We start from the raw sequence: 112,625 nt of genomic DNA on the forward strand, positions 1-112,625 counted from the left end.
GTGGGTCGACCCCGAGCAGCGGCCCCGCCGCCACGAACGCCACCTCGCCCAGCGCCTCACCCGGCGCCGGTGACGCGCTCCCGGGACGCTCCGTGGCCAGGACGGGGACGGGACGAGCACGAAGGACGAGCGCGGCACCACGACCGCGCCGAGTCCGACGCAGCGCTGCGCGAGGAGGAGGGGAGGACCCGGGTCACGCCCGGCGGTCGAGCACCCGGGTGACGAAGGCGTCGAGCCGCGCGCCGTGCGCGCCGTGCCAGTAGACCCGGCCGCAGGAGGCGCAGCGGGCGAAGGTCTCGTACGTCCGCCGCGTCCCCTCGGGGAGCTCCGCCGCCACCTCCTCCTTCGCCACGGGGGCGAGGGGCCCGCCGCAGGCGGTGCACCGCGTCCACGGCCGAGGGACCAGCCCGAACCGGTCCACGACGTCGAGCACCTGCTCCTCGGGGTCCTGGCCGCGCACGTACGCGCCGTGCGGCAGGGCGCGGCGCCGCAGCAGGCCGCGGTCCCGGGTCAGCAGCACACGGTCCTGCGCGGCCGCCCGCTCGACGAGGCCGGGGTCGTCGAGGGTGCGGTCCCAGGCCGCGTCGACCCCGAGCACCCGCAGCCGCCGGGCCAGCGTCCCCAGGTGCACGTCGAGCAGGAAGCGCGGTGGGTCCGTCGGCGCCGGCTGGGGGCGCGCGACGGGGAGCACGCGCACCAGCGCCCCGGCCCTGGGCCGGTCGCCCGGCGCCGCGGGCGCGCCGTCGACGAGGAGGGCGCCCACCTCCGTACGCGGCACGCCCACCGACTCCACCACGTGCACCAGCGCCGACCCGTCGGCGACGACGTGGACCCGCCGGCCCCGCCGGCGTGGCGGCAGGAGCGGGTCGAGGCTCGGGTCGACCTCGACGGCGAGGGTGCCGGTCACGGCGCGCAGGATGCCCGGTGCGCACCTAGGCTCACGCGGGTGGCGGCGCTGCAGGCGGTGGTCTTCGACCTCGACGGGACCCTCTTCGACCACCCGGCCGCCGCCCTCGCGGGCCTGCGGGAGTGGGTCGCCGGCCGCGGCGGCACCGTGGGCCCCGAGGTGGAGCGCGCCTGGTTCGCCGCCGAGGAACGGCACTTCGCCGCGTGGCGGGAGGGCCGCTGCGGGTTCCAGGAGCAGCGGCGGCGCCGCCTGCGCGACGTGCTGCCCCTGCTCGGGCTGCCCGTCGGCGACGACGCCGCGCTCGACGCGGACTACGAGGGCTTCCTGCGGGCGTACGAGCGGGAGTGGCACGCGTACGACGACGTCGAGGCCTGCCTCGCCGTGCTCGCCGAGCGCGGCCTGCGCCTCGCCGTGCTCACCAACGGCATGCCGGAGCAGCAGAACGCCAAGATCGCCGCCGTCGGCCTCGCGGGCCGGCTCGGCCCCGTCGTCACCGCCGGCGAGCTCGGCGTCGCCAAGCCCGACCCGCGCGCCTTCGCCGCCACCTGCGAGCGGCTCGGGGTCGCCCCGGGGCGGGCGCTGTACGTCGGCGACGACCACGCCGTCGACGTCCTCGGCGCCCGCGCCGCCGGCATGCGCGCCGTGCACCTCGACCGGCGCGGCCTCGGCCCCGCCGACGAGGCCGACCGCATCGAGGGCCTCGCCCGGCTCGTCGACCACCTCGCCGACGCCGCGGCCTGACGGGGTGCACCGCCGGTCCGGCGGCGCACCGACCCGGCGGCAGGGGGGCCGAGGTGACGTCGAAGCGGGCTCGACCGCGCCCGCCCTGCCGCTCCGGCAGGTGCACGACGACCGACGCCGCGGCCTCCCCGCCGATCTCCCGCCGCACCGTGGCGCCCCCGTCGGCGGGTGCACGCGCGCGGCGCGGACCGAGCGCTCACGGGCGCAGCGGCTCCAGCGACAGCCCCTTGGCCCGCACCGCGTCGATGATCCCCTGCAGCCCGTCCGCGGTGTGCCGGCCCGTGCCGTGCATGAGCACGACGCCCCCGCGTTGCACGGGCGGGGTCCGCGCGTCGCCGTACCGCACGCGCTCGGCGAGCACCCGGCCGCTCGCCCCCTCCCAGTCGTAGGTGTCGCTCGTCCAGCGGCACACCGCGTAGCCCTGCTCGGCCGCGATGCGCACGACCCGTGCGCTGAGGGCACCGGCGCCGTACGGCGGGCGGAGCAGCTTCGGCCGCGTGGTCGCGGCGACGCCGCGCCGCAGCTGCGCCGCGACGGCCGCGTCGCCGAGGGCGCTCAGGGCGGGGTGGTCGTCCGTGTGGTTGGCGAGCAGGTGCCCGCCCGCCCGGACCTCCCGCATCAGCCCCGGGTTGGCCCGGGCCCAGGTGCCCGTCGGGAAGAAGCGCCCGCGCACCCCGTTGCGGCGCAGGGTGCCGAGGATGGAGCGGATGGAGGAGGCCGAGCCGCCGTCGTCGAAGGTCAGCTGCACGTGCTGGGTCGCGTTGCCGCACCCCTCCACCGCCTGGGCGGCGGCCAGCGTGAGGCCGTCGGTGACCACCCCCTCCGCCCGCAGCGCCCGCGGCCCCCGGCCGGTCACCGTGACGGTCGGGGACCCGGACCGCGTGAGCACCGCCCGACCGGCGAGCACGTGCGAGCCCCGCGTCCGCGGCAGCGTCACGTAGCACCGGCGGGACACCGTGCCCCGCACCGGGTTCGCCCACGTCGCGCCGGTGCACACCGTCCGCGCCCCCCGGTCCGCGGACGCGGTCAGCGCGACCGCGTAGCCGGACGGCGGGTCCGTCACGGTGACGACCACGGGCACGGTCGCGCCCGGGCTGTCGTACTGCGGCCCCTGGACCGTCACCGTGGGCGCCGCCGCGGCGGCCGGCATCGCGGGGGCGCTGGTCAGCAGCGCCGCCACGGCGGCGACGGCGGTCGGCAGGACGGCGCTGCGCAGCAGCCGGTACGGGGCCATGCCCTGCCTGTCGGCAGCGCGGGGGCCCGGTCAGCAGCGCGCGGCCCGCGGACCACCCGCCCGGCGCAACCTGCGGCGGGCCGGCTCAGCCCTCCCGGTGCGCGCGGTCCACCCGGTGCACCCGGTGCTGCGCGGCCTGCGCTCGCGGGCGCACCACGAGCAGGTCGACGTTGACGTGCGGCGGGCGCGTCACCGCCCACGCCACGCAGTCGGCCACGTCCTCGGCCACCAGCGGCTCGGCCACGCCCGCGTAGACCTGGGCGGCGGCGTCCGCGTCGCCGCGGTAGCGGTTCACCGCGAACTCGTCGGTGCGCACCATGCCGGGGGCGACCTCGAGGACCCGTACGGGCTGCCCGAGCAGCTCGAGGCGCAGCGTGGCGGCCAGCGCGTGCTCGCCGTGCTTCGCCGCGACGTAGCCGCCGCCGCCCTCGTACGCGACGAAGCCCGCGGTCGAGGTCAGGAAGACGACGGTGCCCTCGCCCGAGGCGACCAGCGCGGGCAGCAGCGCCCGGGTGACCTGCAGCGCGCCGAGCACGTTGACCTCGTACATCGCGCGCCAGTCGTCGGGGTCGGCGTCGGCGACCGGCTCGGTGCCGAACGCGCCGCCCGCGTTGTTGACGAGCACCGCGCAGTCCCCGACCTCGGCGGCGAAGCGCTCGACGGCCGCGCGGTCGGTGACGTCGAGCGGCAGCGCCCGGCCGCCGACCTCCTGCGCGAGCGCGGCGAGCCGCTCGGCCCGCCGCGCGGCGAGCACGACGTCGTACCCCTCGGCCGCGAGGCGCCGCGCCGTCGCCGCCCCGATCCCGCTGCTCGCCCCGGTCACCACCGCAGTCCTCGCCACGGCGGCCAGGCTAGGGGCGCACCGCCCGTGCCCCGGCGCCGGGCGCCGGGCGGCGCACGGCTCCACTACGGTGACCGCCATGCCGACGACGGAGCCGGTCTCCCGCATCCGCGTCGTGGTCGCCAAGCCCGGCCTGGACGGGCACGACCGCGGCGCCAAGGTCGTCGCGCGCGCGCTGCGCGACGCCGGCGTGGAGGTCGTCTACACCGGGCTGCACCAGACCCCCGAGCAGATCGTCGAGACCGCCCTGCAGGAGGACGCCGACGCGATCGGGCTGTCCGTGCTGTCCGGGGCGCACATGACGCTGTTCCCGCGCGTGGTCGAGCTGCTCGCCCAGCGCGACGCCGCCGACATCGTCGTCTTCGGCGGCGGCATCATCCCCGAGGGCGACGTGCCCGAGCTGCGCGCCCGCGGGGTCGCGCAGGTCTTCGGGCCCGGCACGCCGACCCGCGCGATCGTCGACTGGGTGCGCACCCACGTCGGCGAGGGGGCGGCTGGCGGGGGCTGAGGGCGGCGGGTCTACCCTCGCGCGACGGGGACGGTCCCGGCAGCGGGCGTCCCGGTAGCAGCCGACGACGCGAGGGACTGACGCACGTGGACCTGTTCGAGTACCAGGCGAGGGACCTCTTCGCCGCGCACGGCGTGCCGGTGCTGGACGGCGCCGTCGCCGAGACGCCGGAGGAGGCGCGCGCCGCCGCCGAGCGCATGGGCGGGCGCGTCGTGGTCAAGGCGCAGGTCAAGACCGGCGGGCGCGGCAAGGCCGGCGGCGTGAAGCTCGCCGACGGCCCCGACGACGCCGCCGCCAAGGCCGAGCAGATCCTCGGCATGGACATCAAGGGCCACACGGTCCACCGGGTGATGATCGCCCCCGCGGCGGCCATCGAGGAGGAGTACTACTTCTCCGTCCTGCTCGACCGGGCCAACCGCACGTACCTCGCCATGGCCTCCCGCGAGGGCGGCGTGGAGATCGAGCAGCTCGCCGTCGAGCGCCCCGAGGCCCTCGCCCGGGTGCCCGTCGACGCGCTCAAGGGCATCGACGAGGCCAAGGCCCGCGAGATCGTGGAGAAGGGCGCCTTCCCCGCGGAGGTCGCCGACCAGGTCGTCGCGGCGGTGCAGAAGCTCTGGGGCGCCTTCGTCGCCGAGGACGCGACGCTCGTCGAGGTCAACCCGCTCGTCAAGACCGGCGACGGTCGCGTGGTCGCCCTCGACGGCAAGGTGACGCTCGACGAGAACGCCGACTTCCGCCAGCCGTCGCACGCCGACCTCGCGGACCGCGCCGCCGCCGACCCGCTCGAGGCGAAGGCGAAGGAGAAGGGCCTCAACTACGTCAAGCTCGACGGCGAGGTCGGCATCATCGGCAACGGCGCGGGCCTGGTCATGAGCACGCTCGACGTCGTGGCGTACGCCGGGCAGGACCTCGGCGGCGACAGCGGGCCGAAGCCGGCGAACTTCCTCGACATCGGCGGCGGCGCCTCCGCGCAGGTCATGGCCGACGGGCTCGAGATCATCCTGGGCGACCCGAGCGTGCGCAGCGTCTTCGTCAACGTCTTCGGCGGCATCACCGCCTGCGACGAGGTCGCCAACGGCATCGTCCAGGCCCTGGCGCTCCTCGAGGACCGCGGCGAGGAGGTCACCAAGCCGCTCGTGGTGCGCCTCGACGGCAACAACGCCGAGGAGGGCCGGCGCATCCTCGACGAGGCCGCGCACCGGCTCGTCGAGCGGGTGGACACGATGGACGGTGCCGCGAAGCGCGCGGCCGAGCTGGCGACGACGGGGGCCTGAGCACCATGGCGATCTTCCTCACCGAGACCTCCAAGGTCCTCGTCCAGGGCATGACCGGCTCCGAGGGCCAGAAGCACACCCGGCGCATGCTCGCCTCCGGCACCCAGGTCGTCGGCGGCGTGAACCCGCGCAAGGCCGGCCAGAGCGTGGACTTCGACGGCACGTCGCTGCCGGTGTTCGGCTCGGTCGCCGAGGGCGTCAAGGAGACCGGGGCCGACGTGTCCGTCGTCTTCGTCCCGCCGGCCGGCACCAAGGCCGCGGTGTACGAGGCCGTCGACGCGGGCGTCCCGCTCGTCGTCGTCATCACCGAGGGCGTCCCGGTGCACGACACCGCGGACTTCTACCAGTACGCCGTCGACTCCGGCACCACCCGCATCGTCGGGCCGAACTGCCCCGGGCTCATCAGCCCCGGCAGGTCCAACGCCGGCATCATCCCCGCCGACATCACCGGCGCCGGGCGCATCGGCCTGGTGTCCAAGTCGGGCACGCTGACCTACCAGATGATGTACGAGCTGCGGGACATCGGCTTCTCGTCCTGCGTCGGCATCGGCGGCGACCCGGTCATCGGCACCACGCACATCGACTGCCTCCAGGCGTTCCAGGACGACCCGGAGACCGACGCCATCGTCATGATCGGCGAGATCGGCGGCGACGCGGAGGAGCGCGCGGCGGCGTACATCGCCGAGCACGTCACCAAGCCGGTCGTCGGCTACGTCGCGGGGTTCACCGCCCCCGAGGGCAAGACCATGGGCCACGCCGGCGCCATCGTCTCCGGCTCCTCCGGCACCGCGGCCGCGAAGCAGGAGGCCCTCGAGGCCGTCGGCGTCAAGGTCGGCAAGACGCCGTCGGAGACCGCCCGCCTCATGCGCGAGGTCATGCAGGGGCTGCAGGGCCGCTGACGCCGTCCCGCCGCCGCAGCACGCACGCCGCAGGCCCCCGTCCCGCCCGGGACGGGGGCCTGCGGCGCACCGGGGACCGGTCGCGCCCCTCCAGCGCCCCCCTTGCCACGGTCCGTACCGCAGTGCGAGGGTGCAGCGACGGTGGGTCACCGACCCGCAGGACCGCACCCCCCCAGGAGCGACGATGCTCGTGACCCTCGCCCGCCGCGCCGCGCTCGGCGCCCTCGCCGCCGCGCTCGCGGTCGCCGTGCTCCCCGCGGCCGGCGCCGGCCCCGCCCGCGCCGACGTCCCCGACGTGCCGGACCTGCGCGACGTCCCCGCCGCCGAGCGGCTCGTCCCCGCGCCGTCGTCGCTGCGCGACCTGCCGGGCGGGCCCTTCCGGCTCGACCACGCGACGCAGGTCGTCGTGCCCGGCCGCCCGGAGACGCTGCGCGTCGCCCAGCAGCTCGCGCAGCAGCTGCGCCGCTCCACCGGCCTGCCGCTGCCGGTGCTGCGGACGAGCCGGGTCCCCGAGGGCGCGCTCGTCCTGCGGCTGCGCGGCGCGAAGGGCCTGCCCGGCGTCGAGGGGCCCGAGGGGTACCGGCTCGACGTGCGCTCCTCGCGGGTGCTGCTCGAGGCGACGACCCCGGCCGGCCTCTCCCGCGGCGTGCAGACCCTGCGCCAGCTCCTGCCGCCCCAGGTCGAGGCGCAGGAGCGGGTCGGCGCGGGCGTGGACTGGGCGGTGGACGCGGTGCGCGTCGTCGACTCGCCGCGCTTCATGTACCGCGGGGCGATGCTCGACGTGGCCCGGCACTTCCTCACCGTCGAGGAGGTCAAGCGCTACGTCGACGAGATCGCGCTCTACAAGATGAACGTCCTGCACCTGCACCTCAGCGACGACCAGGGCTGGCGCATCGAGATCGAGGGCTGGCCGCGCCTGACCCGCTCCGGCGGCACCACCGAGGTCGGCGGCACGCCCGGCGGCTGGTACTCCCAGGAGGACTACCGGGAGATCGTCCGGTACGCCGCCGAGCGCTTCGTCACGGTCGTCCCCGAGATCGACACCCCCGGGCACACCAACGCGGCCCTCGCCTCGTACGCCCGGCTGAACTGCGACGGCGTCGCGCCGCCGGTCTACACCGGCATCGAGGTCGGCTTCAGCTCGCTGTGCATCCGCAAGGAGCTGACGTACCGCTTCCTCGACGACGTCGTCGGCCAGCTCGCGGAGCTGACCCCCGGGCCGTGGATCCACGTCGGCGGCGACGAGGCGCTGAGCACGAGCGACGAGGACTACCGCTACTTCGTCGAGCGGGTCGACCGCATCGTGCGCAGCCACGGCAAGCGCACCATGGGCTGGGCGGAGATCAGCGCGGCCGACGTGGCGCGCGGCGGCGTCGCGCAGTACTGGAACCCGGCCTCGGGCGGCGCCGAGGGCACCCGCACCGCCACCGACGCCGTCGCGCAGGGCCTCGACCTCGTCATGTCCCCGGCGAGCCGGGCGTACGTCGACCAGAAGTACGACCCCTCGACGCCGCTCGGCCTCGCCTGGGCCGGGCCGACGTCGGTGGAGCAGAGCTACGACTGGGACCCGGTGACCTTCGTCGACGGGGTGCGCGAGCGCGACGTGCTGGGCGTCGAGGCGCCGATGTGGACCGAGACGCTCCAGGACCTCGACCAGGTCGAGTTCATGGCGTTCCCCCGCCTGCCCGGCATCGCGGAGAAGGGCTGGTCCGCGCCGGGCGGCACGTGGGAGGAGTACCGGGTGCGCCTGGCCGCGCAGTCCCCGCGCTGGGAGGTGCTGGGGATCGACGCCTACTGCTCGCCCGAGGTCGACTGGCCGGCCTGCGAGGGCGGCGTGCCCGGCGTGCCGGCGACGACCCCCTGAGGCGGGCGCTCAGCCGCCCCCGAAGCGCTCCACGCGGATCGCGTCGGCGGGCACGCCGAGCCCGAGCAGCAGCTCCTCGGCGTGCCCGGCGAACGGGGTCGAGCCGCAGACGTAGTGCGTCGCCCCGGGCAGCAGCAGCGGCTCGAGGTCGGCGGCGGTGAGCCGCCCCCGCGGCCGGGGCGAGCCCTCGGGCACGGCGCGGCTGAAGGCGAGGAGGGTCTCGTCGCCGTACTCGGAGCGGTAGAGCAGCTCCTCGGGGGAGCGGGCCGCCACGGCCATGCGCAGCGGCGCGCGGCGCCCGGTCGCCCGCCAGTGCCGGTGCATGGCCATGAGCGGCACGACGCCGGACCCGCCGCCGACGAGCACCGCCGGGGTGTCGCCGCGCCACACGAACCAGCCGCCGAACGGCCCCCGCACCGTGAGCTCGTCGCCCGGCGCGATGCCGTCGTGCAGGTAGGCCGACACCTCGCCGTCGGCGAGGCGCTCGACGGTGAGCTCGATGACGCCCTCGTCGGACGGCGGGCTCGCCACGCTGTACGAGCGCTCGGCGCGGTAGCCGTCCGGCGCGACGAGGCGCACGACGTAGTGCTGGCCCGGGACGTGCGGCTCCCAGCGCGGCAGGCCCAGCCGGTACGTCGAGGCGCGCGCGGTCTCGCGCCGCACCTCGAGCACCCGGGCGTCCTGCCACTCCCGGCGCGCGCCGGAGCGCGGGGGGCGCCGGGCCGGCGCGTCGATGCCGGGCAGCGGCGGCAGGCCGCCCGGGCCCTGCCCGCCCGGCTCCTCCAGGGGTGCCGCCACGCTCAGTCGCCGTCGTAGCGCTGCTCGCGCCACGGGTCGCCGAGCTCGTGGTAGCCGCGGGTCTCCCAGAACCCCGGCTCGTCGTGGTCGAGCAGGCGCAGCCCGCTCACCCACTTCGTGCTCTTCCAGAAGTAGAGGTGCGGCACGAGCATGCGCACCGGACCGCCGTGCTCGCGGGGCAGCGGCTGCCCCTCGTGCTCCCAGACGAGGAACGCCTTGCCGCCGCGCACCTCGGCCAGGGGGAGGTTCGTCGTGTAGCCCGTGCTGGACCAGGCCACGACGTGCGTCGCGGACGGGGACACCCCGACCTCGTCGAGCAGGACGTCGAGGTCGACCCCCGTGAACGCCGTGTCGAGCTTGGACCAGGTCGTCACGCAGTGGATGTCGCCGCGCCAGGTCGTCGCCGCCAGCCGCTGCACGTCGGCCCACGACCAGGTGCGCGCCGCGTCGACGAGCCCGTCGACGCGGAACGTCCACGCGTCGCGCTCCACCCGCGGGGTGGGCTCGGCGGTGAGGACCGGCCAGCCGCCGCCGACGTCGTACTGGCCCGGGGGGAGCCGGGGGTCGCGCCCGGCGCGGGACCGGCCCTCGAAGAGCTTCGCCATGCGCCCAGCCTGCCACCTGCCGCGCCGGCGCACCTCCGCCACCCGGCGCCGCCTCCCGCGCGGTCGCCCGGCGCGGCGCCGCCGTGACGGGGCGCGACCGGGCGACGATGGTGCGCGATGGCCACGCTGCTGCGCCCCGCGCCCGACGCCGGCCCGCCGGACGACCCCGGCGCGGCCCGGCGGTTGACCGCCGCGCTGCGCGGCGCCCTGCCGGTCGGCGTGGCCGGCGCCGGGGCCGCGCTGCGCGCCGCGGCGCTCGGCCTGCTCCCCCTGACCCTCCTCGTCGTGCTGGCCTGGGCCACCGCGCCGCGCTCCGGCGCGGACTCGGCCTCGGCGCTGCGCGCGGCGGGCGACCTCTGGCTCGTGGCCCACCACGCCCCGCTGTCGGTCCGGGCGGCGTCCGGCGGCGGCACCGTCGGGCTCGCCCCCCTGGGGCTCGTCGCGCTGCCCCTGCTGCTCGTGCGCTCCGCCGCCGGAGCGGCCGCCCGCCGGGCGGCGCCCGGCGGCTGGCGCGAGGGGGCGGCGCTCGCCGTGGTCCTCGCGCTCGCGTACGCCGGCGTCGCCGCCCTCGTCGCGCTGGCCGCGGCGGCCCCCGAGGTCCGGGTCGCGCCGGGGGCCGCGGCGCTCGGCGCGGGCGGGCTCGCCCTCGTCGCCGCGCTCTGGGGGGCGTGGGGGGCGGGGCAGGGCCCGCCGCTGCGGCCCGGCGCGCGCGCGCTGCTCGCGGGCGCGTCGACCGGGGCGGCCGCGCTGCTCGCCGCGGGCGGCCTGCTCGCCACCCTCGCGCTCGCCCTCGGGGCGGGCCGGGTCGCCGACGCGTCCGCCGGGCTCGACCCGGGCCCCGTCGGGCAGGGCCTGCTGGTGCTGCTCACCGCCCTGCTCGCGCCGAACGCCGCGGTGTGGGGCGCCGCCGTCGCCGCCGGCCCCGGCTTCGCGGTGGGGGAGGGGACGTCCGTCTCGGCGTTCCTCACCGACCTCGGGGCGCTGCCCGCCCTGCCGGGGCTGCCCCTGCTCGGCGCCGTGCCGCCGCAGGGCGCCGCGCACCCCGCCCTCGCCGCCGCCCTCGCCGCGCCGCTCGTCGCCGGCGTGCTCACGGGCCTCGTCGTGCTCCGCCGCCGCGCGGCCCTCGGCGCCCGCCCGACCGCCCCCCTGGCCGCCGCGGGGCACGCCGCCCTCGCCGGGCTCGGCGGCGGGGCGCTGCTCGCCGCCCTGGCGGCCCTCTCCGGCGGGCCGCTGCTCGGCGGGCGGCTCTCCGCCGTCGGGCCCTCGCCGTGGCAGGTGGGCCTGCTCGGCGGCCTCGAGCTCGCGCTCGCCGCCGGCGCGACGGCGTACGCCGCCCGCCGCCGGCTCCCGCAGGAGCCGGCCGCAGGCGGGACCGGCGGTGGTCCGGCCGCCGGCTGAGGACCGCTAGGGTCGACGCCCGTGCGCGTCGTCGTCCTCGTCTCCGGCTCGGGGACCCTGCTGCAGGCGCTGCTCGACGCCGCGGCGACGGACCCCGCGGCGCCGTACGAGGTCGTGGCGGTCGGCGCGGACCGCGCCGGCACCGGCGGGGTCGACCGGGCGCGGGCCGCGGGCGTGCCGACCTTCGTGGTGCCGCTCGCGGCCTACGACGAGCGGGCCGACTGGGACGCGGCGCTCGCCGCGGCCGTCGCCGAGCACGCGCCCGACCTCGTCGTCTCGGCCGGGTTCATGAAGGTGCTGGGCCCGGCGGCGCTCGCCGGCCCGCCCGTGCTCAACGCCCACCCCGCGCTGCTGCCGTCGTTCCCCGGCGCGCACGCGGTGCGCGACGCGCTCGCGCACGGGGTCAAGGTCAGCGGCTGCACCATCCACCTCGTCGACGCGGGCGTGGACACCGGGCCGGTCGTGGCCCAGCGGGCCGTGGAGGTCCTCGACGACGACGACGAGGCGACGCTGCACGAGCGCATCAAGGTGGCCGAGCGGGCCCTGCTGGTCGAGGTCCTCGACCGGCTCGCCCGCGGCGGCATGGTCGTCGAGGGCAGGAAGGTGAGGCTGGGATGACCGGTCAGGGGGTCCGCCCCGTGCGGCGGGCGCTGGTGAGCGCGTACGACAAGACGGGGCTCGAGGAGCTCGCCCGGGGCCTGCACGAGGCCGGCGTGGCGGTCGTCTCCACGGGCTCGACGGCGGCGCGCATCGCGGCCGCGGGCGTGCCGGTCACCCCGGTCGAGGAGCTCACCGGGTTCCCGGAGTGCCTCGACGGGCGGGTCAAGACGCTGCACCCGCGGGTGCACGCGGGCCTGCTCGCCGACCTGCGCCGCCCCGAGCACGCCGCGCAGCTCGAGGAGCTCGGCGTCGAGCCGTTCGACCTCGTCGTGGTCAACCTCTACCCCTTCGCCGAGACGGTCGCCTCCGGCGCCACCCCCGACGAGTGCGTCGAGCAGATCGACATCGGCGGGCCGTCGATGGTCCGGGCGGCCGCCAAGAACCACCCCTCGGTCGCGGTCGTCACCGACCCCGCGCGGTACGGCGAGGTGCTCGAGGCCGTCCGCGCCGGCGGGTTCACCCTCGCCCAGCGGCAGCGGCTCGCCGCCGAGGCCTTCGCCCACACGGCCTCGTACGACGTCGCGGTCGCCTCGTGGATGGGCAGCGTGCTCTCGCCCACCGACGACGGCAGCGGCTTCCCGGCCTGGGTCGGCGCGACGTGGGAGCGGCGGGCGGTCCTGCGCTACGGCGAGAACCCGCACCAGGGGGCCGCGCTCTACGCCGCGCCGCGGGGCGGCGGGCTCGCCGGCGCCGAGCAGCTGCACGGCAAGGAGATGTCGTACAACAACTACGTCGACGCCGACGCGGCGCGGCGGGCGGCGTACGACCACGAGCGACCCTGCGTGGCGATCGTCAAGCACACGAACCCCTGCGGCATCGCGGTCGCCGACGACGTCGCCGCGGCGCACGCCGCCGCGCACGCCTGCGACCCCGTGTCGGCCTTCGGCGGCGTCATCGCCGTCAACCGCCCCGTGACGGCCGCGATGGCCGCGCAGGTCGCCGAGGTGTTCACCGAGGTCGTCGTGGCGCCCGCCTTCGAGGACGGCGCGCTCGAGGTGCTCACCCGCAAGAAGAACGTGCGGCTGCTCGTCGTGCCCGAGGGGCACCCCGGTGCCCGCGCCGAGCTGCGCCCGGTGTCCGGCGGGCTGCTCCTGCAGCGGGCCGACGACGTCGACGCCCCCGGCGACGACCCGGCCGGCTGGACCCTCGCGGCCGGGGAGCCGGTCGACGCGGCGACCCTCGCCGACCTGGCCTTCGCCTGGCGGGCGTGCCGGGCGGTGAAGTCGAACGCGATCCTGCTCGCCGCCGGCGGCGCGACCGTGGGCGTCGGCATGGGCCAGGTGAACCGCGTCGACTCCGCCCGCCTCGCGGTCTCGCGGGCCGGTGAGCGGGCGTCCGGCAGCGTCGCGGCCTCGGACGCGTTCTTCCCGTTCGCCGACGGCCTGCAGGTGCTCCTCGACGCCGGGGTCCGCGCGGTCGTGCAGCCCGGCGGGTCGGTCCGCGACGAGGAGGTCGTGGCGGCGGCCGCCGCCGCCGGCGTGCCGCTCTACCTCACCGGCACGCGGCACTTCGCGCACTGAGGGGGCGCAGGGGGTCAAGCCGGGCGCAGGGGCCGCCGACGCACACCCCGTGGACCCCTCGACGAGCGCGCCCCCGCTCCTGCTGCGCCCCGCCCTCGCGCTGACGGCCCGCCTGCGCACCAGCGCGCGCCTCGCCGTGCTCGTCGCGGTCCTCCTCGTGCCGACGGCGGTGGCGGGCACGACCTCGGCGCACCTGCTCGGGGGCCAGGTGGCCTTCGCCGCGTCGGAGCGGGACGGCGTGGCCGTGCTGCGCCCCGCCCTCGCCTCCCTCGCCGCGGCCGCTGCCGGGCAGGAGGTGCCGGTCGGGCCGCTCGCCGCGGCGGTCGAGGGGCACCCCGAGCTGGGTGCGGGGGACGCCCTGGACGCCGTGCGCGCCGCCGTCGCGGCACCGGGCAGCACCGCGCCCGCCGGGCGCCTCGCGGTCGTCGAGGCCCTCACCCGCCTCGTCGCGCAGGTGGGCGACGCGTCGCGCCTGGTCCTCGACCCCGACCTGGACTCCTTCTACGCCATGGACGCGCAGGTGGTGCAGCTGCCGCGCGCCCTGGCCGCGGCCGCGCGCGCGGCCGCGCCGGACCCCACCCTGGCCCCCGACCGCGCGGTCGCGGCGCGCGCGGTCGAGGCGGGCGCGCTCGCCGGCGCCGCGGCCGCCCTGCGCTCGGACGTCGCGGCGTCCGTACGGGCCTCGGCCGCCCCCGGCCTCGCCGACGGCCTCGACGGGCTGCTCGCCGCGGCCGCCGCGGCCGAGGCGCTCTCCGGGGACCTCACCGCCGACCTCGACGGGCCGGCGGGCGACCCCGCCGTGCTCGCGGGTGCCGCGGCCGCCGCGGCCCCGGCGCTGGACGCCCTCGACGGGCTGCTCGCCACCCGGGCGGACGGGCTCCTCGCGCGCGGCGCGCTCACGCTCGGCGCGACCGGCGCGGGGCTGCTGGTGGCGGTGTGGCTCGCCGCCGCCGTCTGGTGGCGCACCCGCCGCGACGTGGCCCTCGCCGTCGGCGCGGTGACGGCGATCGCCGGGCACGACCTGGCGCCGCGCCCCCTGCCCGCCGGGGGCGACGAGCTCGCGGCCATCGGCGCCGCGGTCGAGCGGGCCCGGGTCGAGCTGGAGCGCCAGGACGCCGCGCTCGGGGCGGCGGAGGCCGCGCGCGCGGAGCAGCAGCTCGCCCACTACCGCGAGCAGCGGGCCGCCGTGCGCCAGGCCCGCGAGCGGGCGCAGTCCGTGCTCGACGCCACGGCCGAGGCCGTGCTCGGCGAGCTGCGCTCGGTCGTCGGGCACGTGGACGGGGTCGACGGCTCCGCGCGCAGCATCGACCGCAGCGTCCGCGACGTCGACGAGGTGGCGCGCGGGGTCGTGGCCCGCGCCGAGGAGGCCGACCGGATCGTCGCCGCCCTGGGCGGCAGCCTGCGCAACGTCGCCGCCGTCGCCGAGCTCGTCGCGGGCGTCGCCGGCCAGACGCGCCTGCTGGCGCTCAACGCCACCATCGAGGCCGTGCGGGCGGGCGCCGCCGGGCAGGGCTTCAGCGTCGTCGCCAGCGAGGTCAAGCAGCTCGCGACGACCACGGCCCGCTCGACCGAGGAGATCACGACGACGATCGCCGCGCTCGAGCGCGACGCGGCCGCGGTGTCGGAGGCGATCACGGCCATGGCCGAGGGCATCGGCGCCGTCGACCGGGTCAGCTCCGCGCTCACCGGGGTGTCGCAGGACCAGGGGCGGCTGGTGGACGTGCTGACCGCGCGGCTGACCGAGGCCATGGACCGGATCGGGACGCTCGCCGTGGCGGGCGAGGAGCTCGAGCGCCGCGGCGACGAGCGCGTCCCGGCGAACGAGCCCGCGGTGCTGGCGGCGGCCGGGGCGCGGCACGAGGTGCGCCTGCTCGACGTCAGCGCCTCGGGCGCGCGCTGCACCACCGGGGGCGCCCGGCTGCGGCCCGGCGACCGGGTGGAGCTGCGCGCCCGCCTGGGCGGGCACGAGCTCGAGGTGCGGGCGCGGGTCGCCCGCCTCGTCGACGACGGCTCGGTCGGCCTCGCGCTGCTCGACCCGTCCCCGGCCGCGCTGCGGGCCGTCGGGGCGCACGTGGGCGCGCTGCTCGCCGCCTGACGACGCGCGCCCGGTCACGGGTCCGGCGGGACCCGCCGGGATGGGAGGGCGCGCAGCGGGAAGGGTCGCGGCAGCGGCGCGCGGCGCGCCGCGCTCAGGAGCCCGACGCGGGAGGAGCAGCGCATGACGACGGACGCGCAGGGGAGCGGTCCCTGGCCGCTCGACCTCGAGGGCCGGGAGGTCCGCGACGCCACGGGCGCGCGCCTGGGCACCGTCAGCACCGTGTGGTCGCCGGAGGCGGGCGGCGACCCGGACTGGCTCACCGTACGGCTCGTCGCGGGGTCCGCCGCCGCCGGCGACGACGGGCCCGCCGCGACCGAGGCGGGCACCGAGGAGCGGATGGTCCCCCTGGCGGGGGCGTCGCTCGAGGACGGGGCCGTCGTCCTGCCGCACGACGCGGCGACGGTGCGCGCCGCCCCGGGCGTGGGGGGCGCGGGGCACCTCGCCGCCTCCGACGAGGCGCAGCTCGCCGCGCACTACGACCTGGGCTACCGCACCGCCGAGTCCGAGACCGGGCTGCCGACGGTCGGCCTGCCGCCCGCCGCCCCGGGCTGAGCCACGGGCCGGGCCCCCGACCGGGCTGCCGGCCGCTCCCGCGGCCGGGCGCGGGGGAGCAGCAGCCAGTGGCCGCCGGCGCAGAGCACCGAGGCGAGCCCGGCGGGGCCGGGCCCGGTCCAGGGCGTGCGCTCGGCCGGCGCGCCGCAGGCCGGGCAGCCGACGAGGTCCACGGGTCCACCTCCGCTCCTGCGGGGCCGGGCGCCCCGCCGGCAGGGGGAGCGGCGGGCGCCTCCCGCTGATACGCGCCACGCGCCGGGGCCCCGCCCGGGCGTGGGAGGATCCACCCCCGTGAGCGCCCAGACCCTCGACGGCAAGGCCACCGCGGCCGCGATCCGCGCCGAGCTGCGCCCGCGGGTGGAGGCCCTGCGCGCCCGCGGCGTCGTGCCCGGCCTCGGCACGGTCCTCGTGGGGGACGACCCCGGCAGCCGCTCCTACGTGCGCGGCAAGCACCGGGACTGCGCGGAGGTGGGGATCGCGAGCATCGCGCGCGAGCTGCCGGCGGACGCGTCGCAGGCGCAGGTCGAGGACGTCGTCGACGACCTCAACGCCGACCCGGCCTGCACCGGCTTCATCGTCCAGCTGCCGCTGCCGCGCGGGCTCGACGAGCTCGCGGTGCTGGAGCGGGTGGACCCCGACAAGGACGCCGACGGGCTGCACCCGCGCAACCTCGGCCGGCTCGTGCTGGGGCAGGAGGCGCCGCTGCCGTGCACCCCGCGCGGCATCGTCGAGCTGCTGCGCCGCCACGGGGTGGCGCTCGCCGGGCAGGAGGTCGTCGTCGTCGGCCGCGGGGTCACCGTCGGCCGGCCGCTGGGCCTGCTGCTCACCCGGCGCACCGAGAACGCGACGGTGACGCTCTGCCACACCGGCACCCGGGACCTGCGCGCGCACCTGCGCCGCGCGGACGTCGTCGTCGCGGCCGCTGGCGTGCCGCACCTCGTCGGCCCCGACGACGTGCGCCCCGGTGCCGTCGTGCTCGACGTGGGCGTCTCGCGGACGGGGGCGGGCCTGACCGGCGACGTCGACCCGGCGGTGCGCGAGGTGGCCGCGTGGGTGGCGCCCAACCCCGGCGGGGTGGGCCCCATGACCCGCGCGCTGCTGCTCACGAACGTCGTCGAGGCCGCCGAGCGCGCGGCCGGGGCGGCGTGAGCGCCACGGCCCGCGCGTGAGCGGCGCGCGCCTGCGCGAGTGGCCCGCCGCCCTCGTGCTCGGCAGCGTCCTCGCCGGCCTCGTCGTGGTCGCCGCCGACCGCTTCCGCCCCGGCAGCGCCCTGCTCGCCGCCTCGCTGCTGCTCGCCGCCGTGCTGCGCGCGGTGCTGCCCGAGCGGCGGGCCGGCCTGCTGGCCGTGCGCGGGCGCGTCGTCGACGTCGCGGTGCTGGCGGCCATCGGCGCGGGGCTCGTGGTGCTCACCGTCGTCGTGCCCCCGCCCGCGTGAGGCCCCCCGCGCTGCACTAGGGTCGCTCGGCGCAGACCGCAGCGACGAGACACCGGCGGCGCGGGCGCCGCCCAGGGAGGACGACGATGGCGCGCAACGGCAAGGTCACGGTCGTCGGGGCCGGCTTCTACGGCTCGACCACGGCCCTGCGCCTGGCGGAGTACGACATCCTCGACACGGTCGTCCTCACGGACATCGTCGAGGGCAAGCCCGAGGGCCTCGCCCTCGACATGAACCAGTCCCGGCCGGTCGAGGGCTTCGAGACCCGCGTCGTGGGCCAGACGACCACGCCGGACGGGCAGGGCTACGAGGCCGTCGCGGGCTCGGACGTCGTCGTCATCACCGCTGGGCTGCCCCGCAAGCCCGGCATGAGCCGGATGGACCTCATCGAGACCAACGCCAAGATCGTGCGCGGCGTGGCCGAGAACGTCGCCCGGCACGCTCCCGAGGCCGTGGTCATCGTCGTCTCGAACCCCCTCGACGAGATGACCGCCCTCGCCCAGCTCGCGACCGGCTTCCCCAAGGAGCGGGTGCTCGGGCAGGCGGGCATGCTCGACACGGCGCGCTTCACCAACTTCGTGGCCGAGAAGCTGCAGGTCCCGGTGGGCAGCGTGCGCACGCTGACCCTGGGCTCGCACGGCGACACGATGGTCCCGGTCCCGAGCCGCTGCACGGTCGACGGCAAGCCGCTGCGCGACCTGCTCTCGCCCGAGGAGGTCGACGAGCTCGTCGTGCGCACCCGCAACGGCGGCGCCGAGGTCGTGGCGCTGCTCAAGACCGGCTCGGCGTACTACGCGCCGTCGGCGGCGGCGGCCCGCATGGCCCGCGCCGTCATCGAGGACAGCGGCGCGGTCATGCCGGTCTGCGCCTGGGTCGACGGCGAGTACGGCATCGAGGGCGTCTACCTCGGCGTCGAGGCCGAGCTCGGCCGCCAGGGCGTGCGCCGGGTCGTCGAGACCGACCTCACGGCCGACGAGCGCGCCGCGCTCGGCGAGGCCGCCGAGGCCGTGCGCGCGAAGCAGGCCGACGTCCGCGACCTCTGAGGCGGACCCCCGCGGGGAGGGGCCCCTGCAGCACGGCACCACCCCGCCGCACCACCCGCACCACCCCGACGAGCCCGTCAGCGCCGCGCGCCGACGGGCTCGTCGCGCTCCTCCGCGACGAGCGAGCGCGCCGAGCGGTCGACCTCGCGCAGCACCCGGTCGAGGTCGACGAGCAGGGCGGCCTCGGCGAGCACGGCCGACCCCGCCTCGTGCCGGTCGCGCACCGCGTCCTCGGCGATGCGCCGCAGGGCGACGCGGGCGGCGGCGACGTCGGCGAGGTCCTGCGCCGAGGCGTCGGGCACCGCGTAGCGGTCCACGACGTCCGCCGTGCCGCGCAGCACCTCGACGAGCCGCGGGCGCGACGCCGGCTCCAGGGCCAGCGGGGCCGCCTCGCCCTGCGCGGCCTCGTGCACCGTCGTCGCGACGCCGCGCACCTCGACGGCCATGCGCTCGAGGCCCTCGAGGGCGATGGCGTCGCGCCGGGGCTCGCGCCGCCACCGCGGCGCCCGCGGGTTCCAGCGCAGGCTCTCCCCGGCGCGCTCGACCGCCTGGCGCGCCCGCAGCACGAGCTGCTCGAGCCCCTCCCCGCGCTCCTCGACGGGCTGCTCCGGCGGCCACGGGCCGTCCAGGTCGTCCGCGACCCCGCGCAGCAGGTCGGCGACCTCCCGGCGCAGCTGCGCCAGCACGTCGGTCGCGGGCCGCAGCAGCACGGGGGGCACCACGAGGACGTTGACGGCGACGCCGACCGCGACCCCCAGGGCGCCGTGGCCGAGGCGGGGGAGGGTGTACCCGACGGGGTCGTCGCCGCCGAGGAGCAGCACGAAGAGCGCCATGAACGGCACCTGGAACCCGTTCGGGCCCAGCCGGTGCCACCCCGAGAGGAGGCTGGCGACGAGGATCGCCAGCCCCAGCCCCACCGCAGAGTGCCCCACGAGGGCCCACGTGCCCAGGGCCACCCCGATGCCCGCGGCGATCCCGGCCATCCAGGTGGCGCCCTGGCGCAGCGAGGTGGCGACGGTCGGGTTGACCGCCAGCAGCGCGCCCAGCGGGGCGAAGTAGGGCTGCGGCTCGGGGAAGACGCGCACGGCGACCAGCCACGCGACGACCGCGGCGAGGGCGCCCTTGGCGGCCACGAGCAGCGCGGTGAGCACGGCGTCGCGCGCGCCGGGGGAGCGCAGTCGCGGCGCGGGGCGCGCGGCGCGCCGCTCGAGGCGCCGGCGGGCGGTGGCCAGGGCGGCGGCCGCGTCGCGCCGCCGGTGCGGGGGCGGGGGCGTACGGGCGGGCATCGCCCCTGGGGCTTCCCGCCCGGCGCGCCGCCCATGCCGCCGGCCGCGGGGCGGTGCCGGGCGGCGGCGCCCCCGCGGCTAGGCTCCCTGCGACCGCAGAGCGGCTGAGGCACGAAGGAGCGCACGGAGCATGGCGAAGATCAAGGTCCAGGGCCCCGTGGTGGAGCTCGACGGCGACGAGATGACCCGCATCATCTGGGCCTTCATCAAGGACCGGCTGATCCACCCCTACCTCGACGTCGACCTGCGCTACTACGACCTGTCGATCCAGAACCGCGACGCCACGGACGACCAGGTGACGGTCGACTCCGCCAACGCCATCAAGGAGCACGGCGTCGGCGTGAAGTGCGCGACCATCACCCCGGACGAGGCGCGGGTCGAGGAGTTCGGCCTCAAGAAGATGTGGCGCTCGCCCAACGGGACGATCCGCAACATCCTCGGCGGCGTCGTCTTCCGCGAGCCGATCATCATGAGCAACATCCCGCGGCTCGTCCCCGGGTGGACCAAGCCCATCGTCATCGGCCGCCACGCGCACGGCGACCAGTACAAGGCGACGGACTTCGTGGTCCCCGGCCCCGGCACCGTCACGCTCACCTACACCCCGGACGACGGCTCCGCCCCGGTCGAGATGCAGGTCTCGAAGTTCCCGGGCGGCGGCGTGACGATGGGGATGTACAACTACGACGACTCGATCCGCGACTTCGCGCGCGCGTCGCTGCGCTACGGCCTCGACCGCGGCTACCCGGTCTACCTGTCGACGAAGAACACGATCCTCAAGGCGTACGACGGGCGCTTCAAGGACATCTTCGCCGAGGTCTTCGAGAGCGAGTTCAAGGCCGAGTTCGAGGCGGCCGGGATCACGTACGAGCACCGCCTCATCGACGACATGGTCGCCGCGGCCCTGAAGTGGGAGGGCGGCTACGTCTGGGCGTGCAAGAACTACGACGGCGACGTGCAGTCGGACACCGTGGCCCAGGGCTTCGGCTCGCTGGGCCTCATGACCTCGGTGCTCATGACGCCGGACGGGCGCACCGTCGAGGCCGAGGCGGCGCACGGCACCGTGACGCGCCACTTCCGCCAGCACCAGCAGGGCAAGCCGACGTCGACGAACCCGATCGCGTCGATCTTCGCCTGGACCGGCGGGCTCAAGCACCGCGGCAAGCTCGACGGCACGCCCGAGGTGACCGGCTTCGCCGAGACCCTCGAGCGCGTCTGCGTCGAGACCGTCGAGGCCGGCCAGATGACCAAGGACCTCGCGCTGCTCATCGGCAAGGACGCCCCGTGGCTCACCACGGAGCAGTTCCTCGCGGCGCTCGACGACAACCTGCAGGCCGCGGCATCGGCCTGACGACGGCGGCGGCGCGCGGGGCGGCCGGGGCGCGCAGGGCCCTGGCGCGCCCGCCCCGCGCGCCCCGTACGGTGCTCTGACATGGGGTCGGCAGGGGCGCGGGCGGTGCTCGTGGTGCTGGTGCTGCTGGGCGCGGCCGTCGCGGGGCTGGGCACCGGGGCCCTGCTCGCCGGCGGCGACGCGCCGGAGGGGCGCCAGGTCACCGGCGGCACCGCCGCCCCGGTGGCGCCCACCGCCTCGCCGACGCCGTCCGCGCAGGGCTCCCTGTCGCTCGGGACGAGCACGGGCGCGGTCGACGCGGGCGAGCGGCTCACCCTCAGCGGCCAGCTCGTGGGCGGCGAGGAGGGGGCCCGCGTGGTCGTCCAGCGCCGCGAGGAGGGCGGCTGGGCCGACTTCCCGGCGAGCACGACGACGGGCGAGGGCGGGCGCTACGACCTCGAGGTCTCCCTCGGCCGCCCGGGCGAGAACCTCCTGCGCACGAGCGTCCCGGCGATCGGCGCGGTGAGCGAGCCGGTGGCCGTCGAGGTCGGCTGACGGGCCGGGGACGGCGTGGCCCTACGCTGGGCCACCATGGACGGCTGCCCTAGACGGGCGCACCCCACCGGGAGTGCGCCGTGAGCGAGACCCTCTCCAACATCCTCCTCGTCCTCCTCTTCGTCCTCGTCGGCGGCTTCTTCGCCGGGTCCGAGCTGGCCCTGGTGTCGCTGCGCGAGGCGCAGGCGAGGGCGCTGGCCCGGCGGGGCCGGCGCGGCGAGACCGTCGCCCGCCTGCACGCGAACCAGAACGACTTCCTGGCCTCGGTGCAGATCGGCGTCACCCTGGCCGGCTTCCTGTCCTCGGCGTTCGGCGCGGCCACGCTCGCCGACGACCTCGCCCCCGTGCTCGTGGGCTGGGGCGTGCCCGAGGGCGCCTCGACGACCGTCGCCCTCGTCGTGATCACGCTGATGATCTCGTACGTCTCGCTCGTGCTCGGCGAGCTCGTGCCCAAGCGGCTCGCCCTGCAGCGCTCCGAGGGCATCTCGCTGCTCGTCGCGCCGGTGCTCGCGCGGATCGCCACGCTGAGCCGGCCCGTCGTGTGGCTCCTCTCGGTGTCGACGAACGCGGTGGTCCGCCTGCTCGGCGGCGACCCGCAGGCGGCGCGCGAGACGATCACCGAGGAGGAGCTGCGCGACATGGTCGCGGGGCACGAGACCCTCGGCGGCGAGGAGCGCCGGCTCATCGAGGAGGTGTTCGCCGCGGGCGAGCGCCGCCTGCACGAGGTGATGGTGCCGCGCACCGAGGTCGACTTCCTCGACGCCTCGCTGCCGGCGTTCAAGGCCGCCAAGCTCGTCGCGGAGATGCCGCACTCGCGCTACCCGGTGGTGCGCGGCAGCCACGACGACGTGGTGGGCTTCGTCCACGTCCGCGACCTCTTCAACCCCGACGTGGCCGGGCGCAACACCCGCGTGGGCGAGATCGCCCGCGAGGTGGCGCAGCTGCCCGGCACCAAGCAGGTGCTCCCCGCGATGTCCGAGATGCGCCGCGACGGGCACCACCTGGCCATCGTCCTCGACGAGTACGGCGGCACCGACGGCATCGTCACGCTCGAGGACCTCGTCGAGGAGCTCATCGGCGACATCCGCGACGAGTACGACGTCGACGACGAGCAGACCCGCACCCTGCGCGGCGGCTCGGTGGAGGTCGACGGCCTGCTCAACCTCGACGACCTCGCCGCGCGGACCGGCCTGCGGCTGCCCGAGGGGCCGTACGAGACCGTGGCCGGCTTCGTCATGAACGAGCTCGGCCGGGTGCCCGGCCCGGGTGACGTCGTCGAGGCGCTCGGGCACCGCCTCGAGGTGACCGAGCTCGACGGGCGGCGCGTCGACCGCATCCAGATCACGCCCCTGCCCGAGGACGCGGCGGAGGGGGCGCCCGCGCCCGGCGCCGGGGACGCGCCCGGGGACGGGGACGCGTACGGGGACGAGGGGGCGGCGCGCGGCGGGGCCACGGCCCTGCCCCCCGGCGGCGGCGGCGCCTGAGCCTGCGAGGATGACCACCATGCCCGGTACGACCCCCCGCCCCCGCGTGTTCTCCGGCATGCAGCCGACGGCCGACTCGCTGCACCTCGGCAACTACCTCGGGGCGCTGCGGCAGTGGGTGGCGCTGCAGGACGACCACGACGCGTTCTACTGCGTCGTCGACCTGCACGCCATCACCGCGGGCCACGACCCGGACGACCTGCGCCGGCGCACCCGGGCGGTCGCCGCGCAGTACCTCGCCGCCGGCGTCGACCCCGAGCGCTCGACGCTCTTCGTGCAGAGCCACGCCCCGGAGCACGCCCAGCTGGCCTGGGTGCTCGGCTGCATCACCGGCTTCGGCGAGGCGAGCCGCATGACGCAGTTCAAGGACAAGGCGGCCCGCCAGGGCACCGAGGGCGCGACCGTCGGGCTGTTCACCTACCCGGTGCTGCAGGCCGCGGACATCCTGCTCTACCAGGCCGACCTCGTCCCGGTCGGCGAGGACCAGCGCCAGCACATCGAGCTGACGCGCGACCTCGGCGGGCGCTTCAACAGCCGCTTCGGCGAGGTCTTCCGGCTCCCGCAGCCGCACATCGCGAGGGCGACCGCGAAGATCCTCGACCTGCAGGACCCCACGGCGAAGATGAGCAAGAGCATCGGCGGCGCGGGCCTCGTCGAGCTGCTCGACGACCCGAAGCGGATCGAGAAGCGCATCAAGAGCGCCGTCACCGACACCGGCCGCGACGTGCTCTACGACCCCGAGGGCAAGCCGGGCGTCTCCAACCTCATGACGATCCTCGCCGCCTTCACCGGCACGACCGTCGAGCGGGTGCAGGACGACTTCGCCGGCCGCGGCTACGGCGACCTGAAGAAGGCCGTCGCCGAGGCGGTGCTGGCCACGGCGGTGCCGCTGGCCGAGCGCCAGCGCGCCCTGCTCGAGGACCCCGCCGAGCTCGACCGGCTCCTCGCGCGCGGCGCGGAGAAGGCGCGCGCCGTCGCGGCGGGCACCCTGGCCGCGGTGTACGACCGCGTCGGCTTCGTGCCGGCGCGCTGAGGCGCACGCGCGTGCCGACCCGCACCATCGGGGTCGCGATCGCGATCCCCGAGCCGTGGGGCGGCGACCTGCGCCGCCGCCGCGCCGACCTCGGCGACCCCCTGGCCGCGTCGGTGCCCACGCACGTGACGCTGCTGCCGCCGACGCAGGTGGACGAGGCCGCGCTCGACGCGGTGGACGCCCACCTGCGGCGGGTGGCGGCCGGCGCGGCGCCCTTCGACCTGCACCTGCGCGGCGCGGGGACCTTCCGCCCGGTGTCGCCCGTGGTGTTCGTGCAGGTCGCGCGGGGCATCGGCGGCTGCGAGCGGCTCGAGGAGGCGGTGCGCTCGGGCCCGCTCGCGCGCAGCCTGGACTTCCCGTACCACCCGCACGTGACGGTGGCCCACCACCTGCCCGACGACGTGCTCGACCGGGCGTACGACGAGCTGGGCGCCTACGACGCGGCCTTCCGGGTCGAGCGCTTCAGCCTCTACGTCCACGGGGCCGACGAGGTCTGGCGCCCGCACCGCGACTACCCCCTCGGGGCGGTGGGCTGAGGTGCCCGGCGCCCTCGCCCGGGCGAGGGACGCGGCGCTCGCGCGCTGGCACGCGCTGCGGGCGCGCCACGAGGTCGTCGACCACGCGGCCAGGGCGTACGGGCGCGCCGACGAGGTCCTGTGGGCGCGGATGGCCGGCGGCATCACGTACGCCGTCTTCCTGTCGCTGTTCCCGCTGCTGGCGGTGGCGTTCGCGGTGGTCGCGCTCCTCGTCGACACCGTCCCCCGGGTGCGCCAGGACCTGGAGACCGCGATCGAGGAGTGGCTGCCGGGCCTGCTCGGCGACGGGCCCGGCCAGGTGGACCTCGGCGACGTGGCGTCGGCGGGCACCACCGCGGGCGTGGTCGGCCTGCTGACCCTGCTGTGGACCGGCACCGGGGCGGTCGACGCCCTGCGCGACGGGCTGCGCGTCGTCTTCGGCACGACCGAGCAGGGCGCGGCGCTGCCGGTGCGCAAGCTGCGCGACCTGCTCGTCATGGTCGTCGTCGGCGCGGTCGTCCTGCTCTCGGTGAGCCTGTCCTCGGTCGCGACGCAGGTCACGGGGCAGCTGCTCGGGCTCGTCGGGCTCGACGGCTCGCCCGCCGCGACGGTGTCGCTGCGCCTGCTGGCGCTCGGCATCGCGCTCACGCTCGACGTCGTCGTGCTGAGCCTGCTGTTCCGGCTGCTCTCGGCGCGCGACCTGACCTGGCGGCAGGTGCGCGGCGGCGCCGTGCTCGGCGCCGTGCTCCTCGAGGTGCTCAAGCAGCTGGCCGGCGTGCTCCTGGCGAGCGCGTCGAACCCGCTCTACGCGACCTTCGCCGTCGCCGTCGGCCTGCTGCTGTGGATCAACTACTCGGCGCGGGCGCTCATGCTGGCGGCGTCGTGGGTCGCGACCGAGCGCTCCGTGCTCGCCCAGGTCACCCAGGTCGAGGCGGTCACCGCGTCCTCGCTGCCCCTCGTCGTGGTGCCCGACGCCGAGGTGGACGCCGGGGCGGACGCCGGGGCGGACGCCGCCGCCGGCACCGGGACGGGCCCCGGGGACCGCCGGGGGGCGGGGGCTCCCCGGCGCGGGCTGCCCGCACGGCTGCTCGCGGGGCTGCGGGGCCGGCTGCGCCCACGGCTCCCCGGGCGGCGCTGAGCCGCCCGCTCGAGCCGGCGCAGCCGCCGCCGGCGGCGGCGCAGCAGCACCCGGGCGCGCAGCCCCGCGACGACGACGAGCAGGACGGCGAGGACCCGTACGAGCACCCCGGCGGCCCGCTCCAGCAGCGAGGGGCCGTCGGCGGGCACGGCGCTCGTGGAGGCGACCAGCGCCGCCGCGCCCGGCTCCTGCTCCCCGGCGGCACCGTCGAGCGCGGCGCTGCCCGCCCCCTGCGCGCGCGGCTCCGGCAGCTGCGCGACGGGCTCGACCGCGGCGGCGTTCGCGAAGCCCCAGTCCATGAGCTCCGCGGCCTCCCCGGCGGGGTCGCCGGTGCTGCGCAGGAGGGTGACGACGAGCGTCCGCCCGTCCCGCTCCGCGGCGGCGACGAGGGTCCCGCGGCCGAGGGTCGTGTGCCCGTTCTTCAGCCCCAGCGCCCCCTCGTACGAGCGCACGAAGTCCTGCTGGGTGCCGATCTCGTACGTCATCCGGCGCTCGCCGGGCGCCGGCATCGCGCCGGGGAAGTCCGCGCGCAGCGTGGTCGCGTGCTGCACGATGCCGGGCACCCCCAGGGCGGCCCGCCCGATGGCGGCGAGGTCGTACGCCGTGCTGACCTGCCCGTGCTCGTCGAGCCCGGTGGGTCCCGCGACCCGGGTGTCGTCGGCGCCGAGCCGCTCGGCCTCCTCCTGCATGGCGCGCACGGTGCGCTGCTCGCCGCCGTACGCCGCCGCGAGGGCGCTCGCCGCGTCGTTGCCGCTCTGCAGGAACACCGCCTGCCAGAGCTGGTCGACCGTGTACGACGCCCCGGGCACGAGGCCGACCTTGCTCCCGACCGCGCGCGCGTCGGCCTCGGAGGCGACCTGCTCGGCGGTGGGGTCGAGCGAGCCCATGAGCGCCAGGGCGGTGAGCAGCTTGAGGGTGCTCGCGGGCGGCAGCGGCTCGTGCGGGTCCTGCGCGGCCAGGACGTCGCCGGTGCCGGCGTCCGCGACGACCCACGCCGCCGCCGAGACCTCCGGCGGCGCCTCCCCGCCGGTCGGTGCGGGGGAGGCGCCGGTCGTGGTGAGCGCGGCGAGCAGCGCGAGGGCGGCAGCGGCCCGCGCGGCCCGCGCGGCCCGCGGGGCCCGCCGCGGGGCCAGGGGGTGCGGGGCGCGGGCGTGCGGGGCCGGGGGGCGCGGGGTCATCGAGCACCGACCAGGGAGCGTGCCGTCATGGTGCAGGCCACCGTAGGCAGCGCCCCCGCGGCGGGCGCCGCGACGCGCCGGGTGCGACCCTGGGGGCATGCTCCTGTCCCGCCGCTCCGCCTGGGCCCTCGTCCTGGCCGGCGTCTTCCAGTGGCTCGTGTGGCCGGGCTTCCTGCGCAACATCTGGCAGGACGAGCGCTCCTGGGACGCGGGTCCCACGTCGTTCTTCCTCGTCCACCTCGTGCTCACCGCGGCCTCGCTGGGCGTCGGGCTGGTCGTCGGGGCGATCGGGGTGCGGGGGCTGCGCGGGACCCCCGCGCCGGTGCGGCGGGAGCGCGAGCCCGCCCGGTGAGGCGTACGGGTGCCCGGCGCAACGAGCCGGAACAACCCGCCCCGGCCCGGGGTTCGCCCCGGGAGTGAGCACCCCCGCCGCGCCGCCGGCCGCCACCCGCCGCTCGGTCGGCCTGCGCTCCGAGCGCGGGCCGCTGCTGGGGGCGCTGATGCTCTCGACGGCGCTCGTCGCGCTCGACTCGACGATCATCGCGACGGCGGTGCCCTCGATCGTCGAGGACCTCGGGGGCTTCAGCCAGTTCCCGTGGCTCTTCTCGCTCTACCTGCTCGCGCAGGCGGTCTCCACCCCGGTGTACGGGCGCCTCGCCGACGTCGCCGGCCGCAAGCCGGTCATGCTCGCCGGCATCGGGCTCTTCCTGCTGGGCTCGGTGCTCTGCGGCGCCGCCTGGTCGATGCCGGTGCTCATCCTCGCCCGCGCGGTGCAGGGCCTCGGTGCGGGCGCGGTGCTGCCGATGAGCGTCACGATCGTCGGCGACGTCTACAGCCTCGAGGAGCGCGCGAGGGTCCAGGGCTACATCGCGAGCGTCTGGGGGATCTCGGCCGTCGTCGGCCCGACGCTCGGCGGCGCGTTCTCCGAGTACGTCTCCTGGCGCTGGATCTTCTGGGTCAACCTGCCGCTGTGCCTCGTCGCGGGCCTGGTGCTGCACCGGACCTTCCGCGAGCGGCTGCGCGGCGAGCGGGGGAGGGTCGACTACCTCGGGGCCGGGCTGCTGAGCACCGGCTGCGCGCTGCTCATCCTCGGCCTGCTCGAGGGCGGCCAGGCGTGGGCGTGGGCCTCGGTGCCGTCGGTGGCCGTGCTGCTGGGCGGGCTCGTGCTGCTCGCGGCGTTCGTGGCGGTGCAGCGGCGGGTCGCCGCGCCGGTGCTGCCCCTGTGGGTCTTCTCCCGCCGCCTGCTCCTCGCCACGAGCCTGGCCTCCGTCGGCGTCGGCGCGGTCGTCCTCGGGCTGACCTCGTACGTGCCCACCTACGCCCAGGGCGTCCTCGGCGCGGGCCCGGTCACCGCGGGGCTCGCGCTCGCCGCGCTCACCGTCGGCTGGCCGCTCGCGGCGGCGGTGGCCGGGCGGCTCTACCTGCGGTACGGCTTCCGCGCCACCGCCCTGCTCGGCACCGCCCTGGCCGTGGCCGGCTCCGCGCTCGTCGTCGCCGCGGTACGGGCCGGCAGCCTGCTGCTCGTCGCCCTCGCCTGCTTCGTCGTCGGCGCCGGGCTGGGCTTCACCGCCGTGCCGACGCTCGTCGCCGCGCAGTCCAGCGTCGGCTGGGCCGAGCGCGGCGTGGTCACCGGCAGCAACCTCTTCTCGCGCTCCCTGGGCAGCGCCCTCGCCGTCGCCGTGCTCGGCGCCGTGGCCAACGCCTCGCTCGGCGACGCGCCGGCGCGCGGGGCCGCGCTGCGCGACGCCTCGTCCGCCGTGTTCGTCGGCGTGCTCGTCGCGGCCGTGGCGATGGTCGGCGCGGTGCTCGCGATGCCGCGGCGGGTCGCCCCGCCGGCGCCGCGCGAGAGCGCCTGACACCGGGCGCACCGCGGTGCCACCCTGGGCACGTGCCGGTGCGGGCCGAGGTGCGCGAGCGGGTCCGGGCGCTGCTGCCCGGGCAGGAGCCGCGCTACGTGCTGGAGGGCAGCGTCGTCATGGCCGGCGGCGTCCCCGTCGTCGGCACCGCGAGCGTGCTCGTCGTCGTGACCGCGGAGCAGGTGGTGCTGCTGTCCTGCTCGCGCTGGCGGCGCGGCCGGCCCACCGGCGTGCTGCAGCGCCTGCCCCGCGCGACGCGCCTAGGGCCGGTCGAGGTGCAGACCGGCTGCTGGATCCGGGTGGGCGACTGGCAGCTCGAGGTGGACGACCTGGACGTGCCGGTGGTCGCGGCCGCCGACGCCGAGCTCGACGGGCTGCAGCCGGACGACCCGGGGCCGGCGGGCGCATGATCGCGGCCGGGGAGGCGCATGATCACGGCCGGGGAGGTGCGTGGTCGCGGCCTGGAGACGGCGAGGGCCGCCCGCGCGGTGCGCGGGCGGCCCCCGGTCGTACGGGTCGTGCGGGTCGTGCGGGCGGAGCGGGTCGTGCAGGCGGTGCGGGGCGTCAGACCCGGCGGTAGAGCAGGGCCCGGCGCACCTCGGTGATGGCCTTGGTGACCTCGATGCCGCGGGGGCAGGCCTCGGTGCAGTTGAAGGTCGTGCGGCAGCGCCACACGCCCTCCTTCTCGTTGAGGATCTCCAGCCGCTGCTCGCCGCCGGCGTCGCGGCTGTTGAAGATGAAGCGGTGCGCGTTGACGATCGCGGCCGGGCCGAAGTACTGCCCGTCGGTCCAGAACACCGGGCACGAGGTGGTGCACGCTGCGCAGAGGATGCACTTGGTCGTGTCGTCGAAGCGCTCGCGCTGCTCCTGCGACTGCAGGCGCTCGCGCGTCGGCTCCTGCCCCGAGGTGATGAGGAACGGCATCACGTCGCGGTAGGCGTCGAAGAACGGCTCCATGTCGACGATGAGGTCCTTCAGCAGCGGAAGGCCCTTGATCGCCTCGACGAGGATCGGCTTGTCCGGCGAGACGTCCTTGATGAGCGTCTTGCAGGCCAGCCGGTTGCGCCCGTTGATCCGCATCGCGTCGGAGCCGCAGACCCCGTGCGCGCAGGAGCGGCGGAAGTTGAGCGTGCCGTCCTGCTCCCACTTGATGGTGTGCAGGGCGTCGAGCACCCGGTCGGTCGCCTGGACGGTGACCTGGTAGTCCTCCCAGTGCGGCTCGGCGTCGAGCTCCGGGTTGTAGCGACGCACCCGCAGGGTGACGGTGAACTGCCGGGTGTCGGGACCCGTGCCGCTCTCCGGGGCCGCGGGCGTGTCGAGGGTGGTGCTCATCAGTACTTGCGCTCCATCGGCTGGTACCGGGTCGAGATGACGGGCTTGTAGTCCAGGTGGACGCCCGGCGTGCCGTCGGCGTCCACGGAGCGGTACGCCATGGTGTGGCGCATGAAGTTGACGTCGTCGCGGGTCGGGTAGTCCTCGCGGAAGTGCCCGCCGCGGGACTCGTTGCGGGCCTTGGCCGACACCACGAGCACCTCGGCGAGGTCGAGCAGGAAGCCCAGCTCGACGGCCTCGAGGAGGTCGGTGTTGTAGCGCTGGCCCTTGTCCTGCACCGTGACGTTCGCGTAGCGCTGCTTGAGCACGCTGATGTCGTTCTCGGCCTGCTTGAGCGTCGCCTCGGTGCGGTAGACCTGCGCGTTGAGGTCCATCGTGTCCTGCAGCTCCTTGCGGATCGCCGCGGTCCGCTCGCCGCCCTCGCCGCTGCGCAGGCCCTCGAGCAGCTGCACGGTGGCCGCCTCGGGGGCCTCGGGCAGCTCGACCCAGCCCGCCTTCAGCGCGTACTCCGCGGCGGCGATGCCGGCGCGGCGGCCGAAGACGTTGATGTCGAGCAGCGAGTTGGTGCCCAGGCGGTTGGCGCCGTGCACCGACACGCAGGCGACCTCGCCCGCGGCGTAGAGGCCGGGGACGACGTGGATGTCGTCGCGCAGGACCTCGGCCTCGATGTTCGTCGGGATGCCGCCCATCGCGTAGTGCGCGGTCGGGAACACCGGCACCGGCTCGGTGTAGGGCTCGACGCCGAGGTAGGTGCGCGCGAACTCCGTGATGTCCGGCAGCTTGGCGTCGATGACCTCCGGCGGCAGGTGCGTGAGGTCGAGCAGGACGTAGTCCTTGTCGGGGCCGCAGCCGCGGCCCTCGCGCACCTCGGTGGACATCGCCCGGGCGACCATGTCGCGCGGGGCGAGGTCCTTGATCGTCGGGGCGTAGCGCTCCATGAAGCGCTCGCCCTCGGAGTTGCGCAGGATGCCGCCCTCGCCGCGCGCGGCCTCGGACAGCAGGATGCCCAGGCCCGCCAGGCCGGTCGGGTGGAACTGGAAGAACTCCATGTCCTCCAGCGGCAGGCCCTTGCGCCACACGATGCCCATGCCGTCGCCGGTGAGGGTGTGCGCGTTGGACGTGGTCTTGAAGACCTTGCCGAAGCCGCCGGAGGCGAAGACGACGCTCTTGGCCTGGAAGACGTGGATCTCGCCGGTGGCGAGCTCGTACGCGACGACGCCGGCCGTGCGGCCCTCGTTCATGACGAGGTCGAGCACGTAGAACTCGTTGAAGAACTCGACGCCGCGCTTGACGCAGTTCTGGTAGAGCGTCTGCAGGATCATGTGGCCGGTGCGGTCCGCGGCGAAGCAGGAGCGGCGCACGGCGGCCTCGCCGTGGTTGCGCGTGTGCCCGCCGAACCGGCGCTGGTCGATCCGGCCCTCGGGGGTGCGGTTGAACGGCAGCCCCATCTTCTCCAGGTCCAGGACCGCGTCGATGGCCTCCTTGCACATCACCTCGGCCGCGTCCTGGTCGACGAGGTAGTCGCCGCCCTTGACGGTGTCGAAGGTGTGCCACTCCCAGTTGTCCTCCTCGACGTTGGCGAGGGCGGCGCACATGCCGCCCTGGGCCGCGCCGGTGTGGGACCGGGTGGGGTAGAGCTTGGTGAGGACCGCGGTGCGGGTCCGGTCGGCGGACTCGAGCGCCGCGCGCATCCCGGCGCCGCCCGCGCCGACGATGACGACGTCGTACTTGTGGGTCTGCACGCTCGCGCTCCCCTCAGGCGATGTTCGGGTCGAAGGTGAAGATGACGAGCGTGCCGAGGCCGATCGTCAGCAGGGCCGCGCTGTAGAGCAGCATCTTCAGCCAGAAGCGGGTGAGGTCGCGCTCGGCGTAGTCGTTGATGATCGTGCGCAGGCCGTTGGTGCCGTGCAGCGTGGCGAGCCACAGCTGCAGGAGGTCCCAGACCTGCCAGAACGGGCTCGACCAGCGGCCGGCGACGAAGGCGAAGTTGATGCGCTGCACCCCGCCGTCGAGCACGAGCATGATGAACAGGTGCCCGAGCACGAGCACGATGAGCAGCAGCCCGGACAGGCGCATGAACAGCCAGCTGTAGAGCTCGAAGTTCGTGCGGCCCGAGCGCACGCGCTGGCGCGCCCGCGGGCTGCGCGGCGGCTCGACCGGGTTGTGCAGGACCGGCGCCGTCACGACTGGCTCCCGAAGAGGGTCTCGATGCTGTGGATGGTCAGCGGGTAGAGGAAGCCGACCATGAGGACGGCCCAGAGCGTGACGACGCCCCAGAGCATCTGGCGCTGGTAGCGCGCGCCCTTGTCCCAGAAGTCGACCATGATGATCCGCAGGCCGTTGAAGGCGTGGAAGAGGACGGCGCCGACGAGGCCGATCTCCAGCAGGTTGACGACCGGGTTCTTGTACGTGTCGATGATGCGGTCGTACGCGTCCGGGTCGACCCGCACCAGCGCGGTGTCGAGCACGTGGACGAAGAGGAAGAAGAACACCAGGGTCCCGGTGACGCGGTGCGCCACCCACGACCACATGCCCTCTCGGCCGCGGTAGAGAGTTCCTGCCGGCACGGTCACGCCTCCATGGCACTGATCGCGGACGCGGCTGCGCCCTGCGTCGATGCTAACGAGGCGTGAACGGACCGCCCACTCGACGGGCGTGTCTGAGAGGTCACACGGGCGGCCGCGGGGCCCCGGCGTACGCTCCCGCGGGTGGACGACCCCCGCCGCACGGAGTCAGGACTGCCGGTCGAGCCGGTCTACGGCCCCGACGCCCTGGCGGGCTGGGACCCCGCCGAGCGGCTCGGCGCGCCGGGGGCGTACCCCTTCACCCGCGGCGTCTACGCCTCGATGTACACCGGCCGGCCCTGGACGATGCGCCAGTACGCGGGCTTCGGCACGGCGAGGGAGTCGAACGAGCGCTACCACCGGCTCGTCGAGGCCGGCACCGGCGGGCTGAGCGTCGCCTTCGACCTGCCGACGCAGATGGGCTACGACTCCGACGACCCGCTGGCGCACGGCGAGGTCGGCAAGGTCGGGGTGGCCGTCGACTCGCTCGAGGACCTGCGGCTGCTCTTCGACGGCATCCCGCTCGGCGAGGTCTCGACCTCGATGACGATCAACGCCCCGGCCGCCGTGCTCCTGCTGCTCTACCAGCTCGTGGCCGAGGAGCAGGGCGTCCCGGGCGACCGGCTCACCGGCACGGTGCAGAACGACGTGCTCAAGGAGTACGTCGCCCGCGGCACCTACATCTACCCGCCGGCGGCCTCGCTGCGGCTCACCACCGACCTCTTCGCGTACTGCCGCGCGGAGCTGCCGCGGTGGAACACGATCTCGATCTCGGGCTACCACATGGCCGAGGCGGGGGCGACGCCCGCGCAGGAGGTCGCCTTCACGCTCGCCAACGGCGTCGAGTACGTCCGCGCGGCCGTCGCCGCCGGGCTCGCCGTCGACGACTTCGCCCCGCGGCTGGCCTTCTTCTTCGTCGCGCGCACCACCCTGCTCGAGGAGGTGGCCAAGTTCCGCGCCGCGCGGCGCATCTGGGCCCGCGTCATGCGGGAGGAGTTCGGCGCGCGCGACCCCAAGTCGCTCATGCTGCGCTTCCACACCCAGACCGCGGGCGTGCAGCTCACCGCCCAGCAGCCCGAGGTCAACCTCGTGCGGGTCACCGTCCAGGCGCTCGCCGCGGTCCTCGGCGGCACCCAGTCGCTGCACACGAACTCGTACGACGAGGCCATCGCCCTGCCGACGGAGAAGGCGGCGCGCCTGGCGCTGCGCACCCAGCAGGTGCTCGCGCACGAGACCGACGTGACCGCGACCGTCGACCCGTTCGCGGGGTCGTACGCCGTGGAGTCGATGACCGACGACCTCGAGGGGGCCGCGCTCGCGCTCATGGCCCGGGTCGAGGAGCTCGGCGGGGCCGTGCGGGCGATCGAGCAGGGCTACCAGAAGCGCGAGATCGAGCAGGCGGCGTACGCGGTGGCCCAGGGCGTCGACGCGGGGGAGCGGGTCGTGGTCGGCCTCAACCGCTTCCAGGCGGCGAGCGAGGAGCCGTACGAGCCCCTGCGGGTCGACCCGGCGATCGAGCAGGAGCAGGCCGCCCGGCTGGCCGACCTGCGCGCGCGCCGCGACGGCGCCGCCGTCGCCCGGCACCTCGACGCGCTGCGCGCGGCCGCGCGCGGCGACGCGAACGTGCTGCCGCCGATGCGCGAGGCGCTGCGGTCGCTCGCCACGGTGGGGGAGGTGTGCGGCGCCCTGCGCGAGGTCTGGGGCGTGCACCGCCCGTCCGACGCCTTCTGACGACCGCCAGGGAGTGCCCGTGCTGGACCCGGTGAGCCTCGACGCCCTCGTCGCCCCGCGCCTCGAGGGGCTCGTCGCGCTGCGCCGCGACCTCCACGCGCACCCCGAGCTCGGCCGGCGCGAGGTGCGCACGACCCGGGTCGTCGCCGAGCACCTGGCCGCGGCCGGCGTCCCGTCGCGGGTGCTGCGCGGCGGCACCGGCCTCGTCGCGGACGTGGGGCCGCCGGGCGCGCCGGCGCTGGGGCTGCGCGCCGACCTCGACGCGCTGCCGGTGCAGGACCAGAAGACCGCGCCGTACCGGTCGACCGTCGACGGGGTCTGCCACGCCTGCGGCCACGACGTGCACACCGCGGTGCTCGCCGGGGCCGGGACGGTGCTCGCCGGGCTCGCCGCGCAGGGCCGGCTCGCCGCGCCCGTGCGCCTGTTCTTCCAGCCCGCCGAGGAGCTCGTGCCGGGCGGTGCGCTCGACCTGCTCGAGGAGGGCGTCGTCGACGACGTGCCCGAGGTGCTCGCCCTGCACTGCGACCCGCGCCTGCCGGCCGGGCAGCTCGGGGTGCGCACCGGGGCGATCACCGGCGCGTCGGACCAGTTCTCGGTGCGCCTCGCCGGGCCCGGCGGGCACACCGCCCGCCCGCACCTCACCGGCGACCTCGTCCACGCCCTCGCCACCGTCGTCACGCAGCTGCCCGCGGTGCTGTCCCGGCGGGTCGACCCGCGCGCCGGGCTGTCCGTCGTCTGGGGGCACGTGGCCGCGGGCGCCGCGCCCAACGCGATCCCCGAGCACGGGCTGGCCCGCGGCACGCTGCGCACGCTCGACGTCGGGGTGTGGGAGGACGCGCCGGAGCTGGTGGCCGAGGTGGTGCACGCGCTCGTGGCGCCGTACGGCGTGCGGGCGGAGGTCGAGCACGTGCGCGGCGTCCCGCCCGTGGTCAACGCGCCGGAGTCGGTGCGCCTGCTCGAGCGGGCGGGGCGCGCCGCGCTCGGGCCCGAGGCGGTCGTCGAGACCGAGCAGAGCCTCGGCGGCGAGGACTTCGCGTGGTTCCTGCGCCGGACCGCCGGCGCGATGGCCCGCCTCGGCGTCGCCCGGCCCGACGCCACGGGCTCGCACGACCTGCACCAGGGCACCTTCGACGTCGACGAGCGGGCGCTCGGGGCGGGCACGCGACTCCTCGTGGCCGCGGCGCTGCTGCGCGCGGGGGCGGGCACCCCGGCGGGCCCCCGCTAGGTCACGAATCCGTTCCAGCCTCGTCGCAGGTGCCCCGTACGGGCGTGGGCGGCGCCCGCGGCTGCCTACCATTCCCCGTCGTCCGTGCTCTCGGCACCCAGGAGAACCCGTGAAGAACACCATCCGGCTCGCCGCGCTCGTCAGCGCCGTGGCCATCGCCGCCGCGGGCTGCGGCGACGCCCCCGAGGAGGAGGGCTCGGGCTCGGGCTCCGGCTCGACCAGCACGAGCACCGGCGCGGCGACCGGCGGCGCGGGCGGCGGCGGTGGCGCCGACTTCACCGGCTGCATGGTGTCCGACTCCGGCGGCATCGACGACCGCTCGTTCAACGCCAGCGCGTGGGCCGGCCTGCAGAAGGCCGAGACCGACCTCGGCATCGCGCCGAAGTTCGTCGAGTCGCGCACCGACGCCGACTACGGCCCCAACATCAACAGCCTCGTCGCCGACGACTGCGGGATCATCGTCACCGTCGGCTTCCTCATGGGCGACGCGACCTCCGAGGCCGCCACGGCCAACCCGGAGGAGCGCTTCGCCATCGTCGACTCCGCGCCGGAGACGCCGATCGAGAACGTCAAGCCGCTGTCGTTCAACACGGCCGAGGCCGCGTTCCTCGGCGGCTACCTCGCCGCGGGCATGAGCGAGTCCGGGACGGTCGCCACCTTCGGCGGCGCGCAGATCCCGCCGGTCACGATCTTCATGGACGGCTTCGTCGACGGCGTCGCGTACTACAACGAGCAGAAGGGGACCGACGTCCAGGTCCTCGGCTGGGACAAGGCCGCCCAGAACGGCTCGTTCACCGGCGACTTCGAGGACCAGAACAAGGGCCGCCAGCTGGCGCAGAACTTCATCAGCCAGGGCGCCGACGTCATCCTGCCGGTCGCCGGCCCGGTCGGCCTCGGCGCCGCCGCGGCCGCGGAGGCCTCGGGCAGCACCCGCCTGGTGTGGGTCGACTCCGACGGCACCGAGACGGCCCCGCAGTACGCCGAGCTGTTCCTCTCCTCGGTCCTCAAGCGGGTCGACAACGCCGTGGAGGCCGCGACGGCCGACGCGCTCGAGGGCGACTTCACCAACGAGGCGTACGTCGGCACGCTGGAGAACGAGGGCGTCGGGCTCGCCCCGCTCGCCGAGGACGTGCCGGAGGAGCTCGCGGCGGAGATCGAGGAGGTCCGCCAGGGCATCATCGACGGCACGATCGCCATCGAGTCGGACTCCTCCCCGGCCTGACGCCGGACCGGCTCCCAGCACGCAGCACCCCGCCGGCCCGGGAGCGGGTAGCGTCCCCGACCGGGACGCGCCCGCCCCGGGCCGTCGCGCGCCCCCGACCGGCGCACCCCCGCCCAGCCCCGCACCACCCCGACCGGAGGAGGCGGCTCGCCCTGAAGCTCGAGCTGCGCGGCATCACCAAGCGCTTCGGCGCGCTGGTGGCCAACGACCACATCGACCTGACCGTCGAGCCCGGTGAGATCCACTGCCTGCTCGGCGAGAACGGCGCCGGCAAGAGCACGCTCATGAACGTCCTCTACGGGCTGCACCAGCCCGACGAGGGCGAGATCGTGCTCGACGGGCAGCCGGTCCGCTTCGCCGGCCCCGGGGACGCCATGGCCGCGGGCATCGGCATGGTGCACCAGCACTTCATGCTCGTGCCCGTCTTCACCGTCGCCGAGAACGTCATGCTCGGCCACGAGCCGACGCGCGGCGCCCTCCTCGACCGGGCGGCCGCGCGCCGGCAGGTCGAGGAGCTCTCCCGCCGGTTCGGCTTCGACGTCGACCCCGACGCGCTCGTGGAGGACCTGCCCGTCGGCGTCCAGCAGCGCGTGGAGATCATCAAGGCGCTCGTGCGCGACGCGCGGGTGCTCATCCTCGACGAGCCGACCGCGGTGCTCACCCCGCAGGAGACCGACGAGCTCATCGCGATCATGCGCCAGCTGCGCGACGCGGGCACGTCCATCGTCTTCATCACCCACAAGCTGCGCGAGGTCCGCGCGGTCGCCGACCGGATCAGCGTCATCCGGCGCGGCGCGGTCGTCGGTACCGCGTCCCCGCGGAGCGACGAGACCGAGCTCGCCTCGCTCATGGTCGGGCGCGAGGTGAGCCTCACCGTCGCCAAGGAGCCCGCGGCCCCGGGCGGGGTCGTGCTCTCCGTGCGCGACCTCACCGTCGTCGACGAGCGCGGGCACACCGCCGTCGACCGGGTCTCCTTCGACGTGCACGGGGGCGAGGTCCTCGCCCTGGCCGGGGTGCAGGGCAACGGGCAGACCGAGCTCACCGAGGCGCTCGTGGGCCTGCAGCCGAAGGTGGCCGGCTCGGTCCGGCTCGACGGCGCGGAGCTCGCGGGGCGCCCGCCGCGCGTGGTGCTCGACGCGGGCGTCGGCTACGTGCCGGAGGACCGCGAGCACGACGGCGTCATCGGCACCTTCAGCGTCGCCGAGAACCTCGTGCTCGACCAGCACGACCGGGAGCCGTACGGCACGCGGCTCGCCCTGCGGCCCGCCGCCGTGCGCCGCGAGGCCCGGCGCCTCGTCGAGGAGTTCGACGTGCGCACCCAGAGCGTGCAGACGCCGGTCGGCACCCTCTCCGGCGGCAACAAGCAGAAGGTGGTGCTGGCGCGCGAGCTGTCGCGCCCGCTGCGGCTGTTCATCGCCGCGCAGCCGACCCGCGGCCTCGACGTCGGCTCCATCGAGTTCGTCCACCGGCGGGTCGTCCACGAGCGCGACGTCGGCACGGCGGTCGTCCTCGTGAGCACCGAGCTCGACGAGGTCCTCGCCCTCGCCGACCGGATCGCGGTCATGTACCGCGGCCGCCTCGTCGGCATCGTCGGCCCCGACACCCCGCGCGACGCCCTCGGGCTCATGATGGCCGGCGTCCCCGAGGACGAGGCCCTGCGCACCGCGGCCCGCACGAGCACGTCCACGACCGGGAGCGGCGCCGGGTCCGGCACCGCGGGAGGAGCGCTGTGAGCACCGGCACGAGCGCGACCGACGAGCGGTCGCCCCAGCAGGCCCCGCCGGGCGAGGGCCCCGCGGGGCTGCGCGGGCTCCGCGACGCGGTGCTGGGCGGGTCGGCCCTGCTCACGCTGCTGGCCGTGGTGCTCGCCCTCGTGGTCGGCGCGGTGCTCATCGTGTTCTCCGACCAGGAGGTCCTCGACACCCTGGGCTACCTCACCGCCCGCCCCTCGGACTTCCTGTCCGCTGCCTGGGACTCGGTGAGCGGGGCGTACTCCGCGCTCTTCCAGGGCGCCGTCGTCGACCTGCAGGCCGACACCACCTCCGCCGCCCTGCGCCCGATCACCGAGACGCTGACCCTGGCCGCGCCGCTCATCGCCGCCGGGCTCGCCGTGGCGCTGGCCTTCCGGGCCGGGCTGTTCAACATCGGCGCCGAGGGCCAGATCGTGCTCGGCGCCGTCTGCGCCGGCTACGTCGGCTTCGCCTGGGACCTGCCGGTGGTCCTGCACCTGGTCGTCGCGCTCGCCGCCGGCCTGCTCGGCGGCGCCGTCTGGGGCGGCATCGTCGGGGTGCTCAAGGCGCGCACCGGCGCGCACGAGGTCATCACCTCGATCATGCTCAACTACGTCGCGCGGTTCCTGCTCGCCTACCTGCTCACGACGGCGGCCTTCCAGCGCCCCGGCCGCAGCGACCCGATCAGCCCGTTCGTCGACGGGGCCGCGCAGCTGCCCCGCTTCCTCGGCGAGGGCTTCCGCCTCAACCTCGGCTTCCCGCTCGCGCTCGCCGCCGCGGCCGGGGTCTGGTGGCTGCTGCACCGCAGCACCGTGGGCTTCCGCTTCCGCGCGGTCGGCGCCAACGCGTCGGCGGCCCGCACCGCCGGCATCTCGGTCGAGCGGTCGTACACCGGGGTCATGCTCGTGGCCGGCGGGCTCGCCGGGCTCGCCGGCACCACGCTGGTGCTCGGCAACGAGCGCTACCTCACCGGCGGCATCTCCGGGGGCATCGGGTTCGACGCCATCACCGTCGCCCTCCTCGGGCGCGGCTCCGCCCTCGGCACCGTCCTCGCCGGCCTGCTCTTCGGCGGCCTGCGCGCGGGCGGCGTCCTCATGCAGGCCCGCACCGGCACGCCCATCGACATCGTCCTCGTCGTCCAGTCGCTCATCGTCCTGTTCATCGCCGCGCCCCCGCTGGTGCGGTCGATCTTCCGGGTGCGCGCGGCCGGGGCGTCGTCCATCGGCCAGGTCTCCAAGGGGTGGTCGTGAGCACCGTCCAGGCACCCGGGGCGCCCGAGGCGCCGCAGCGCCCCGCCGAGCGCGGCGGCGCGGTCGTCGGCCGCTCCCTGCGCGGGCCGGTCACCCTGCTCGTGCTCGGCCTCCTCGCCGTCCTCGCCTTCGGGCTGGGCTCGGACGCCGGCGCGACGAGCCGCTTCGGGCTCTCCGCGCCCGACGACCTCGTCGAGCTGCCCGAGCTCGCCCTGCCGACCCGGGCCACCGCGACGCTGCTCGCGGTGGCCGGCGTCGTGCTCGCCCTCCTGGCGCTGCGCCGGGCGCTCGCCGGCCGGCCCGCGGCGCGCTGGAGCGGCCCGGCGTACGGGCTGGCGCTCGTCCTGTCCTTCCTCGTCTGGGCGGTCGCCGACGAGGCCGTGAGCCTGGTCAACCTGCTCCAGGGCTCGCTGCTGCTCGCCGTCCCGCTCGTCTTCGGCGCGATGGGCGGCGTGCTCTGCGAGCGCGCCGGCGTCGTCAACATCGCCATCGAGGGCCAGCTGCTCGGCGGGGCGTTCCTGTCCGCCGTCGTCGCGACGCTGCTCGGCACCCCGTACGCCGGCCTCGTCGCCGCCCCCGTCGCGGGCCTCGCGGTCGCGGCGCTGCTGGCGCTCTTCGCGATCCGCTACGCCGTCGACCAGGTCATCGTCGGCGTCGTGCTCAACGTGCTCGTCACCGGCGTGACGAGCTTCCTCTACGGCCGGCTGCTCTCGCCCGAGGCCGACACCTGGAACAGCCCCGACACGTTCCAGCGGATCGAGGTGCCGGTGCTCGGGGACATCCCGCTCGTCGGGCCGATCCTCTTCGACCAGTCGATCATCGTCTACCTCATGTACGCCACCGTCGTGGTCATCCACGTGGCGCTGTTCCACTCCCGCTGGGGCCTGCGGGTCCGCGCGGTCGGGGAGCACCCCAAGGCGGCGGACACGGTCGGCATCGACGTCAACCGGACCCGCTGGCGCAACGTGCTGCTCGGCGGGCTCGTGGCGGGGCTCGGCGGCGCGTACTTCACCCTCGGCGCGGTCGGGGCGTTCGGCAAGGAGATGACGGCGGGGCAGGGCTTCATCGCCCTCGCCGCGCTCATCTTCGGCCGGTGGAGCCCGCTCGGCGCGCTGGCCGCGGCGCTGCTCTTCGGCTTCGCGAACCAGCTGCAGAGCGTCCTGGGCATCCTCGGCACGCCGATCCCGAGCGACCTCATGCTCATGGCCCCCTACCTCGCCACGCTCTTCGCGGTCGCCGGCCTCGTCGGGAAGGTCCGCGCGCCGGCGGCCGACGGCGTGCCGTACAAGCCGTGAGCGGGCCGGGCCGCCCCGAGGTGGACTGGGACGCGCTGCGCGCGGCGGCGCGCGAGGTCATGGGGCGGGCGTACGCGCCCTACTCCCGCTTCCCCGTCGGCGCGGCGGCGCTCGTCGACGACGGGCGCGTCGTCGTCGGGTGCAACGTGGAGAACGCGGGCTACGGCGTGACGCTGTGCGCGGAGTGCGGGCTCGTGTCCTCGCTCGTCGCGGGCGGCGGCGGGCGGCTCGTCGCCTTCACCTGCGTCGACGCGCGCGGGGCGACGATCATGCCGTGCGGGCGCTGCCGGCAGCTGCTGTGGGAGCACGGCGGCGCCGGGCTGCTCGTGGAGACCCCCGACGGGGTGCGGCCGATGGCCGAGGTGCTGCCGTGGGCCTTCGGGCCCGAGGACCTGGGGAGGGTGCAGGGATGAGCGAGGCGCACGACGCGGTCGACGTGATCCGGACCAAGCGCGACGGGGGCCGGCTCTCGGCGTCGCAGATCGACTGGGTCGTCGACGCGTACACCCGCGGCGCCGTCGCCGACGAGCAGATGTCGGCGCTCGCCATGGCCGTGCTGCTGCGCGGGATGGACCGCGAGGAGGTCGCGCGCTGGACCGCGGCGATGATCGCGAGCGGGCGGCGCCTCGACTTCTCCGGCCTCGGCCGGCCCACCGCCGACAAGCACTCCACCGGCGGCGTCGGCGACAAGGTGACGCTGCCGCTGGCGCCCCTCGTCGCCGCCTGCGGGGTGGCCGTGCCGCAGCTGTCCGGCCGCGGGCTCGGGCACACCGGCGGCACCCTCGACAAGCTGGAGTCGGTGCCCGGCTGGCGCGCGACGCTCACCCACGAGGAGGTCCTCACCCAGCTGCGCGACGTCGGCGCCGTGGTGTGCGCGGCCAGCGACGACCTCGCGCCCGCGGACCGCAAGCTCTACGCGCTGCGCGACGTCACGGGCACGGTCGAGGCGATCCCGCTCATCGCCAGCTCGATCATGAGCAAGAAGATCGCCGAGGGCACCGGCGCCCTCGTGCTCGACGTCAAGGTCGGCTCGGGCGCGTTCATGAAGTCCGTGGACGACGCGCGCGAGCTGGCCCGGACGATGGTGGCGCTCGGCGAGGACGCCGGCGTGCGCACGGTCGCGCTGCTCACCGCCATGGACCGCCCGCTCGGGCGCACCGCCGGCAACGCGCTCGAGGTGCGCGAGTCCGTCGAGGTGCTCGCCGGCGGCGGCCCCGCCGACGTCGTGGAGCTCACCGTCACCCTCGCCCGGGAGATGCTCGCCGCTGCCGGCGTCGACGGGGTGGACCCCGTCGACCGGCTGCGCGACGGCAGCGCGATGGACGCCTGGCGGCGCATGCTCGCCGCCCAGGGCGGCGACCCCGACGCGCCGCTGCCGACCGCCCGCGAGACGCACCAGGTGCTCGCGCCGGCCGACGGCGTGCTGACGGCCCTCGACGCGTACGCCGTCGGCGTCGCCGCCTGGCGCCTCGGCGCCGGCCGCGCCCGCAAGGAGGACCCGGTGCAGGCCGGCGCGGGCGTCGAGTGGCACGCCGTGCCGGGCGAGGCGGTGCGCGGCGGGCAGCCGCTGCTCACCCTGCACACCGACGAGCCGGCGCGCTTCGACCGGGCGCTCGAGGCGCTGCAGGGGGCGTACCTCGTCGCCCCGGAGGGCGCCCGCCCCGACCTGCTGCCGCTCGTCGTCGAGCGCGTGGCACCCTGAGCGGGTGCCCCAGCCCATCCCCGCGCCGGCGCGGATCCCCGTCCCCGGCGGCAAGGTCATCGACGAGTACGTCGGCCGCGTCGCCACCGGCACCGACGGCGTCTCGGTCGCGCGCATGCAGGCGCCGGCCGGGTGGGACGAGCCCGCGCAGACCCCGCGCTTCGACGAGGTGACCGTGGTGCTGGCCGGCAGCGTCGTCGTGGAGCACGACGGCGGGCGGCTCGAGGTCCCCGCCGGGCAGGCCGTCCTCACCCGGGCGGGCGAGCGGGTGCGCTACTCCGCCGGGCCCGACGGCGCGGACTACGTCGCCGTGTGCCTGCCGGCGTTCGCGCCCGACCTGGCGCAGCGGGAGGACTGAGGCCGCCCACCACGGGCCGGGCGCCTCACGCCACGCCGGCGAGCGTGGCGTCCACGGTGCGCGCGAGGTCGGCCCGGGCGGCCGCGACCGCGGTCGCCGGCCCCACCGGGTCGAGCACCAGCGCCACGTCGACCGCGAGCCACGTCAGCAGGTTGCCGACGAGGCGCCCCCGGGCGCCGGCGAGGGTCTCCTCCAGGCGCGGGGCGCGCCCCGGGGCCATCTCCAGCAGCGCGCGGGCGCCGAGGCCGACGACGAGCAGGTCCGGCTGCAGCCCCTCGACGACCTGCAGCGAGCCCGCGACCGCGTCGGGGCCCGCCCCCCCGCCGAGGTAGCGCACCGGCACGCCGCCGGCGTGCAGCGCGTGCCGCGCCCGCAGCAGGCTCGTCGGGTCGGTCCGCTCCCCGGCGGCCGTCACGAGCCGCTGCAGCTCGTCGCCCTGCTCGTCGCGCCCGCTCACCACCACGTCGAGCTCGGCGCCCGAGCGCGCGGCGACCGCCGCGGCGGCGTACGAGGCCAGCCCCGTCGTCTCCTCCAGGTCGCTGACGAGCACCACGCGCCCGTACGGGCGGACGGCGGCCGCGGGCGCGTCGAGGCTGATGCCCGCGGTGCGCACGACGTGCAGCACGAGGCCGGGGCGCTGCTCGCCGAGCACGCCGACGGCCGCGCGCAGCCCGTCGCGGAGCAGGTCCTCGCTCGGCATCGCCGACGACGGGACGCAGACCCAGGGCGCGTCGTGCTCCACGGCGGTGCGCAGCGCCGCCTCGATGGTGGGCGTGCGCTCCCGGACCCAGCCGTCCACGAGGCCGGCGACGTCGCCGAGGCGGGCCTCCGCGCCCGGCGGTGCGACGACGAGGGTGCGCGCGGCGGTCCCGGCGGCGCGCAGGACGGTGTCGCGGGCGGCCGTCGAGCCGTCGTACAGGGCGACGACCGGGCGGGCGGTGCTGTCGGCGGGACTGACGCCGGCAGGGGTCGAGCTGGGCATCGCGGTCCTCCTCGGTCCGCGGGGCCCCGTCGCCCCGCGGGGAGGGGGACCTACCCCGGCTACGGTGAGCGCATGCCCACCCCGAGCGCCTCCGACGGCACCCCCGCGCCCCCGACGCCGGAGCAGGTGCTGCGCGCGCCCAAGGTCCTGCTGCACGACCACCTCGACGGCGGGCTGCGCCCCGCGACGGTCGTGGAGCTCGCCGACGCCGCCGGCTACGACCGGCTGCCCACGCAGGACCCCGTCGCGCTCGGGCAGTGGTTCGTCGACGCCGCCGACTCCGGCTCCCTCGAGCGCTACCTCGAGACGTTCGCGCACACGGTCGGGGTGATGCAGGGCGCCGACGCGCTCGCCCGGGTCGCGAGCGAGTGCGCGCAGGACCTCGCGGCCGACGGCGTCGTCTACGCCGAGGTGCGCTTCGCCCCCGAGCTGCACGTCGAGGGCGGGCTCGCGCTCGAGGAGGTCGTCGAGGCCGTCGACGCCGGCTTCCGCGAGGGCGAGGCGGCCGCCGCGGCCCGCGGGCGCACCGTCCGCGTCGGCACCCTGCTCACCGCCATGCGCCACGCCGCCCGCTCCCGCGAGATCGCCGAGCTCGCCGTGCGCTACCGCGACCGCGGCGTCGTCGGCTTCGACATCGCCGGGGCCGAGGCCGGCTTCCCGCCCACCCGCCACCTCGACGCCTTCGAGTACCTCCGCCGCGAGAACGCCCACTTCACCATCCACGCCGGCGAGGCGTTCGGCCTGCCCTCGATCTGGGAGGCGCTGCAGTGGTGCGGCGCCGACCGGCTCGGGCACGGCGTGCGCATCATCGACGACATCGCCGTCGACGGCGACGACGTGCGCCTCGGCCGCCTCGCGTCGTACGTCCGCGACAAGCGCATCCCGCTGGAGATGTGCCCGTCGTCCAACGTGCAGACGGGCGCCGCGCCCTCGATCGCCGAGCACCCGATCGGCCTGCTGCGCCGCCTGTCGTTCCGCGTCACCGTCAACACCGACAACCGGCTCATGAGCGGCACCTCGATGTCCCGCGAGATGGGACTGCTCGTCGAGCACTTCGGCTACGGCCTGCGCGACCTGCAGTGGCTCACCATCAACGCCATGAAGTCCGCGTTCCTGCCGTTCGACGAGCGGCTCGCGCTCATCGACGGGGTCATCAAGCCGGGGTACGCGGCGCTGGGCTGAGGCGAGGGCGGGGCGGGGCGGGGGCTGGGCGGGCTGGGTCGGGGCTGGGCGGGCTGAGCCGGGGCTGACCGGGGCTGGGCCGGGGCTGGTGCTGTCCGGGCTGTGAGGTCCGCGCGCCCCGACGCGGCGGGTCACGGCGCGCACGGCCTGTCCGGTTCGCGCAACCGACGGTCGGCGTGTCGGCGCCCTGCGGGCGCGGCACGCCGCTCCGGGGACCTCGTGGTGTGCGCACAGCGGACATCGCGGCTCGGCGCACCCCTCGGCGGTGCGTGCGGACGGTGCGGGGGCCGGCCGGTCCCGCGCGCCCGACGCGGGGGTCACGGCGCGCACGGCCTGTCCGGTTCGCGCAACCGACGGTCGGCGTGTCGGCGCCCTTCGGGCGCGGCACGCCGCTCCGGGGACCTCGTGGTGTGCGCACAGCGGACATCGCGGCTCGGCGCACCCCTCGGCGGTGCGTGCGGACGGTGCGGGGGCCGGCCGGTCCCGCGCGCCCGACGCGGGGGTCACGGCGCGCACGGCCTGTCCGGTTCGCGCAACCGACGGTCGGCGTGTCGGCGCCCTTCGGGCGCGGCACGCCGCTCCGGGGACCTCGTGGTGTGCGCACAGCGGACAACGCTGCCCGGTGCACCCTCGGCGGTGCGTGCGGATGGTGCCGGGGCCGGCCGCCAGCGCGCCCGACGCGGTGGGGCACTGCGCGCACGTCCTGTCCGGTTCGCGCAACCGGTGGTCGGCGTGTCGGCGCGCTGCGGGCGCGGCACGCCGCTCCGGGCCGCCCTTGGTGTGCGCAAAGCGGGCAAGGGGGCGCGGGGCGCGCGGGACCGCCCGGACCGGCCGGCCCTCCGGACCCCCGGCCCGCCGGCCGTCAGGCGTACGAGCGCAGGGTGCGCAGGGTCTCCTCGGCGCTGCAGGCGCGGCAGCCGAGGGCGACCTGGCGGGCGACGACGGCGGGCTCCTCGCGCATGAGGGCGAGGCCGCGGCGCACGAGGACGGCGGGGCCCTTGCGGCGCTCGGCGAGGTCGCGGGCGAGGCGGCGCAGGAAGTTCTTCCACGGGGCGCGGCGGACCACGAGGGCGTCGGCGAGCAGGCCCCGCTCCCGGCACGCGCCGACGACCTCGGCGGCGAAGATGCCCTCGGCGACGAGGGTGCGCGCCCCGCCGAGGGAGAACTCCCGGTGCGAGGTCGCGCGGTCGTGGGCGATGTCGTACACCGGCACCTCGACCGCGCCGTCGCGCAGCAGGGCCTCGAGCGCGGCGACGGCGCGGGCTCCGTCCCAGGAGCGGGGGTCGTCCCAGTCGGCGATGCCGAGGTCCTCGTCGACGGGCAGCGTCGGGTCGTCGCCGTCCTTGTAGAAGTCGTCGAGGTTCAGCACCGGCAGGCCGCTGGCGCGGGCGAGGCGGGACTTGCCGCAGCCGGAGGGGCCGGTGAGCAGCACGACGCGGCGGGGTTCCACGGAGGGCGAGTCTCCCACGCGGCCGCGCGCGGTCGTGGGAGCCTGCCCACCGGACGGTCCAGGACGGGGCCGCCGGGACGGGGGGCGCGCGTGGCGGTCATCGAGGTGGCGGGGGCGCAGAAGGCGTACCGGCGGGGCCGGGGGCCCTCGGAGCGCGCGCTCGACGGGCTGGACCTCCTCGTGGAGGAGGGCGGCGTCCACGGCTTCCTGGGCCCCAACGGGTCCGGCAAGACGACGACGATCCGCTGCCTGCTCGGCCTGGTCCGCGCGGACGCGGGGGAGCTGCGCCTGCTCGGGCGCCCGGTGCCCGAGGAGCTCCCGCAGGTCGTGGGCGGCGTCGGCGCGCTCGTCGAGACGCCGCTGTTCTTCCCGGCGTTCTCCGGGCGGCTCAACCTGCGGGTGCTGGCCGAGACGGCCGGGGTGCCCCGGGCCCGGGTCGAGGAGTGCCTCGAGCTGGTCGGGCTGCGCGACCGCGCGGACGACGCGTTCAAGGGCTACAGCCTCGGCATGAAGCAGCGGCTGGGCATCGCCGCGGCCCTGCTCAAGCGCCCGCGCCTGCTCATCCTCGACGAGCCGAGCAACGGCCTGGACCCGGCGGGCATCCGCGAGGTCCGCGAGCTCGTGCGCCGGCTCGGCGCCGACGGGCACTCGACGGTGTTCCTCTCCAGCCACCTGCTCGCCGAGGTGCAGCAGGTGTGCGACCACGTGAGCATCCTCGCCCGGGGGCGCCTCGTGGCGTCCGGCCCGGTGGGCGAGGTCCTGGCGAGCCGGTCGACGGGGGACGTGCGGCTGCGCGCCCCCGACCCGGTCGCCGCCCGGGCGGTCCTCGAGCGGGCGGGGTACGCCGTCGCGTCGCTCGGTGACGCCTGGCGGGTGTCCGGGGTGCCGGAGCCGTCCGTGCTGACCCGCCTGCTCGCGCAGGAGGGGCAGTACGTCAGCGAGCTGACCCCGATCAGCGCCGACCTGGAGAGCGTCTTCCTGGAGCTGACCGGCACGGGTGCGGAGGGGCAGCGATGAGCACGACGGCCACGGAGACCCGTACGCCTACCGCCACCGGCGGCACCGGGCACCTGCTGCGGGCGGAGGTGCTGCGCTTCCGGTCGCGGCGGTTCGTGCGCCTGCTCCTCGCGCTCGGCCTGCTGGGCCTGGTCGCCGGCACCGTCGTCGCCTGGACGCAGTTCGCGCCCGCGTCGCCGGGGCAGCTCGCCGCCGCGCAGCAGCAGCTGGAGCAGCAGGTGGAGCGGGACCGGGCGTTCTGGGAGGACTGCCTGGCGGACCCCCCGCCGGACCTGCCGGCGGGCGCGGACCCGCAGGAGTACTGCGGCACCGAGCCGACGGTCGAGAACTACAGCCTCGACTGGTTCATCGACAAGGCGCCCTTCCAGGTCGCCGACCAGCTGCCGACCGGCGCCATCGCCGTCGGCGTCGTGACGGCGGCGCTGCTGTTCCTCGTCGGGGCGACGTACGTCGGCGCGGACTGGTCGAGCCGCTCCATGGTCGCCCTGCTCTTCTGGGAGCCGCGGCGCATGCGCGTCGTCGCGGTGAAGGCGCTCGTCGTCGTGCTGGCCGCGGTGCTCGTCGCGGCCGTCGCGCAGGCGCTGTGGGTCGGCGCCGGCTTCCTGCTGGGCGCCGCCCGCGGCACCACGGACGTGCCGCCGGGGTTCTGGGGCGACCTGCTCGGCGACCAGGGCCGCCTGGTCCTGCTCGGGGTGCTCGCCGCGCACATCGGCTTCTCCGCGACCAACCTGTTCCGCGACACGGGGGCGACGCTGGGCGCGGCGTTCCTCTACCTCGTCGTGGTGGAGAACGCCGTGCGGGTGCTGCGCCCGCGCTGGGAGGAGTGGCTGCTCACCAAGAACGTCGAGGCGCTCTCGAGCGACGGCGGGGCGGTGGTCTACCTCTACGACGACACCACGGGCCAGTCCCGGGAGGTCCTCGTGAGCAGCCTGCACGGCGCGCTGGTGCTCGGCGGGGTCTGCGCGGTGCTGCTCGTGCTCAGCACCTGGCTGTTCCAGCGCCGCGACCTGCACTGAGCCCGCAGCACCCGCACCGCCGGCCGCGGCGCGGGTGCTTGACGGATGCGCTCCCGGTGCGGGTGGATCACCCACGGCGACGACGCCCGTACCCGAGGAGAGCCCATGCCCCACCGCCCGCGCACCCTGGCCGCCGCCGCGGCCGCCGTCCTCGCGGCGGGGCTGGCCGTGCCCGCCGCCGCCCCCGCCCTGGCCGCCGGCGGGACCGCCGGGGCGAGCACCGGCGCCGACGGCTGCACCCGCCCGGGCTGGACCGGTGACCGGACCCTGCAGGTCGCGTTCGGCGGGGCGTCGTACCCGGTGCTCGTGCACGTGCCCGCGGGCGCCGACCGCCACGAGCGGCTGCCGGTCGTGCTCGACCTGCACGGCAGCTCGAGCAACGGCCCGACGCAGGCGGACATCTCCGACCTGCGCGACGTCGCCGACGCGCACGGCTTCCTCGCCGTCGCGCCGACCGCCGCGATCCCGCTGGCCCCGGCCGACCCGCCGGACCCCGACGGCGCCTGGGCCTGGAACGTGCCCGGCGTGCCCACCACCGCGGGGCAGTTCCCGCCGCCCGGGGCGCGCGACGACGTCGCGTACCTCGAGCGGGTGCTCGACGTCGTCCAGCGCCGGCTCTGCGGCGACCCCGACCGCTCGTACGCCACGGGCTTCTCCGGCGGCGGGCGGATGGCCTCGGCGCTCGCCTGCCGCATCCCCGACCGCATCGCCGCCGTCGCCCCCGTCGCGGGGCTGCGCGCCGGGCGCCCCGACCCGGACGACGTGAGCGTGCCGGAGGTCGAGGACTGCACCCCCGGCCGCGCCGTCCCGGTCATCACCTTCCACGGCCAGCAGGACCAGGTGAACCCGTACGGCGGCTCGCCGGACCTGCGCTGGGGCTACGCCGTGCCGGTCGCGGTGCAGGCCTGGGCGCGGATCGACGGGTGCCGCCGCGGGCCGGTGGCCACGCAGCTGTCCGAGCACGTCACCCGCTTCGCGTACGACCGCTGCCGCGACGGCGCCCGGGTGGTCCTGCACCGCATCAGCGACGGCGGGCACACCTGGCCCGGCACCGACGCGGCGCTGCCGGGGCTCGGCCTGGTGAGCCAGGAGGTGCACGCGTCGCGCACGATGTGGCGGTTCCTCAGCCGCTTCTCGCTCTGAGGGCGGGAAACCCGCTGACAACGCCGTCACGGGTCCCCTAGCCTGCGCGGCGTCGTGGTCCCGGCGCACCGGACCGGGGCACGCCGTCGCACGGGGGACGAGGAGCATGGGGACGCAGGGGATGGACCGGCGCGGGGCGATGGCCGCCCTCGCGCTGGCGGGGGTCGGGACCGCGGTCGGCGCGCCGGCCGCGGTCGGCGCGGTCGGCGCGGTCGGCGCGGGGCAGGACGAGGACTGGCCGACGACGGCGCAGCAGGCGCTGCGGCGGCTGCTGCGCGGCAACGCGCGCTTCGCCGCGGGCCGGGCGCGGCACCGCGGGCAGGACGTGGACGCGGTCCACGAGACCGCGGGCGGGCAGCACCCGTACGTGATCATGCTGGGCTGCTCGGACTCGCGCGTGCCGCCGGAGATCGTCTTCGACGAGGGCGTGGGCGCGGTCTTCGACCAGCGGGTCGCCGGCGGCATCGTCGGCCCGGCGGTCCTCGGCAGCATCGAGTTCGCGGTCGGGGAGTTCGCCCCGCCGCTGCTCGTCGTGCTCGGGCACGAGCGGTGCGGCGCGGTGGCGGCGACCGCCGAGGTGGTCGAGCACGGCGGGCACGCACCGGAGCACGTCCAGACGATCGTCGACGCGATCCGCCCGGCGGTGCTCGCCGTGCGCGACGAGCCCGGCGACCTCGTCGAGAACGCGGTGCGCGAGAACACCCGGCTGGTCGCCCGCCGGCTCGTGCGGCGCAGCGGGATCATCCGCGAGGCGGTGCAGGGCGGCCGGCTCGAGGTCCTGGCGGCCCGCTACGACCTCGACACGGGGCGCGTGCGCCTGCTGTAGCCGCTCAGCCCGCGACCCGGGCCAGCACCGCCGCCGCGACGGTGCCGGCCCGGGTCTCGGGCAGCCAGTGCCCGGCACCCTCGAGCACCTCGAAGCGGTAGTCGGCGGCGACGTGCTCCCCGGTGCGCTCGGCGGCCGTGCGCCCCAGGGCGGCGTCGCGCGAGCCCCAGAGGTAGGTCGTCGGCACCCGCGCCGGCCCGGCGCCGAGCCCGCCGGCCAGCGGCAGCGCGCGGTACCAGCCGAGCGCCGCGGACAGCGCGCCCGGCTCGCGCATGCGGGCGACGTACTCCCGGGCGTGGCGCTCGGGCAGCCCGCTCGCGCGCAGCAGGCGGTGCAGCGGTGCCCCGCCGCGGGCCAGCAGGAGCGCCTCGGGCAGGGCGGGCAGCTGGAGAAGGCCCATGTACGACGAGCGCAGCGCCTGGTCGCCGACCAGCGCCGCGGTGCGCAGGGCGCCGGGGTGCGGCGTGCTCAGCACGGTCGCGCTGAGCAGCCGGTCCGGGTGCGCCCCGGCGAGCAGCCAGGCGACGGCACCGCCCCAGTCGTGCCCGACCACGTGCGCCCGCTCGACCTCGGCCGCGTCGAGCAGCGCGAGCGCGTCCGCGACGACCTCGCCCAGCCGGTACGCCCGCCGCCCCCGCGGCCGCGCCGTGGCCGCGTAGCCCCGCTGGTCGGGGACGAGGGTGCGCAGCCCGGCCGCGTGCAGCGCCGGGACCACGGCGTCGTACGCCGCCCCGGTCTGCGGCCAGCCGTGCAGCAGCACCACGGCCTCGCCGTCGCGGGGGCCCTCGTCGCGCACGGGCAGGAGCAGGCCGTCACGGGCGTACGTGTGCATGCCCCGCTCCTGCCCCGGCGCGCGGGCGCCAGACCGCCTCGCCACGGACCGCCCGGGCCCGCGACCGCCATCCCCGCACGACCGCGGCGGGGGAGGGGGCGTCCGGGCACGGTCGCGGCGGGGACCACCCCGCGGCGATCGTGCGGCGATGGCGCTCCGGGTCCTCGCGGGGGAGGGTCAGTCCTCGAGGCCGGCGAGGACGGCCTCGGTGCCGGAGAGGCCCAGGCGGGTGGCGCCGGCCTCGACCATGGCCAGGGCGGTCGCGGTGTCGCGGATGCCGCCGGACGCCTTGACGCCGAGGCGGCCGCCGACGGTCGCGGCCATGAGGCGCACCGCCTCGACGGTGGCGCCGCCGGCCGCGGAGAAGCCCGTCGAGGTCTTGACGAAGTCCGCGCCCGCGGCCTCGCTCGCCTCGCACGCCGCGACGACCTGCTCGTCGGTGAGCGCGGCCGACTCGATGATCACCTTGAGCACGACGGGCGCGGGGGCGGCGGCGCGCACCGCCGCGATGTCCGCGCGCACCTGCACCCAGTCCCCGGCGACGGCGGCGCCGAGGTCGATGACCATGTCGACCTCGGTGGCCCCGTCCGCGACGGCCTGCGCCGCCTCGGCGGCCTTGACCGGGCTGCGGTGGGCGCCCGAGGGGAAGCCGACGACCGCGCACAGGCCCAGCCCGTCGGGCAGGGTGCCCGTGGGCAGCGGCAGGCGCGACGGCGAGACGCAGGCGGTGGCGGCGCCGAGCCGGCCCGCGTCGGCGACGGTGCGCTCGACCTGGGCGGGCGTCGCCTCGGGGCGCAGCAGGGTGTGGTCGACGAGGGCGGCCAGCTCGGAGCGCTTCACGGGCGCCGATCCTGCCACGCGCCCGGGCGCCCGCGGCGCGGACCGCCGGGGCCGCGGTGGCATCATCGGCGCGGTGAGCCGCGCCGACGCCGTCCCCGGGGACCTGCTCGACCGTGCCGCGGAGGTGCTCGCCGGCGAGCCCGAGCACGACCGCGAGCTGTTCCTCGCCCGGCTGCGGCGGCACTGGCCGGACCTGCTGTCCGGGCTCGAGGCGGCGTACGGCGACGCGGCCCCGGCCGCCGCCGCCCGCGCGGTCGATGTCGCGGCCCGCCGCGCGGTCGAGCGCCCGGCCGACCTGCGCCTGCTCGACCTGCGCCGCCTCGTCGACCCCGACTGGTTCCAGGCGCCGTCGATGCTCGGCTACGCCTGCTACGCCGACCGCTTCGGGGGCACGCTCGCCGGCGTCGCCGAGCGCGCGGGCTACCTGCGCGAGCTGGGCGTGACGTACCTGCACCTCATGCCGCTGCTCGCGCCGCGCCCGGCGCCGAACGACGGCGGCTACGCCGTGCAGGACTACCGGCGGGTGCGCGAGGACCTCGGCACGATGGACGACCTCGCCGACCTGGCGGCGGTGCTGCGCGCCCAGGGGGTGTCGCTGGTCCTGGACCTCGTGCTCAACCACGTGGCCCGCGAGCACGAGTGGGCGGTGCGGGCGCGGGCGGGCGAGGAGCGGTACCGCGGCTACTTCCACGTGCACCCCGACCGCGCGGTGCCGGACGCGTTCGAGCGGACGCTGCCCGAGGTGTTCCCGGACTTCGCGCCCGGCAGCTTCACGTGGGACGACGACCTCCGCGGCTGGGTGTGGACGACGTTCAACGCCTGGCAGTGGGACCTCGACTGGCACAACCCCGAGGTGTTCCTCGAGCTGGCCGACGTCGTGTGCCACCTGGCGAACCAGGGCGTGGAGGTGCTGCGCCTCGACGCCATCGCCTTCCTGTGGAAGCGGCTCGGCACCGACTGCCAGAACCAGCCGGAGGTGCACGCGCTGACGCAGGCGCTGCGCGCGGTGGCGCGCGTCCAGGCGCCGGCGCTGGCGTTCAAGGCCGAGGCGATCGTCGGCCCCGACGACCTGGCGCACTACCTCGGGGTGGGCCGGCACGCCGGCAAGGTGAGCGACCTGGCGTACCACAACACGCTCATGGTCCAGGTGTGGTCCTCGCTGGCCGCGCGCGACGCCCGGCTGCTCACGACCGCGCTGCGCCGCTTCCCGCCGAAGCCGCCGACGACCGCGTGGGGGACGTACGTGCGCTGCCACGACGACATCGGCTGGGCCGTCTCCGACGAGGACGCCGCGGCGGTCGGCTGGGACGGGGCGGCGCACCGGCGCTTCCTGTCGGACTTCTACTCCGGGGAGTTCCCGGGGTCGTTCGCCCGGGGGCTGGTGTTCCAGCACAACCCCGCCACGGGGGACCGGCGGATCAGCGGCACGGCCGCCTCGCTGGCGGGGCTCGAGCGGGCCCTCGACGAGGACGACCCGCACGCGGCGGAGCTCGCCGTGCGGCGCCTGCTGCTCGCCCACCACGTCGTGCTCGGGCACGGCGGCGTGCCCCTCGTGTGGATGGGCGACGAGCTGGGCCTGCTCAACGACCGCGACTGGGCGCAGGACCCGGCGCACGCCGGCGACAACCGCTGGGTGCACCGACCCCGGATGCCGTGGGACGTCGCCGAGCGGCGCCACCGGGAGGGGACGGTCGAGCACCGCCTCTTCCACGGCCTGCGCGCGGCGGTGCGGGCCCGGGCCGGGCTCCCCGCGATGCACGCGTCGGTCGAGGCCGAGGCGCTGGACCCGCCGCTGCCGGGCGTGCTCATGACGCGCCGGCGCCACCCCGAGCAGACCCTCGTCTGCCTCTACAACCTCACCGAGCACGACCAGTGGGTGCCGCGCGGGCTGGTCCCGCTCGGCGGTGCGCTGCGCGACGAGCTCGCCGGGCAGCCCGCCGGGGAGGCCGACGGGACGCTGCTGCTGACGCCGTACCGCGCCCTGTGGCTGACCGGGGACGCGGGCGGGGAACCGGCGCGCGACCCGGCGGGGACGTGACCCGGGACGCCCCCGGCGCCTAGCCTGCCTGGACGACGCCCCCGGCGAGAGGACAGCACGTGCGGTCGGACCTGTCCGAGAGGTTGCTCTTCCTGCGCTCGTTCGTCGCGCACCCGCGGCGGGTCGGCGCGGTGCTGCCGACGTCGGGGCGGGCGGTCGCCGACATGCTGGCGATGGCCGACGTGCCGGCGGCGCGCCTCGTCGTCGAGCTGGGGGCCGGCACCGGCTCGCACACCGGGCCCCTGCTGCGGCGGATGGCGCCCGACGCGCGCCTCGTCGCCTTCGAGATCGACCCCGCGATGGCCGACGCCCTGCGGGCCAAGCTTCCCGACCCGCGCCTCACGGTCGTCACCGGCTCCGCCGAGGACGTCGCCGAGGTGCTGGGGGACGAGCGGCCCGAGGTCGTCGTCTCGGCGCTGCCGTTCACCTCGCTGCCGCACGGGCTCGGGCGGCGGATCCTCGAGCGCACGGCGCAGGTGCTCGCGCCGGGCGGGGCGCTGCTGGTGCTGCAGTACTCCCCGCTCATCGCCCGCGACCTCGGCCGGCTCTTCGCCTCCGTGCAGCGGCGGGTCAGCCCGCTCAACGTGCCGCCGGCGGTGCTGTACGCGTGCCGGGACCCGCGCCCCGGCGCCCCGGGCGCTCCGCGGTGAGCCGGCGGACCTGGCCGATCGCCCGGCGGTACGCCGTCGCCCCGCTCGCGCTGGGGCTGCCGCTCGCCGTGGCCGGGCGGCGCACCGGGTGGGCGCTGCTCGCTGCCGGCGGCGCCGTCGTCGCCTTCTTCCGCGACCCCGAGCGGCCGCTGCCCAGCGACCCCGCGCTCGTCGTGGCGGCGTCGGACGGGTTCGTCACCGGCGTCGACGAGGACGTCGAGGAGCCGTGGCTGCCCGGCGGCCGCGCGACGCGGGTGACGGTCTTCCTCTCGCTCACCGACGTGCACGTCAACCGCAGCCCCGTGGCGGGCCGGCTCGAGCGCGAGGAGCGGCTCGGCTCCGGGTTCGCGCCGGCCCTCTTCGCGGGCGCGCAGGACAACCGGCGCAACCGGCTGCTGCTCGACGGCCCGGCGGGGCCGGTCGTCGTCGTGCAGGTCGCCGGGGCGCTCGCGCGCACCATCACCAACTGGGTGCGCGTCGGCGACCGGGTCGCCGCGGGAGAGCGGCTCGGCCTCATCCACTTCGGCTCGCGCACCGACGTGCTGCTCCCGCCGGGCGCCGCGGACGTGCTCGTGCGCAAGGGCACCAGGGTCACCGCGGGGGTCACCCCGCTCGCCCGGCTGCGCGGGCGGGGCTGACGTGCGCGAGCACCTGCGGGGCCCGAACCTCGTCACGAGCGCCAACCTGGTCCTCGGCCTCGGCGCCCTGCTGCTCGTGCCGCGCCACCTCGGCGCGGCCCTCGCCCTCGTCGTCCTCGCCGCCGTCCTCGACGTCGTGGACGGCGCGCTGGCCCGGCGGGCCGGTGGCGGTACGGCCTTCGGCGCGCAGCTGGACTCGCTCGCCGACCTCGTCTGCTTCTGCGTCGTGCCCGCGCTGGCGCTGGCGCGCGCGGCGGACGGCGCGGGCGCCGCCACCCAGGTGCCCGCGGTCGCGGTGGCCGGCGCCTTCCTGCTCGGCGGCGCGTGGCGCCTCGCGCGCTTCCCGCTGGTGCAGCAGCAGGGCGCCTTCGTCGGGCTGCCCACGCCGGCGGCCGGGGCGCTGCTGCTCCTGCTGCTCGTCCTCGCGCCGGTGCCCGTCGCCGCGGCGGGCGGGGCGGCGCTCAGCGCCCTCATGGTGAGCACGGTGCGCTTCCCGTCGGTGTTCGCCGCGGCGGCCACGGTGCGGCACCCGGGCCTGCGCGAGCGGCGCCCGTTCCGCCAGGTACGGCGCCTGCGGGTCCCGCGCCCGCACGTGCACCGCCCGCAGCTGCGCCGCCCGCACCTGCCGCGGCCGCACCTGCCCCGGCCCCGGCTGCACCGGCCGCGGCTGCACCGGCCGCGGCTGCACCGGCCGCGGCTTCGCCTGCCGCGCCGGGGCGGCTCGCGCCCCCGCGCAGGCTCCTGAGCCGAGCCCCCGGCGCCGATCGTGCGCGCGGCCGGCGCGGATCATGCGCACGACCGCCCGCGCCCCCTCGCGCGGCCTCAGCCGACGGCGGCGAGGAACCGCAGGACGCGCTCGACGAGCAGCGAGGTGGCCGCGGCGTCGTACCCCGGCAGGCTGCTGTCGAGGAAGAGGTGCTCGTCGCCGGGGTAGAGGAAGAGCTCGGCGCCGGCGCCCGCCGCGAGGGCGCGGGCCGCGTCGAGGTCGCCCTCGTCGGCGAAGAGCGGGTCCGCCTCCTTGCCGTGGACCTGCACCGGCACGCCCGCCGGCCACGGCGCGCCGAGCTCCTCGGGCGGGACGCAGCCGCACAGCAGCAGCGCGCCGCGCGCGCCCGGCCGGGTCTGCGCGAGCGCCTGCGCGGGCAGCACGCCCAGGGAGATCCCCGCGTGCACGAGCCCGTCGGGCAGGCCCTCGGCGGCGGCCCGCCCGCGCTCGACCACGGTCCCGAACCCCACCTCGCGCGCGTGCGCGACGCCCGCGTCCAGGTCGGCGAAGGTGCGCCCGTCGTAGAGGTCGGGGACGTGCACCCGGTGCCCGCCCCCGCGCAGCGCGTCCGCGAGCGCGTGCACCCCGTCGGTCAGCCCCTGCGCGTGGTGGTGCAGCAGCACCTCGGCCATGGCACGCCCCCTCCCGCCGGCGGCACCGGCGCTGCTCGGTCCGGCGCCCAGGGTGCCCCGCCCCGCCGGGACGGGGCCAGGGGTGGCGACGTCCCGACCGGTGGTGCACCACCGGTCGGTACGCTCGCGCCGTGACCACGCTCCAGGACCGCGCCAGGACCCTGCTCGACCTGCACACCGCGGAGGAGGTGCTCGTCCTCGCCAACGTCTGGGACGTCGTCTCGGCCCGGGTCGTCGCGGGCACCGAGGGGGTGCGCGCCCTCGCCACGGCCTCGCACTCGATCGCCGCGACCTTCGGCTACGAGGACGGCGAGAACATCCCCCTCGAGCTGCACCTGGACATGGTCGGGCGCATCGCCCGGGCCGTCGACCTGCCGGTCACCATGGACTTCGAGGCCGGGTACGGCGACCCCGGCGCCACCGCCCGGCGCGCGATCGAGGCCGGCGCGGTCGGCGGCAACCTCGAGGACCGGATGGCGCCGCTCGACGAGGCCGTCGCCGCCGTCGAGGCCGTCGTGGCGGCCGGGCGCGACGCGGGCATCGACTTCGTGCTCAACGCGCGCACCGACGCGTTCCTGCGCGCGCCGCAGGGCGCCGACCGGGGCGGGCTGCTCGCCGAGGCCGTGCGCCGCGGGCGCGCGTTCCTCGAGGCCGGCGCGCCGGTCGTCTTCGTCCCCGGCGTCGTCGCCCGCGACGAGGTCGCCCACCTCGCCGACGCGCTCGGCCCCCGCCGGCTCAGCGTCATCAGCGTCCCGGGCGCCTCGCTGCCGGTGCGCGAGCTGCAGGCGCTGGGCGTCGCCCGCGTCTCCACCGGGCCGTTCGCGCAGCAGGTGGCCCTCACCGCCCTGCAGGACGCCACCCGCGACCTGCTCGCCGGCGGCGCGCTGCCCGGGGGGACGCGCCGGCTGAACTGAGCCGGGCCCCCGCGGCGGCGCGCTCAGAGCCCGAGCGCCTCGCCCAGGTCCCCCTTGACGGCGTCGAGGACCGTACGGGCCCGGGCGCGGGCCGCGTCGAGCTCGCCCGCCGTGGCGGCGGGGGAGACCGGCAGCACGACCTCGAGGTAGCACTTGAGCTTGGGCTCGGTGCCGCTCGGGCGCACGACCACCCACGCGTCGTCCTGCAGGCCGAAGCGCAGGCCGTCCGTCGGGGGCAGCCCGTCCCAGCCCTCGGCGAGGTCGCGCACCTCGTGCACGGCGAGCCCGCCGAGGGTGGAGGGCGGGTCGTCGCGCAGGCGCGCCACGGCCGCGGGGATCAGGGCCAGGTCGCGCACCCGCAGCGAGAGCTGGTCGGTGGCGTGCAGGCCGTGGTCGCGGGCGAGGTCGTCGAGCTCGTCCTCGAGGGTGCGGCCCTGCGCCGCGCACTCCGCGGCCAGCTCCACCGCCAGCAGCGCGGCGCTGACGCCGTCCTTGTCCGCGACCCGCTGCGGGTCGACGCAGTAGCCGAGCGCCTCCTCGTAGCCGTACGCGAGCCCCTCGACCCGCGAGATCCACTTGAAGCCGGTGAGGGTGCGGGCGTACCGCAGGCCGTGCGCGGCGGCCACCTTGCCGAGCAGCGAGGACGACACGATCGAGCAGGCGAAGGCGGAGCCGGGAGCGACGCCGCGGCGCGCGACGTGCCGCCCGAGCAGCGCGCCGAGCTCGTCGCCGCGCAGCACCCGCCAGCCGCCGGCGCGCGCGGGCACCGCCACCGCGCAGCGGTCCGCGTCGGGGTCGTTGGCCACGACCAGGCTGGCGCCCACCCCGGCGCCGAGCGCGAGGGCGAGGTCCATCGCCCCCGGCTCCTCCGGGTTGGGGAAGGCCACGGTCGGGAAGGCGGGGTCGGGCTCGGCCTGCTCCGGCACGACGACGGGGTCGGCGAAGCCGGCGCGGGCGAGCACCGCGAGCAGCACGTCGCGGCCCACGCCGTGCATCGGGGTGTACGCCACCGTCACCGGCAGGGTGCCGTCCGCGGCGAGCGAGGCGACCGCCGCGACGTACGCCTCCACGAGGTCCTCGCCGGCCACCTGCGGCGCGCCGAGCGGCAGGTCGGACACCCGCCCGACGGCGGCGATGCGCGCGGCGATCGCCGCGTCGTCCGGCGGGACGATCTGCCGGCCGTCGCCGAGGTACACCTTGCAGCCGTTGTCCTGCGGCGGGTTGTGCGACGCGGTGACCATGACGCCCGCGGCGGCGCCGAGGTGGCGCACGGCGAAGGCCAGCACGGGCGTCGGCAGCGCGCGCGGCAGGCACACCGCGCGCAGCCCGGCCCCGGCCAGCACCTGCGCGGCGGCCGCGGCGAACTCCGAGGACTTGCGCCGGGCGTCGTACCCGACCACGACGAGGCCCTCGCCGCCGAGGTGCGCCGCCAGGCCGGCGGCGGTGCGCATGACCACCGCGCGGTTCATCCGCCGCGGGCCGGCGCCCATCGCCCCCCGGATGCCCGCGGTGCCGAACTCCAGCGGGCCCGAGAAGCGCTCGGCGAGGTCGGCGGCCGACACCGGGTCGCCCGTCCTCGCGTGGCGCACCAGCGCCTCGAGCTCGGCCCGGGTGTCCGGGTCGGGGTCGTCCGCGAGCCACGCCCGCGCCTCGTCGAGGACGCTCACCGCTGCCTCCCGTCGTAGGGCGCGTCGTAGTGCGCCGTGGTGAACGGACCGCCGACGAGGTCGAGCACGTCGCCGCCGAGCGCGACCTCCTGCGCGTACGCCTCCGCGTCGTCCTCGGGCTCGTACCCGAGCGCGCGCCCCGGCGCCGGGTCCCACCACGAGCGCGTGTTCGCCGAGACGCCCCAGCAGACCGCGTACGAGACCCCGGGCGCCTCGAGCGCGGCCCGCACGAGCCGCACGCCGTCGCCCGGGGACAGCCACGTCGCCAGGTGCCGCTCGCTCGTCGGCCGCTCGAGGAACGAGCCGATGCGCAGCGCGACGACCTCGAGGCCGTAGCGGTCGGCGTAGAGGCTGCCCAGCGCCTCCATGGCGACCTTGCCGACGCCGTAGAACGTGTCGGGACGGGGTCGTACGTCGACGCCCAGCGGGCCCTGGTCGGGGCGCGGGGTGCGGCCCACGGCGTGGTTGCTGCTCGCCAGGACCACCCGGCGCACGCCGGCGGCGCGGGCGGCCTCGAGCACCGCGCCCGTCGAGCGCACGTGCGAGTCGAGGACCGCGTCGAGGGGGGCTTCGTCGGGGAACGACGCGAGGTGGGCCACGGCGTCGACGCCGTCCACCGCCCGCGCGAGCAGCCCCGCGTCGAGGACGTCGCCGACCAGCGCCTCCTCGCCCTCCCCGAGCGGCTCGGGGCGGGCGAGGTCGAGGCCCCGCACCCGCCAGCCGTACCCCGGCAGGCCGCGGCGCAGCTCCGAGCCGATCGACCCCGCGGAGCCGGTGAGCAGGACCGTGCGGGTCACAGCCGCCCCAGCACGTCGGCGAGCAGCTCGCCCATCCGCCCGGCGGCCGCGCGCCCGGCCTCGAGGACCTCCTCGTGGTCCAGCGGCTCGCCGGTGAGCCCGGCCGCCGCGTTGGTGACGAGCGAGATGCCCAGGACCTCCGCGCCGGCCTCGCGGGCGGCGATCGCCTCGAGCGCGGTCGACATGCCGACGAGGTCGGCGCCCAGCGTCGCGAGCATCCGGATCTCCGCCGGCGTCTCGTAGTGCGGCCCGGGCAGCTGCGCGTACACGCCCTCGGCGAGCGTCGGGTCGACCCGGCGGCACAGCTCGCGCAGGCGCGGGGACCACAGGTCGGTGAGGTCGACGAAGCGGGGGCCGACGAGCGGCGACGTCGCCGTGAGGTTGAGGTGGTCGCGGATGAGCACCGGCGTGCCCGGCGCCCACGCGGGGTCCAGCCCGCCGCAGCCGTTGGTCAGCACGACGGTGCGCGCCCCGGCCGCGACCGCGGTGCGCACGCCGTGCACGACGGCGGCGACCCCGTGGCCCTCGTAGAGGTGGGTGCGGCCGAGGAACACCAGCGCGCGCTGGCCGCCGGCGTGCACCGAGCGGACGCTGCCGCCGTGGCCCTCCACGACCGGCGGGGCGAAGCCGGGCAGGCGCTCGAGCGGCACGTCGGCCACCGTGTCGCCGAGCAGCTGCGCGGCCGGCAGCCAGCCCGAGCCCATGACGAGGGCGACGTCGTGCCGGTCGACCCCCGTCGCGTCGCGCAAGGCGTCGGCGGCCTGCTGGGCGAGGGCGTACGGGTCGGGTGCTGGCGTGGGCTCGCTCACCCGCGCGACGCTACCGCCCGCGGGCCTAGCGGCAGGGGCGGGCCCGCAGCTCCGCGACGTAGTCGTCCGGCGCCCCGGCGGCCTCGGCCGCGTCGGCGAGGATCCCCAGCGCCCGCGCCGAGGGCAGCCCGCCCTCGTAGCCGTCCAGGACGTACGCCCAGGCGAGGTGGTCGCCGTCCAGCGCGCGCACCCGCACCCGCACCGTCCGGTAGAGCCCGCTGTCCGCGCCCTCCCAGCCGTCGAGCGCCTTCGCGTCCTGGTCGGTGAGGTCGTAGAGCACGACGAACACCCGCCCCAGCGGGTCCTCGACCAGCGTGGCGAGCGCCCCCTCCCAGCCCTGCTCCTCGCCGCCGAAGGTCAGCCGCCAGCCCTCGATCCAGCCCGAGCCGCGTGCCGGGGAGTGCGGGGCGCGCTCCGCCATCTGGCGCGGGTCCATGTTGCTGCCGTACGCGGCGTAGAGGGCCATGGGGAGCGTCTACGGCACGCGGCCCGCCGCGCGCAAGGCGCCGGGCGCGGGGAGTGACCGGTCCCACGCGCGCTCGGCGTCGGGGGCGGGGGGCCGGACGCCCGCCGAGGGGTCATCATGGACGGGTGGCCAGTGAGGACGTGCAGCGCGTCGTGATCGTCGGCGGCGGCCCGGGCGGGTACGAAGCCGCCCTCGTCGCCGCGCAGCTCGGCGCCGAGGTGACGGTCGTGGACCGCGACGGCGTCGGCGGCTCGACCGTCCTCACCGACTGCGTCCCGAGCAAGACGCTCATCTCGACCGCCGAGGTCGTCACCCTCGCCCGCGAGTCCCGCGACCTCGGGGTGCGCGTGCGCGTCACCGGCGCGGACGGCGAGCAGGTCGCCCTCGCCACCCCCGGCACCGACGGGGTCGAGGGCGCGCGGGTCACCGTCACCGCCGACCTCGCGCGGGTCAACGAGCGCGTCAAGGCGCTCGCCCACGCCCAGTCCGACGACATCGCCGCCCGGCTCGACCGGGAGGGCGTACGGGTGCTGCGCGGCACCGGCCGCCTCGACGGGCCCGAGCGGGTCGTCGCCTCGCTGCTCGACGGCGGCGAGGAGGTCCTGCCGGCCGACGTCGTGCTCGTCGCGACCGGCGCGCACCCGCGCACGCTGCCCGACGCGCAGCCCGACGGCGAGCGCATCCTCACGTGGGAGCAGCTCTACGACATCGACGGCACCCCGGAGCACCTCGTCGTCATCGGCTCCGGCGTGACCGGCGCGGAGTTCGCCTCCGCGTACAACGCGCTCGGCGCCCGCGTCACCCTCGTGTCCAGCCGCGACCGGGTGCTGCCCGGCGAGGACGCCGACGCCGCGCAGGTGCTCGAGGACGTCTTCAAGCGCCGCGGCATGGAGGTCCTGTCCCGCTCGCGGGCCACCTCGGTCAAGCGCGAGGGCGACCGCGTCGTCGTGGGCCTGGAGGACGGGCGCACCGTCGAGGGCTCGCACTGCCTCGTCGCGGTCGGCTCGATCCCCAACACCGCGGGGCTCGGCCTGGAGGAGGCCGGGGTGCGCCTCGGCCCCGGCGGCTTCGTCAAGGTCGACCGGGTCTCGCGGACCTCCGCCCGTGGGGTGTACGCCGCCGGCGACTGCACCGGCGTGCTCATGCTCGCCTCGGTCGCGGCCATGCAGGGGCGCATCGCCATGTGGCACGCGCTCGGCGACGCCGTCGCCCCGCTCGACCTCACCACGGTCAGCTCGAACGTCTTCACCGAGCCCGAGATCGCCACGGTCGGCTGGTCCCAGGCCAAGGTCGACGCCGGCGACGTCGCCGCCCGGGTGGTCAAGCTCCCGCTGTCCACCAACGCGCGCGCGAAGATGCAGGGCATCCAGGACGGCTTCGTCAAGCTCCTGTGCACCCCCGGCGCCGGCCGGGTCATCGGCGGCGTCGTCGTCGCCCCCCGCGCCAGCGAGCTCGTCTTCCCGCTGACCCTCGCCGTCGAGCAGGGGCTCACCGTCGACCAGGTGGCGCAGACGTTCACCGTCTACCCCTCGCTCAGCGGCAGCCTCGCCGAGGCCGCCCGCCAGCTCCACCGCCGCCGCTGACCCCGGGGCGGCCGGGGCGGCCGGGATCATGCGCCCGCCCGGCGGCGATCATGCGCTGGCGCGGCGGCGATCATGCGCCCACCCGGCGGCGATCATGCAGCCTCCCGGCGCTACCGGCTCGCCGTGACCGACGGCGGCTGACGGAACGCACCGGGACTGCATGATCGGCGTCGGGGGACTGCATGATCGGCGCCGGGGGACTGCATGATCGGTGCCGGGGAAGGGCGTGGTCGCGGCCCGGGGGGTGCATGATCGCGCGGGCCCGGTGAGGGGCTAGAAGTCGAAGCCGCCGCCGTCGCCGCCCCAGCCGCCGTCGCCGCCGCCCCAGTCGGCGCCGCCACCGTCGCCACCGCCGTCGTCGCCCCCGCCGTCCTCGAGGCCCTGCTCGTAGCCCTCGGAGTAGCTGCCGTCCCAGCCGCCGGAGAAGGCGCCGGTCATGGCGGCGCCGAGGAGGAAGCCGGGGAGCAGGCCGGAGGCGGCGTACGGGGCGAAGTAGCCCTGGGCGTAGGAGCCGTACTGCGGGCCGGCCTCCCAGTAGGGGCGGCGCCCGCCGGCCGCGACGGGCACCTTGCGCGCGTCGGGCTCGGCGCCGGCGCGCACGCGCTCGGCGTCGGGCAGGCACACCGGGACGGGACGCAGCTGCCCGCCGGGCGGGGCCCACTCGACGTCCTCGACGGAGGGGCCGTGCTGGGGGTTGAAGAAGCACGGCGGGCGCCGCACCGGCAGCGGGCGCCCGTCGACGCGGGCCCGTACGCAGGCCGCGGCGTAGCGGCCGTCCTCGAGCGCCTCGGTGACGGCTTTGACGTCCTCGGGCCGGCGGACCCGGTCGAGGGCCTGCTTGGCGCGGTCGTACTCGTCGAGGGCGCGCTGGTAGTCCTGCCGCCCGCCCTGGTCGAGCTCGCGCCCGGCGGTCGCGAGGTCGAGCTCGGCGACCTCCTCGCCGAGGCGGGTGACGTCCTCCTCGACGGTGCCGCGCACGGCGGCGAGCTCCTCGGCCGCCTGCAGCTCGGCCTTGCGCTTGCTCGACCGGTAGGCCACGACGCCGGCGACCACGATGCCGACGAGCACCAGGAGCAGCACGATCTGGTCCACGGGACTCCTCTCTCCGCCGCTGCAACGACCGGCGCGCCCGGCGAGTGCCCGGCGGGCACCGTCCCGGCGCCCCCCTGCTGCCCGCCCGGCGCGGGCGTCAGTCGGTGATCTCGCAGACCGCCGCGCCGCTGGTGAGCGTGGCGCCGACCTCGGCCTGCAGGCCGGTGACGGTGCCCGCGCGGTGGGCGTTGAGCGGCTGCTCCATCTTCATGGCCTCGAGCACGAGGACGAGCTCGCCGGCCTCGACCCGCTGCCCCTCCTCGACGGCGACCTTGACGACGGTGCCCTGCATCGGCGAGGTGAGCGTGGTGCCGCCGGCGGCCGCGGCGGTGGTCCGCCCGCGCGAGCGCTTCGGCCGGGGACCCGCCGCCGCGGCGGGGGCCGCACCGGCGCCCAGCCCGGCGGGCAGGACCACCTCGAGCCTGCGCCCGCCGACCTCGACGACGACCCGCTCGCGGGGCTGCTCCTCGGGAGCGCCCGGCGCCCCCGGCGCGGGGGCCCACGGCGCGACGCCGCCCGCCCACTCGGTCTCGATCCAGCGGGTGTGCACGGTGAAGGGCTCCGCGGACCCCTCGAGCTCCGGGGCGAAGGCGGGGTCGGCGACGACGGCGCGGTGGAACGGGATGACCGTCGGCAGGCCCTCGACCTCGAACTCGGCGAGGGCGCGCGCGGAGCGCTGCAGGGCCTCGCGGCGGGTGCGGCCGGTGACGACGAGCTTGGCGAGCATCGAGTCGAAGCCGCCGCCGACGACGCTGCCCTGCTCGACGCCGGCGTCGAGGCGCACACCGGGCCCGGACGGCGGGCGCCACGTGGTGACCGGGCCGGGCTGCGGCAGGAAGCCGCGGCCCGCGTCCTCGCCGTTGATGCGGAACTCGATCGAGTGCCCGCGCGCGGGAGGGTCGTCGTAGCCGAGCGGCTCGCCCTCCGCGACGCGGAACTGCTCGCGCACGAGGTCGATGCCGGTGACCTCCTCGGTCACGCAGTGCTCCACCTGCAGGCGCGTGTTGACCTCGAGGAACGAGATCGTCCCGTCCTGGCCGACGAGGAACTCGCAGGTGCCGGCGCCGACGTACCCGGCCTCGGCGAGGATCGCCTTGGACGCGCGGTAGAGCTCGGCGCGCTGCGCGTCGGACAGGAACGGCGCGGGGGCCTCCTCGACGAGCTTCTGGTGCCGACGCTGCAGCGAGCAGTCGCGGGTGGAGACCACGACGACCGCCCCGTGCTGGTCCGCGAGGCACTGGGTCTCCACGTGCCGCGGCCGGTCGAGGTAGCGCTCCACGAAGCACTCGCCGCGGCCGAACGCGGCGACCGCCTCGCGCACCGCGGAGTCGTACAGCTCGGGGACCTCCTCGAGCGTGCGCGCGACCTTGAGCCCGCGCCCGCCGCCGCCGTAGGCCGCCTTGATGGCGACCGGCAGCCCGTGCTCCTCGGCGAACGCGAGGACCTCCTCGGCGCCGGAGACCGGGTCGGGGGTGCCGGCGACGAGCGGGGCGCCCGCGCGCTGGGCGATGTGCCGGGCGCGGACCTTGTCGCCCAGCGCGTCGATCGCGGCCGGGGGCGGGCCGATCCAGGTGAGGCCGGCGTCGAGCACCGCCTGGGCGAACCCGGCGTTCTCGGCGAGGAAGCCGTAGCCGGGGTGCACCGCGTCGGCGCCGCTCTCGCGGGCGACGGCCAGGAGCTTGTCGACGTCGAGGTACGTCTGCGCGGCGGTCTCGCCGCCGAGCGCGAAGGCGTGGTCGGCCACGCGCACGTGCGGGGCGTCGCGGTCGGGGTCGGCGTACACCGCCACGCTCGCGAGCCCCGCGTCCGCGCAGGCCCGCGCGATGCGCACCGCGATCTCGCCGCGGTTGGCGATGAGGACTGTCCGCACTCGTGCCTCCTCAGCAGTCCGGGCGAGCATAGGGCTGGGCCGCCCAGAGGTCCGCCACCCGCACCCCGTGCGCGGCGAGCAGGCGGCGCAGCAGCGGCAGGGACACCCCGACGACCCCGTGCGGGTCGCCGTCGACGCCCTCGACGAACCACCCGCCCAGCCCGTCGAGGGTGAAGGCGCCGGCGACGGCGAGGGGCTCGCCGGTGGCGACGTACGCCTCCACCTCGGCCTCGTCGACGTCGGCGAAGCGCACCGTCGTGGAGGACACCGCGGCGTGCTCGACGCCGTCGCGGAGCAGGCAGTGCCCCGTGCGCAGGACGCCCTCGCGCCCGCGCATCGCCCGCCAGCGGCGGCGGGCCTCCTCGGGCTCGTACGGCTTGCCGAGCGCCGCGCCGTCGAGGTCGAGGACCGAGTCGCAGCCCAGCACCAGGGCGCCGGGGACCCGCTCCGCGACGGCGCGCGCCTTGGCCCGCGCCAGCACGAGCGCGAGCGAGCCCGGGTCGGGCGCGCCCAGCGCGTCCTCGTCGACGCCGCTGACGACGACGTCCGGGTCGACGCCGGCCGCGCGCAGGGACGCCAGGCGCGCCGGGGAGGCGCTGGCCAGGACGAGGCGGGGGACGGGGCGGGGACCGGGCGGTGCGCCGGCGGGCGCGGCGGCGAGGGGGTCGGGCACGCGCGGGAGCCTAGGACGGGCGCGCGCTGCCCACCCAGCCGCCGGGGGCCGCGCGCAGCGGCGCCCGCAGCGCGCGGGCCGGGTCGGACCAGCCGCCGGGGCGCGGGCCGCGGGGGCGCGGGGCCGCGGGGGCGGGCGCGGGGCGCGCGGCGAGGGCGGCGACGAGCGCGGCCACCTCGTCGTCCGACGGCGCCCCGCGGACCACGGTGAGCACGGGCGGGGCGGCGTCGGGCGCGGTCACCCGCCCATCGTCGCCGCTGGTCGCCCGCCCTGTCGAGCCGGCCCTGCGCTACGGTCGCGGGACCCGTACGAGGCCCGGAGGGGACCCATGGCGACCACGGCGACGCCGACGACGCCGACGACGCCGGAGGTGGCGCGCTACTGCGCCTCCTGCGGGCGGGCCGTCGACGCGTTCCTGCCCGGCCCGGGCGGCAAGCGCCCCGACGCGGCGTGCCCGCGCTGCGGCAGCCTCGAGCGGCACCGCTTCCTGTCGGTCCTGCTCGACGGCATGGCGCCGTACCTCGCGACGGCGCGGGTCGTGCTCGACATCGCGCCGAGCAAGCAGACCGTGGCGCACCTGCGCCGGCACGTGCAGGGGCACTACCTGCGCGTCGACTTCGACCCCTCGGCGGACCGGCGCGCCGTCGACGTGCAGGCCAGCGTGACGGACCTGCCGCTGCCGGACCGCTCGGTCGACCTGCTGCTGTGCTTCCACGTGCTGGAGCACGTGCCGGACGACCGGGCGGCGATGCGCGAGCTGAGCCGCGTGCTCGCCGGCGGCGGCGTCGGGTTCGTGCAGGTGCCGTGGCGCCCGCACACGGAGACCGACGAGGACCCGGCGGCGCCGGAGGAGGAGCGGGTGCGCCGCTTCGGGCAGGCCGACCACGTGCGCTACTACGGCCGGGACTTCGAGGACCGCCTGCGCGCCGAGGGGCTCGACCCGGTGCGGCTCACCCCGCGCGCGGTGCTCAGCCCGGACCTCGTGCGGCGCTGGGGGCTCCTGCCCGACGAGGTCGTGTGGCTGGTGCGCCCGGCCGAGGCCGGCGCGCGCGCACCGCTGGGGGACGCGGTGCTGCCCGAGGGGGCGGGCCGCCCGACGGCCCTCGTCGCGCTCGGCGACTACGCCGCCCGGCACCCGGGCCTGCGCTCGGACCTCGACCGCGCCAAGTCGCGCTTCGAGGGCGCCGTCGAGCGCCTGGAGGCGGTGCGCGGCGAGGTCGTCGACCTCACGGCGCGCCTGCGCGAGGCCGAGGCCCGCGCCCGGCGCGCGGAGAAGCGCGCGGGCAAGTGGGAGCGGGCGTACCGCGAGCTCGCCGCGCAGCCGCCGATCCGCCTCGCCCGCGCGCTGCGGCGCCGGGTCGCGCGGGTCGTGAGCCGCTGAGCGGTCCGCAGGGCCCGGCCCGCGCTCAGAGCGGGATGTTGCCGTGCTTCTTCGGCGGCAGCGTCGCGCGCTTGGTCCGCAGCGCCCGCAGCGCCCGCACGACCTGCACCCGCGTCTGCGAGGGGGCGATGACCGCGTCGACGTAGCCGCGCTCGGCGGCGACGTAGGGGTTGGCGAGGGTGTCCTCGTACTCCTGCACGAGCTGCGCGCGGCGGCCCACCGGGTCCTCGGCCTCGGCGAGCTCGCGCCGGTAGAGGATGTTCACCGCGCCCTGGGCGCCCATGACCGCGATCTGCGCGGTCGGCCACGCCAGGTTGATGTCGGCGCCGAGGTGCTTGGAGCCCATGACGTCGTACGCCCCGCCGTACGCCTTGCGGGTGATGACGGTGACGAGCGGGACGGTGGCCTCGGCGTACGCGTAGAGCAGCTTCGCCCCGCGGCGGATGATGCCGCCCCACTCCTGCGACGTCCCGGGCAGGAAGCCCGGCACGTCGACGAAGGTCAGCACGGGGATCCCGAAGGCGTCGCACGTGCGCACGAAGCGCGCGGCCTTCTCCGACGCGTCGATGTCGAGCGTGCCCGCCAGCTGCGAGGGCTGGTTGGCCACGACGCCGACCGCGTGCCCCTCGACCCGCCCGAACCCGCAGAGGATGTTCGGCGCGAAGAGCGCGTGCACCTCGAGGAACTCCCCGCCGTCGAGGACGTGCTCGACGACCGTGTGCATGTCGTACGGCTGGTTGGGCGAGTCCGGCAGCAGGGCGTCGAGCTCGAGGTCCTCCTCGGTGACGTCGAGGTCCACCGGCTCGTCCTCGAGGACCGGCGGCTCCTCGAGGTTGTTCGAGGGCAGGTACGACAGCAGCGCCCGGACGAAGTCGATCGCGTCGGCCTCGTCGGCGGCGAGGTAGTGGCTGTTGCCGCTGCGGCTGCCGTGGGTGCGGGCGCCGCCGAGCTCCTCCATGCTCACGTCCTCGCCGGTGACCGTCTTGATGACGTCGGGCCCGGTGATGAACATGTGCGAGGTCTGGTCGACCATCACCGTGAAGTCGGTGATGGCGGGGGAGTAGACGGCGCCGCCGGCGCACGGGCCCATGATGAGGCTCACCTGCGGGATGACGCCCGAGGCGTGCACGTTGCGCTTGAAGATCTCCGCGTAGAGCCCGAGGGAGACGACGCCCTCCTGGATGCGCGCGCCCCCGGAGTCGTTGAGCCCGACGAGCGGGCAGCCGGTCCTGAGCGCGAGGTCCATGACCTTGACGATCTTCTCGCCGAACACCTCGCCGAGGGAGCCGCCGAAGACGGTGAAGTCCTGCGCGAAGACGCAGACCCGGCGCCCGTCGACCGTGCCGAACCCGGTCACGACGCCGTCGCCGTACGGCCGCGTCCGCTCCAGCCCGAAGGCGCTCGAGCGGTGCCGGGCGAACTCGTCGAGCTCGACGAACGAACCCTCGTCGAGCAGTGCCGCGATGCGCTCGCGCGCGGTGCCCTTGCCCCGCGCGTGCTGCTTCTCCACGGCGCGGGCCGACCCGGCGTGGGTGGCCTCCTCGGCGCGCCGGCGGAAGTCGGCGAGCTTGCCGGCCGTCGTGTGGACGTCGGGCTGCCCGGGCGGGCCGCCCGCGGTGCTGGGGTCGACGGGCTGGGCGCTCACCGGCTGTCCTCCTGCTGCGCGGACCGCTGCCCGGGCCGTGCTGCCCGGGCGGGTCCGTAGCCTAGCCACGTGCCCGAGCCCGACCCGCCCGGAGCGAGGCCGCCCTCCGCGTGGAGCGACCTGGCCCGCCCGCCGCTGCGCGAGCGGGCCCTGGCCCGCGCGCTCGAGGGCGACGAGCCGTGGCGGCGGGTCCGCGTCGTCGCGGCGACCGGCTCGACGAACGCCGACGTCGCCGAGCGGGCGCGCGCCGGCGAGGCCGAGGGCCTCGTCCTCGTCGCCGAGCACCAGACCGCCGGGCGCGGGCGGCTCGACCGCACGTGGACCGCGCCGCCGCGCTCCGGGCTCACGCTCTCGGTGCTGCTGCGCCCGGGGCCGGGGGTCCCGGTGGCCCGGTGGGGCTGGGTGCCGCTGCTCGCCGGCGTGGCCGTCGCGCACGCCGTGACGCGGGCGGCCCGGGTCGACGTGCGCCTGAAGTGGCCCAACGACGTGCAGGTCGGCGGGCGCAAGGTCGCGGGCCTGCTCGCCGAGCGCGCGGGCGACGCGGTCGTGGTCGGCATCGGGCTCAACGTCTCGCTGACCGCGCAGGAGCTGCCGTCCGACGCGGCGACCTCGCTGGCCATGGAGGGGGCGCGCACCCTCGACCGCGACACGCTGCTGCGCGCGCTCCTGCGCGAGCTGGGGCGCACGTACCGGGGGTGGCGGCTCTCCGGCGGGGACCCCGCGGCGGGGCTGCGCGACGCGTACGTCGAGCGCTGCGCGACCGTCGGGCGGCGGGTGCGGGTGCTGCTCCCCGGCGGGGCGGTCCTCGAGGGCGAGGCGGTCGACGTCGACGCGGACGGCCGGCTCGTCGTGGCGCACGGCGGCGGCGACGGCCCCGGCGCGCCGGACGGGCCGGGCCTGCAGGCGGTCGCCGCGGGTGACGTCGTCCACGTGCGGTAGGAGTGTGCGGTGGCGCAGGAGTGGGGCGACGAGGAGGGCTGGGAGCCGGAGGACGTGGCGGCCCGGCTGGAGAAGCGGCTGCTCGGGGGCGAGCGGGTCTACACGCGCGACCGGATCTGCGAGCTCGCGGGCGTCTCGGTGGAGCAGGCGCGCCGCTACTGGCGGGCGATGGGCTTCCCCGACGTCGGGGACGACACGGTCGCCTTCACCGAGGCAGACCTCGAGGCCCTGCGCCGGCTGCTGGCGCTCGAGGGCGAGGGGGTCCTGGACCACGAGTTCGCCCTGAGCATCACCCGCGCCCTGGGGCACACCCAGGCCCGGCTCGTGGAGTGGCAGGTGCAGGCGCTGCTCGAGGACCTCATGGAGCGGCGCTGGCTGCGCCCGCGCGACGCCTCGCTCACCGCGGTCGCGCTCGCGGGCGAGCACCTCGACGACTGGGAGCACCTGCTCGTGTACGCCTGGCGGCGCCAGCTCGCCGCCGTGACCGGGCGCGCGCTGCTGGTCTCGCAGGGGCGTGACGACGCCGCGCAGGAGGGCTGGCGGACGGTCGGGTTCGCCGACCTCGTCTCGTACACCCGGCTGTCGCAGCGGATGGACGAGCGCGCGCTCGGGCGGCTGGTGAGCCGCTTCGAGCGGCTGTCGCACGACACCGTCGCCGGGCGCGGCGGGCGGGTGGTCAAGACCATCGGCGACGAGGTGCTCTTCGTGGCGGACCGGGCCGAGGACGCGGCCGCGATCGCGCTGGACCTCGCCGAGACCATGGCCCGCGACCCGGTGCTGCCCGACGTGCGGGTGGGGCTGGCGACCGGCGGGGTCGTGTCGCGGCTCGGCGACGTCTTCGGGCGCACCGTCAACCTCGCGAGCCGGCTCACCGCGCTCGCCCAGCCGGGCACCGTGCTGTGCGACCGGGCGACCGCCGCGCAGCTCGCGGACGCACCGGGGCTCGAGCTCGACCGCGAGCGGGTGCGGGCCGTGCGCGGGTGGGGCCTCGTCGAGCCGGTGGTGCTGCGCCGCGCGGCGCCCGCGGACGGCGCCCCGGGCTAGGGTGCCGCGGGTGGGTGACCCGGACCACGGCGACGAGCCGCTGCTGCAGCTGCTGCACCACGAGGACGGGCGCGTCGCCGAGGTGGTCCTGGACCGCCCCCGCGCCCTCAACGCCCTCAGCACCCGCATGGTCGACGCGCTCGCCGGCGTGCTCGGCCGGCTCGGCGCCGACCCGGCGGTGCGCGCGGTCGTGCTGTCCTCCTCGTCCGCACGGGCCTTCTGCGTGGGCGCGGACCTCAAGGAGCGCGCCGGGTTCGACGACGCGGCCCTGCTGGCGCAGCGCCCGCGGTTCCGGGCGGCCTTCGCCGCCCTGCTCGCGGTGCCGGTCCCCGTCGTCGCGGCGGTGCGCGGGCACGCCCTCGGCGGCGGGTACGAGCTCGCCCTGTCCTGCGACGTCGTGGTCGCCGAGCCGTCGGCGGTGGTCGGCCTGCCGGAGGTGGGCGTCGGGCTGGTGCCGGGGTGCGGCGGCACGCAGCTGCTGCCGCGCCGGGTCGGTGCCGGGCGGGCGGCCGAGCTGGTGCTCACCGGGCGCACGGTCGGCGGCGAGGAGGCGCTGCGCCTCGGGCTCGTCGACGTGCTCGCCGCCCCGGGCGGCGCGCTCGGGGAGGCCCGGGCCGTCGCGGCCCGCGCCGCCGCCGCCTCGCCGGTCGCCGTGCGGGCGGCCAAGCGCGCCCTGCGCCGGGGGGCGGACGCGGACCTGGCCACCGGCCTCGAGGTCGAGGACGCCGCCTGGCGCACCGCCGCGCTGTCCGCCGACCGGCGCGAGGGCGTCGCCGCGTTCGCCGAGCGCCGCGCCCCCCGCTGGACCGGCGCCTGAGGGTGGGGACCGGGGACGCGGGGGCGGGCACCCGCGACGCACCGCAGCCGTCCACCCGCCGTCCGGATGATCCTGGTCCGTCCGGCGGCGCGCGACGCATCGTGCGCGGCAGGATCTGCCGGGTGGGGGACGAGCGGGCCGGCGCAGCGGGGCTCCCCCCGCGCGCCCTCGCGGGCCTCGTGGCCCTGTCGCAGGCGCTCGCGCAGCAGCTCTCGCCCGACGACCTCCTGCTCGCCTGCGCCCGCGCGGGGCGCGAGGCCCTCGGCGCGGCCACCGTCTCGGTGTCGCGCTGGGACCGCGAGCTCGGGCTCGTGCGCACGCTGGTGAACGACGGCGAGCTCGCCGACGGCGAGGTGCCGCTGCCGCTCGACGAGGCGTACCCGGTGGCGGAGTACCCCGTGCTCACCGGCTTCGCCCAGCACGGGCACGGCTGGACCACCGCGGAGGACGACCCGGCGCTGACCCCCGCGGAGCGCGCCCACCTCGGCGCGCGGGGCCGCCCGTACGTCCTCGGCGCCCCCGTCGTCCTGCAGGGCCACGCGTGGGGCGAGCTCTACGCGTCCCGGCGGCGCGACCAGCCGCGCTGGGGCGAGGACGACGTGAGCCTGGCCGGGCTCGTCGCCGAGCTCGTCGCGACCGGGCTGCTGCGGGCCGGCGAGCTGGAGCGGGTGAGCCGGCTCGCGTACTCCGACCCGCTGACCGGCCTGGCCAACCGCCGCGCCCTCGACGAGGCCGCGGAGGCGGCCGTGGCCCGGCACCGCGGCGCGGGCGTCCCCGTCGGGGTGGTGCTCTGCGACGTCAACAACCTCAAGGTCGTCAACGACCGCGACGGGCACGAGGTGGGCGACGAGCTCATCGTGGCCTTCTCCGAGCAGCTCTCGGCGGCCGCGAGCCGCGTGCCGGGCGCCCTCGCCGCGCGCCTCGGCGGCGACGAGTTCTGCCTGCTCGTGGAGGGTGCCGTCCCCGACGCCGTCGTCGCGCTGGCCGAGGACGTCGCCGCCGCGGCGCGCTCGCTGCCGGGCGGGTACGGCGTCAGCGTCGGCGTGGCCTGCGTCCCCGACGCGGTCGGTCCCGTGGAGAGCGCGCGCCGCCTGCTGCGCCTGGCCGACGCCGCGCAGTACCGGGCCAAGCGCGCGGGCTCGCGCCACGCCGTGGTGGCCGGGCGGCCGCTGCCGCTCGGCACCGCGCCGGCGCTGCCGGCGGTGCCCGAGATCGAGCCCGGCGTCCCCGAGCGCCGCCGCGTCTTCGCCCGCTCGCAGGCCGACGCCGGGGCGGTCCTGGCGGCCGCCACCGGCGCCCTCGACCGGCACCGCGGCGCGGGCGCCCAGGAGCGGCTCGAGGTCGTCGCCGGCACCCTGGCCGGGGCCCTCGACGCCGCCGGCTGGTGCGTCGTGCGGGCGCCCGCCGACGGGCCCCCCGCGCCCGTCGCCCTGTCGCCGGGGAGCGAGCGGCTCGTGCTGCCCCTGACCGCGGACCGGCCCGCGGGCGCCGCCGCGCTGGCCGGCGGCGGGGCCACGGTGCTCACCGGGAGCCCCTCCAACGACCCCGTCCTCGACGCCCGGCTCGTGGCCGCCGGCGCCGCGGCCGTGGTGGTCGCCGGCGGGCCGGAGCGCGGCCGCGACGGGGGGGGCTGGCTGCTCGAGGTCGTCACCGACGAGGTGAGCGCCGGCGTCCAGGGCCTCGCGCCCGCCGTGCGCGCCCTCGTGTCGCTCGCCGTCCACGGCTGAGGCGCGCGCACCCCGCCCGCGGCGGGTGCGGACGGGCCGGGGCCCGCGGGGTGGGCGGGGCTGGCAGGGTGGGGCCGTGGCGCCCCCCTTCGACCTGCCCCTCGACCGGCTGCGCGCCCGGCGCAGCGCCAAGTGGACGACGTACCCGCCGGGGGTCCTGCCGCTGCCGGTGGCGGAGATGGACGTGGACCTCGCGCCACCGGTCGCCGCGGCCCTGCGCGCGGCGGTGGAGCGCTCGGACACCGGCTACGCCGGCGACGTGGCCCCGCTCGTCGCGGCCTTCCGCGGGTTCGCCGCGCGCCGGTGGGAGTGGGAGGTCGGCGCCGGCGACGTGACCACCTGCGCGGACGTCGGGGTCGGCACCACCGAGCTGCTGCGCGCGGCGCTGGCCCCGGGCGACGGGGTGGTGCTCATGCCGCCGCTCTACCCGCCGGTGCGCGGCTGGCTCGCCACCGTGGGCGCGGTCCCCGTCGACGTGCCGCTGCTGGAGGGGCGCATGGACCTCGGGGGCGTGGACCGGGCGCTCGCGGACGGCGCCCGCGCGGTGTTCCTGTGCCACCCGCACAACCCCACGGGTCGGGTGCACGGGACCGACGAGCTGCAGGCGCTCGCCGAGCTCGCGCTGCGCCACGGCGCCCTCGTCGTCGCCGACGAGATCCACGGGCCGCTGGCGCCGCGCTTCACGCCGTACCTCACGGTGTCGGGGACCGCCCGGGCCACGGGCGTCGCGCTCACCAGCGCGTCCAAGGCGTGGAACCTCGCGGGCCTCAAGTGCGCCCTGCTCGTCGCCCAGGGGGAGGGGCCGCGCGAGCTGGTCGGTCGGCTGCCGCACGAGACGGTGTGGGGCGTCGGGCTCCTCGGCGCCCTGGCCGCGGAAGCCGCTTTCCGCGACGGCGAGCCCTGGCTCGACGGCCTGCTCGCCGGGCTCGCCGCGAACCTCGACCTGCTCGGCCCGCTCCTCGCCGAGCACCTGCCCGAGGTGGGGTACGCCCGCCCCGAGGCCGGCTACCTCGCCTGGCTGGACTGCCGCCGGCTCGGGCTCGGGGACGACCCGGCCGCGGCGTTCCTCGCCGCCGGGGTCGCGCTGGTCCCCGGCCCGGACTTCGGCCCCGGGGGCGCGGGCTTCGCCCGGCTCAACGCCGCCTGCCACCCCGACCTGCTGCGCGAGGCCGTGCGCCGGATGGCCGCCGCCCGGGCCGCCTAGTGCTGCCGCAGGTCGTGGCGCTGCTGCGCTGCCCGGTCTGCGTGGAGGGGCTCGCCGCCGCCGGGCCCTCGCTGCGGTGCCCGCGGGGGCACGCCTTCGACGTGGCGCGCCAGGGCTACGCGAACCTGCTGCCCGGCGGCGCCGCGACCGGCACCGCCGACACCGCGGCGATGGTCGCGGCCCGCGCCGAGCTGCTGGGGGCCGGGCACTACGCCGCCGTCTCCGGCGCCCTCGCCGGTGCCGCGGCGGCCGTCGACGCCCCCGGCGCCGTCGTCGACGTCGGCGCGGGCACCGGGCACCACCTCGCCGCGGTGCTCGACGCCTGCCCCGCCCGCGTGGGCCTCGCGCTCGACCTGTCCAAGCACGCCGCGCGCCGGGCGGCGCGCGCCCACCCGCGCGCCGGCGCCGTGGTCGCCGACGCCTGGGCGCGCCTGCCCGTGCGCGACGGCGCCGCCGCGGTCGTCCTCGACGTCTTCGCCCCGCGCAACGGCGCCGAGGCCGCCCGCGTCCTCGCCCCCGGGGGCGCGCTGCTCGTCGTCACCCCCACGCCGCGGCACCTCGCGGAGGTGCGCGGGGCGCTCGGGATGCTCGAGGTCGGCGGGGCGAAGGAGGAGCGCCTGGGCCGCGCGCTCGCGCCGCACCTGGACGAGGAGGCCTCCCGCGACGTCGAGGCCGACCTGGACCTCGGCCGCGACGACCTCGTCCGCCTCGCCGCGATGGGGCCCAGCGCCTTCCACGCCACCCCCGCCGAGCTCGCCGCCCGCGCCGCGCGCCTGCCCGGGCAGGTGCGCGTCGGGCTGTCCGTACGGCTCTCGGTGTGGCGCCGGCGGTGACCCCCGCTCCGCGGTGACCCCCGGCCGGGACGCCCGGTCGGGCGCACGGGTGCCCCGCACGGCCGACGGCGACGCGGCTGAGTACGCGTACCCGGGTGCCGTGGCGCCGCGGCGCCGACGCTGGGCGGGTGACCGACACCCGGCTGCTCACCGACCCCACCCGCTGCCCCGGCTGCACCGCGCCGCTGGCCGGCGGCGCGCGCTGCCCCGCCTGCGGGCTCGCGCTGGACCACCCGCTGCTCCCGCAGGTCTGGGGCCTGTCCGTGCGCGTGCGGGCGCTGCTCGACGAGCGCGAGGCGCTGCTCGCCCGGGTCAGGGCCGGCGCCCCGGCGTCGTCCCTGCCCGCCGCCCCGCGTCCGCGGCCCGTCGAGGTGCCTGCCGCGCCGGCGCCCGTCCCGCCGCCCCGGCGGGACTGGACGCGGGCGCGCGTGCGCACCGTGCTCCTGGGGCTCGGCGCGGCGCTGCTGGCCCTCGCGGCGGCGGTGTTCCTCGTCGTGTCGTGGGGCGTGCTCGGGGTGAGCGGGCGCTCGGCGGTGATGCTGGGCGCCACCGCCGCGGCCGCGGGCGCCGCCGTCGGCTGCGCGCGCCGCGGCCTCGGCGCCACCGGGGAGGCGCTGGGCGCTCTCGCGCTGGCCCTCGCGCTGCTCGACGTGCTCGCGGCACGGCTCGTCGGGCTCGCCGGGCTCGACCGGCTCGCGGCCGCCCCCGCCTGGGCGCTGGGCACGGCCGTCCTCGCGGGCGCCTGCGCGGGGGGAGCGGCGCTGGAGCCGCTGCGCTCCTGGCGCCTGGGCGCCGCGGCCCTCGCGCAGCTGCCGCTGCCGCTGCTCGCCCTGCACCTGCTCCTCGCGTCGGCGGCGGACGCCGGCGTCGTCCCGGCCGGCGCCCTGCTCGTCGCGCACGCGCTGGCCGGTGCCGCCGCGCTGCGGGTACGGCGCCTGCCCGCCGGCACCCGGCCCGTCCTCGCCGCCGGGGCGGGCGGCGCCTGGCTCGGCGCCGGGGCGCTCCTCGCGTGCGCTCACCTGCTGGACGCCGGCGCCGCCACCGGTACGGGCGCCTCGGCGCTGCTCGTCGTCCTCGCCGGCGCCGCCCTGCTCGCCCCCGCCGGTGGGCCCGGGAGCGCGGGCCCCGCCGGGAGCGCGGGCCCCGCCGGCGGCGCGGGCCGGACCGCCCTGGACGCCGCCGCGGCCGCCGCGGCCCTGGCGGCCGGGCTCCTGCCGGCCGTGCTCGCCGCGCCCGCCCGCGCCGTGCCCGCCACCGCGGGCGCCGTCGCCCTCGCCGGCGCCCTCGCCCTCGTGCTCGCCGCCCGCCGGCTCGGCCCGGGCGCCCCGGCGCTGCGGGCCCGCCTGGGGGTGCCCCTCGTGGTGCCCGGCGCCGTCGGGCTGCTCGCCGTCCTCGCCGTGGCCGAGGAGCTCGCCGCGACCGCCCTCGGCCCGGCGGTGCACGGGCCCGCGCCGTGGACGGCGGCCGGCGCGACCGTCCCCGCGGCGGCGCTGCTGCCGGCGCCCGCGCCGGGCGCGTGGACGGTGGCCGCCCTCGTCACGGGCGCCGCCGCGCTCGCCACCGCCCTGCGCGGCGCCGGGCGGCGCCGCGCCGCGGCCGGGACGGCCGGTGCGGCCGCCCTGCTCTGCGCCGTCCTCGCCGCCCCGGTCGCCGGGCTGCCCTGGGCGCTCGCCGTCGCCCTCGAGGGCCTCGTCGGCGCCGGGCTGCTCGTGGCCGCCCGCTCGCTGCGCGCCCCCCTCGGCGGGCGGCACCTCGCCCTCGCGGGGGCGCTGCTCGCCGGGCGGGCGCTCGCCTGGTCCCTCGCGCACGACCGCACCTCCGTCGTGGCGCTCGCCGCGGCCCTCGCCCTGCTCGTGCTGCTGCGCTCGCGCACCCCGGAGCCGCGCCCGGCGCGGGCGCTGGAGGCCGTTGCCACCGCCGCGGCCCTCGCGCTCGCCGTGGCGGCGGTCGCGCTCGCCGGCGCCGGCCCCCGCGGCGCGGGGGCGGTCCTCGCGCTCGCCGCCGCGCTGGTCGCCGCCGGCTGGCTGGCCCTCGGGGTGCTCGCGGGCACCGCCGCGGCGCCGCGCCGCGGGGCGGTCGACGTGGCGGGCGCCGGCTGGGTGCTCGGGCTGCTCCTCGCCGCCCCCGACGAGGGGGCCGCGCTCGCCGCGGTGGGCGCCGGGCTCGCGGTCCTCGCCGCCGCGTCCGCCGCCGGTCCCGCCCCCTGGCGGGCGTGGGCGGCGACCGGCGCGGTGCCCCTCGCCGTGGCGGCGGCCGCGCTGGCGGCGCTGCTGGCGGAGGCCGGCGTCCCGTCGGCCGCCCTCGCGGGGTCCGCCGTCGCCGCGGCCCTGCTCGCGGCGGGCTCGCTCGGCGGCGCGCACGTCCCCTGGCCCACGGCGCCCGCGGCCACCGCGGCGGCGGCCTGCGCGGCGCTCGCCGCCGCGGCGACCGCCCCCGACGCCGGCGCGCTCTGGCGCGCCCTGCTCGCCGTCGGCACCGGCGCCGCGCTCGCGGCCGCCCGCCCGGCGCCCGGCCTGCCCCGCCGCCCGCTCGCCGTGGCCGCCGCGCTGCTGCTCCTCGCCTCGGGCTGGGTGCGCCTGGCGCTCGCCGACGTGCGGGTCCCCGAGGCGTACGCCCTGCCCGCCGCGGCCGTCCTGCTCGGGGCCGGCCTGCTGCGCCGCCGCGCCGAGCCGTCGACCGGCTCCTGGGCGGCGTACGGCAGCGGGCTCGTCCTGGCCCTCCTGCCGCCGGTCCTGCTGCTCGGCGACCTGCCCGCTGCCCGGCCGCTGCTCCTCGGGGCCGGCGCGCTCGCGGTGCTCCTCGCAGGTGCGCGGGCCCGGCTGCAGGCGCCGGTCGTCCTCGGCGGGGCGGCGCTGGCGGTGGACGCGGCGGTGCAGGCGAGCCCGTACGTCCTCGCCGTCGCGGCCGCCACCCCCCGCTGGGCGCTCATCGCCGCGGCCGGCGCCCTGCTGCTCGCGGTCGGCGCGACGTCCGAGGCGCGGGCCCGGGACGTCCACCGGGTCGCGGCGGCGGTGCAGCGGCTCGGGTGACGGGCGGGCCGACCGGCGGTGCACGGGCGGTCCGACCACCTACCATGCCTGCTCATGACCCGAGTGCTGCTGGCCGAGGACGACCAGGCGATCTCGGAGCCCCTGGCGCGCGCCCTGCGCCGGGAGGGCTACCACGTGGAGGTGCGCGCCGACGGCCCGCACGCCCTCGAGGCGGCCGTGGGCGAGGGCGCCGACCTCGTCGTGCTCGACCTGGGCCTGCCCGGCATGGACGGGCTCGAGGTGTGCCGCCGCCTGCGCGCGGAGGGCCTCGGCGTCCCGGTCCTCATCCTCACCGCGCGCGCCGACGAGGTCGACACGGTCGTCGGGCTCGACGCCGGCGCGGACGACTACGTCACCAAGCCGTTCCGCCTCGCCGAGCTGCTGGCCCGCGTGCGGGCGCTGCTGCGCCGCGGCGCCGTCGAGCACAGCACGGGGGTGCAGGGCGTCCACGTCGACGTCGACAGCCACCGCGCGTGGCTCGACGAGGAGGAGCTGAGCCTCACCGCGAAGGAGTTCGACCTGCTGCGGGTGCTGCTGCGCGAGGCCGGCAAGGTCGTCACCCGCGAGCAGCTCATGCGCGAGGTCTGGGACACCTCCTGGTGGGGGTCGACCAAGACGCTCGACATGCACGTGTCGTGGCTGCGCAAGAAGCTCGGCGACGACGCGACGAACCCCCGGTTCATCACCACGGTGCGCGGCGTGGGCTTCCGCTTCGAGCGGGACTGACGTGCGGCGGCGGGTCGTCCAGTCCACCCTCGCGGTGGTCGTCGTCGCCCTCGCGCTGCTCGGCGTGCCCCTCGCGGTCGCGGGCGTGGTGACGGCCAGCGCGATGGAGCAGCGCGACGTCGACCGCGTCGCGAGCACCGTGGGCGCGGCGGTGGAGCGGCGGCTGGAGAGCGGCGAGCCGGTGACGGTCTCGGTGCTGGACCGGCTGCCGGAGGACGCGTACGCCGTCGTGCGGGTCAACGGCGTCGTCGCGGTGCAGCAGGGCGAGCCGCAGTCCCGGCCGGTGCAGGCGGAGTTCCAGTCGGCGACGACGTCGGTGTACGTCGAGCAGAGCGGCATCGCGCTGCTCGCCACCCAGATCCGCGTGGTGCTGCTCGTCCTCATCGCCTCCGTCGTGGCGGTGGCCGCCGCGGTGGTGCTGGGCGTCTTCCAGGCCCGGCGCTTCGCCGAGCCGCTCGACGACCTGGCGGCGCGCGCCCGCCGGCTCGGCGCGGGCGACACCCGCGGGTCGTTCCCCCGCTACGAGATCGCCGAGGTCGACGAGGTGGCGCGGGCGCTGGACACCAGCGCGGGGCGGGTCGCGTCGATGCTGGCCGCCGAGCGGCAGTTCGCCGCCGACGCCTCGCACCAGCTGCGCACCCCGCTCACCGCCCTGTCGATGCGGCTCGAGGAGATCCTCGCCAGCGACGACCAGCAGGCGGTGCGCGAGGAGGCGGCGATCGCCCTGGGGCAGGTCGAGCGGCTCTCGGGCGTCGTCGACGACCTCCTCGCGGCCAGCCGGGAGTCCCGCAGCGGCAGCGCGGTGCCGGTCGAGGTCGACGAGGTGCTGACCCAGCAGCTCGCCGAGTGGGCGCCCGCGTTCGGCGCCGCCGAGCGCCCGGTGCGCCTGGAGGGCCAGCGCCGGCTGCGGGCCGTCACCAGCCCGGGGGGCCTCGCGCAGGTCGTCGCGACCCTGCTCGAGAACAGCCTCATGCACGGCGCGGGGCGCACGACGGTGAGCACCCGTCTCATGGGCGTCTGGGTGGTCGTCGAGGTGACCGACGAGGGCCCGGGCGTGCCGCCCGAGCTCGGCAGCCGCGTCTTCGAGCGCGCCGTCAGCGGCACGTCGAGCACCGGCCTGGGCCTGGCGCTCGCCCGCGACCTGGCCGAGGCGGACGGCGGGCGCCTGGAGCTCGTGCGCCAGCGCCCCCCGGTGTTCGCGCTGTTCCTCGGCGTCGCCCCCGGGCCCGCCGACGTCGCCGCCGCGGCGCCGGTCGCCGCCGGTGCCGGCGCGTCGCCCGCCAGCCGCCGCGCCCGCCCGGTCGAGGGCGCCCGCCGCAGGCCGCCGCAGCCGGCCGCCGCGCCGCGGGGTCAGGCGACGGGCGAGCGCTCCGCCTCGGGCGCCAGCTCCGGGGCGACCGCCGGGAAGACCCAGCGGCGGTAGGCCCAGAACCGGAACGCCGTGCCCAGGGCGAGGCCCACGCCGTTGGCCGCGACGTTGTCGGCCAGCGGGCTCGTGAGCCCCAGGACGTAGTGCGAGAAGCCGAGGCAGGCCAGCGAGATGGCCAGGCCGATCCCGTTGAAGAGGAAGAACAGCGCGTACTCGCGCCGCACCCCCGGGCGGCCGCGGTGGCGGAACGTCCAGTGCCGGTTGCCGAGGTACGCCACCGTGGTGGCGAGCACGACGGAGACCGTCTTGGACGTCAGCGGGCCCAGGTCGAGCCCGACGCGCAGCAGGTTGAAGGTGCCGACGTCGACGACGAAGGCGAGCGCGCCCACCGTCCCGAACTTCAGCAGCTCGCGGACCAGGTGGCCCGTGCGGGCCCGGCCCGCGTCGAGCAGCCGCTGCAGCAGGGCGAGGGGTCCCGCGAGGGTCCCGGCGAGGGGCCCGCGGCGGGTGCTCTGCTCGTGCACCGTACGAGCCTAGCCGCCGGGGCCGTCGTACAGTGCCCACGCCGCCGCGACCCGGCGGGACACCTGCCTGCGACGACGGAGGTAGCGGGATGGACGCGACGACGGGGCTCTCGACCGGGCTCTCGTACGGGCTGTCGGAGGAGCACGAGGCGCTGCGCAAGACCGTGGAGGAGTTCGCCCGCGAGGTGGTCGCCCCGGTCGCCGCGGAGCACTACGTGCAGGGCACCTTCCCGTACGACGTGGTGCGCCAGATGGGGCGGATGGGCCTGTTCGGGCTGCCGTTCCCCGAGGAGCACGGGGGGATGGGCGGCGACTACTTCGCGCTGTGCCTGGCGCTTGAGGAGCTCGCGCGCGTCGACTCGTCCGTCGCGATCACCCTCGAGGCCGCGGTGTCGCTCGGCGCGATGCCGATCCACCGCTTCGGCACGCCGGAGCAGCGGGAGCGGTGGCTGCCGCGGCTGCTCGCCGGCGACGGGCTGGGCGCGTTCGGGCTCACCGAGCCCGGCGCGGGCTCGGACGCGTCGATGCTGCGCACCACGGCGCGGCTCGAGGGCGGGGAGTGGGTGATCGACGGCGCCAAGTCGTTCATCACCAACTCGGGCACGGACATCACCGACCTCGTCACCGTCGCGGCGGTCACCGGCACCGGCCCGGACGGGCGCAAGGAGATCTCCACCGTCGTGGTGCCGAGCGGCACGCCCGGGCTGGCGGTGGCCCCGCCCTACTCCAAGGTCGGCTGGTGCGCCTCCGACACCCGCGAGCTGGGCCTGGCGGGAGTGCGGGTGCCCGAGGACCACCTGCTGGGGGAGCGCGGGCGCGGCTACGCGCAGTTCCTGCGCATCCTCGACGAGGGGCGGGTCGCGATCGCGGCGCTGGCGGTGGGCCTCGCGCAGGGCTGCGTCGACGAGTCGGTGCGCTACGCGAAGGAGCGCGAGGCCTTCGGCCGGCCCATCGGCGGGCACCAGGCCGTGGCGTTCGCCATCGCCGACATGGAGGCGCGCGCGCACACCGCCCGCCTCGCGTACTACGACGCGGCGGCCCGCATGCTCGCCGGGCGGCCCTTCAAGCGCCAGGCCGCCATCGCCAAGCTCGTCGCCTCCGACGCGGCCATGGACAACGCGCGCGCCGCCACCCAGGTGCACGGCGGCTACGGCTTCATGAACGACTACGCCGTCGGGCGCTTCTACCGCGACGCGAAGATCCTCGAGGTGGGCGAGGGCACGTCCGAGGTGCAGCGCATGCTCATCGCGCGCGACCTGGGCCTCTAGCCCGCGGTGCGCGTCCACCGCGCCGTCGACCTGTCGGTGCCGCTGGGCCCGTCGACCCAGGTGCTCCCCGGCGACCCGCCGGTGGTGCTGGAGCCGGCGGCGGTGCTGGCGCGCGACGGCTTCAACCTGCTCGCCCTGCGGCTCGGCTCGCAGTCGGGCACGCACGTCGACGCGCCGCACCACGTGCTCGACGGCGGCGCCCCGGTGGACGCCCTCGACCTGCGGCTGCTCGCCGGGCCGGGGGTCGTCGTCGACGCCACGGGCCGGCCGCCGCGCTCGGGCCTCGGGCCGGAGGTCCTCGCGCCGTACGAGGACCGGCTCGGCCCCGGCGTGGTCGTGCTGCTGCGCACGGGCTGGGACCAGCACTGGGGCACGCCGGCGTACCTCGACCACCCGCACCTCGAGCCGGCGGCCTGCGAGCGGCTGCTGGCCCTCGGCGTCCGCACGGTGCTGCTCGACGCCCCGAGCATCGACCCCACCCCGCGCGCCGGCGAGGCCCTCGGCCCGCTGCCCTGCCACCACCTCCTGGCCGCGGCGGGCGGGGTGGTGGGGGAGAACCTGCGCGGGCTCGGCGCGGTCGACTTCGCGCCCTTCGTCGTGTGCCTGCCGCTGCGGCTCGAGGGCGGCGACGGCGCGCCGGTGCGCGCGGTGGCCCTGGACCTGCGGCCGTGAGCGCGGCCCGCCGGGTCAGCGGCGGGCCGCGCCCGGGTGGCCCTCAGCGAGGGCGGGGCCGCGCTCGTCCGGGCCGCCGGGGCGGACCTGCACGTCGCCCCCGACGGGGCTGCCGGCGACCGCGGTCGCGCCGGCCTCCCGGTCGACGGCCCCGTCCCCCTGCCGGTCGCCGCCCTCGAGCGCCTGCCCGGCGCCGGGCGCCGCCCCCGCGGGGGCGCCGCCGTCGGCGGCCTGCTGCGCCCCCGCCGCGGCCTGCCCGGTGCGCAGCGGCAGCTCGCGCAGGAAGAGCACGGTGAGGAAGCCGACGAGGGCGAAGGGGGCCGCGGCGAGGAAGGTGGTCTGCAGCGCCTCGTTGAAGCCGACGACGACGGCGGTGTGCAGCGGCTCGGGCAGGGCCGCGATCTGCGCCGGGCTGCCGAGCGACGGCGCGCCGCCCTGCAGCTGCGACGCGGGGACGCCGGAGGCCGCGAGCTGGGCGGGGATCGTGTCGCCGAGGCGGTGGGTCAGCAGGGCGCCGAACGCGGAGACGCCGACCGCGCCGCCGAGGGAGCGCCAGAAGGTGGCGCCGGAGGTGGCCACGCCGAGGTCCTCGCGGGCGACGGCGTTCTGCGTGGCGAGGACGAGCACCTGCATCGACAGGCCGATGCCGGAGCCGGTGACGAACATGGACGCGCTGACGAGCCAGAACGAGGTGTCCGGCTCGAGGAGCGAGAGCGAGGCGAGCCCGGCGGCGGCGATGAGCAGGCCGAGGACCGGGAAGAGCTTGTACCGGCCGGTGCGCACGATGACCCGCCCGGAGCCGATGGAGGCCAGGAGCAGCCCGACCATGAGCGGGATGGTGTGCAGGCCGGAGGCGGTGGGCGACTGGAGCCGCACGACCTGCAGGTACTGCGGCAGGTAGATGATCGCGCCGAACATCGCGACGCCGACGACGAGCCCGGCGAGGCTGGTGATGCGGAAGGTGTGGTTGGCGAACAGGTGCGGCGGCATGATCGGCTCGCTGGTGCGGCGCTCCTGCCGCACGGCGAGGACGAGCAGCGCGACGGCCGCGGCGAGCAGGCCGGCGGTCCAGCCCGAGGCCCAGGCGAACTCCTTGCCGCCGAGGGACAGCACGAGCAGCAGCGCGCTCACGCTGCCGACGATGAACAGCGCGCCCCACCAGTCCACGGCGGCCTGGCGGCGGGGGAAGGGGAACTGCAGCGAGCGCTCGGTGACGACGAGGGCGAGGATCCCGATCGGGATGCCGACCCAGAAGCACCAGCGCCACGACAGGTGCTCGACGAGGAAGCCGCCGGCCAGCGGGCCCGCGACGGTCGACAGGCCGAAGACGGCCCCGATGTACCCCTGGTAGCGCCCGCGCTCGCGGGGCGTCGTGACGTCGCCCATGATCGCCTGGGTCATCGCCATGATCCCGCCGACGCCGAGGCCCTGCAGGGCGCGCGAGCCGATGAGCATGCCCATGTCCTGGGCGAAGCCGCTGACGAGCGAGCCGACGAGGAAGATCGCGATGGTCGACTGGAAGATGGTCTTCCGGCCGTAGAGGTCGGACAGCTTGCCCCACACCGGCGTCGAGGCGGTCGCGGCCAGCAGGGTGGCCGAGACGACCCAGGAGAGCTGGTCCTGCCCGCCGAGCTCGCCGACGATGGTCGGCAGGGCGGTGCCGACGATGGTCTGGCTCAGGGAGGCCACGAGCATCCCGAGCATGAGGCCGGTGAAGACCGTGAGGATCTGCCGGTGGGTCAGCTGCGGCGGCTCCTGCGCGCTCCCGCCCGGCGCCACCGCCTCCCGCTGCGCGGCCTCGATCGTGCTCTGCGCCATGTGCGGCGGCTCCCCTCGTCGTCGTCCCCGTGCGCCCCGCGGCCCGGTTCGTTGCATGCAGCAACCACGCGACCGTACCCGTTGTTCCGGGGCCGGCGCACGCGGTCGCTAGGGTGTCGCCCCGTGGGCTTCCCGGTCGTCGGTGTCGTAGGCGGGGGCCAGCTGGCCCGGATGATGCAGCCGGCGGCGGTGGCGCTCGGCGTGCGGCTGCGGGTCCTCGCGGACCGCGCGGACGACAGCGCCGCGCAGGTGGTGCCGGACACCGTCGTCGGCGACTACCGCGACCTCGACGTGCTCCGCCGCTTCGTCGACGGCGTCGACGTGCTCACCGTCGAGCACGAGCACGTCCCCACGGGGCACCTGAGCGCGCTGGAGGCCGAGGGGGTCCCGGTGCGGCCGGGGCCGGGGGCGCTCGTGCACGCCCAGGACAAGGGCGTGATGCGCGAGGCCCTGAGCGCGAGCGGCGTCCCCTGCCCGCGCTGGGCGCTGCTGCCGGGGACGTACGACGACGCCCGGGCCGCGCTGGAGGCGTTCGCCGGGGCGGGGGAGTGGCCGGTCGTCGTCAAGACCCGCCGGGGCGGCTACGACGGCAAGGGCGTCTGGGTCGTCGGCTCCCTCGCCGACGCCGAGGACCTGCTGCGCAGCCCCGCGCTGGCCGACCCCGGCCTGCTCGTCGAGGAGAAGGTGCCGTTCACGCGCGAGCTGGCCGCGCTCGTCGCGCGCAGCCCGCACGGCCAGGCGGTCGCCTACCCGGTCGTCGAGACGCTGCAGGTCGACGGGGTGTGCCGCGAGGCGCTCGCCCCGGCCCGCATCGACGAGGAGCACGCGGTCGAGGCCCAGCGCGCGGCCCTGCGCATCGCCGGCGACCTCGGCGTCACCGGCGTCCTGGCCGTCGAGCTCTTCGACACCCCGGGCGGGGTGCTCGTCAACGAGCTCGCGATGCGCCCGCACAACTCGGGCCACTGGAGCATCGACGGCGCGGTGACCAGCCAGTTCGAGAACCACCTGCGGGCGGTGCTCGACCTGCCGCTCGGGTCGCCGGCGGCGAAGGCGCCCACCCTCATGGTCAACGTGCTCGGCGGCGCGTTCGAGGAGATGTACAGCGCCTACCGGCACGTCATGGCGCGCGACCCCGGGGTGAAGGTCCACCTCTACGGCAAGCAGGTGCGCCCCGGGCGCAAGGTCGGGCACGTCAACGTCCTGCGCGCCCCCGGCGAGGCGCTCGAGGACCTCTACGAGCGCGGCCGGCACGCCGCCGGCTACCTGAGGGGGGACGTCGTCGCATGACCGCGCCGCTCGTCGGGGTCGTCATGGGCTCCGACTCCGACTGGTCCGTCATGGAGGCGGCCTCGCAGGCCCTCGACGAGTTCGGGGTGCCGCACGAGGTCGACGTCGTCTCGGCGCACCGCATGCCGCTCGCCATGGTCGAGTACGGCTCCTCGGCCGCCGCCCGCGGCCTGCGCGCGATCGTGGCCGGCGCCGGCGGCGCCGCCCACCTGCCGGGGATGCTCGCCGCGGTCACGCCGCTGCCCGTCATCGGCGTCCCCGTGCCGCTGAGGCACCTCGACGGGCTCGACTCGCTGCTGTCCATCGTGCAGATGCCCGCGGGCGTCCCGGTCGCGACGGTGTCCGTGGGCGGCGCCCGCAACGCGGGCCTGCTGGCCGTGCGGGTCCTCGCCGCCGCCGACCCGGCCCTGCGCCAGCGCATGGAGCGGTTCCAGGACGGGCTGCGCGAGGCCGCCGAGGCCAAGGGCCGCGCCCTGCGCGAGCGCACCGCCCGCTGACCCCGCCCCCGCCCATCGCCGCCCCACCCGGCCGCGATCATGCACCTCCCCGGCGGTGATCCTGCACCTCCCCGGCGCTGAGCCTGCAGCGCCCGGCGCCCGGGGGGATGGGCCCGCGCGCACGGGGTAGCGACCCCGGGACGAGGGCGGGAGGCATCGCATGGCCGTACGGCCGCAGGAGCGCACGGGCACGCTCGAGCGCGGCCGGTCCGTGCTCGCCACGGCGCTGCTCGGCATCGGGCTCATGGCGGCGGTCGACGAGATCGTCTTCCACCAGCTGCTGGGCTGGCACCACTTCTACGACCGCTCCACGGCCCCGGTCGCGCTGCTCTCCGACGGGCTGCTGCACGCCGTGGAGCTCGTGCTCGTCGTCGGCGGCGGGTTCCTGTGGGCCGACCTGCGGCGCCGTCGTGCGCTCGCGCCGCGCTCGGCCTGGGCGGGGCTGCTGCTCGGCGCCGGCGGCTTCCAGCTCTTCGACGGCCTCGTGGACCACAAGGTGCTGCGGGTGCACCAGGTCCGCTACGGCGTCGACCTGCTGCCGTACGACCTCGCCTGGAACGGCGCCGGCCTCGTCCTGCTGCTCGCCGGCGCCGGGCTCGCGCTGCGCGCCCGCCGCGGCCGTCCCTGAGGTGGGCGGGCACGCGGCCCACCTCGCGGGCGCGGCCGCCTGGCTGCCCGCGGTCGCCGTGGTCGCCGTCCCCCTGGCCGCGTACGCCGTCCTCGTCGCGCGCCGCCGCCGGCGGCTCGGGCGGGGCTGGAGCCGGTGGCGCACCGCGAGCCTGGTGGCCGGCCTGCTCCTCGTCGCGGCCGCGGTCGCGCCGCCCCTGGCGCGGGCCGCGCACGAGGACCTGCGCGGGCACATGGTGCAGCACCTGCTCCTCGGCATGTACGCACCGCTCGGGCTCGTCCTCGCCGCCCCCGTCACGCTGCTGCTCGGGGCGTCCCCGCCGCGGACGGGCCGGCGGGTCACCGCGGTCCTGCGCCGCCGCCCGGTGCACGTGCTGGCCCACCCGGTGACCGCCGCGGTGCTCGACATCGGCGCGCTGCACGTGCTCTACCTGACCCCGCTGCACGCGCTGGCCCAGCGCTCACCGCTGGTGCACGGCCTCGTGGCGGTCCACCTGCTCGTCGCCGGCTGCCTCTTCACCTGGGCGGTCGCCGGGCCGGACCCCGCGCCGCGCCGCCCCGGCCTCGCCGTGCGGCTGGGCGTGCTCGTGCTGGCCGGGGCCGCGCACGCGCACCTGGCCAAGCTGCTCCACGCCCGCGCGGGCGACCTCGCCGCGGGGTGGGGGACGAGCGTCGCGGACGTCGAGGCGGCCGCGCAGTGGATGTACTACGGCGGGGACGGCGCCGAGGTGCTGCTCGCGGTGGCGCTGTGCGCCGCGTGGTACCGCCGGGGCGCTCAGCCGGCGAGGCGGGGCCACTCCATGGCCGGGCAGGTGTCCATGACGACGTCGAGCCCGGCGGCGCGCGCCCGCTCGGCGGCGGCCTCGTCGACGACGCCGAGCTGGAGCCAGACGCCGCGCGCCCCGAGGGCCACCGCCTCGTCGACGACGGCGCCGGCGAGCTCGGAGCGCACGAACACGTCGACCACGTCGACGGGGAACGGCACGTCCGCGAGCGAGGCGTAGCCCTGCTCGCCGTGCACCTCCTCCGCCCGCGGGTGCACCGGCACGACCCGCTTGCCGTGCTCCTGGAGCAGCCGCGCGATGCGGTGCGCGACCCGGGCCGGGTTGGCGGACAGGCCCACCACGGCCCAGGTCTGCGTCTCCTCCAGGAGGCGCCGGACCGTGGCGGGCTCCGCCCAGCGGCTCATGCTGCCGCCGCCCTCATCGCGGCCGCCCTCAGGGCCGGCCGAGGCTGCGGTAGGTCCAGCCCGCGTCGCGCCAGCGGGCCGGGTCGAGCGCGTTGCGGGCGTCGATGATGCGCCGCTGCGCCACGACGCCCTCGAGGGCGGAGGGGTCCATCTGCGTGAACTCCGCCCACTCCGTGAGCAGCAGGACGACGTCGGCCCCGGTGGCGGCCTCCACGGCGGACTCCGCGTAGCCGAGGGTCGGGAAGACCGCCCGGGCGGTGCCGTTCGCCTTGGGGTCGTACACGGTGACCGCCGCGCCCTGCAGCTGCAGCTGCCCGGCCACGTTGAGGGCCGGGGAGTCGCGCACGTCGTCGCTGTTGGGCTTGAACGCCGCGCCGAGCACGCCGATGCGGGTGCCGAGCACCGAGCCGCCGAGGACCTCGCGGGCGAGGTCGACGACCCGCCCGCGCCGGCGCATGTTGATCGCGTCGACCTCGCGCAGGAAGGTCACCGCCTGGTCCACGCCGAGCTCGCCGGCGCGGGCCATGAAGGCGCGGATGTCCTTGGGCAGGCAGCCGCCGCCGAAGCCGAGGCCGGCGTTGAGGAAGCGCCGCCCGATCCGGGCGTCGTGCCCGATGGCGTCGGCCAGCATCGTCACGTCGGCGCCGGTGGCCTCGCAGATCTCGGCCATGGCGTTGATGAAGGAGATCTTGGTGGCGAGGAACGAGTTCGCCGCGACCTTCACGAGCTCCGCGGTCGGGAAGTCGGTGACGAGGAACGGCGTGCCCGCCGCGATGGCGGTGGCGTAGACCTCGCGCAGCACCTTCTCCGCGCGCTCGGACGCCACGCCCACGACGAGCCGGTCCGGGCGCAGGGTGTCCTCGACGGCGAAGCCCTCGCGCAGGAACTCCGGGTTCCACGCCAGCTCCACCTGGTCGGAGGGGGCGAGCTCGGCGAGCCGGGCCGCCAGGCGCTGCGCGGTGCCCACCGGGACGGTGGACTTGCCCACGACGAGCGCCTCGCGGTCCAGGTGCGGGGCGAGGGACTCGATGACCGAGTCGACGAAGCGCAGGTCGGCCGCGTGCTCGCCCTTGCGCTGCGGGGTGCCGACGCACACGAAGTGCACGTCGCCGAACGCCGCGGCCTCCTCGGCCGAGGTCGTGAAGCGCAGCGCGCCCGAGGCGACGTGCTTCTGCAGGAGCGGCTCGAGGTCGGGCTCGTAGAACGGCACCCGGCCCTCGCGCAGCGAGGCGACCTTGGCCTCGTCCACGTCGACGCCGAGCACCTCGAAGCCGAGCTCGGCCATGCAGGCGGCGTGGGTGGCCCCGAGGTAGCCGGTGCCGAAGACGGTCATGCGGGTCATGGGCGCAGAGGTTAGCCGTTCCCGGCCGCACGCCGGGTGGCGTCCGCTCGCCCGGTGCGTTACCGGGGAGTAACGTCCGCCGCATGGGCGACGAGGGCCACGCTGCGTTCGACGTGTACCGGCTCCCGGACGAGCACGCCATGCTCCGCGAGGCCGTCCGCGCGCTCGCCGACAAGGAGGTGGCGCCGCACGCCGCCGACGTCGACGCGCAGGGCCGGTTCCCGCAGGAGGCGTACGACGCCCTGCGCGCCGCCGGCTTCCACGCGCCGCACGTGCCGGAGGCGTACGGCGGGGAGGGCGCGGACGCGCTCGCGACCTGCCTCGTCATCGAGGAGGTCGCCCGTGCCTGCGCGTCGAGCTCGCTGGTCCCGGCGGTCAACAAGCTGGGCACGATGCCGCTGCTGCTCGCCGGCAGCGAGGAGCTCAGGGCGCGCTACCTGCCGCCGGTGGCGCGCGGGGAGGCGATGTTCTCGTACGCCCTGTCCGAGCGCGAGGCGGGCAGCGACACCGCCTCGATGCGCACCCGCGCGCGCCGCGACGGGGACGGCTGGGTGCTCGACGGGCAGAAGTCGTGGATCACCGGGGCGGGGGAGTCGGCGTACTACACGGTGATGGCGGTCACCGACCCCGGCGCCGGCACCCGGGGCATCAGCGCGTTCGTCGTCGAGGCGGGCGACCCGGGCGTGTCCTTCGGCCCGAAGGAGCGCAAGCTCGGCATCAAGGGCTCGCCGACCCGCGAGGTGCTGCTCGACGGCTGCCGCATCCCGGGCGACCGGCTCGTCGGGCGCGAGGGCGAGGGGCTGAAGCTGGCCCTGCGCACGCTCGACCACACCCGCATCACCATCGGCGCCCAGGCGGTCGGCATCGCGCAGGGCGCGCTCGACGTCGCGACCCGCTACGTCAAGGAGCGGCGCCAGTTCGGCCGGCCGGTCGCGGACTTCCAGGGCGTGCAGTTCATGCTCGCGGACATGGCGATGCACCTCGAGGCCTCCCGCCAGATGGTGTACGGGGCCGCGGCCCGCTCCGAGCGCGACGACCCGGACCTGCCGTTCTTCGGCGCGGCCGCGAAGTGCCTCGCCTCGGACACCGCGATGCGCGTCACCACCGACGCGGTGCAGCTGCTCGGCGGCGCGGGCTACACGCAGGACTTCCCCGTCGAGCGGATGATGCGCGACGCGAAGATCACCCAGATCTACGAGGGCACGAACCAGGTGCAGCGCCTCGTCATGGCCCGCAGCCTGCTGCGCTGAGGGAGACGCACCTCACCCGTCCGCACGATCATGGTCGCGGCGGGTCCTGCCGATGGACGGGCATGGCCCTGCCCCTGCGCGTCGTGCTCCTGTCCCCGCCGCTCGCCGGCGTGGTCGGCTACCTCTGGACCGTCCCGGGGTCCCTCGCGCAGGCCCTGCTCTACCTCGTCGTCGTCGCCTGGGCGATGGCGGTGGCGGCGGTGGGGGTGCTGCGCAACCGCCCCGCCCGCTCGCGGATCTGGTGGGCGCTGCTGGCCGGCATGGGCCTGTGGTTCCTCGGCGACTCGGCCTGGACCTACCTCGTCTTCGTGGGGGGGCGCGAGCCGTTCCCGTCCCTGGCGGACGCCGTCTTCCTCCCCGGGTACGTCGCGCTCGCGCTCGGCATGTACTGGCTGGTGCGCGGCCGCCGGCCGGGCCGCGACCGCGCTGCGCTGCTCGACGCGTCGGTCGTCGCGACCGGCGTCGGCGTCCTCGCGGGCGTCTTCGTCCTGCTGCCGCTCGCCGTCGACGACGAGCTGGCGCTGCTCGGCAAGCTCGTCGCGTCGGCGTACCCGCTGGGGGACCTGCTGGTGCTCGCGATGCTCGTGCGGCTGGCGAGCACGCCGGGCGCGTCGACCCCCGCCTTCCGGCTGCTCGCGGGGTCGTTCACCGCGAGCCTCGTCGCGGACGCGGCGTACAACGTCGTGGTCTACGTCAACGGCGGCTCGACGACCCCGCCGTGGGTCGACGCCTCCTGGCTGCTCGGGTACGTCCTCTTCGCCGCGGCCGCCGCCGACCCGTCCATGCGCACCCTCTCCGAGCCCGCCCCCGAGCGGGAGGAGGTCCTCACCCGCCGGCGCCTGCTCGCGCTCGCCCTCGCCTGCGCGCTCGCCCCCGTCACCGCCCTGGTGCAGGCGGGCCTGGGCCAGGCCCCGGAGGTCGTCATCACGTCGGTCGGCTCGCTGGTGCTCTCGGCGCTGGTCCTGACCCGGATGGCCGGGCTGCTGGAGCGGGTGCGCGCGCAGGCGGTGCAGCTGGCCGCCCTCGCCGCGGTCGACGGGCTCACCGGCGTCGCGAACCGGCGCACGCTCGACCTGGAGATCTCCCGCGCGTGCGCCCGGGCCCGCGCCGCGGGGCAGCCGCTGGCGGTCGCGCTGCTCGACCTCGACCGGTTCAAGGCGTACAACGACCGCCACGGGCACCGCGCCGGCGACCGGCTGCTCAAGGAGGCCGCCGCCGCCTGGCAGGAGGTGCTCGGCCCGGACGACCTGCTCGCCCGCTACGGCGGCGAGGAGTTCGCCGTCCTGCTGCCCGGCCGCGACGGCGAGGCGGCCCGCCGGGTCCTCGACCGCGCGCGGGCGCTGACCCCCGACGGGCAGTCCTTCTCGGCCGGCGTCGTGGTCTGGGACGGGGCCGAGGAGCCCGGCGACGCCCTCGGGCGCGCCGACGAGGCGCTCTACGCCGCCAAGCGCGGCGGCCGCGACCAGGTGCGCGTCTGGGGGGCCCAGCCGGGCGCCCGCACCGTCGCCACCGCCGTCGTCGTGCAGCCGCTGGTGGACCTGCGCACCGGGGCGGTCGTGGCGCACGAGGCGCTGGCGCGCTTCCCCGGCGAGCCCGACGTGGCCGCCGTCTTCGCCCGTGCCCAGGAGCAGGGCACCGGCCCGGTGCTGGAGGCCTCGGCGCTCGCCGCCGCCCTGGCGCTGCCCGGGCGCCCCGCCGGGACCCTGCTGCACGTCAACGTCAGCGTGCACGCCCTCGCCGAGCCGGTCGTGCTGCAGGCGCTGCCGGCCGAGCTCGCCGGCGTGGTCGTGGAGCTCACCGAGGCCGGGCGGCTCGGCGACCACGCCGCCCTCGGCCCCGTGCTCGCCGACCTGCGCCGGCGCGGGGCGCTCGTCGCCCTCGACGACGTGGGGTCGGGCGCCGCGGACCTGCGGCGCCTCGTCGACCTGCGCCCCGACGTGGTCAAGGTCGACCGCGCCCTCGTCGCGGGCGTGCACGCCGACGCGGCGCGCCGCGCGCTGCTCGGCGCGCTCGTCACGTGCGCGCACGAGCTGGGGATGGTCGTCTGCGCCGAGGGCGTCGAGGAGGACGCGGACCTGCGGGCGCTCGCCGCGCTCGGGGTCGACCAGGCCCAGGGCTGGCTGCTCGGGCGGCCCGGGCCGCGGTGGGCGGGACGCGCCGCGGCCGGCGCGCCCGCCGCGGTGGCGGGCGCGCCGGCCTGAGGCGCCGTACGGCTCAGTAGTGCGCGTCGACCTCGACCTCGACGAGCCAGCCGGCCACCGGCAGGGTCGCGATCTCGAGGGCGAAGCGCGACGGGCGCGCGGCGTTGGCGACGAGCGGCGGCGCGGCCGGGCGGGTGCCCATGACGACCGGGACCGTCTGGCCCGTGCCGAGGTCGACGTTGGCGAAGTACTGCCGGTAGGCCCGGTTCCAGCCGTCGAAGTCGGCCGTCGCCTTGCCCGGCGGGTTCGCGAGGAAGACCCGCATCGTGTGCACGTCGGAGTAGGTCAGCCCCGCCGCGGCGAGGTTCTCCCCGATGCGGGCGAGGACGTTGAGCCCCTGCGCCTCGGTGATGGTGACCCCGCCGTGCAGCTTGCCGCCGGGGAACATCGCCGGGTCGACGTACGCCTTCGGCGTGCCGGGGGTCGCGGCGGTGTTGAGGGCCGCGGGGCCGAGCCCGCTGGTCTTGTAGAGCTCGACGTCGCGGCCGATCGCCACGCCGTTGGCGATGAGCGGGTTCGTCGCGCCGGCGGTGAGGTACGGGCGCACCTCGCCCGGGCGGGGCGGCTCGGTGGCGGACTCCGCGCCGACCTGGAAGGCGACCCCGCCGACGAGGCCGAGGGTGGCCAGGCCGACGAGGGCGGTGCGGGCGGTGCGGCGGCTCGGGCGGATCACGCGGGGGCTCCCATCACGCGGGTGTGCAGGTGGGTGACGACGTCGCGGGCGGACAGGATGGCCCCTGCCTGCCAGGCGATGTAGTGGCTGAGGTGGTCGCCGGCGAAGTAGACGTTGCCGGAGGGGCGCAGCAGGCGCCGGTACTCGCGGCCGGTCTGGTCGGGCCAGCCGACCCAGCCGCCCTCGGAGTACCTGATCTTCGACCAGGCGACGGAGAAGGTCGACTCGATGTCCTTGCCGTACACGGGGCCGTGGACCTTGCGCCCCTGGGCAAGGGCTTTCTGGAGCCGGCCGCGGTGCGGCAGAGCGGCGTACGCGTCGGCGTTCGCGCCGAAGTTGTAGTAGCCGACGACGGTGCCGCGTCGGCCGTTGTAGCCGTACGACGGGTACCAGATCGTCGACACGTCGAGGTCGGTGTTCGTGATGCCGCCGTAGAGGTCCTCGTCCTCCTCCCACCAGCGGCGGCCGTACTGCAGGCCGATCTTGCCGGTGCTGGCGGGCACCGCGTAAGCCAGGGACTCCTGCACGCCGGGGGGGAGGTTGGTGCGGAAGCGGGCCGCGATGTGCGGGGGCACCGCGCAGACGCAGAAGTCGGCGGTGACCGTGCGGGTCGTGGCCCCGTCGACGTACGTCACCTCGACGCCGTCCTGCGTGTTCATGACCGACTGCACCTCGGCGCCGTACCGGATGGTGCTCCTCGCCTCGACCGCCGCCTCGAAGGCGTAGGCGATGCGGTCCATGCCGCCCACCGGCTGGAACATGAGCATCGCCTGGTCCCAGCCCATCTCGAACGAGAAGTAGCGGCCGGCGCCGCGGGCGAGGACGTCGGCGACGCTCGGCGGGGCGGCGTACTCGCCGTCCTGCAGGCCGGCCCCGGGGTCGGTGGTGTAGCCGCGGCGCCCGGAGCCGGTGTACGCGTAGCCGCTCGCGGCGTCGCCGATCGCGCCGAAGGAGCGCAGGAAGGCGATGAGCCGCTCCTGGTCCTCCCCGGTGAGCTCGGCGTCCAGCGCGCCCTTGTCGGTGGCCTTGGCGAGCAGCTCCGAGACGTAGCCGTAGGTGTCGGCCTTCGCCTCGCGCCAGCGGACCTTGGTGCCGCTCACCGAGTCGTAGATCCAGGCCTGCGCGTTGCTGTTCGTGAACACCTCGAGCGGCACGCCGAGCTCGCGGCAGTAGTCCATCGTCACGTGGTGCTGGGGCAGCCGGGCCGGGCCGGCGTTCATGTACTGGCCCTCGGCGAACGTCGAGCGCTGCGTGCGCCCGTCGAGCTCGGTCTCCTTCGTGCCGCCGCGCACCGTCCAGTTGCGCCCGCCCGGGCGGTGGCGGGCCTCGAGGACCGTGATGTCGTAGCCGGCCTTGCCGAGCTCGTACGCCGTGGTCAGACCGGCGATGCCCGCGCCGAGGACGACGACCTTCTTGCGGCTGCGCCCGGTGAGGGTGAAGTCCGAGGCCTTCGGCGGGGTGAACGCGGGGGTGGCCGCCGCCGCCCCGGCGGGCGCGAAGCCGAGCGCGCCCATCGTCCCGTACATGACCCCTGCCCCGCCGGCGACGCCGACCCGCTGCAGGAACTGGCGCCTGGTGACCGCCATGTCGCTCCACTCCGTCGCTCCGTGCCGCCCTCCTGGGCGGCCCCCGCACGCTCTCGACGGTGTGTTGCCGGTTCGTCACGCTCGAGTTAGGTCTCGGCAACGGGGTGACGGGGCGGCGCGCCGGAGGGCAGGGGGACCGGTCGGGGGGCCGTCCCTAGACTCGCGGGCATGAGCGACGGCCCCGCGTACGACGTCGTCCGCGTCCCCGGCGCCGCGCCGGCCGCCGCCGAGCGCGCCGCCGAGGAGCTCGCGGTGCTGGGTGCGGCCGGGCTGCGGGTGGCGCTCGTCGCCCCCGCGCCGCTGCCGCCGGCCCTGCGCCGGGCCGTCGAGGCGGGGCTCGCCGACGTGCCCGCGCCGCCGGTCGCGGCCCGGGTCGCGCTCGTCGACGGGGTGCCGGCCGACGGGGCGCTGCCCGCGGGCGTGGCGGCCGAGCGGGTCGTCGACGCGGCTGCCCTGCCGGTCGTGGTGCACGCACCGTCCTGGGCCGTGGGGCGCCCGGCCACCGGTGACGCGCGGGCGCCGGTCACCGGCCTCCTGCTGCCGCCGGGCGGCGCGCTGGGCACCGCGCGCGCCCTCCGCGCCTCCGGCGTCGTCGCGGCGCTCGCCGGGCTGCCCGTCGTCCTGCTGGTGCCGCCCGGCTCGACCGCGCCGCTGCGGGCGCCGGCGGCCTGGCCGGTGCGCGCGCTCGACGCGGCCACCGGCGCCGCGGCGCTCACCGGCGTCGACGTCGTCGTTGAGCTCGGCGGCAGGGCTGGGGAGCCGGGCCGGGAGCCGGGACCCGGGCTCGCCCGGGCCCGGGCGCTGGCCTCGGGGGCGCCGCTGCTGCGCCTCGCCGGGCCCGGCGACCCGCTGCGCGTCGTCCACGAGGGCGACGGCGAGCCGGTGCCGGTCGCCCGGCTGCGCGAGCGGCTGCTCGCGCTCGACCTGCCCGCGGCCTCGGCGCGCGCACGGTCCGCCGCGACGTCCCGGCACGGCGCCGCCCGCTGGCTCGAGGCCGGGGGGCTCGGTGCCGCCGCCGGGCGGCTGCCCGGTGCGGTCGCGGCCCGCCCGCGGGTGCTCTTCACCAGCTCCAACGGCGCGGGGATGGGCCACCTGACGCGCCTGCTCGCCATGGCCCGGCGCGCGTCGGACGACGTCGAGCCGCTCGTGGCGTCGCTCTCGCAGGCGGTCGCGGTGGCGGTGCCCGACGCCGTGCCGTGGCAGTACGTCCCCTCCTCCGGCGACCTCGGCATCGGCACCCGGCGCTGGAACCGCCTCTTCGCCCGTCGCTGGGCGCAGGTGCTGCGCGAGGTCCGCCCCGCGGCGGTCGTCTACGACGGCACGTACCCCTACCTGCCCCTGCTCGCCAGCCGCGACGACGTGCCGGGCGTGCGCTACGTGTGGTCGCGCCGCGGCATGTGGCGCCCCGGCCTCGGCGCCGCGCAGCTCGCGCGCAGCCACGTCTTCGACCTCGTCGTGGAGCCCGGCGAGGTCGCGGCCGAGGTCGACCGCGGCGCCACCGTCGGCAGGGGCGACGCCGTACGGGTCCGCCCGGTCACCCTGCTCGACGAGGCCGACCTGCTCGATCGGGAGAGCGCTTGCCGCGAGCTGGGGCTCGACCCCGCGCGCCCCGCCGCGCTGGTCACCCTCGGCGCCGGCAACCTCTCCGACCCCCGTACGGTCCTCGGCGCCGTCGTCCAGGCCGCCCTGCAGGTGCGCGACCTGCAGGTGTGCGTGACCCGGCCCGTCATCAGCGCGGGCAGCCGCGACCTCGGCAGCGAGGTGCGCAGCGTGTCGGCGTACCCGCTGAGCCGCACGACCCGCGCCTTCGACTGGTCCGTCGGCTCCGGGGGCTACAACTCCTTCCACGAGTCGGTCGCCTTCGCCCTGCCGACCGCCTTCCTCGGCGCCGAGCGGCAGATGGACGACCAGACGGCCCGGGCCCGCTGGGCCGCGGACGCCGGGTGCGGCCTGCACCTCGAGCGGGCCACCGTCGCCGACGTGGAGGCGCTGCTGCCGGTGCTCACCGACCCGGCCACCCGGGACGGGATCGCGCGGCGGTGCCGGGAGGTCTGGCCCGGCAACGGGGCCCAGGACGCCGTACGGGCCGTCGAGGCGCTCGTCGCCGGCGCCGCACCCGCCGAGCTCCTCGGGGCCGGCGCGTGAGCGGCGCGGTGCGCGCCGCGGCGGACCGGCTGCTCGCCCCCGGCACCCGCAGCCGCGCGGTCGCGGGCGCGCTCATCGACAAGGTGGTCGCGCCCCTCGCCGGCGACCCTGCGCCCGGCCTGCGCGGCGCCTCCGACGACGGGGAGCGGGTCGTCCTCGTGCTCGTGCGCGGCGCGACGGCCGACCGGGTGGCCGAGGTCGTGGAGCGGGTGCAGGAGGCTCGGCGCGTGCTCGGTGGCTTCGTCCCGGTGCTGCTCGTCGACGGGCGCGCGTTCGTCCCGGTGCGCCGCGCCGGGCTCGTGGCCGAGCAGGTGCCGGCGGGCGGCCCGGCCCTCGCCGACGCGCTCGCCGAGCGGCGGCGGACCTACGGCACCGACCTCGTCGTCGTGGTGGGGGAGGGCGCCCCCGCCCCCGACGTCGCCCTGCTCGACGGCCTGCTGCGCCCGGTGCCCCGCGGCCCCCGCGCGCCCGCCCCCGTGCGGCGCCTCGCCCGGCGCCTCGAGCGCGCCTTCGACCGACCCGGCCCCGGCTGACCCCTCCCCGGCCGTGATCATGCGCCTCCCCGGCGCCGATCATGCGCCTCCCCGGCGCCGATCATGCGCCTCCCCGGCGCCGATCATGCGCGGCCGGCGCTAGGACCCGCCGATGGTGCCGCCGACCACCAGGGCCAGCAGGAACGCCCAGCCGCCGTGCATCCGCCAGGCGCCGGGGCGGGGCGCCGGCAGGGCGCCCGGGCCGCCGAGCAGGAGGAAGGCGAGCAGGCCGGGCGGGGTCCAGAAGAGCCAGAACCACCCCCAGCGCGTCGCGCGCCAGGGCGTCGGGCCGAGCAGCAGGACCATGAACGCGGCCAGCACGAGGGCGAGCCCAGAGCCCGCCGCACAGCCCGTCTGGCGCCAGCCGAGGATCTCCGTGGTCGAGGCCACGGAGGCCGGGGCCCGGTCCACGACGAGCCCCGGGTACGCCGCCAGCAGGTCCAGGCCCGCCTCGCGCTCGGCGACGGGCAGGCCGTCCGCCTCGGGCCGCTCGTCGCCCTGGACCTGCCAGACCTCGGCGCGGCGCTGGACCAGCCCGTCCCGCCAGAGCACCTCCTGCAGGGCGTAGCCCTGCCCACCCGGAGCCAGGCCGTCCGTGACGACGACCCGGTCCACCTCGCCCGCGCGCAGGGCGTCGTGCAGGTCCGCGTAGCTGCCGCGACGGTCACCCGTCAGCACCGCGACGGCGAGCATCGCGAGGACGGCGACGAGGAGCCCCCGGCGGGCGCACGTCCACCCGCGGCCCCAGGTGTCCGGGTCGCGGACCGGCGGCGGCTCCACCTGCAGCGTGCTCACTGCTGCAGCGTAGGGGCGTCGGCGCGCTGCGCGACGGGCTTCGCGCATGGTCGCGGCCGGGGTCCTGCATGATCGCAGCCGGGGAGCTGCATGATCGCGGCGGGGGAGCTGCATGATCGCGGCCGGGGAGCTGCATGATCGCGGCCGGGGAGCTGCATGGTCGCGGGCGGGGTCCTGCATGGTCGCGGGCGGGTCAGGGGGCGGTGGCCTCGAGGCAGGTGGCGTCGAGGTCCTCGTCGCGCAGCACCCGGGCGGCCAGGCCCGCGGCACGGGCGAGGGCGAGGTCGGCGTCGGCCTGCGAGGCGCCCGTCTCGAGCAGCAGCCGGGCGCCGGGGGCGAGCCAGGCGGGGGCCCCGGCGAGGAGCCGGCGGTGCACGTCGAGGCCGTCGCCGCCCCCGTCGAGGGCGACGCGCGGCTCGTGGAGGCGGGCCTCGGCGGGCATGAGGCGGACCTCGTCCGTCGGGACGTACGGGGCGTCGGCCAGCAGCAGGTCGACCCGCCCCCGCAGCCGCCCGGGCAGGGCCCGCCAGAGGTCGCCCTCGTGCACCGCGGCGCCGACCGGCTCGAGGTTGCGCCGGGCCCACGCGAGCGCACCCGGGTCGACGTCCGCGGCGTGGACCTCGAGGTGCGGCGCGGCCAGCGCCACCGCGAGGGCGAGCGCGCCGGCGCCGCAGCACAGCTCCACGACGACCGCGCCGGGGGCGAGGTCCCGGACGAGGTGCAGCGCGCGAGCGCCCAGCAGCTCGGTCCGCGGCCGGGGGACGAACACGCCCGGCCCGACGGCGACCCGCAGCCCGAGGAAGCGGGCCCAGCCGACCACGTGCTCCAGCGGCTCGCCGGTCTCGCGGCGGGCCGCCAGCCGCTCCAGCTCCGCCGCCCCGCCCGCCGCCCCGCGCAGCAGCGCCGCCTCCTCCTCGGCGAACACGCAGCCCGCGGCCCGCAGGCGGTCGACGAGGGGGTCGCTCACGGCCCGGGACGCTACCCGGCGCGACCGCTCAGGCCGGGGGCGCGGCTGCCGACAGGGAGGGCGGGCCGCCACCTCCAGACCACGGGGACCGGGCGGCGGGAGAGCCGACGGGTGGGTCTGATGCTGCACGGGGACGCGTCGCAGGACGCGCTGCTGGACGACGTGCTGGGGCGGGCGCGGGTGCGCACGGTCTTCCAGCCGATCGTCGACCTCGCCACGGGCGAGGTCGTGGCGTACGAGGCGCTGGCGCGCGGCCCCGAGGGCCCGCTGGCCCGGCCGGACCTGCTCTTCGCGGCCGCGCGCCGGGCGGGTCGCCTGGCCGAGCTCGACGAGCTCTGCCGGCGCACGGCGCTCACGACGGCGCTCGGCGCCGGGGTGACCGCGCCGCTCTCGCTGTTCGTCAACGTCGAGCCCGAGGTGCTCGACGCGGCGCCGCTCGACGAGCTGCTGGCCATCGCGGACACCGCTCCCGGGCGCCTGCAGGTGGTCCTGGAGATCACCGAGCGGGCGCTGGCGACCCGTCCCGCCGAGCTGCTCGCCACCGTCGAGCGGCTGCGCGAGAGCGGCTGGAAGGTCGCGCTCGACGACGTCGGCGCCGACGACCTGTCGCTGGCCTTCATGCCCCTGCTGCGCCCCGAGGTCGTCAAGCTCGACCTGCGCCTGGTGCAGCAGCGCCCCGGCCCCGCCGTCGCGCAGATCATGAACGCGGTCAACGCGTACGCGGAGGCCGGCGGCGCGCTCGTGCTCGCCGAGGGCATCGAGGACGAGGGGCACCTCGCCGTCGCCCGCGCCCTCGGGGCCTCGCTGGGGCAGGGCTGGATGTTCGGCCGCCCGAGCGCGAGCACCGTGCCGGGCCTGCCGGTCGGGCGCCTGGCGCTGCCCGCGGTGCCGCCCGCCCGCGGCGCGGACGTGTCGCCGTTCGCGTGCCTGCCCGAGGGCACGGTCCTGCGCCGCTCGGCCAAGCCGCTGCTCATCGAGGTGAGCAAGCACCTCGAGCGCGAGGCGGTGCGCCAGGGCTCGACCGCCGTCGTCGTCGCCACCTTCCAGGAGGCGCGGCACTTCACGGCGCCGACCGCGCACCGGTACCGCGAGCTCGTCGAGCGGACGGCGTTCGTCGGGGCGCTCGGCGAGGACCTGCCGCTGGAGCCGGTCGCGGGCGTGCGGGGCGCCGCCCTGCACCCCACCGACGCCGTGCGGGGCGAGTGGGACGTCGTCGTGCTCGCACCCCACTTCGCCGCGGCCCTGCTGGCGCGGGACCTCGGCGACGACGTGCCCGACATGGAGCGGACGTTCGAGTTCGCGCTGACGTACGACCGCGACACGGTCGTCGCCGCGGCGCAGTCCCTCATGTCGCGGGTCGTCGCGCAGGTCCCGGGCACCGGGCAGCAGGGGGTGCCGGGCACGGCCGCGGCCACCGGGCCTGCCGCGGCCGCGGCGGCCGCCCCGGCCGCGGAGGACCGCGAGCGCACCCTGCGCCGGGCCCTGGCCGCCACCGTCAACGGCGTCACCATCGCCGACGTGACCCGCCCCGACCACCCGCTCGTGTACGTCAACGCCGCCTTCGAGCGGCTCAGCGGGCTGCGCGCGGAGGAGGTGCTCGGGCGCAACTGCCGGTTCCTGCAGGGCGAGGGCACCGACGCCGCCGCGGTGGCGCGCATCCGCGACGCCGTCGCCGAGGGCCGCGAGTGCCGGGAGACGGTGCTCAACCACCGCGGGCCGGGCCGCGCGCCGTGGTGGAACGAGATCCACCTCGCGCCGGTCTTCGACGACGACGGGCGCCTCGTGCAGTACATCGGGGTGCAGAACGACGTCACCGCCCGCGTGGAGGCCGAGGCCGCGCTGCGCGAGGAGCGCGAGCGCGCCCGGGCGTACGCCGCCCAGGTCGAGGAGCTGGCGTACACCGACCCGCTGACCGGGCTGCTCAACCGCCGCCGCGCGCAGGACCTGCTCGGCCCGGCGCTCGCGCAGGCCGACGCGACCGGGACGGGCGTGGCCGTGCTCTACCTCGACCTCGACGGCTTCAAGGGCGTCAACGACGCGCTCGGGCACCAGGCCGGCGACGAGCTGCTGCGCGAGGTCGCGACCCGGCTGCGCGGGCGCCTGCGCCGCCGCGACGTCGTCGCCCGGCTCGGCGGCGACGAGTTCCTCGTCGTGCTCGGCGGGCTCGACCGCGACGGCGCGCTGGCCGAGGGGCAGCGGGTGGCGCGGGAGCTGCAGGCCGCCCTCGCCGAGCCGGTGCTCACCTCGCGCGGGCCGGTCGTCGTGCCGGTGAGCGTCGGGGTGAGCGCCTCCCCGCACGAGGGCCGCGACTTCGACGCGCTGCTGCACGCGGCGGACGCGCGGATGTACGCCGCCAAGCCGCGGGCCGCTCAGCGCCGGTCGGTGAGCAGCCCGAGCAGGTAGTCGCCGTAGCCGCTCTTGCGCAGCGGCTCGGCGAGCCGCTGGAGCTGGGCGTCGTCGATGAAGCCCTCGCGCCAGGCGATTTCCTCGATGCACCCGATCTTGTAGCCCTGCCGGGCCTCGATGACCCGGACGAACTCGGCGGCCTGCATCATCGACTCGAAGGTGCCGGTGTCGAGCCAGGCGGTGCCGCGCTCGAGCACGGTGACGGTGAGCTCGCCGCGGCGCAGGTACTCGTCGTTGACGGCGGTGATCTCGAGCTCGCCGCGGGGGCTGGGGCGCACGCCGCGGGCCACGTCGACGACGTCGGGGCCGTAGAAGTAGAGGCCCGGGACGGCGTACGAGCTCTTGGGGCGCTGCGGCTTCTCCTCGATGGAGATGACGCGCCCGTCCTCGCCGAACTCGACGACGCCGTACGCCGTCGGGTCGGCCACGTGGTACGCGAACACGTGCCCGCCGACCGTGCCGGCGTTGGCCTTGAGCGAGGTGCCCAGGCCGGTGCCGTGGAAGATGTTGTCGCCGAGGACGAGCGCGACCGGCTCGTCGCCGACGAAGTCCGCGCCGATGAGGAACGCCTGCGCCAGCCCCTCCGGCGCCGGCTGCACGGCGTACGAGATCTCCATCCCCAGGTCGGAGCCGTCGCCGAGCAGGCGGCGGAACTGCTCCTGGTCCTGCGGGGTCGTGATGACGAGGACCTCGCGGACGCCGGCCATCATGAGCGTGGAGAGCGGGTAGTAGATCATCGGCTTGTCGTAGACGGGCATGAGCTGCTTGCTCACGGCGCGCGTGATGGGGTGCAGGCGCGTGCCGGACCCGCCGGCCAGGATGATCCCTCGCATGGGCGGGAGGCTACCGGGCGCCCGCCGGGCGCCCGCCGGGCGTTGACCCGGCCGGCCCGGTCCACCACGATCGGGGACCGTGCCGGTCGACCTGCGCAGGAGCCTGGACCACTACCGGGCGCGGCGCGGCGCGGTGCGCCTGCTCGAGGTCCCGCCCCAGCGCTACCTCGCGGTCGACGGCCGCGGCGCGCCCGACCCCGACGGCGGGGGCGAGTACGCCCGCGCGCTCGGGGTGCTCTACCCCCTCGCGTACGCGCTCAAGGCCGTCGGGCGGGACCTCGGCCGCGACCACGTCGTGCCGCCGCTCGAGGGCCTGTGGTGGGCGCAGGACATGGCCGCCTTCACGACGCGGCGCGACAAGGGCTCCTGGGAGTGGACGCTGCTGCTCCTCGTGCCGGACTGGCTCGGCCCCGAGCACGTCGACGCGGCGCGCGGGCGGGTCGCCGCCCGGAGGCCCGCGCTGCCCCTCGACCTCGTGCGCGTCGAGCTGCTCGAGGAGGGGCTGTGCGCGCAGACGCTGCACGTCGGGCCGTACGACGACGAGGGGCCGGTGCTCGCGGACCTGCACGGGCGCTGGATCCCCGAGCACGGCCTCGAGATGACCGGCAAGCACCACGAGGTCTACCTCGGCGACCCGCGCCGCGCGGCGCCCGAGCGGCTGCGCACGGTCCTGCGCCAGCCGGTGCGCCGGCGCGGGCCTCAGCCCCGCAGCGACGCGTAGAACGCCCGGCACTCCTCGTACGACGGCAGCAGGCCCTGCTCGGCGGCCGCGGCCAGCGTGGGGGCGGCCTCGTCCTTGGGGGAGAGCAGCGGGTCGGCGCCGGAGAGCGCCTGCCAGTCGATGCCGAGGTCCGGGTCGGTCGGCGTCGTGCCGTGCTCGCGCCCCGGGGAGTACGTCGTGGAGCACAGGTAGACGACGGCCGCGTCGTCGGTGAGCGCCACGAAGGCGTGCCCGAGCCCCTCGGACAGGTAGACCGCGCGGCGGTCCACGTCGTCGAGGCGGACGGCGTCGTACGTGCCGAAGGTCGGCGACCCGGTGCGGATGTCGACGACGACGTCGAGGACCGCGCCGCTGATGCAGGTGACGTACTTGGCCTGGCTGGGCGGGACGTCGGCGAAGTGGATGCCCCGCACGGTGCCGCGCCGGGAGACCGAGCAGTTCGCCTGGCGCAGGTCGAGCGGGTGCCCGACGGCCTCGGTGAGCGCCTCGTGGCGGTACCACTCGAGGAAGGTGCCCCGGTCGTCGGGGAACTGCCGGGGGGTCAGCTCGTAGGCGTCGGGGACGGCCAGCTCACGGATCTCCACAGCGCGGCACGCTACCGGGGGGCGGGGGTCCCGGGGGCGGCGGCCCGCAGCGGCTAGCCTGCCCAGCGCCATGACCGACGCCCCCGCCGCCGCACCGCCCGTGTCCGTCGTCATGACGGTGCTGGACGAGGCCCGCCACCTCGCGGACGCCGTGCGGTGCGCCCTCGACCAGGACCACCCCGGACCGGTCGAGGTCGTCGTCGCCGTCGGGCCCAGCACCGACGGCACCCGCGCCATCGCCGACGCCCTGGCGGCCGCCGACCCGCGGGTGCGCGTCGTCGACAACCCCGACCCGCGCGGGGCGACCCCCGCGGGGCTCAACGCGGCGATCGCGGCGGCCCGCCACGACGTGCTCGTCCGGGTCGACGGGCACGCGATGCTGCCCCGGTCGTACGTGTCCACGGCCGTGGAGGCGCTCGAGCGCACCGGCGCCGACAACGTGGGCGGCGTCATGGCCGCCGAGGGCACCACGCCCTTCGAGCGCGCCGTCGCCCGGGCCATGACCTCGCGCATCGGGGTGGGCAGCGCGCCGTACCACACCGGCGGTGCGGAGGGGCCGGCCGACTCGGTCTACCTCGGGGTCTTCCGGCGCTCGGCGCTCGAGCGGGTCGGCGGCTTCGACGAGGCCTTCTCGCGCGCGCAGGACTGGGAGCTCAACCACCGGATCCGCTCGACCGGCGGGACCGTGTGGTTCGTGCCGGCGCTGCAGGTGGCGTACCGCCCCCGGTCCAGCGCCGGCGCCCTGGCCCGCCAGTACTTCCACTACGGGCGCTGGCGCCGCGTCATCGTGCGCCGCTCGCCGGAGACCGCGAGCGCGCGCTACCTCGCCCCGCCCGCCGCCGTCGTGGCGGTCGCGGGCGGCGCGGTGCTCGGCGCGCTCGGGCTGCGCGCCGGCTGGCTCGCCCCGGCCGGGTACGCCGCCGGGGTGCTCGCCGGCAGCGCGGCCACCGCGCGCGGGCTCGAGCCGGCCGCCGCCGTGCGCCTGCCGCTCGTCTACGCCACCATGCACGGCGCGTGGGGGCTGGGGTTCCTCACCAGCCCGCGCGCCCTCGCCCGGCCGGTGCGCGCCGGGCTCCCCGCCCACGGACGGGCCCGAGCGCGAGGAGCACTCCGGCGATGAGCGAGCGTCCACCGAAGGGCCCGAGCGGCGGCGACCTGCTCGCGGCGGCGCGCCACGCCGCCGCCGGCGGGGCGCTCGTGCTCGCCGCCGAGGCGCTGGGGCGCCGGGTGCCGGCCGGGCGCGGGGCCGCCCTCCCGCTCGGCGTCGTCGGCGCCCTGGCCGGGGCCGGCGTGTGGGCCGGGCGGCGCGCCGAGACCCGCGTGCGGCGCCTGCAGCGCGAGGTCGCGCGGGCGCGCCGCGAGGACGCCGGCGCGGCGCAGGACCGGGTGCTCGCCGCCCTGCGCGGCCTCGACGCGCGGGCGCAGCGCCTCGAGCGGGTCGGCGCGCGCCTCGAGCGCGCCGCGGAGCGCGAGGGCGTGCGCGGCGAGCGCCGCGAGGACCGGCAGGCCAAGCAGGCCGCCAAGCGGCTCACCGACCTGCGCCGGTCGCTGCGCGAGGTCGAGGAGCGCCTCGGCGACCGGGTCCGCGCCGAGGCCGCCACGTCCTTCGCGCAGACCGAGGCCCTGCTCAACCTGCTCTGCCTGGTGTCCCCGCGCTCGGCCCTGCCCGCGACCCGCGGCTGGGCGGCCTCGCCCGACCTGCTGCTGACGTACGTCTCGGAGGTGCTCGCCGCGCCGCCGGGCACGGACGTGCTCGAGCTCGGCAGCGGCACGTCGACCCTGTGGGCGGCGTACGCCCTCGAGGTGCGCGGCGGCGAGGGGCGGGTCCTCGCGCTGGACCACGACGAGCGCTTCCTCGAGCGCACCCGCGCCGCGCTGGAGCGGCACGGCCTCGCGGCCCGCGCCGAGGTGCGCCACGCCCCCATCGAGGACCTCGAGGTCGCGGGCGGCACCCAGCCCTGGTACGCCGTGCGCGCCCTCGAGGGCGTCTCCGGCCTCGGCGTCGTGCTCGTCGACGGCCCGATCGGCAGCATGCACCCGCGCTCGCGCTACCCCGCGCTGCCCCTGCTGCGCGACCGCCTCGTCCCGGGCGCGGTCGTGCTGCTCGACGACGCGGGGCGCCCCGAGGAGCGCGAGCTCGTCGACGACTGGGCGCGCGAGCACCCCGAGCTGAGCGTGGAGCACCTCGGGCACGAGAAGGGCACGAGCCTGCTGCGCGTGCCGCGGACCTGACGTGCTCGAGGCCCCCTTCGCCGCGCAGGCCGTCCTCGAGGGCCCGCGGGTGCGCCTCGTCCAGCTGACCGAGGCGGTCCTCGACGACTACGCCGCCGCGCTGGACGACCCGGAGCTCCAGCGGCTCACCGGCAGCCGCGCCCCCGTCGAGCGCGCGGCGCTGCGGGCGTGGCTGCGCAGCCGGCGCGAGCACGCCGACCGGGCCGACTGGGCGGTGCTCCGACGCTCGGACAACGTGTTCCTGGGCGAGGCGGTGCTCAACGAGCTCTCGCCGGAGGACGCCTCGTGCAACTTCCGGATCTGGCTCTCCGGCGCCCACGTCGGGCAGGGGTACGGGACCGAGGCCACCCGCCTCGTCGTCGAGCACGCGCTGCGCGACGTCGGCCTGCACCGGGTGTCGCTGAGCGTCTACGCCTTCAACGAGCGCGCCCGCCGGTCGTACGAGCGGTGCGGCTTCGTCCTCGAGGGGCGCCTGCGCGACGCGCTGCGCTGGGAGGGCCGCTGGCACGACGAGCTCGTCATGGCCGCGCTGGAGGGCGACCTGCCCCCCCAGCGCGGCTGACGGCTCACGCCAGCGCGCGCTCGGCGTGCACGGCCATGGCGTCGCGCAGGTACTCCGCGAGGCCGGGCGCGACGGCGTCGTACCGCTCCCGGAACCGCGGGTCCTCGACGTACGTGCGCCCGAGGCCGGTGTAGCCCTCGCGGTCCGGGGTCCAGGACCGCGCGACGGCCCGGTGGTGCTCGGCGACGAGCGCCTGCGCCTCGGGCGCGTCCGGCGCCACCCCGCGCGCCAGCAGCGCGGCGAAGCGGGCGTCGAGCTCCTGCCACTCCCGCTGCAGGCGCGCGTAGTCCTGCGCCGTCCAGCCCTCGGTGCGCCGCTCGGCGTCGCGGAAGTGCTCGCGCACCCCCTCGCCGTGCCGCCCGACGAGCTCCTCCTCGAAGCGGGCCCGCTCCGCGAACCCCTCGAACACGTCCTCGGCGCTCACCGGCGCCCCTCCTCCCAGTCGCTCCGCCGTGCGGTCGGCGGTCTCGGCGACGCGGCGCAGCCGGTCCGCCTCGCGGTGCAGGCGCTGCGCGTGCGCGCGCAGCGCCTCCACCTCGTCGCGCTCGCCGGCGAGGACCTGCGCGACCGCGGCGAGCCCGAGCCCGAGCTCGCGCAGCAGCAGCACCCGCTGGAGCCGCAGCAGCTGCTGCTGCTCGTACCAGCGGACCCCGCCGGCGCTGACGTACGCCGGGCGCACCAGGCCCAGCGCGTCGTAGTGCCGCAGGGTCCGGGACGTCACGCCCGAGGTGCGCGCCACCTCCGCGATGGACCAGGCCACCGGCCACCTCCGTCCGCACGGGCCGGCGGGTGCCGGCCCGTCCGCGACGGTAGGCGTTGACGTCGCGTCAACCGCAAGCCGCGGCGCCCCCGGCCCTGCCGGCGCTCAGCGCCCGGCCCACGCCTCCAGCTGCGCGGCGAAGCGGCGCCCGTCGCGGCGCCAGTCGAGGTCGGCGAGGGCGCCCTCGCGCCCGGCGCGCGCGCAGGCCAGCCGCAGCGCGTCGTCGTCGCGCAGCCGGCGCACGGCGGCCTCGGCCCCGGCGGGGTCGTCGAAGGGCACGACCAGCCCGCAGCGGTAGCGCTCCACGAGCTCCACCGACACCGGGTTCGGGGTGGTGACGACCGGGACGCCGCTCGCCATGTACTCCATGAGCTTGGTCGGGCGCGAGTGGGCGTAGTTGGGCTCGTCGTGCAGCAGGGAGAGCCCCGCGAGCGCGCCGGGCAGGAGCCGCAGCGCCTCCTCGTTCGGCACGAACCCGTGCCAGCGCACGTCGCCGGCGGCGTGGGCCGCCTCGACCGCCCCGCGCACGTCGGCGTCGGCGGGCCCCACGAGCTCCACGACGACGTCGCCGCGCAACCGGCGCCCGAGCTCGACGAGCTCGAGCGCGCCGCGCGGTCCGGTGAGCCGGCCGAGGTAGACGACGCGGTCGCGCCCCGGCGGCGGGGGCTCGGCCTCGGCGACGAGCACGCTGTTGGGGACGACGGGGTGCGGGCGGCGGAAGCGGGCGGCGTACGCGTCCTCGGCGAGGGTCAGGTGCACCGCGCGCTCGGCGAGGCGCTCGGCGGCCCGCACCGCACCGGGCAGCGCCCGGCGCAGCGGCCCGGGCAGCCACGGCTTCATCCCGAGCGCGGCCGCGGTGTCCTCGTGGACGTCCCACACCACCGCGCGCCCGCGCAGCGCGGGGGCCGCCGCGGCGGCCGCGGCGAGCAGCTCGGGGTCGTGCAGGAGCACCACGTCGTGCCCGGGCCCCTCCTGCGCCAGGACCCGGCGGGCGGCGAGCAGGGCGCGGTCGCGCCGGCGGCCCATCGCGCGGGGCAGGTCGACGCCCCGCACGCCCTGCGGGACGGCCCGCCCGTACGCGGCGAAGGGCGCGGCGTAGGTGACCTCGTGCCCCGCGGCGAGCAGGCTGCGCAGCTGCCGGTGGCGGATGCGCGCGTCCTCGGGGTCGTGCACGACGGTGACGACGAGCACGCGCAGCGCGCTCATGCCCGGCCCTCGTCGCGGAGCCGCTTGACGTGGCGCTCGTACGCCCGCACGACGCGCACCGCGGGGCCGTCGGCCCGCAGCTCGCCGTGGTCGATCCACAGCGCGCGCTCGCACGTGTCGCGGATGCTCTTCATCGAGTGGCTCACGAGGAACACCGTGCCGGCGGCCTCGCGCAGCTCCTTGATCCGCTCCTCCGAGCGGCGCTGGAACTCCGCGTCGCCGACCGCCAGCGCCTCGTCCACGAGCAGCACCCGGTGGGTGACCGACGCGGCGATGGCGAAGCGCAGGCGGGCGCTCATGCCCGCCGAGTAGGTGCGCATCGGCAGGTCGATGAACTCGCCGATGCCCGCGAAGGCGACGATGTCGTCGTAGCGCTCGCGCACCTCCGCGGGGGTGAGGCCCAGCGCGAGCCCGCCGAGCATGACGTTGCGCTCGCCGGACAGGTCGTTGATGAGGGCCGCGTTGACGCCCAGCAGCGCCGGGTTGTCCTCGGCGTACACCGCGCCGCGGCTCGGCAGCGTCAGCCCGGCGATCGTGCGCAGCAGGGTCGACTTGCCCGAGCCGTTGTGGCCGACGACCCCGATGGCCTCGCCCTCGCGGGCGACGAACGACACGCCCTTGAGCGCGTGGACCGTGCGCGCGCGCCGCACCCCCGCGCCCCGCCGCCGGCGCGCGTCCTGGTCCTTGACCTTGCGGCCCGAGGCGTAGACGCGGTACTCGACGTGGACGTCGTCGACGACCACCGTGGGGCGGGTCGGCCCCGGCGCCGGCTCCACCGCGGTGGTGCCGGCCGCGCCGGTGCCGCTCACGCCCCCCACGCCGCTCACGCCGCCCACCTCGCTCACGTCACTCACGCGCGTAGCGCTCCTCCGCCTGCCAGAAGAAGACCAGCCCCACGAGCAGCGTCACCACCGCCCACGCCGCGCCCGCCGGCCACATCCAGGACGGGGTCGCCTCGGCGTCGGAGAACGCGTCGCGCACCAGCGTGATGAAGATGTGCACGGGGTTGGACTGCATGACCGTCTTGAGCGGGCCGTCCTCGACCGTGAGCTCGACGGAGTAGAAGATCCCGCTGAGGTAGAAGAACAGCCGCGACACGAACGGCAGCAGCTGGGCGATGTCGCGGACGTGGATCGTCAGCCGGGCGGCGATGAGCGCGACGCCGAGGTTGAACGCGGTCATGAGCAGCAGCGCGGGCACGAGCAGCAGCCACTCCGGGCGCGGGGGCTCGCCCGAGGCGGCGTAGGTCACCGCCAGCACCACGACCATCGGCCCCAGCGCGAGCGCCTGCTCGATGACCGTCGCCACGGGCAGCAGGACGCGCGGGAAGTGCAGCGTGCGGACCAGCCCCATGCTGCCGCTGATGGCCTTCGCGCCGTCGCTGAGGCTGCCCGACCAGTAGGCGAAGATGAAGACGCCCGCCACGAGGAAGGGCACGAAGCCCTCCGGGCGGGTGTCGCTGCGCAGCAGCAGCACGAAGACGAAGCCGTAGACCACGGCGTTGATGAGCGGGCGGATCACGACCCAGGCGATGCCGAGGCGGTCCTGCTCGGTGGAGGAGCGGAACCGCGCCCGGGCGAGCTCCCAGGCGAAGTGCCGCCGGTCCCACGCCTGGGCCAGGTAGCGGCCGAGCGGAGGGCGCCCGCCCAGCCGCGGCAGGCCCGCCTCGCGCGCGACCTGCGCCGGCGGGACGCGCTGCGGGCTCACAGCCGCACCACCCCCTCCTCCTCGGGGACCCGGCCCCGCGTGTCGAGCAGCCGGCGCGCCCCGCGGGCGAGCGCCGGCAGGTCGTACGCGCGGTGCGCCTGCAGCAGCACGACGAGGTCGGCGGCGGCCACCGCCGCGTCGAGGTCGTCCTCGCGCCGCAGCTCGCGCCCGGCGACCCGCCAGCGCGGGACGTACGGGTCGTGGAAGCGCAGGTCCGCGCCGAGCCCGGCGAGCAGGCGGCCCACGGGCTGGGCGGGGGACTCGCGCTCGTCGGCGATGTCGGCCTTGTACGTCACGCCGAGCAGCAGCACCCGCGCGCCGTTGACCGCCTTGCCGTCGACGTTGAGCAGGTCCTGGGCGCGGCGCACGACGTACGACGGCATGGCGTCGTTGACCTCCTGCGCCAGCTCGACGAGCCGGAACGCGTAGCCCAGGCGCGAGCGGACGGCGTACGAGAGGTAGTTGGGGTCGATGGGGATGCAGTG

Annotated in this window: 105 protein-coding genes and 2 pseudogenes (1 of these 107 running past the window's edge); 67 read left to right on the forward strand and 40 right to left on the reverse strand. The window is 77.4% G+C overall.

The features are described 5' to 3' along the window. Window positions 1-193: 193 nt before the first annotated feature. Complete coding sequence (locus tag D5H78_RS11310; RefSeq protein WP_119950598.1) at window positions 194-907, reverse strand: Mut7-C RNAse domain-containing protein; 714 nt, start codon at window positions 905-907, stop codon at window positions 194-196. Between the two features lie 39 nt (window positions 908-946). Between D5H78_RS11310 and D5H78_RS11315 the strand changes: the two genes are divergently transcribed. After that, complete coding sequence (locus D5H78_RS11315; RefSeq protein ID WP_218566514.1) at window positions 947-1,648, forward strand: HAD family hydrolase; 702 nt, start codon at window positions 947-949, stop codon at window positions 1,646-1,648. A gap of 196 nt (window positions 1,649-1,844) precedes the next feature. On the opposite strand, the gene D5H78_RS11320 is transcribed toward D5H78_RS11315, so the two are convergent. Together D5H78_RS11320 and D5H78_RS11325 are read right to left on the reverse strand one after the other, a co-directional pair. Further along, a complete protein-coding gene (locus D5H78_RS11320; protein ID WP_119950599.1) occupies window positions 1,845-2,882 on the reverse strand; it encodes a polysaccharide deacetylase family protein in 1,038 nt (345 codons plus the stop codon). 85 nt (window positions 2,883-2,967) lie between these two features. Further along, on the reverse strand, window positions 2,968-3,723 hold the full coding sequence (locus D5H78_RS11325; protein WP_119950840.1) for an SDR family NAD(P)-dependent oxidoreductase: 756 nt from the start codon (window positions 3,721-3,723) through the stop codon (window positions 2,968-2,970). A 79-nt stretch (window positions 3,724-3,802) separates the two neighbouring features. Here D5H78_RS11325 and D5H78_RS11330 point away from each other — a divergent pair, with 79 nt between their 5' ends. From D5H78_RS11330 to D5H78_RS11345, 4 genes are all read left to right on the forward strand, one after another. Further along, window positions 3,803-4,231, forward strand: a complete 429-nt coding sequence (locus D5H78_RS11330) for a cobalamin B12-binding domain-containing protein (protein WP_119950600.1) — start codon at window positions 3,803-3,805, stop codon at window positions 4,229-4,231. A gap of 86 nt (window positions 4,232-4,317) precedes the next feature. Continuing rightward, window positions 4,318-5,505 (forward strand): ADP-forming succinate--CoA ligase subunit beta, encoded by a 1,188-nt coding sequence (gene sucC / locus D5H78_RS11335; protein WP_119950601.1) that lies wholly within the window; start codon window positions 4,318-4,320, stop codon window positions 5,503-5,505. A gap of 5 nt (window positions 5,506-5,510) precedes the next feature. After that, the gene (gene sucD / locus D5H78_RS11340) at window positions 5,511-6,404 is read left to right on the forward strand and encodes a succinate--CoA ligase subunit alpha (RefSeq protein ID WP_119950602.1); all 894 of its coding nucleotides are present in this window, start codon (window positions 5,511-5,513) and stop codon (window positions 6,402-6,404) included. A gap of 184 nt (window positions 6,405-6,588) precedes the next feature. Then, a complete protein-coding gene (locus D5H78_RS11345; protein ID WP_119950603.1) occupies window positions 6,589-8,268 on the forward strand; it encodes a beta-N-acetylhexosaminidase in 1,680 nt (559 codons plus the stop codon). A 9-nt stretch (window positions 8,269-8,277) separates the two neighbouring features. Here D5H78_RS11345 and D5H78_RS11350 read toward each other — a convergent pair whose 3' ends face one another. Both D5H78_RS11350 and D5H78_RS11355 read right to left on the reverse strand, forming a co-directional pair. Further along, window positions 8,278-9,066 (reverse strand): FAD-binding oxidoreductase, encoded by a 789-nt coding sequence (locus D5H78_RS11350; protein WP_218566515.1) that lies wholly within the window; start codon window positions 9,064-9,066, stop codon window positions 8,278-8,280. 2 nt (window positions 9,067-9,068) lie between these two features. Then, window positions 9,069-9,671 carry a sulfite oxidase-like oxidoreductase gene (locus tag D5H78_RS11355; protein ID WP_119950604.1) on the reverse strand — a complete coding sequence of 201 codons (603 nt, stop codon included), beginning with the start codon at window positions 9,669-9,671 and terminating at the stop codon, window positions 9,069-9,071. Between the two features lie 117 nt (window positions 9,672-9,788). Here D5H78_RS11355 and D5H78_RS11360 point away from each other — a divergent pair, with 117 nt between their 5' ends. From D5H78_RS11360 to mdh, 8 genes are all read left to right on the forward strand, one after another. Further along, the gene (locus D5H78_RS11360; RefSeq protein WP_119950605.1) at window positions 9,789-11,069 is read left to right on the forward strand and encodes a cell division protein PerM; all 1,281 of its coding nucleotides are present in this window, start codon (window positions 9,789-9,791) and stop codon (window positions 11,067-11,069) included. Between the two features lie 21 nt (window positions 11,070-11,090). Continuing rightward, a complete protein-coding gene (gene purN / locus D5H78_RS11365) occupies window positions 11,091-11,687 on the forward strand; it encodes a phosphoribosylglycinamide formyltransferase (RefSeq protein WP_119950606.1) in 597 nt (198 codons plus the stop codon). Next, window positions 11,684-13,249, forward strand: coding sequence for a bifunctional phosphoribosylaminoimidazolecarboxamide formyltransferase/IMP cyclohydrolase (gene purH / locus D5H78_RS11370; protein ID WP_119950607.1), 1,566 nt, complete (start codon window positions 11,684-11,686; stop codon window positions 13,247-13,249). Before purN ends, purH begins: the two co-directional genes overlap by 4 nt. Before the next feature lie 49 nt (window positions 13,250-13,298). Further along, window positions 13,299-15,344, forward strand: coding sequence for a methyl-accepting chemotaxis protein (locus D5H78_RS11375; protein ID WP_119950609.1), 2,046 nt, complete (start codon window positions 13,299-13,301; stop codon window positions 15,342-15,344). 123 nt (window positions 15,345-15,467) lie between these two features. Then, entirely contained in the window at window positions 15,468-15,899 is a 432-nt protein-coding gene (locus tag D5H78_RS11380; protein ID WP_119950611.1) for a PRC-barrel domain-containing protein, read from the forward strand. 291 nt (window positions 15,900-16,190) lie between these two features. Next, window positions 16,191-17,048 carry a bifunctional methylenetetrahydrofolate dehydrogenase/methenyltetrahydrofolate cyclohydrolase gene (locus D5H78_RS11390; protein WP_119950614.1) on the forward strand — a complete coding sequence of 286 codons (858 nt, stop codon included), beginning with the start codon at window positions 16,191-16,193 and terminating at the stop codon, window positions 17,046-17,048. Window positions 17,049-17,064: 16 nt separating this feature from the next. After that, entirely contained in the window at window positions 17,065-17,334 is a 270-nt protein-coding gene (locus D5H78_RS11395; protein ID WP_218566516.1) for a DUF3017 domain-containing protein, read from the forward strand. Between the two features lie 86 nt (window positions 17,335-17,420). Beyond that, window positions 17,421-18,377 carry a malate dehydrogenase gene (mdh, locus tag D5H78_RS11400; protein ID WP_119950615.1) on the forward strand — a complete coding sequence of 319 codons (957 nt, stop codon included), beginning with the start codon at window positions 17,421-17,423 and terminating at the stop codon, window positions 18,375-18,377. Between the two features lie 77 nt (window positions 18,378-18,454). Here the strand turns inward: mdh and D5H78_RS11405 are convergent, their stop codons facing one another. Then, complete coding sequence (locus tag D5H78_RS11405) at window positions 18,455-19,663, reverse strand: FUSC family protein (RefSeq protein WP_119950616.1); 1,209 nt, start codon at window positions 19,661-19,663, stop codon at window positions 18,455-18,457. 130 nt (window positions 19,664-19,793) lie between these two features. Here D5H78_RS11405 and D5H78_RS11410 point away from each other — a divergent pair, with 130 nt between their 5' ends. The 6 genes and pseudogenes from D5H78_RS11410 to D5H78_RS20060 all read left to right on the forward strand — a co-directional run. Further along, the gene (locus D5H78_RS11410; protein ID WP_119950618.1) at window positions 19,794-21,011 is read left to right on the forward strand and encodes an NADP-dependent isocitrate dehydrogenase; all 1,218 of its coding nucleotides are present in this window, start codon (window positions 19,794-19,796) and stop codon (window positions 21,009-21,011) included. Between the two features lie 81 nt (window positions 21,012-21,092). Further along, window positions 21,093-21,545, forward strand: a complete 453-nt coding sequence (locus tag D5H78_RS11415; RefSeq protein ID WP_133412048.1) for a hypothetical protein — start codon at window positions 21,093-21,095, stop codon at window positions 21,543-21,545. An 80-nt stretch (window positions 21,546-21,625) separates the two neighbouring features. After that, window positions 21,626-23,029, forward strand: coding sequence for a hemolysin family protein (locus D5H78_RS11420; RefSeq protein ID WP_119950621.1), 1,404 nt, complete (start codon window positions 21,626-21,628; stop codon window positions 23,027-23,029). A 19-nt stretch (window positions 23,030-23,048) separates the two neighbouring features. Then, entirely contained in the window at window positions 23,049-24,062 is a 1,014-nt protein-coding gene (trpS, locus tag D5H78_RS11425) for a tryptophan--tRNA ligase (RefSeq protein WP_119950622.1), read from the forward strand. A gap of 11 nt (window positions 24,063-24,073) precedes the next feature. After that, a complete protein-coding gene (locus D5H78_RS11430) occupies window positions 24,074-24,598 on the forward strand; it encodes a 2'-5' RNA ligase family protein (RefSeq protein WP_119950623.1) in 525 nt (174 codons plus the stop codon). A 130-nt stretch (window positions 24,599-24,728) separates the two neighbouring features. Then, window positions 24,729-25,412, forward strand: a pseudogene (locus tag D5H78_RS20060) (YihY/virulence factor BrkB family protein); the annotation flags it as partial. 14 nt (window positions 25,413-25,426) lie between these two features. On the opposite strand, the gene D5H78_RS11440 reads toward D5H78_RS20060, so the two are convergent. Further along, window positions 25,427-26,893 (reverse strand): D-alanyl-D-alanine carboxypeptidase family protein, encoded by a 1,467-nt coding sequence (locus D5H78_RS11440; protein ID WP_165865710.1) that lies wholly within the window; start codon window positions 26,891-26,893, stop codon window positions 25,427-25,429. 97 nt (window positions 26,894-26,990) lie between these two features. Here D5H78_RS11440 and D5H78_RS11445 point away from each other — a divergent pair, with 97 nt between their 5' ends. From D5H78_RS11445 to D5H78_RS11455, 3 genes are all read left to right on the forward strand, one after another. After that, a complete protein-coding gene (locus D5H78_RS11445; RefSeq protein ID WP_119950626.1) occupies window positions 26,991-27,245 on the forward strand; it encodes an SCO4848 family membrane protein in 255 nt (84 codons plus the stop codon). A gap of 64 nt (window positions 27,246-27,309) precedes the next feature. Beyond that, on the forward strand, window positions 27,310-28,749 hold the full coding sequence (locus D5H78_RS11450) for an MDR family MFS transporter (RefSeq protein WP_218566517.1): 1,440 nt from the start codon (window positions 27,310-27,312) through the stop codon (window positions 28,747-28,749). 32 nt (window positions 28,750-28,781) lie between these two features. Continuing rightward, a complete protein-coding gene (locus D5H78_RS11455) occupies window positions 28,782-29,159 on the forward strand; it encodes a hypothetical protein (RefSeq protein WP_119950627.1) in 378 nt (125 codons plus the stop codon). 154 nt (window positions 29,160-29,313) lie between these two features. On the opposite strand, the gene D5H78_RS11460 is transcribed toward D5H78_RS11455, so the two are convergent. The 4 genes from D5H78_RS11460 to sdhC are packed head-to-tail and all read right to left on the reverse strand — an operon-like array spanning window position 29,314 to window position 32,648. Further along, the gene (locus tag D5H78_RS11460; RefSeq protein WP_119950628.1) at window positions 29,314-30,081 is read right to left on the reverse strand and encodes a succinate dehydrogenase iron-sulfur subunit; all 768 of its coding nucleotides are present in this window, start codon (window positions 30,079-30,081) and stop codon (window positions 29,314-29,316) included. Next, window positions 30,081-31,823, reverse strand: a complete 1,743-nt coding sequence (gene sdhA, locus D5H78_RS11465) for a succinate dehydrogenase flavoprotein subunit (protein WP_119950629.1) — start codon at window positions 31,821-31,823, stop codon at window positions 30,081-30,083. The genes D5H78_RS11460 and sdhA overlap by 1 nt, the downstream gene beginning before the upstream one ends. A gap of 13 nt (window positions 31,824-31,836) precedes the next feature. Then, window positions 31,837-32,265, reverse strand: coding sequence for a succinate dehydrogenase hydrophobic membrane anchor subunit (locus tag D5H78_RS11470; protein WP_119950630.1), 429 nt, complete (start codon window positions 32,263-32,265; stop codon window positions 31,837-31,839). Beyond that, window positions 32,262-32,648: a succinate dehydrogenase, cytochrome b556 subunit gene (gene sdhC, locus D5H78_RS11475; protein WP_119950844.1), complete on the reverse strand. Its 387-nt coding sequence runs from the start codon at window positions 32,646-32,648 to the stop codon at window positions 32,262-32,264. Before sdhC ends, D5H78_RS11470 begins: the two co-directional genes overlap by 4 nt. A gap of 141 nt (window positions 32,649-32,789) precedes the next feature. Between sdhC and D5H78_RS11480 the strand changes: the two genes are divergently transcribed. The 9 genes from D5H78_RS11480 to D5H78_RS11520 all read left to right on the forward strand — a co-directional run bounded on the left by D5H78_RS11480 (window position 32,790) and on the right by D5H78_RS11520 (window position 43,158). Then, complete coding sequence (locus D5H78_RS11480; RefSeq protein ID WP_119950631.1) at window positions 32,790-34,376, forward strand: acyl-CoA mutase large subunit family protein; 1,587 nt, start codon at window positions 32,790-32,792, stop codon at window positions 34,374-34,376. 19 nt (window positions 34,377-34,395) lie between these two features. Continuing rightward, window positions 34,396-35,601, forward strand: a complete 1,206-nt coding sequence (locus tag D5H78_RS11485) for an amidohydrolase (RefSeq protein ID WP_218566518.1) — start codon at window positions 34,396-34,398, stop codon at window positions 35,599-35,601. Between the two features lie 109 nt (window positions 35,602-35,710). After that, window positions 35,711-36,823 (forward strand): BMP family lipoprotein, encoded by a 1,113-nt coding sequence (locus tag D5H78_RS11490; protein ID WP_119950633.1) that lies wholly within the window; start codon window positions 35,711-35,713, stop codon window positions 36,821-36,823. Window positions 36,824-36,975: 152 nt separating this feature from the next. Further along, entirely contained in the window at window positions 36,976-38,556 is a 1,581-nt protein-coding gene (locus D5H78_RS11495) for an ABC transporter ATP-binding protein (protein ID WP_119950845.1), read from the forward strand. Beyond that, a complete protein-coding gene (locus tag D5H78_RS11500) occupies window positions 38,553-39,803 on the forward strand; it encodes an ABC transporter permease (protein ID WP_119950634.1) in 1,251 nt (416 codons plus the stop codon). Before D5H78_RS11495 ends, D5H78_RS11500 begins: the two co-directional genes overlap by 4 nt. Next, entirely contained in the window at window positions 39,800-41,098 is a 1,299-nt protein-coding gene (locus D5H78_RS11505; RefSeq protein WP_218566520.1) for an ABC transporter permease, read from the forward strand. Before D5H78_RS11500 ends, D5H78_RS11505 begins: the two co-directional genes overlap by 4 nt. Beyond that, window positions 41,095-41,511: a cytidine deaminase gene (locus D5H78_RS11510; RefSeq protein WP_119950636.1), complete on the forward strand. Its 417-nt coding sequence runs from the start codon at window positions 41,095-41,097 to the stop codon at window positions 41,509-41,511. Before D5H78_RS11505 ends, D5H78_RS11510 begins: the two co-directional genes overlap by 4 nt. Continuing rightward, window positions 41,508-42,800 (forward strand): thymidine phosphorylase, encoded by a 1,293-nt coding sequence (locus tag D5H78_RS11515; protein WP_119950637.1) that lies wholly within the window; start codon window positions 41,508-41,510, stop codon window positions 42,798-42,800. The genes D5H78_RS11510 and D5H78_RS11515 overlap by 4 nt, the downstream gene beginning before the upstream one ends. Before the next feature lie 4 nt (window positions 42,801-42,804). Next, entirely contained in the window at window positions 42,805-43,158 is a 354-nt protein-coding gene (locus tag D5H78_RS11520; RefSeq protein ID WP_119950638.1) for a cupin domain-containing protein, read from the forward strand. Window positions 43,159-43,183: 25 nt separating this feature from the next. Here the strand turns inward: D5H78_RS11520 and D5H78_RS11525 are convergent, their stop codons facing one another. Further along, on the reverse strand, window positions 43,184-44,140 hold the full coding sequence (locus tag D5H78_RS11525) for a hypothetical protein (protein ID WP_119950639.1): 957 nt from the start codon (window positions 44,138-44,140) through the stop codon (window positions 43,184-43,186). Between the two features lie 72 nt (window positions 44,141-44,212). On the opposite strand from D5H78_RS11525, the gene D5H78_RS11530 reads away from it, so the two are divergent. Then, window positions 44,213-45,322 carry an adenosine deaminase gene (locus tag D5H78_RS11530; protein WP_119950640.1) on the forward strand — a complete coding sequence of 370 codons (1,110 nt, stop codon included), beginning with the start codon at window positions 44,213-44,215 and terminating at the stop codon, window positions 45,320-45,322. Window positions 45,323-46,184: 862 nt separating this feature from the next. Here the strand turns inward: D5H78_RS11530 and D5H78_RS11535 are convergent. Continuing rightward, window positions 46,185-46,772 carry a uridine kinase family protein gene (locus D5H78_RS11535; RefSeq protein WP_218566521.1) on the reverse strand — a complete coding sequence of 196 codons (588 nt, stop codon included), beginning with the start codon at window positions 46,770-46,772 and terminating at the stop codon, window positions 46,185-46,187. A 90-nt stretch (window positions 46,773-46,862) separates the two neighbouring features. Here D5H78_RS11535 and D5H78_RS11540 point away from each other — a divergent pair, with 90 nt between their 5' ends. From D5H78_RS11540 to D5H78_RS11555, 4 genes are all read left to right on the forward strand, one after another. After that, window positions 46,863-47,789, forward strand: coding sequence for an ABC transporter ATP-binding protein (locus D5H78_RS11540; RefSeq protein WP_119950644.1), 927 nt, complete (start codon window positions 46,863-46,865; stop codon window positions 47,787-47,789). Further along, a complete protein-coding gene (locus D5H78_RS11545) occupies window positions 47,786-48,805 on the forward strand; it encodes an ABC transporter permease subunit (protein ID WP_119950645.1) in 1,020 nt (339 codons plus the stop codon). Before D5H78_RS11540 ends, D5H78_RS11545 begins: the two co-directional genes overlap by 4 nt. A gap of 105 nt (window positions 48,806-48,910) precedes the next feature. Further along, window positions 48,911-49,948: a CE1 family esterase gene (locus D5H78_RS11550; protein ID WP_119950647.1), complete on the forward strand. Its 1,038-nt coding sequence runs from the start codon at window positions 48,911-48,913 to the stop codon at window positions 49,946-49,948. A gap of 106 nt (window positions 49,949-50,054) precedes the next feature. Further along, window positions 50,055-50,774: a carbonic anhydrase gene (locus tag D5H78_RS11555; RefSeq protein ID WP_119950649.1), complete on the forward strand. Its 720-nt coding sequence runs from the start codon at window positions 50,055-50,057 to the stop codon at window positions 50,772-50,774. A 4-nt stretch (window positions 50,775-50,778) separates the two neighbouring features. Here the strand turns inward: D5H78_RS11555 and D5H78_RS11560 are convergent, their stop codons facing one another. Both D5H78_RS11560 and deoC read right to left on the reverse strand, forming a co-directional pair. Continuing rightward, on the reverse strand, window positions 50,779-51,606 hold the full coding sequence (locus D5H78_RS11560) for an alpha/beta fold hydrolase (protein WP_119950650.1): 828 nt from the start codon (window positions 51,604-51,606) through the stop codon (window positions 50,779-50,781). A 177-nt stretch (window positions 51,607-51,783) separates the two neighbouring features. After that, window positions 51,784-52,509, reverse strand: a complete 726-nt coding sequence (gene deoC / locus D5H78_RS11565; protein WP_119950652.1) for a deoxyribose-phosphate aldolase — start codon at window positions 52,507-52,509, stop codon at window positions 51,784-51,786. Between the two features lie 10 nt (window positions 52,510-52,519). On the opposite strand from deoC, the gene D5H78_RS11570 reads away from it, so the two are divergent. From D5H78_RS11570 to D5H78_RS11585, 4 genes are read left to right on the forward strand one after another with little or no spacing between them, the layout of a single operon-like run. Beyond that, window positions 52,520-54,484: an alpha-amylase family protein gene (locus tag D5H78_RS11570; RefSeq protein WP_218566523.1), complete on the forward strand. Its 1,965-nt coding sequence runs from the start codon at window positions 52,520-52,522 to the stop codon at window positions 54,482-54,484. Window positions 54,485-54,543: 59 nt separating this feature from the next. Then, window positions 54,544-55,134: a class I SAM-dependent methyltransferase gene (locus D5H78_RS11575; RefSeq protein ID WP_119950654.1), complete on the forward strand. Its 591-nt coding sequence runs from the start codon at window positions 54,544-54,546 to the stop codon at window positions 55,132-55,134. Further along, on the forward strand, window positions 55,131-55,772 hold the full coding sequence (locus D5H78_RS11580) for a phosphatidylserine decarboxylase (protein WP_165865711.1): 642 nt from the start codon (window positions 55,131-55,133) through the stop codon (window positions 55,770-55,772). The genes D5H78_RS11575 and D5H78_RS11580 overlap by 4 nt, the downstream gene beginning before the upstream one ends. 1 nt (window position 55,773) lies before the next feature. Then, on the forward strand, window positions 55,774-56,517 hold the full coding sequence (locus D5H78_RS11585; protein ID WP_119950656.1) for a CDP-alcohol phosphatidyltransferase family protein: 744 nt from the start codon (window positions 55,774-55,776) through the stop codon (window positions 56,515-56,517). Between the two features lie 77 nt (window positions 56,518-56,594). Here D5H78_RS11585 and D5H78_RS11590 read toward each other — a convergent pair whose 3' ends face one another. Further along, on the reverse strand, window positions 56,595-57,170 hold the full coding sequence (locus D5H78_RS11590) for a dienelactone hydrolase family protein (protein ID WP_119950657.1): 576 nt from the start codon (window positions 57,168-57,170) through the stop codon (window positions 56,595-56,597). 131 nt (window positions 57,171-57,301) lie between these two features. Between D5H78_RS11590 and D5H78_RS11595 the strand changes: the two genes are divergently transcribed. Next, the gene (locus D5H78_RS11595; RefSeq protein ID WP_119950658.1) at window positions 57,302-58,084 is read left to right on the forward strand and encodes an isocitrate lyase/PEP mutase family protein; all 783 of its coding nucleotides are present in this window, start codon (window positions 57,302-57,304) and stop codon (window positions 58,082-58,084) included. 23 nt (window positions 58,085-58,107) lie between these two features. Here D5H78_RS11595 and D5H78_RS11600 read toward each other — a convergent pair whose 3' ends face one another. Genes D5H78_RS11600 through D5H78_RS11615 form a run of 4 tightly spaced genes read right to left on the reverse strand, consistent with a single transcriptional unit; the run spans window position 58,108 to window position 61,823 of the window. Beyond that, complete coding sequence (locus tag D5H78_RS11600) at window positions 58,108-59,751, reverse strand: phospho-sugar mutase (protein ID WP_119950659.1); 1,644 nt, start codon at window positions 59,749-59,751, stop codon at window positions 58,108-58,110. Beyond that, the gene (locus tag D5H78_RS11605; RefSeq protein WP_119950660.1) at window positions 59,748-60,548 is read right to left on the reverse strand and encodes an NAD-dependent epimerase/dehydratase family protein; all 801 of its coding nucleotides are present in this window, start codon (window positions 60,546-60,548) and stop codon (window positions 59,748-59,750) included. Before D5H78_RS11605 ends, D5H78_RS11600 begins: the two co-directional genes overlap by 4 nt. Further along, window positions 60,545-61,357, reverse strand: coding sequence for a purine-nucleoside phosphorylase (locus D5H78_RS11610; RefSeq protein ID WP_119950661.1), 813 nt, complete (start codon window positions 61,355-61,357; stop codon window positions 60,545-60,547). The genes D5H78_RS11605 and D5H78_RS11610 overlap by 4 nt, the downstream gene beginning before the upstream one ends. Before the next feature lie 25 nt (window positions 61,358-61,382). Continuing rightward, entirely contained in the window at window positions 61,383-61,823 is a 441-nt protein-coding gene (locus D5H78_RS11615) for a gamma-glutamylcyclotransferase family protein (RefSeq protein WP_119950662.1), read from the reverse strand. Window positions 61,824-61,948: 125 nt separating this feature from the next. Between D5H78_RS11615 and D5H78_RS11620 the strand changes: the two genes are divergently transcribed. Continuing rightward, window positions 61,949-63,406 carry an NAD(P)H-quinone dehydrogenase gene (locus D5H78_RS11620; protein WP_218566524.1) on the forward strand — a complete coding sequence of 486 codons (1,458 nt, stop codon included), beginning with the start codon at window positions 61,949-61,951 and terminating at the stop codon, window positions 63,404-63,406. Window positions 63,407-63,679: 273 nt separating this feature from the next. On the opposite strand, the gene D5H78_RS19350 is transcribed toward D5H78_RS11620, so the two are convergent. The 4 genes from D5H78_RS19350 to D5H78_RS11640 form a co-directional block, all read right to left on the reverse strand. Continuing rightward, on the reverse strand, window positions 63,680-64,498 hold the full coding sequence (locus D5H78_RS19350; protein ID WP_119950664.1) for a hypothetical protein: 819 nt from the start codon (window positions 64,496-64,498) through the stop codon (window positions 63,680-63,682). Window positions 64,499-64,595: 97 nt separating this feature from the next. Further along, complete coding sequence (locus D5H78_RS11630; protein ID WP_119950665.1) at window positions 64,596-66,368, reverse strand: acetyl/propionyl/methylcrotonyl-CoA carboxylase subunit alpha; 1,773 nt, start codon at window positions 66,366-66,368, stop codon at window positions 64,596-64,598. A gap of 10 nt (window positions 66,369-66,378) precedes the next feature. Further along, window positions 66,379-67,041, reverse strand: a complete 663-nt coding sequence (locus D5H78_RS11635) for a Maf family protein (protein WP_119950666.1) — start codon at window positions 67,039-67,041, stop codon at window positions 66,379-66,381. Window positions 67,042-67,051: 10 nt separating this feature from the next. Continuing rightward, entirely contained in the window at window positions 67,052-67,282 is a 231-nt protein-coding gene (locus D5H78_RS11640) for an acyl-CoA carboxylase epsilon subunit (RefSeq protein ID WP_119950667.1), read from the reverse strand. Between the two features lie 87 nt (window positions 67,283-67,369). Between D5H78_RS11640 and D5H78_RS11645 the strand changes: the two genes are divergently transcribed. Continuing rightward, window positions 67,370-68,422: a class I SAM-dependent methyltransferase gene (locus tag D5H78_RS11645; protein WP_119950668.1), complete on the forward strand. Its 1,053-nt coding sequence runs from the start codon at window positions 67,370-67,372 to the stop codon at window positions 68,420-68,422. A 25-nt stretch (window positions 68,423-68,447) separates the two neighbouring features. Here the strand turns inward: D5H78_RS11645 and D5H78_RS11650 are convergent, their stop codons facing one another. Then, window positions 68,448-70,067: an acyl-CoA carboxylase subunit beta gene (locus D5H78_RS11650; protein ID WP_119950669.1), complete on the reverse strand. Its 1,620-nt coding sequence runs from the start codon at window positions 70,065-70,067 to the stop codon at window positions 68,448-68,450. Window positions 70,068-70,136: 69 nt separating this feature from the next. Between D5H78_RS11650 and D5H78_RS11655 the strand changes: the two genes are divergently transcribed. The 9 genes from D5H78_RS11655 (at window position 70,137) to D5H78_RS11695 (ending at window position 81,809) form a co-directional block, all read left to right on the forward strand. Further along, a complete protein-coding gene (locus D5H78_RS11655; protein ID WP_119950670.1) occupies window positions 70,137-71,006 on the forward strand; it encodes a biotin--[acetyl-CoA-carboxylase] ligase in 870 nt (289 codons plus the stop codon). 9 nt (window positions 71,007-71,015) lie between these two features. Beyond that, on the forward strand, window positions 71,016-72,050 hold the full coding sequence (locus tag D5H78_RS11660) for an adenylate/guanylate cyclase domain-containing protein (RefSeq protein WP_218566526.1): 1,035 nt from the start codon (window positions 71,016-71,018) through the stop codon (window positions 72,048-72,050). 10 nt (window positions 72,051-72,060) lie between these two features. Then, window positions 72,061-72,867, forward strand: a complete 807-nt coding sequence (locus tag D5H78_RS11665; RefSeq protein ID WP_119950671.1) for an enoyl-CoA hydratase/isomerase family protein — start codon at window positions 72,061-72,063, stop codon at window positions 72,865-72,867. A gap of 122 nt (window positions 72,868-72,989) precedes the next feature. Then, entirely contained in the window at window positions 72,990-74,594 is a 1,605-nt protein-coding gene (locus D5H78_RS11670; RefSeq protein ID WP_165865712.1) for a GGDEF domain-containing protein, read from the forward strand. A 76-nt stretch (window positions 74,595-74,670) separates the two neighbouring features. Then, window positions 74,671-75,798, forward strand: a complete 1,128-nt coding sequence (locus D5H78_RS11675; RefSeq protein ID WP_218566527.1) for a MalY/PatB family protein — start codon at window positions 74,671-74,673, stop codon at window positions 75,796-75,798. Continuing rightward, entirely contained in the window at window positions 75,798-76,631 is an 834-nt protein-coding gene (locus D5H78_RS11680; RefSeq protein WP_119950673.1) for a putative RNA methyltransferase, read from the forward strand. Before D5H78_RS11675 ends, D5H78_RS11680 begins: the two co-directional genes overlap by 1 nt. A gap of 128 nt (window positions 76,632-76,759) precedes the next feature. Next, the gene (locus D5H78_RS11685; RefSeq protein ID WP_119950674.1) at window positions 76,760-79,660 is read left to right on the forward strand and encodes an SCO7613 C-terminal domain-containing membrane protein; all 2,901 of its coding nucleotides are present in this window, start codon (window positions 76,760-76,762) and stop codon (window positions 79,658-79,660) included. A gap of 54 nt (window positions 79,661-79,714) precedes the next feature. Continuing rightward, window positions 79,715-80,386 (forward strand): response regulator transcription factor, encoded by a 672-nt coding sequence (locus tag D5H78_RS11690; RefSeq protein WP_119950675.1) that lies wholly within the window; start codon window positions 79,715-79,717, stop codon window positions 80,384-80,386. A gap of 1 nt (window position 80,387) precedes the next feature. Beyond that, complete coding sequence (locus D5H78_RS11695) at window positions 80,388-81,809, forward strand: sensor histidine kinase (RefSeq protein ID WP_119950676.1); 1,422 nt, start codon at window positions 80,388-80,390, stop codon at window positions 81,807-81,809. Here the strand turns inward: D5H78_RS11695 and D5H78_RS11700 are convergent. After that, window positions 81,737-82,279 (reverse strand): GtrA family protein, encoded by a 543-nt coding sequence (locus D5H78_RS11700; protein ID WP_218566528.1) that lies wholly within the window; start codon window positions 82,277-82,279, stop codon window positions 81,737-81,739. The genes D5H78_RS11695 and D5H78_RS11700 overlap by 73 nt on opposite strands. Before the next feature lie 89 nt (window positions 82,280-82,368). On the opposite strand from D5H78_RS11700, the gene D5H78_RS11705 reads away from it, so the two are divergent. Then, complete coding sequence (locus tag D5H78_RS11705) at window positions 82,369-83,547, forward strand: acyl-CoA dehydrogenase family protein (protein WP_119950677.1); 1,179 nt, start codon at window positions 82,369-82,371, stop codon at window positions 83,545-83,547. Window positions 83,548-83,553: 6 nt separating this feature from the next. Continuing rightward, on the forward strand, window positions 83,554-84,219 hold the full coding sequence (locus D5H78_RS11710) for a cyclase family protein (RefSeq protein WP_119950678.1): 666 nt from the start codon (window positions 83,554-83,556) through the stop codon (window positions 84,217-84,219). Between the two features lie 15 nt (window positions 84,220-84,234). Here D5H78_RS11710 and D5H78_RS11715 read toward each other — a convergent pair whose 3' ends face one another. After that, on the reverse strand, window positions 84,235-86,037 hold the full coding sequence (locus D5H78_RS11715; protein WP_119950679.1) for an MDR family MFS transporter: 1,803 nt from the start codon (window positions 86,035-86,037) through the stop codon (window positions 84,235-84,237). A 123-nt stretch (window positions 86,038-86,160) separates the two neighbouring features. On the opposite strand from D5H78_RS11715, the gene D5H78_RS11720 reads away from it, so the two are divergent. The 4 genes and pseudogenes from D5H78_RS11720 to D5H78_RS19780 form a co-directional block, all read left to right on the forward strand. Then, entirely contained in the window at window positions 86,161-87,324 is a 1,164-nt protein-coding gene (locus tag D5H78_RS11720; RefSeq protein WP_119950680.1) for a 5-(carboxyamino)imidazole ribonucleotide synthase, read from the forward strand. Next, complete coding sequence (purE, locus tag D5H78_RS11725; RefSeq protein WP_119950681.1) at window positions 87,321-87,821, forward strand: 5-(carboxyamino)imidazole ribonucleotide mutase; 501 nt, start codon at window positions 87,321-87,323, stop codon at window positions 87,819-87,821. The genes D5H78_RS11720 and purE overlap by 4 nt, the downstream gene beginning before the upstream one ends. A 160-nt stretch (window positions 87,822-87,981) precedes the next feature. Then, window positions 87,982-88,449 carry a DUF2243 domain-containing protein gene (locus D5H78_RS11730; protein WP_119950682.1) on the forward strand — a complete coding sequence of 156 codons (468 nt, stop codon included), beginning with the start codon at window positions 87,982-87,984 and terminating at the stop codon, window positions 88,447-88,449. A 58-nt stretch (window positions 88,450-88,507) separates the two neighbouring features. Beyond that, window positions 88,508-89,203, forward strand: a pseudogene (locus tag D5H78_RS19780) (cytochrome c oxidase assembly protein); the annotation flags it as partial. A 20-nt stretch (window positions 89,204-89,223) separates the two neighbouring features. Here the strand turns inward: D5H78_RS19780 and D5H78_RS20475 are convergent. Next, entirely contained in the window at window positions 89,224-89,637 is a 414-nt protein-coding gene (locus tag D5H78_RS20475; protein ID WP_119950684.1) for a CoA-binding protein, read from the reverse strand. Window positions 89,638-89,665: 28 nt separating this feature from the next. Continuing rightward, complete coding sequence (locus tag D5H78_RS11745) at window positions 89,666-90,979, reverse strand: UDP-glucose dehydrogenase family protein (protein ID WP_218566529.1); 1,314 nt, start codon at window positions 90,977-90,979, stop codon at window positions 89,666-89,668. An 83-nt stretch (window positions 90,980-91,062) separates the two neighbouring features. Here D5H78_RS11745 and D5H78_RS11750 point away from each other — a divergent pair, with 83 nt between their 5' ends. Both D5H78_RS11750 and D5H78_RS11755 read left to right on the forward strand, forming a co-directional pair. Further along, window positions 91,063-92,229: an acyl-CoA dehydrogenase family protein gene (locus D5H78_RS11750; RefSeq protein WP_119950686.1), complete on the forward strand. Its 1,167-nt coding sequence runs from the start codon at window positions 91,063-91,065 to the stop codon at window positions 92,227-92,229. A 62-nt stretch (window positions 92,230-92,291) separates the two neighbouring features. Further along, complete coding sequence (locus D5H78_RS11755; RefSeq protein WP_119950687.1) at window positions 92,292-94,430, forward strand: EAL domain-containing protein; 2,139 nt, start codon at window positions 92,292-92,294, stop codon at window positions 94,428-94,430. A 13-nt stretch (window positions 94,431-94,443) separates the two neighbouring features. Here D5H78_RS11755 and D5H78_RS11760 read toward each other — a convergent pair whose 3' ends face one another. Next, complete coding sequence (locus D5H78_RS11760) at window positions 94,444-95,103, reverse strand: Rid family hydrolase (protein ID WP_218566530.1); 660 nt, start codon at window positions 95,101-95,103, stop codon at window positions 94,444-94,446. Continuing rightward, a complete protein-coding gene (locus D5H78_RS11765; protein WP_119950688.1) occupies window positions 95,100-96,689 on the reverse strand; it encodes a flavin monoamine oxidase family protein in 1,590 nt (529 codons plus the stop codon). The genes D5H78_RS11760 and D5H78_RS11765 overlap by 4 nt, the downstream gene beginning before the upstream one ends. Window positions 96,690-96,857: 168 nt before the next feature. On the opposite strand from D5H78_RS11765, the gene D5H78_RS11770 reads away from it, so the two are divergent. Both D5H78_RS11770 and D5H78_RS11775 read left to right on the forward strand, forming a co-directional pair. Further along, the gene (locus D5H78_RS11770; RefSeq protein WP_119950689.1) at window positions 96,858-98,834 is read left to right on the forward strand and encodes a hypothetical protein; all 1,977 of its coding nucleotides are present in this window, start codon (window positions 96,858-96,860) and stop codon (window positions 98,832-98,834) included. Then, window positions 98,831-99,367 (forward strand): hypothetical protein, encoded by a 537-nt coding sequence (locus D5H78_RS11775; RefSeq protein ID WP_119950690.1) that lies wholly within the window; start codon window positions 98,831-98,833, stop codon window positions 99,365-99,367. The genes D5H78_RS11770 and D5H78_RS11775 overlap by 4 nt, the downstream gene beginning before the upstream one ends. A 99-nt stretch (window positions 99,368-99,466) precedes the next feature. Here the strand turns inward: D5H78_RS11775 and D5H78_RS11780 are convergent, their stop codons facing one another. Beyond that, the gene (locus D5H78_RS11780; protein ID WP_119950691.1) at window positions 99,467-100,162 is read right to left on the reverse strand and encodes a hypothetical protein; all 696 of its coding nucleotides are present in this window, start codon (window positions 100,160-100,162) and stop codon (window positions 99,467-99,469) included. 193 nt (window positions 100,163-100,355) lie between these two features. After that, complete coding sequence (locus D5H78_RS11785) at window positions 100,356-101,129, reverse strand: putative protein N(5)-glutamine methyltransferase (protein WP_119950692.1); 774 nt, start codon at window positions 101,127-101,129, stop codon at window positions 100,356-100,358. A gap of 120 nt (window positions 101,130-101,249) precedes the next feature. Here D5H78_RS11785 and D5H78_RS11790 point away from each other — a divergent pair, with 120 nt between their 5' ends. Then, window positions 101,250-103,532: a diguanylate cyclase domain-containing protein gene (locus D5H78_RS11790; protein WP_119950693.1), complete on the forward strand. Its 2,283-nt coding sequence runs from the start codon at window positions 101,250-101,252 to the stop codon at window positions 103,530-103,532. Here the strand turns inward: D5H78_RS11790 and rfbA are convergent. Continuing rightward, window positions 103,499-104,368, reverse strand: coding sequence for a glucose-1-phosphate thymidylyltransferase RfbA (rfbA, locus tag D5H78_RS11795; protein ID WP_119950694.1), 870 nt, complete (start codon window positions 104,366-104,368; stop codon window positions 103,499-103,501). The genes D5H78_RS11790 and rfbA overlap by 34 nt on opposite strands. 79 nt (window positions 104,369-104,447) lie before the next feature. On the opposite strand from rfbA, the gene D5H78_RS11800 reads away from it, so the two are divergent. Further along, complete coding sequence (locus D5H78_RS11800; RefSeq protein WP_119950695.1) at window positions 104,448-105,089, forward strand: GyrI-like domain-containing protein; 642 nt, start codon at window positions 104,448-104,450, stop codon at window positions 105,087-105,089. On the opposite strand, the gene rfbC is transcribed toward D5H78_RS11800, so the two are convergent. Further along, window positions 105,068-105,673 (reverse strand): dTDP-4-dehydrorhamnose 3,5-epimerase, encoded by a 606-nt coding sequence (rfbC, locus tag D5H78_RS11805; RefSeq protein ID WP_119950696.1) that lies wholly within the window; start codon window positions 105,671-105,673, stop codon window positions 105,068-105,070. The genes D5H78_RS11800 and rfbC overlap by 22 nt on opposite strands. Window positions 105,674-105,743: 70 nt before the next feature. Here rfbC and D5H78_RS11810 point away from each other — a divergent pair, with 70 nt between their 5' ends. The 3 genes from D5H78_RS11810 to D5H78_RS11820 are packed head-to-tail and all read left to right on the forward strand — an operon-like array spanning window position 105,744 to window position 108,467. Then, a complete protein-coding gene (locus tag D5H78_RS11810) occupies window positions 105,744-106,793 on the forward strand; it encodes a glycosyltransferase family 2 protein (protein WP_119950697.1) in 1,050 nt (349 codons plus the stop codon). Beyond that, complete coding sequence (locus tag D5H78_RS11815; protein ID WP_119950698.1) at window positions 106,790-107,905, forward strand: class I SAM-dependent methyltransferase; 1,116 nt, start codon at window positions 106,790-106,792, stop codon at window positions 107,903-107,905. The genes D5H78_RS11810 and D5H78_RS11815 overlap by 4 nt, the downstream gene beginning before the upstream one ends. Before the next feature lies 1 nt (window position 107,906). Beyond that, window positions 107,907-108,467 carry a GNAT family N-acetyltransferase gene (locus D5H78_RS11820; protein ID WP_119950699.1) on the forward strand — a complete coding sequence of 187 codons (561 nt, stop codon included), beginning with the start codon at window positions 107,907-107,909 and terminating at the stop codon, window positions 108,465-108,467. Between the two features lie 4 nt (window positions 108,468-108,471). Here the strand turns inward: D5H78_RS11820 and D5H78_RS11825 are convergent, their stop codons facing one another. The 5 genes from D5H78_RS11825 to D5H78_RS11845 form a co-directional block, all read right to left on the reverse strand. Next, window positions 108,472-109,227, reverse strand: coding sequence for a MerR family transcriptional regulator (locus D5H78_RS11825; RefSeq protein WP_119950700.1), 756 nt, complete (start codon window positions 109,225-109,227; stop codon window positions 108,472-108,474). Window positions 109,228-109,332: 105 nt separating this feature from the next. Beyond that, complete coding sequence (locus D5H78_RS11830; RefSeq protein ID WP_218566531.1) at window positions 109,333-110,433, reverse strand: glycosyltransferase; 1,101 nt, start codon at window positions 110,431-110,433, stop codon at window positions 109,333-109,335. After that, on the reverse strand, window positions 110,430-111,242 hold the full coding sequence (locus D5H78_RS11835; RefSeq protein WP_342782458.1) for an ABC transporter ATP-binding protein: 813 nt from the start codon (window positions 111,240-111,242) through the stop codon (window positions 110,430-110,432). The genes D5H78_RS11830 and D5H78_RS11835 overlap by 4 nt, the downstream gene beginning before the upstream one ends. A 37-nt stretch (window positions 111,243-111,279) precedes the next feature. Next, window positions 111,280-112,140, reverse strand: a complete 861-nt coding sequence (locus tag D5H78_RS11840; RefSeq protein WP_119950702.1) for an ABC transporter permease — start codon at window positions 112,138-112,140, stop codon at window positions 111,280-111,282. After that, window positions 112,137-112,625, reverse strand: partial view of a nucleotide sugar dehydrogenase gene (locus tag D5H78_RS11845; protein ID WP_119950852.1) — the 3' end only. 774 nt of this gene lie beyond the right edge of the window; 489 of the gene's 1,263 nt are visible here — the last part of the coding sequence; its start codon lies off the right edge, out of view — the gene reads right to left on this strand; it ends in the stop codon at window positions 112,137-112,139. The genes D5H78_RS11840 and D5H78_RS11845 overlap by 4 nt, the downstream gene beginning before the upstream one ends.

It is taken from the genome of Vallicoccus soli, assembly GCF_003594885.1.
Classification (GTDB): Bacteria; Actinomycetota; Actinomycetes; order Motilibacterales; family Motilibacteraceae; genus Vallicoccus; species Vallicoccus soli.

Excerpts from the sequence above, each read along its gene's own strand:
- D5H78_RS11320 (WP_119950599.1), bottom strand. The coding sequence starts at position 2,882 with ATGGCCCCGTACCGGCTGCTGCGCAGCGCCGTCCTGCCGACCGCCGTC.
- D5H78_RS11330 (WP_119950600.1), top strand. The coding sequence starts at position 3,803 with ATGCCGACGACGGAGCCGGTCTCCCGCATCCGCGTCGTGGTCGCCAAG.
- sucD (WP_119950602.1), top strand. The coding sequence starts at position 5,511 with ATGGCGATCTTCCTCACCGAGACCTCCAAGGTCCTCGTCCAGGGCATG.
- D5H78_RS11345 (WP_119950603.1), top strand. The coding sequence starts at position 6,589 with ATGCTCGTGACCCTCGCCCGCCGCGCCGCGCTCGGCGCCCTCGCCGCC.
- D5H78_RS11355 (WP_119950604.1), bottom strand. The coding sequence starts at position 9,671 with ATGGCGAAGCTCTTCGAGGGCCGGTCCCGCGCCGGGCGCGACCCCCGG.
- D5H78_RS11360 (WP_119950605.1), top strand. The coding sequence starts at position 9,789 with ATGGCCACGCTGCTGCGCCCCGCGCCCGACGCCGGCCCGCCGGACGAC.
- purH (WP_119950607.1), top strand. The coding sequence starts at position 11,684 with ATGACCGGTCAGGGGGTCCGCCCCGTGCGGCGGGCGCTGGTGAGCGCG.
- D5H78_RS11380 (WP_119950611.1), top strand. The coding sequence starts at position 15,468 with ATGACGACGGACGCGCAGGGGAGCGGTCCCTGGCCGCTCGACCTCGAG.
- mdh (WP_119950615.1), top strand. The coding sequence starts at position 17,421 with ATGGCGCGCAACGGCAAGGTCACGGTCGTCGGGGCCGGCTTCTACGGC.
- D5H78_RS11405 (WP_119950616.1), bottom strand. The coding sequence starts at position 19,663 with ATGCCCGCCCGTACGCCCCCGCCCCCGCACCGGCGGCGCGACGCGGCC.
- D5H78_RS11410 (WP_119950618.1), top strand. The coding sequence starts at position 19,794 with ATGGCGAAGATCAAGGTCCAGGGCCCCGTGGTGGAGCTCGACGGCGAC.
- D5H78_RS11415 (WP_133412048.1), top strand. The coding sequence starts at position 21,093 with ATGGGGTCGGCAGGGGCGCGGGCGGTGCTCGTGGTGCTGGTGCTGCTG.
- trpS (WP_119950622.1), top strand. The coding sequence starts at position 23,049 with ATGCCCGGTACGACCCCCCGCCCCCGCGTGTTCTCCGGCATGCAGCCG.
- D5H78_RS11440 (WP_165865710.1), bottom strand. The coding sequence starts at position 26,893 with ATGACCCCGCGCCCCCCGGCCCCGCACGCCCGCGCCCCGCACCCCCTG.
- D5H78_RS11445 (WP_119950626.1), top strand. The coding sequence starts at position 26,991 with ATGCTCCTGTCCCGCCGCTCCGCCTGGGCCCTCGTCCTGGCCGGCGTC.
- D5H78_RS11460 (WP_119950628.1), bottom strand. The coding sequence starts at position 30,081 with ATGAGCACCACCCTCGACACGCCCGCGGCCCCGGAGAGCGGCACGGGT.
- D5H78_RS11515 (WP_119950637.1), top strand. The coding sequence starts at position 41,508 with ATGAGCGAGGCGCACGACGCGGTCGACGTGATCCGGACCAAGCGCGAC.
- D5H78_RS11525 (WP_119950639.1), bottom strand. The coding sequence starts at position 44,140 with ATGCCCAGCTCGACCCCTGCCGGCGTCAGTCCCGCCGACAGCACCGCC.
- D5H78_RS11530 (WP_119950640.1), top strand. The coding sequence starts at position 44,213 with ATGCCCACCCCGAGCGCCTCCGACGGCACCCCCGCGCCCCCGACGCCG.
- D5H78_RS11545 (WP_119950645.1), top strand. The coding sequence starts at position 47,786 with ATGAGCACGACGGCCACGGAGACCCGTACGCCTACCGCCACCGGCGGC.
- D5H78_RS11550 (WP_119950647.1), top strand. The coding sequence starts at position 48,911 with ATGCCCCACCGCCCGCGCACCCTGGCCGCCGCCGCGGCCGCCGTCCTC.
- D5H78_RS11555 (WP_119950649.1), top strand. The coding sequence starts at position 50,055 with ATGGGGACGCAGGGGATGGACCGGCGCGGGGCGATGGCCGCCCTCGCG.
- D5H78_RS11560 (WP_119950650.1), bottom strand. The coding sequence starts at position 51,606 with ATGCACACGTACGCCCGTGACGGCCTGCTCCTGCCCGTGCGCGACGAG.
- deoC (WP_119950652.1), bottom strand. The coding sequence starts at position 52,509 with ATGCCACCGCGGCCCCGGCGGTCCGCGCCGCGGGCGCCCGGGCGCGTG.
- D5H78_RS11590 (WP_119950657.1), bottom strand. The coding sequence starts at position 57,170 with ATGGCCGAGGTGCTGCTGCACCACCACGCGCAGGGGCTGACCGACGGG.
- D5H78_RS11615 (WP_119950662.1), bottom strand. The coding sequence starts at position 61,823 with ATGGCCCTCTACGCCGCGTACGGCAGCAACATGGACCCGCGCCAGATG.
- D5H78_RS11645 (WP_119950668.1), top strand. The coding sequence starts at position 67,370 with ATGGCGACCACGGCGACGCCGACGACGCCGACGACGCCGGAGGTGGCG.
- D5H78_RS11690 (WP_119950675.1), top strand. The coding sequence starts at position 79,715 with ATGACCCGAGTGCTGCTGGCCGAGGACGACCAGGCGATCTCGGAGCCC.
- D5H78_RS11705 (WP_119950677.1), top strand. The coding sequence starts at position 82,369 with ATGGACGCGACGACGGGGCTCTCGACCGGGCTCTCGTACGGGCTGTCG.
- D5H78_RS11715 (WP_119950679.1), bottom strand. The coding sequence starts at position 86,037 with ATGGCGCAGAGCACGATCGAGGCCGCGCAGCGGGAGGCGGTGGCGCCG.
- purE (WP_119950681.1), top strand. The coding sequence starts at position 87,321 with ATGACCGCGCCGCTCGTCGGGGTCGTCATGGGCTCCGACTCCGACTGG.
- D5H78_RS11730 (WP_119950682.1), top strand. The coding sequence starts at position 87,982 with ATGGCCGTACGGCCGCAGGAGCGCACGGGCACGCTCGAGCGCGGCCGG.
- D5H78_RS20475 (WP_119950684.1), bottom strand. The coding sequence starts at position 89,637 with ATGAGCCGCTGGGCGGAGCCCGCCACGGTCCGGCGCCTCCTGGAGGAG.
- D5H78_RS11745 (WP_218566529.1), bottom strand. The coding sequence starts at position 90,979 with ATGACCCGCATGACCGTCTTCGGCACCGGCTACCTCGGGGCCACCCAC.
- D5H78_RS11750 (WP_119950686.1), top strand. The coding sequence starts at position 91,063 with ATGGGCGACGAGGGCCACGCTGCGTTCGACGTGTACCGGCTCCCGGAC.
- D5H78_RS11755 (WP_119950687.1), top strand. The coding sequence starts at position 92,292 with ATGGCCCTGCCCCTGCGCGTCGTGCTCCTGTCCCCGCCGCTCGCCGGC.
- D5H78_RS11765 (WP_119950688.1), bottom strand. The coding sequence starts at position 96,689 with ATGGCGGTCACCAGGCGCCAGTTCCTGCAGCGGGTCGGCGTCGCCGGC.
- D5H78_RS11770 (WP_119950689.1), top strand. The coding sequence starts at position 96,858 with ATGAGCGACGGCCCCGCGTACGACGTCGTCCGCGTCCCCGGCGCCGCG.
- D5H78_RS11790 (WP_119950693.1), top strand. The coding sequence starts at position 101,250 with ATGCTGCACGGGGACGCGTCGCAGGACGCGCTGCTGGACGACGTGCTG.
- rfbA (WP_119950694.1), bottom strand. The coding sequence starts at position 104,368 with ATGCGAGGGATCATCCTGGCCGGCGGGTCCGGCACGCGCCTGCACCCC.
- D5H78_RS11810 (WP_119950697.1), top strand. The coding sequence starts at position 105,744 with ATGACCGACGCCCCCGCCGCCGCACCGCCCGTGTCCGTCGTCATGACG.
- D5H78_RS11815 (WP_119950698.1), top strand. The coding sequence starts at position 106,790 with ATGAGCGAGCGTCCACCGAAGGGCCCGAGCGGCGGCGACCTGCTCGCG.
- D5H78_RS11830 (WP_218566531.1), bottom strand. The coding sequence starts at position 110,433 with ATGAGCGCGCTGCGCGTGCTCGTCGTCACCGTCGTGCACGACCCCGAG.